Annotated in this window: 122 protein-coding genes, 2 tRNA genes and 1 pseudogene (2 of these 125 only partly in view); 77 read left to right on the plus strand and 48 right to left on the minus strand. The window is 58.8% G+C overall.

The window, feature by feature from the left end; translation table 11 throughout:
• A protein-coding gene (gene rpoC, locus INHI_RS0118515; RefSeq protein WP_014876024.1) for a DNA-directed RNA polymerase subunit beta' crosses the window boundary here: on the plus strand, positions 1-3,468 show its 3' portion. It extends 774 nt beyond the left edge of the window; the window shows 3,468 of its 4,242 coding nt (coding positions 775-4,242); its start codon lies beyond the left edge, outside the window; its stop codon occupies positions 3,466-3,468.
• A gap of 133 nt (positions 3,469-3,601) precedes the next feature.
• On the opposite strand, the gene INHI_RS20760 is transcribed toward rpoC, so the two are convergent.
• From INHI_RS20760 to INHI_RS0118540, 5 genes are read right to left on the minus strand one after another with little or no spacing between them, the layout of a single operon-like run.
• Positions 3,602-4,207, minus strand: coding sequence for a hemerythrin domain-containing protein (locus tag INHI_RS20760; protein ID WP_155805616.1), 606 nt, complete (start codon positions 4,205-4,207; stop codon positions 3,602-3,604).
• Complete coding sequence (locus INHI_RS20765) at positions 4,189-4,731, minus strand: antibiotic biosynthesis monooxygenase (RefSeq protein WP_027248545.1); 543 nt, start codon at positions 4,729-4,731, stop codon at positions 4,189-4,191. The genes INHI_RS20760 and INHI_RS20765 overlap by 19 nt, the downstream gene beginning before the upstream one ends.
• The gene (locus INHI_RS0118530; protein WP_027248546.1) at positions 4,728-5,663 is read right to left on the minus strand and encodes a glutathione S-transferase family protein; all 936 of its coding nucleotides are present in this window, start codon (positions 5,661-5,663) and stop codon (positions 4,728-4,730) included. The genes INHI_RS20765 and INHI_RS0118530 overlap by 4 nt, the downstream gene beginning before the upstream one ends.
• 56 nt (positions 5,664-5,719) lie before the next feature.
• Positions 5,720-6,358: an isochorismatase family protein gene (locus tag INHI_RS0118535; protein ID WP_027248547.1), complete on the minus strand. Its 639-nt coding sequence runs from the start codon at positions 6,356-6,358 to the stop codon at positions 5,720-5,722.
• Between the two features lie 30 nt (positions 6,359-6,388).
• Positions 6,389-7,081, minus strand: coding sequence for a pirin family protein (locus INHI_RS0118540; protein ID WP_081698714.1), 693 nt, complete (start codon positions 7,079-7,081; stop codon positions 6,389-6,391).
• Between the two features lie 97 nt (positions 7,082-7,178).
• Between INHI_RS0118540 and INHI_RS0118545 the strand changes: the two genes are divergently transcribed.
• The 3 genes from INHI_RS0118545 (at position 7,179) to INHI_RS0118560 (ending at position 10,029) form a co-directional block, all read left to right on the plus strand.
• On the plus strand, positions 7,179-8,075 hold the full coding sequence (locus tag INHI_RS0118545; RefSeq protein ID WP_014876019.1) for a LysR family transcriptional regulator: 897 nt from the start codon (positions 7,179-7,181) through the stop codon (positions 8,073-8,075).
• A gap of 230 nt (positions 8,076-8,305) precedes the next feature.
• Positions 8,306-9,130 carry a glycosyltransferase gene (locus INHI_RS0118555; RefSeq protein WP_027248550.1) on the plus strand — a complete coding sequence of 275 codons (825 nt, stop codon included), beginning with the start codon at positions 8,306-8,308 and terminating at the stop codon, positions 9,128-9,130.
• Between the two features lie 50 nt (positions 9,131-9,180).
• On the plus strand, positions 9,181-10,029 hold the full coding sequence (locus INHI_RS0118560) for a DMT family transporter (RefSeq protein WP_415837529.1): 849 nt from the start codon (positions 9,181-9,183) through the stop codon (positions 10,027-10,029).
• Between the two features lie 6 nt (positions 10,030-10,035).
• Here the strand turns inward: INHI_RS0118560 and INHI_RS0118565 are convergent, their stop codons facing one another.
• The gene (locus tag INHI_RS0118565) at positions 10,036-10,812 is read right to left on the minus strand and encodes a putative rhamnosyl transferase (protein ID WP_027248552.1); all 777 of its coding nucleotides are present in this window, start codon (positions 10,810-10,812) and stop codon (positions 10,036-10,038) included.
• Between the two features lie 415 nt (positions 10,813-11,227).
• Between INHI_RS0118565 and rpsL the strand changes: the two genes are divergently transcribed.
• From rpsL to INHI_RS0118610, 8 genes are all read left to right on the plus strand, one after another.
• Positions 11,228-11,599 carry a 30S ribosomal protein S12 gene (gene rpsL / locus INHI_RS0118570; RefSeq protein ID WP_005621086.1) on the plus strand — a complete coding sequence of 124 codons (372 nt, stop codon included), beginning with the start codon at positions 11,228-11,230 and terminating at the stop codon, positions 11,597-11,599.
• A 15-nt stretch (positions 11,600-11,614) separates the two neighbouring features.
• Positions 11,615-12,085 carry a 30S ribosomal protein S7 gene (gene rpsG, locus INHI_RS0118575; protein WP_014876015.1) on the plus strand — a complete coding sequence of 157 codons (471 nt, stop codon included), beginning with the start codon at positions 11,615-11,617 and terminating at the stop codon, positions 12,083-12,085.
• Between the two features lie 18 nt (positions 12,086-12,103).
• The gene (gene fusA / locus INHI_RS0118580; protein ID WP_014876014.1) at positions 12,104-14,224 is read left to right on the plus strand and encodes an elongation factor G; all 2,121 of its coding nucleotides are present in this window, start codon (positions 12,104-12,106) and stop codon (positions 14,222-14,224) included.
• A gap of 66 nt (positions 14,225-14,290) precedes the next feature.
• Positions 14,291-15,466, plus strand: coding sequence for an elongation factor Tu (gene tuf, locus INHI_RS0118585; RefSeq protein WP_014876013.1), 1,176 nt, complete (start codon positions 14,291-14,293; stop codon positions 15,464-15,466).
• A 1,187-nt stretch (positions 15,467-16,653) separates the two neighbouring features.
• Positions 16,654-16,968 carry a 30S ribosomal protein S10 gene (gene rpsJ, locus INHI_RS0118595; RefSeq protein ID WP_008563081.1) on the plus strand — a complete coding sequence of 105 codons (315 nt, stop codon included), beginning with the start codon at positions 16,654-16,656 and terminating at the stop codon, positions 16,966-16,968.
• A 17-nt stretch (positions 16,969-16,985) separates the two neighbouring features.
• The gene (rplC, locus tag INHI_RS0118600) at positions 16,986-17,699 is read left to right on the plus strand and encodes a 50S ribosomal protein L3 (RefSeq protein WP_014876010.1); all 714 of its coding nucleotides are present in this window, start codon (positions 16,986-16,988) and stop codon (positions 17,697-17,699) included.
• Positions 17,696-18,313 (plus strand): 50S ribosomal protein L4, encoded by a 618-nt coding sequence (gene rplD / locus INHI_RS0118605; RefSeq protein ID WP_014878913.1) that lies wholly within the window; start codon positions 17,696-17,698, stop codon positions 18,311-18,313. The genes rplC and rplD overlap by 4 nt, the downstream gene beginning before the upstream one ends.
• Positions 18,310-18,606: a 50S ribosomal protein L23 gene (locus tag INHI_RS0118610; protein ID WP_024095825.1), complete on the plus strand. Its 297-nt coding sequence runs from the start codon at positions 18,310-18,312 to the stop codon at positions 18,604-18,606. Before rplD ends, INHI_RS0118610 begins: the two co-directional genes overlap by 4 nt.
• 345 nt (positions 18,607-18,951) lie before the next feature.
• Here the strand turns inward: INHI_RS0118610 and INHI_RS0118615 are convergent, their stop codons facing one another.
• A complete protein-coding gene (locus INHI_RS0118615; RefSeq protein ID WP_027248554.1) occupies positions 18,952-20,340 on the minus strand; it encodes a hypothetical protein in 1,389 nt (462 codons plus the stop codon).
• Between the two features lie 322 nt (positions 20,341-20,662).
• Between INHI_RS0118615 and rplB the strand changes: the two genes are divergently transcribed.
• The 5 genes from rplB to rplP are packed head-to-tail and all read left to right on the plus strand — an operon-like array spanning position 20,663 to position 23,304.
• Entirely contained in the window at positions 20,663-21,505 is an 843-nt protein-coding gene (rplB, locus tag INHI_RS0118620) for a 50S ribosomal protein L2 (RefSeq protein WP_014876006.1), read from the plus strand.
• 3 nt (positions 21,506-21,508) lie between these two features.
• A complete protein-coding gene (gene rpsS / locus INHI_RS0118625; RefSeq protein ID WP_005980699.1) occupies positions 21,509-21,787 on the plus strand; it encodes a 30S ribosomal protein S19 in 279 nt (92 codons plus the stop codon).
• A 3-nt stretch (positions 21,788-21,790) separates the two neighbouring features.
• Positions 21,791-22,171 carry a 50S ribosomal protein L22 gene (gene rplV, locus INHI_RS0118630; protein WP_008560423.1) on the plus strand — a complete coding sequence of 127 codons (381 nt, stop codon included), beginning with the start codon at positions 21,791-21,793 and terminating at the stop codon, positions 22,169-22,171.
• Entirely contained in the window at positions 22,171-22,878 is a 708-nt protein-coding gene (gene rpsC / locus INHI_RS0118635) for a 30S ribosomal protein S3 (RefSeq protein WP_014876005.1), read from the plus strand. The genes rplV and rpsC overlap by 1 nt, the downstream gene beginning before the upstream one ends.
• Positions 22,879-22,890: 12 nt before the next feature.
• Positions 22,891-23,304: a 50S ribosomal protein L16 gene (gene rplP / locus INHI_RS0118640; RefSeq protein ID WP_014876004.1), complete on the plus strand. Its 414-nt coding sequence runs from the start codon at positions 22,891-22,893 to the stop codon at positions 23,302-23,304.
• 120 nt (positions 23,305-23,424) lie between these two features.
• On the opposite strand, the gene INHI_RS0118645 is transcribed toward rplP, so the two are convergent.
• Positions 23,425-23,892: a DM13 domain-containing protein gene (locus INHI_RS0118645; protein WP_027248556.1), complete on the minus strand. Its 468-nt coding sequence runs from the start codon at positions 23,890-23,892 to the stop codon at positions 23,425-23,427.
• Positions 23,893-24,014: 122 nt separating this feature from the next.
• On the opposite strand from INHI_RS0118645, the gene INHI_RS0118655 reads away from it, so the two are divergent.
• The 14 genes from INHI_RS0118655 (at position 24,015) to rpmD (ending at position 30,064) form a co-directional block, all read left to right on the plus strand.
• Entirely contained in the window at positions 24,015-24,635 is a 621-nt protein-coding gene (locus INHI_RS0118655) for a TIGR02466 family protein (protein ID WP_014878916.1), read from the plus strand.
• 67 nt (positions 24,636-24,702) lie between these two features.
• A complete protein-coding gene (locus INHI_RS0118660; RefSeq protein ID WP_155805619.1) occupies positions 24,703-25,047 on the plus strand; it encodes a hypothetical protein in 345 nt (114 codons plus the stop codon).
• Between the two features lie 73 nt (positions 25,048-25,120).
• Positions 25,121-25,495, plus strand: a complete 375-nt coding sequence (locus tag INHI_RS0118665) for a hypothetical protein (RefSeq protein ID WP_014876001.1) — start codon at positions 25,121-25,123, stop codon at positions 25,493-25,495.
• Between the two features lie 204 nt (positions 25,496-25,699).
• Positions 25,700-25,900 (plus strand): 50S ribosomal protein L29, encoded by a 201-nt coding sequence (gene rpmC, locus INHI_RS0118670; protein WP_014876000.1) that lies wholly within the window; start codon positions 25,700-25,702, stop codon positions 25,898-25,900.
• Positions 25,901-25,912: 12 nt separating this feature from the next.
• Positions 25,913-26,143: a 30S ribosomal protein S17 gene (rpsQ, locus tag INHI_RS0118675; protein WP_014875999.1), complete on the plus strand. Its 231-nt coding sequence runs from the start codon at positions 25,913-25,915 to the stop codon at positions 26,141-26,143.
• A gap of 99 nt (positions 26,144-26,242) precedes the next feature.
• Entirely contained in the window at positions 26,243-26,611 is a 369-nt protein-coding gene (gene rplN, locus INHI_RS0118680; protein ID WP_005621870.1) for a 50S ribosomal protein L14, read from the plus strand.
• Positions 26,612-26,613: 2 nt separating this feature from the next.
• Entirely contained in the window at positions 26,614-26,925 is a 312-nt protein-coding gene (gene rplX, locus INHI_RS0118685; protein WP_014875998.1) for a 50S ribosomal protein L24, read from the plus strand.
• Positions 26,918-27,481, plus strand: a complete 564-nt coding sequence (rplE, locus tag INHI_RS0118690) for a 50S ribosomal protein L5 (protein WP_027248558.1) — start codon at positions 26,918-26,920, stop codon at positions 27,479-27,481. The genes rplX and rplE overlap by 8 nt, the downstream gene beginning before the upstream one ends.
• An 18-nt stretch (positions 27,482-27,499) precedes the next feature.
• Positions 27,500-27,805, plus strand: coding sequence for a 30S ribosomal protein S14 (gene rpsN, locus INHI_RS0118695; RefSeq protein WP_008561382.1), 306 nt, complete (start codon positions 27,500-27,502; stop codon positions 27,803-27,805).
• Between the two features lie 13 nt (positions 27,806-27,818).
• On the plus strand, positions 27,819-28,211 hold the full coding sequence (rpsH, locus tag INHI_RS0118700) for a 30S ribosomal protein S8 (RefSeq protein ID WP_014875996.1): 393 nt from the start codon (positions 27,819-27,821) through the stop codon (positions 28,209-28,211).
• A gap of 12 nt (positions 28,212-28,223) precedes the next feature.
• Entirely contained in the window at positions 28,224-28,757 is a 534-nt protein-coding gene (gene rplF / locus INHI_RS0118705) for a 50S ribosomal protein L6 (RefSeq protein WP_014875995.1), read from the plus strand.
• Between the two features lie 11 nt (positions 28,758-28,768).
• A complete protein-coding gene (rplR, locus tag INHI_RS0118710; protein ID WP_014875994.1) occupies positions 28,769-29,128 on the plus strand; it encodes a 50S ribosomal protein L18 in 360 nt (119 codons plus the stop codon).
• A gap of 168 nt (positions 29,129-29,296) precedes the next feature.
• The gene (gene rpsE / locus INHI_RS0118715) at positions 29,297-29,863 is read left to right on the plus strand and encodes a 30S ribosomal protein S5 (protein WP_014875993.1); all 567 of its coding nucleotides are present in this window, start codon (positions 29,297-29,299) and stop codon (positions 29,861-29,863) included.
• 12 nt (positions 29,864-29,875) lie between these two features.
• A complete protein-coding gene (gene rpmD, locus INHI_RS0118720; RefSeq protein ID WP_014875992.1) occupies positions 29,876-30,064 on the plus strand; it encodes a 50S ribosomal protein L30 in 189 nt (62 codons plus the stop codon).
• 208 nt (positions 30,065-30,272) lie between these two features.
• On the opposite strand, the gene INHI_RS0118725 is transcribed toward rpmD, so the two are convergent.
• The gene (locus INHI_RS0118725) at positions 30,273-30,491 is read right to left on the minus strand and encodes a hypothetical protein (protein ID WP_014875991.1); all 219 of its coding nucleotides are present in this window, start codon (positions 30,489-30,491) and stop codon (positions 30,273-30,275) included.
• Between the two features lie 208 nt (positions 30,492-30,699).
• Positions 30,700-32,112 (minus strand): aminotransferase-like domain-containing protein, encoded by a 1,413-nt coding sequence (locus INHI_RS0118735; protein ID WP_027248559.1) that lies wholly within the window; start codon positions 32,110-32,112, stop codon positions 30,700-30,702.
• A gap of 80 nt (positions 32,113-32,192) precedes the next feature.
• Between INHI_RS0118735 and INHI_RS0118740 the strand changes: the two genes are divergently transcribed.
• The gene (locus INHI_RS0118740; RefSeq protein ID WP_027248560.1) at positions 32,193-33,137 is read left to right on the plus strand and encodes an EamA family transporter; all 945 of its coding nucleotides are present in this window, start codon (positions 32,193-32,195) and stop codon (positions 33,135-33,137) included.
• 147 nt (positions 33,138-33,284) lie between these two features.
• Positions 33,285-33,500, plus strand: a complete 216-nt coding sequence (locus tag INHI_RS0118745; protein ID WP_014875988.1) for a DUF1127 domain-containing protein — start codon at positions 33,285-33,287, stop codon at positions 33,498-33,500.
• 593 nt (positions 33,501-34,093) lie between these two features.
• Here INHI_RS0118745 and INHI_RS0118750 read toward each other — a convergent pair.
• Complete coding sequence (locus INHI_RS0118750; protein ID WP_027248561.1) at positions 34,094-34,660, minus strand: ion channel; 567 nt, start codon at positions 34,658-34,660, stop codon at positions 34,094-34,096.
• 236 nt (positions 34,661-34,896) lie between these two features.
• Between INHI_RS0118750 and rplO the strand changes: the two genes are divergently transcribed.
• The 17 genes from rplO to INHI_RS0118835 all read left to right on the plus strand — a co-directional run bounded on the left by rplO (position 34,897) and on the right by INHI_RS0118835 (position 50,891).
• Positions 34,897-35,367, plus strand: coding sequence for a 50S ribosomal protein L15 (gene rplO / locus INHI_RS0118755; protein WP_014875986.1), 471 nt, complete (start codon positions 34,897-34,899; stop codon positions 35,365-35,367).
• A 110-nt stretch (positions 35,368-35,477) separates the two neighbouring features.
• Entirely contained in the window at positions 35,478-36,842 is a 1,365-nt protein-coding gene (gene secY, locus INHI_RS0118760) for a preprotein translocase subunit SecY (RefSeq protein ID WP_014875985.1), read from the plus strand.
• Positions 36,839-37,486 (plus strand): adenylate kinase, encoded by a 648-nt coding sequence (locus INHI_RS0118765; protein WP_014878922.1) that lies wholly within the window; start codon positions 36,839-36,841, stop codon positions 37,484-37,486. Before secY ends, INHI_RS0118765 begins: the two co-directional genes overlap by 4 nt.
• Before the next feature lie 334 nt (positions 37,487-37,820).
• The gene (gene rpsM / locus INHI_RS0118770; protein ID WP_014875983.1) at positions 37,821-38,189 is read left to right on the plus strand and encodes a 30S ribosomal protein S13; all 369 of its coding nucleotides are present in this window, start codon (positions 37,821-37,823) and stop codon (positions 38,187-38,189) included.
• 15 nt (positions 38,190-38,204) lie between these two features.
• Complete coding sequence (gene rpsK / locus INHI_RS0118775; RefSeq protein WP_014875982.1) at positions 38,205-38,594, plus strand: 30S ribosomal protein S11; 390 nt, start codon at positions 38,205-38,207, stop codon at positions 38,592-38,594.
• 115 nt (positions 38,595-38,709) lie between these two features.
• Positions 38,710-39,726 (plus strand): DNA-directed RNA polymerase subunit alpha, encoded by a 1,017-nt coding sequence (locus INHI_RS0118780; protein ID WP_014875981.1) that lies wholly within the window; start codon positions 38,710-38,712, stop codon positions 39,724-39,726.
• A gap of 146 nt (positions 39,727-39,872) precedes the next feature.
• The gene (rplQ, locus tag INHI_RS0118785) at positions 39,873-40,295 is read left to right on the plus strand and encodes a 50S ribosomal protein L17 (RefSeq protein ID WP_014875980.1); all 423 of its coding nucleotides are present in this window, start codon (positions 39,873-39,875) and stop codon (positions 40,293-40,295) included.
• A gap of 190 nt (positions 40,296-40,485) precedes the next feature.
• Positions 40,486-41,883 (plus strand): trypsin-like peptidase domain-containing protein, encoded by a 1,398-nt coding sequence (locus tag INHI_RS0118790; protein WP_027248562.1) that lies wholly within the window; start codon positions 40,486-40,488, stop codon positions 41,881-41,883.
• Positions 41,884-41,885: 2 nt separating this feature from the next.
• Positions 41,886-43,208, plus strand: coding sequence for a replication-associated recombination protein A (locus tag INHI_RS0118795; protein ID WP_027248563.1), 1,323 nt, complete (start codon positions 41,886-41,888; stop codon positions 43,206-43,208).
• Between the two features lie 136 nt (positions 43,209-43,344).
• Complete coding sequence (gene crcB / locus INHI_RS0118800; protein WP_027248564.1) at positions 43,345-43,725, plus strand: fluoride efflux transporter CrcB; 381 nt, start codon at positions 43,345-43,347, stop codon at positions 43,723-43,725.
• On the plus strand, positions 43,722-44,768 hold the full coding sequence (locus INHI_RS0118805; RefSeq protein ID WP_014875976.1) for an RluA family pseudouridine synthase: 1,047 nt from the start codon (positions 43,722-43,724) through the stop codon (positions 44,766-44,768). The genes crcB and INHI_RS0118805 overlap by 4 nt, the downstream gene beginning before the upstream one ends.
• 14 nt (positions 44,769-44,782) lie before the next feature.
• Positions 44,783-45,451: an HAD-IA family hydrolase gene (locus tag INHI_RS0118810; protein WP_027248565.1), complete on the plus strand. Its 669-nt coding sequence runs from the start codon at positions 44,783-44,785 to the stop codon at positions 45,449-45,451.
• Between the two features lie 4 nt (positions 45,452-45,455).
• Entirely contained in the window at positions 45,456-46,163 is a 708-nt protein-coding gene (locus INHI_RS0118815; RefSeq protein ID WP_027248566.1) for an ATP12 family chaperone protein, read from the plus strand.
• 229 nt (positions 46,164-46,392) lie between these two features.
• On the plus strand, positions 46,393-47,409 hold the full coding sequence (locus INHI_RS0118820; RefSeq protein WP_014875973.1) for an amino acid ABC transporter substrate-binding protein: 1,017 nt from the start codon (positions 46,393-46,395) through the stop codon (positions 47,407-47,409).
• A 143-nt stretch (positions 47,410-47,552) separates the two neighbouring features.
• A complete protein-coding gene (locus INHI_RS0118825; protein ID WP_014875972.1) occupies positions 47,553-48,785 on the plus strand; it encodes an amino acid ABC transporter permease in 1,233 nt (410 codons plus the stop codon).
• A 3-nt stretch (positions 48,786-48,788) separates the two neighbouring features.
• Entirely contained in the window at positions 48,789-50,087 is a 1,299-nt protein-coding gene (locus tag INHI_RS0118830; RefSeq protein WP_027248567.1) for an amino acid ABC transporter permease, read from the plus strand.
• A 12-nt stretch (positions 50,088-50,099) separates the two neighbouring features.
• Positions 50,100-50,891 carry an amino acid ABC transporter ATP-binding protein gene (locus tag INHI_RS0118835; protein ID WP_014875970.1) on the plus strand — a complete coding sequence of 264 codons (792 nt, stop codon included), beginning with the start codon at positions 50,100-50,102 and terminating at the stop codon, positions 50,889-50,891.
• A 148-nt stretch (positions 50,892-51,039) separates the two neighbouring features.
• On the opposite strand, the gene INHI_RS0118840 is transcribed toward INHI_RS0118835, so the two are convergent.
• From INHI_RS0118840 to argB, 4 genes are all read right to left on the minus strand, one after another.
• Positions 51,040-51,507: a DUF411 domain-containing protein gene (locus INHI_RS0118840; RefSeq protein WP_027248568.1), complete on the minus strand. Its 468-nt coding sequence runs from the start codon at positions 51,505-51,507 to the stop codon at positions 51,040-51,042.
• A 218-nt stretch (positions 51,508-51,725) separates the two neighbouring features.
• Positions 51,726-52,223, minus strand: a complete 498-nt coding sequence (locus INHI_RS0118845) for a SixA phosphatase family protein (RefSeq protein WP_014875968.1) — start codon at positions 52,221-52,223, stop codon at positions 51,726-51,728.
• On the minus strand, positions 52,220-52,963 hold the full coding sequence (locus tag INHI_RS0118850) for a hypothetical protein (protein ID WP_014875967.1): 744 nt from the start codon (positions 52,961-52,963) through the stop codon (positions 52,220-52,222). The genes INHI_RS0118845 and INHI_RS0118850 overlap by 4 nt, the downstream gene beginning before the upstream one ends.
• Before the next feature lie 199 nt (positions 52,964-53,162).
• Positions 53,163-54,023, minus strand: coding sequence for an acetylglutamate kinase (gene argB / locus INHI_RS0118855; protein WP_014878933.1), 861 nt, complete (start codon positions 54,021-54,023; stop codon positions 53,163-53,165).
• Positions 54,024-54,247: 224 nt separating this feature from the next.
• Here argB and INHI_RS0118860 point away from each other — a divergent pair, with 224 nt between their 5' ends.
• A complete protein-coding gene (locus tag INHI_RS0118860) occupies positions 54,248-54,976 on the plus strand; it encodes an SDR family NAD(P)-dependent oxidoreductase (protein WP_027248569.1) in 729 nt (242 codons plus the stop codon).
• Positions 54,977-55,065: 89 nt separating this feature from the next.
• On the opposite strand, the gene yihA is transcribed toward INHI_RS0118860, so the two are convergent.
• From yihA to ttcA, 5 genes are all read right to left on the minus strand, one after another.
• The gene (gene yihA / locus INHI_RS0118865; protein ID WP_027248570.1) at positions 55,066-55,716 is read right to left on the minus strand and encodes a ribosome biogenesis GTP-binding protein YihA/YsxC; all 651 of its coding nucleotides are present in this window, start codon (positions 55,714-55,716) and stop codon (positions 55,066-55,068) included.
• The gene (locus tag INHI_RS0118870; RefSeq protein WP_014878936.1) at positions 55,716-56,468 is read right to left on the minus strand and encodes an MOSC domain-containing protein; all 753 of its coding nucleotides are present in this window, start codon (positions 56,466-56,468) and stop codon (positions 55,716-55,718) included. Before INHI_RS0118870 ends, yihA begins: the two co-directional genes overlap by 1 nt.
• Positions 56,465-58,282 (minus strand): membrane protein insertase YidC, encoded by a 1,818-nt coding sequence (yidC, locus tag INHI_RS0118875; RefSeq protein ID WP_027248571.1) that lies wholly within the window; start codon positions 58,280-58,282, stop codon positions 56,465-56,467. The genes INHI_RS0118870 and yidC overlap by 4 nt, the downstream gene beginning before the upstream one ends.
• Positions 58,283-58,720: 438 nt before the next feature.
• Complete coding sequence (locus INHI_RS0118880) at positions 58,721-60,265, minus strand: putative bifunctional diguanylate cyclase/phosphodiesterase (protein ID WP_027248572.1); 1,545 nt, start codon at positions 60,263-60,265, stop codon at positions 58,721-58,723.
• Positions 60,266-60,331: 66 nt separating this feature from the next.
• Positions 60,332-61,219 carry a tRNA 2-thiocytidine(32) synthetase TtcA gene (gene ttcA, locus INHI_RS0118885; protein WP_014875960.1) on the minus strand — a complete coding sequence of 296 codons (888 nt, stop codon included), beginning with the start codon at positions 61,217-61,219 and terminating at the stop codon, positions 60,332-60,334.
• A 164-nt stretch (positions 61,220-61,383) separates the two neighbouring features.
• Between ttcA and INHI_RS0118890 the strand changes: the two genes are divergently transcribed.
• Positions 61,384-61,956 carry a DUF3833 domain-containing protein gene (locus tag INHI_RS0118890; RefSeq protein ID WP_014878940.1) on the plus strand — a complete coding sequence of 191 codons (573 nt, stop codon included), beginning with the start codon at positions 61,384-61,386 and terminating at the stop codon, positions 61,954-61,956.
• A gap of 5 nt (positions 61,957-61,961) precedes the next feature.
• Here INHI_RS0118890 and yidD read toward each other — a convergent pair whose 3' ends face one another.
• From yidD to rpmH, 3 genes are all read right to left on the minus strand, one after another.
• Positions 61,962-62,234, minus strand: a complete 273-nt coding sequence (gene yidD / locus INHI_RS0118895; protein ID WP_014875958.1) for a membrane protein insertion efficiency factor YidD — start codon at positions 62,232-62,234, stop codon at positions 61,962-61,964.
• A 99-nt stretch (positions 62,235-62,333) separates the two neighbouring features.
• On the minus strand, positions 62,334-62,786 hold the full coding sequence (gene rnpA, locus INHI_RS0118900) for a ribonuclease P protein component (protein ID WP_027248573.1): 453 nt from the start codon (positions 62,784-62,786) through the stop codon (positions 62,334-62,336).
• A gap of 26 nt (positions 62,787-62,812) precedes the next feature.
• Positions 62,813-62,947, minus strand: coding sequence for a 50S ribosomal protein L34 (rpmH, locus tag INHI_RS0118905; RefSeq protein WP_005980833.1), 135 nt, complete (start codon positions 62,945-62,947; stop codon positions 62,813-62,815).
• A 396-nt stretch (positions 62,948-63,343) separates the two neighbouring features.
• Between rpmH and INHI_RS0118910 the strand changes: the two genes are divergently transcribed.
• The 4 genes from INHI_RS0118910 (at position 63,344) to INHI_RS0118925 (ending at position 67,153) form a co-directional block, all read left to right on the plus strand.
• Complete coding sequence (locus INHI_RS0118910) at positions 63,344-64,147, plus strand: TVP38/TMEM64 family protein (RefSeq protein ID WP_027248574.1); 804 nt, start codon at positions 63,344-63,346, stop codon at positions 64,145-64,147.
• A 2-nt stretch (positions 64,148-64,149) separates the two neighbouring features.
• Positions 64,150-65,571 carry a dihydrolipoyl dehydrogenase family protein gene (locus INHI_RS0118915; protein ID WP_027248575.1) on the plus strand — a complete coding sequence of 474 codons (1,422 nt, stop codon included), beginning with the start codon at positions 64,150-64,152 and terminating at the stop codon, positions 65,569-65,571.
• 16 nt (positions 65,572-65,587) lie between these two features.
• Positions 65,588-66,976: a sensor histidine kinase gene (locus INHI_RS0118920; RefSeq protein WP_014878944.1), complete on the plus strand. Its 1,389-nt coding sequence runs from the start codon at positions 65,588-65,590 to the stop codon at positions 66,974-66,976.
• A gap of 100 nt (positions 66,977-67,076) precedes the next feature.
• Positions 67,077-67,153, plus strand: a tRNA-Arg gene (locus tag INHI_RS0118925).
• A gap of 124 nt (positions 67,154-67,277) precedes the next feature.
• Here the strand turns inward: INHI_RS0118925 and INHI_RS20980 are convergent.
• The 3 genes and pseudogenes from INHI_RS20980 to INHI_RS0118940 form a co-directional block, all read right to left on the minus strand.
• Positions 67,278-67,537, minus strand: a pseudogene (locus INHI_RS20980) (hypothetical protein); the annotation flags it as partial.
• 27 nt (positions 67,538-67,564) lie between these two features.
• Positions 67,565-68,866, minus strand: a complete 1,302-nt coding sequence (locus INHI_RS0118935; protein ID WP_027248577.1) for an MFS transporter — start codon at positions 68,864-68,866, stop codon at positions 67,565-67,567.
• A gap of 14 nt (positions 68,867-68,880) precedes the next feature.
• A complete protein-coding gene (locus tag INHI_RS0118940) occupies positions 68,881-69,843 on the minus strand; it encodes a zinc transporter ZntB (RefSeq protein ID WP_014875952.1) in 963 nt (320 codons plus the stop codon).
• 221 nt (positions 69,844-70,064) lie between these two features.
• Here INHI_RS0118940 and INHI_RS20985 point away from each other — a divergent pair, with 221 nt between their 5' ends.
• The 4 genes from INHI_RS20985 to INHI_RS0118965 all read left to right on the plus strand — a co-directional run bounded on the left by INHI_RS20985 (position 70,065) and on the right by INHI_RS0118965 (position 72,884).
• Positions 70,065-70,337 (plus strand): phosphate-starvation-inducible PsiE family protein, encoded by a 273-nt coding sequence (locus tag INHI_RS20985; RefSeq protein ID WP_076617489.1) that lies wholly within the window; start codon positions 70,065-70,067, stop codon positions 70,335-70,337.
• A 155-nt stretch (positions 70,338-70,492) separates the two neighbouring features.
• Positions 70,493-70,939: an ATP-dependent zinc protease family protein gene (locus INHI_RS0118955; RefSeq protein WP_027248579.1), complete on the plus strand. Its 447-nt coding sequence runs from the start codon at positions 70,493-70,495 to the stop codon at positions 70,937-70,939.
• Positions 70,936-71,841 carry a 30S ribosomal protein S6--L-glutamate ligase gene (gene rimK, locus INHI_RS0118960; RefSeq protein WP_014875950.1) on the plus strand — a complete coding sequence of 302 codons (906 nt, stop codon included), beginning with the start codon at positions 70,936-70,938 and terminating at the stop codon, positions 71,839-71,841. Before INHI_RS0118955 ends, rimK begins: the two co-directional genes overlap by 4 nt.
• Positions 71,841-72,884: a succinylglutamate desuccinylase/aspartoacylase family protein gene (locus INHI_RS0118965; protein WP_027248580.1), complete on the plus strand. Its 1,044-nt coding sequence runs from the start codon at positions 71,841-71,843 to the stop codon at positions 72,882-72,884. Before rimK ends, INHI_RS0118965 begins: the two co-directional genes overlap by 1 nt.
• A gap of 110 nt (positions 72,885-72,994) precedes the next feature.
• Here INHI_RS0118965 and INHI_RS20990 read toward each other — a convergent pair.
• From INHI_RS20990 to INHI_RS0119005, 7 genes are all read right to left on the minus strand, one after another.
• A protein-coding gene (locus tag INHI_RS20990; protein ID WP_102859694.1) for an IS5 family transposase occupies positions 72,995-73,752 on the minus strand; the annotation gives its coding sequence in 2 pieces (ribosomal slippage) (positions 72,995-73,431 and positions 73,431-73,752; 759 coding nt in all).
• Between the two features lie 71 nt (positions 73,753-73,823).
• The gene (locus INHI_RS0118980) at positions 73,824-74,462 is read right to left on the minus strand and encodes a cysteine hydrolase family protein (RefSeq protein WP_027248583.1); all 639 of its coding nucleotides are present in this window, start codon (positions 74,460-74,462) and stop codon (positions 73,824-73,826) included.
• Positions 74,459-75,217, minus strand: a complete 759-nt coding sequence (locus tag INHI_RS0118985; protein WP_027248584.1) for an N-formylglutamate amidohydrolase — start codon at positions 75,215-75,217, stop codon at positions 74,459-74,461. Before INHI_RS0118985 ends, INHI_RS0118980 begins: the two co-directional genes overlap by 4 nt.
• Positions 75,214-76,107, minus strand: coding sequence for a branched-chain amino acid ABC transporter permease (locus INHI_RS0118990; protein WP_027248585.1), 894 nt, complete (start codon positions 76,105-76,107; stop codon positions 75,214-75,216). Before INHI_RS0118990 ends, INHI_RS0118985 begins: the two co-directional genes overlap by 4 nt.
• Entirely contained in the window at positions 76,107-76,823 is a 717-nt protein-coding gene (locus INHI_RS0118995; protein ID WP_027248586.1) for an ABC transporter ATP-binding protein, read from the minus strand. The genes INHI_RS0118990 and INHI_RS0118995 overlap by 1 nt, the downstream gene beginning before the upstream one ends.
• A gap of 12 nt (positions 76,824-76,835) precedes the next feature.
• Positions 76,836-77,993 carry an ABC transporter substrate-binding protein gene (locus tag INHI_RS0119000; protein ID WP_027248587.1) on the minus strand — a complete coding sequence of 386 codons (1,158 nt, stop codon included), beginning with the start codon at positions 77,991-77,993 and terminating at the stop codon, positions 76,836-76,838.
• Positions 77,990-79,798 (minus strand): branched-chain amino acid ABC transporter ATP-binding protein/permease, encoded by a 1,809-nt coding sequence (locus INHI_RS0119005; protein WP_027248588.1) that lies wholly within the window; start codon positions 79,796-79,798, stop codon positions 77,990-77,992. Before INHI_RS0119005 ends, INHI_RS0119000 begins: the two co-directional genes overlap by 4 nt.
• 117 nt (positions 79,799-79,915) lie before the next feature.
• Here INHI_RS0119005 and INHI_RS0119010 point away from each other — a divergent pair, with 117 nt between their 5' ends.
• Both INHI_RS0119010 and INHI_RS0119015 read left to right on the plus strand, forming a co-directional pair.
• The gene (locus INHI_RS0119010) at positions 79,916-80,770 is read left to right on the plus strand and encodes a MurR/RpiR family transcriptional regulator (RefSeq protein WP_027248589.1); all 855 of its coding nucleotides are present in this window, start codon (positions 79,916-79,918) and stop codon (positions 80,768-80,770) included.
• Complete coding sequence (locus tag INHI_RS0119015; protein WP_027248590.1) at positions 80,760-82,073, plus strand: type I glutamate--ammonia ligase; 1,314 nt, start codon at positions 80,760-80,762, stop codon at positions 82,071-82,073. Before INHI_RS0119010 ends, INHI_RS0119015 begins: the two co-directional genes overlap by 11 nt.
• Before the next feature lie 484 nt (positions 82,074-82,557).
• Here the strand turns inward: INHI_RS0119015 and INHI_RS0119020 are convergent, their stop codons facing one another.
• The gene (locus tag INHI_RS0119020; protein ID WP_014875940.1) at positions 82,558-82,809 is read right to left on the minus strand and encodes a DUF6552 family protein; all 252 of its coding nucleotides are present in this window, start codon (positions 82,807-82,809) and stop codon (positions 82,558-82,560) included.
• The gene (locus tag INHI_RS0119025; protein ID WP_027248591.1) at positions 82,799-83,503 is read right to left on the minus strand and encodes an SDR family oxidoreductase; all 705 of its coding nucleotides are present in this window, start codon (positions 83,501-83,503) and stop codon (positions 82,799-82,801) included. Before INHI_RS0119025 ends, INHI_RS0119020 begins: the two co-directional genes overlap by 11 nt.
• 98 nt (positions 83,504-83,601) lie before the next feature.
• Between INHI_RS0119025 and INHI_RS0119030 the strand changes: the two genes are divergently transcribed.
• The 3 genes from INHI_RS0119030 to INHI_RS0119045 all read left to right on the plus strand — a co-directional run bounded on the left by INHI_RS0119030 (position 83,602) and on the right by INHI_RS0119045 (position 86,154).
• Entirely contained in the window at positions 83,602-84,480 is an 879-nt protein-coding gene (locus tag INHI_RS0119030; RefSeq protein WP_027248592.1) for a LysR substrate-binding domain-containing protein, read from the plus strand.
• A gap of 368 nt (positions 84,481-84,848) precedes the next feature.
• Positions 84,849-85,757: a helix-turn-helix transcriptional regulator gene (locus INHI_RS0119040; protein WP_027248594.1), complete on the plus strand. Its 909-nt coding sequence runs from the start codon at positions 84,849-84,851 to the stop codon at positions 85,755-85,757.
• A gap of 106 nt (positions 85,758-85,863) precedes the next feature.
• Positions 85,864-86,154, plus strand: a complete 291-nt coding sequence (locus INHI_RS0119045; RefSeq protein ID WP_014875936.1) for a putative quinol monooxygenase — start codon at positions 85,864-85,866, stop codon at positions 86,152-86,154.
• A 334-nt stretch (positions 86,155-86,488) separates the two neighbouring features.
• Here the strand turns inward: INHI_RS0119045 and INHI_RS0119050 are convergent, their stop codons facing one another.
• From INHI_RS0119050 to INHI_RS0119060, 3 genes are all read right to left on the minus strand, one after another.
• Positions 86,489-89,368: a Hint domain-containing protein gene (locus INHI_RS0119050; RefSeq protein WP_027248595.1), complete on the minus strand. Its 2,880-nt coding sequence runs from the start codon at positions 89,366-89,368 to the stop codon at positions 86,489-86,491.
• Between the two features lie 364 nt (positions 89,369-89,732).
• Positions 89,733-89,808: transfer RNA gene (locus tag INHI_RS0119055), tRNA-Ala, on the minus strand.
• Between the two features lie 175 nt (positions 89,809-89,983).
• Positions 89,984-90,310 carry a TIGR02300 family protein gene (locus tag INHI_RS0119060; protein ID WP_014875934.1) on the minus strand — a complete coding sequence of 109 codons (327 nt, stop codon included), beginning with the start codon at positions 90,308-90,310 and terminating at the stop codon, positions 89,984-89,986.
• A gap of 100 nt (positions 90,311-90,410) precedes the next feature.
• Between INHI_RS0119060 and INHI_RS0119065 the strand changes: the two genes are divergently transcribed.
• Together INHI_RS0119065 and INHI_RS0119070 are read left to right on the plus strand one after the other, a co-directional pair.
• Positions 90,411-91,103 carry a M48 family metallopeptidase gene (locus tag INHI_RS0119065; RefSeq protein ID WP_027248596.1) on the plus strand — a complete coding sequence of 231 codons (693 nt, stop codon included), beginning with the start codon at positions 90,411-90,413 and terminating at the stop codon, positions 91,101-91,103.
• Positions 91,104-91,180: 77 nt separating this feature from the next.
• The gene (locus tag INHI_RS0119070; RefSeq protein ID WP_027248597.1) at positions 91,181-91,849 is read left to right on the plus strand and encodes a GntR family transcriptional regulator; all 669 of its coding nucleotides are present in this window, start codon (positions 91,181-91,183) and stop codon (positions 91,847-91,849) included.
• Positions 91,850-91,858: 9 nt separating this feature from the next.
• Here INHI_RS0119070 and INHI_RS0119075 read toward each other — a convergent pair whose 3' ends face one another.
• On the minus strand, positions 91,859-92,761 hold the full coding sequence (locus tag INHI_RS0119075) for a DUF1206 domain-containing protein (RefSeq protein WP_027248598.1): 903 nt from the start codon (positions 92,759-92,761) through the stop codon (positions 91,859-91,861).
• Between the two features lie 156 nt (positions 92,762-92,917).
• Positions 92,918-93,880, minus strand: coding sequence for an acetyl-CoA carboxylase carboxyltransferase subunit alpha (locus tag INHI_RS0119080; RefSeq protein WP_027248599.1), 963 nt, complete (start codon positions 93,878-93,880; stop codon positions 92,918-92,920).
• Positions 93,881-93,999: 119 nt separating this feature from the next.
• Here INHI_RS0119080 and INHI_RS0119085 point away from each other — a divergent pair, with 119 nt between their 5' ends.
• Positions 94,000-94,836, plus strand: coding sequence for an AraC family transcriptional regulator (locus INHI_RS0119085; RefSeq protein ID WP_014881182.1), 837 nt, complete (start codon positions 94,000-94,002; stop codon positions 94,834-94,836).
• 3 nt (positions 94,837-94,839) lie between these two features.
• On the opposite strand, the gene INHI_RS0119090 is transcribed toward INHI_RS0119085, so the two are convergent.
• On the minus strand, positions 94,840-95,436 hold the full coding sequence (locus INHI_RS0119090; RefSeq protein ID WP_173677682.1) for a LysE family translocator: 597 nt from the start codon (positions 95,434-95,436) through the stop codon (positions 94,840-94,842).
• A 73-nt stretch (positions 95,437-95,509) separates the two neighbouring features.
• Between INHI_RS0119090 and INHI_RS0119095 the strand changes: the two genes are divergently transcribed.
• A complete protein-coding gene (locus INHI_RS0119095) occupies positions 95,510-95,962 on the plus strand; it encodes an Lrp/AsnC family transcriptional regulator (protein ID WP_027248601.1) in 453 nt (150 codons plus the stop codon).
• A gap of 51 nt (positions 95,963-96,013) precedes the next feature.
• Here the strand turns inward: INHI_RS0119095 and INHI_RS0119100 are convergent, their stop codons facing one another.
• Together INHI_RS0119100 and INHI_RS0119105 are read right to left on the minus strand one after the other, a co-directional pair.
• Positions 96,014-96,619, minus strand: coding sequence for a hypothetical protein (locus INHI_RS0119100; protein ID WP_027248602.1), 606 nt, complete (start codon positions 96,617-96,619; stop codon positions 96,014-96,016).
• A gap of 81 nt (positions 96,620-96,700) precedes the next feature.
• Positions 96,701-97,663, minus strand: a complete 963-nt coding sequence (locus INHI_RS0119105) for an L-malyl-CoA/beta-methylmalyl-CoA lyase (protein WP_027248603.1) — start codon at positions 97,661-97,663, stop codon at positions 96,701-96,703.
• Between the two features lie 315 nt (positions 97,664-97,978).
• On the opposite strand from INHI_RS0119105, the gene dgcN reads away from it, so the two are divergent.
• From dgcN to INHI_RS0119125, 3 genes are all read left to right on the plus strand, one after another.
• Positions 97,979-98,980 carry an N-acetyltransferase DgcN gene (gene dgcN / locus INHI_RS0119115; protein WP_014875924.1) on the plus strand — a complete coding sequence of 334 codons (1,002 nt, stop codon included), beginning with the start codon at positions 97,979-97,981 and terminating at the stop codon, positions 98,978-98,980.
• A gap of 159 nt (positions 98,981-99,139) precedes the next feature.
• Positions 99,140-100,105, plus strand: coding sequence for an N-acetyl-D-Glu racemase DgcA (dgcA, locus tag INHI_RS0119120; protein ID WP_014881178.1), 966 nt, complete (start codon positions 99,140-99,142; stop codon positions 100,103-100,105).
• Positions 100,106-100,115: 10 nt separating this feature from the next.
• Positions 100,116-100,976, plus strand: coding sequence for a D-amino-acid transaminase (locus tag INHI_RS0119125; RefSeq protein WP_027248605.1), 861 nt, complete (start codon positions 100,116-100,118; stop codon positions 100,974-100,976).
• An 88-nt stretch (positions 100,977-101,064) separates the two neighbouring features.
• On the opposite strand, the gene INHI_RS0119130 is transcribed toward INHI_RS0119125, so the two are convergent.
• From INHI_RS0119130 to ald, 4 genes are all read right to left on the minus strand, one after another.
• Positions 101,065-101,739 carry a type 1 glutamine amidotransferase domain-containing protein gene (locus INHI_RS0119130; RefSeq protein ID WP_027248606.1) on the minus strand — a complete coding sequence of 225 codons (675 nt, stop codon included), beginning with the start codon at positions 101,737-101,739 and terminating at the stop codon, positions 101,065-101,067.
• A gap of 30 nt (positions 101,740-101,769) precedes the next feature.
• Entirely contained in the window at positions 101,770-102,801 is a 1,032-nt protein-coding gene (curA, locus tag INHI_RS0119135; protein WP_014875920.1) for an NADPH-dependent curcumin/dihydrocurcumin reductase, read from the minus strand.
• Between the two features lie 94 nt (positions 102,802-102,895).
• The gene (locus INHI_RS0119140) at positions 102,896-103,483 is read right to left on the minus strand and encodes a TetR/AcrR family transcriptional regulator (protein WP_231739837.1); all 588 of its coding nucleotides are present in this window, start codon (positions 103,481-103,483) and stop codon (positions 102,896-102,898) included.
• Positions 103,484-103,614: 131 nt separating this feature from the next.
• Positions 103,615-104,730, minus strand: coding sequence for an alanine dehydrogenase (gene ald, locus INHI_RS0119145; RefSeq protein WP_014875918.1), 1,116 nt, complete (start codon positions 104,728-104,730; stop codon positions 103,615-103,617).
• Positions 104,731-104,867: 137 nt separating this feature from the next.
• On the opposite strand from ald, the gene INHI_RS0119150 reads away from it, so the two are divergent.
• The 3 genes from INHI_RS0119150 (at position 104,868) to ppk2 (ending at position 108,155) form a co-directional block, all read left to right on the plus strand.
• Complete coding sequence (locus tag INHI_RS0119150) at positions 104,868-105,326, plus strand: Lrp/AsnC family transcriptional regulator (RefSeq protein WP_014875917.1); 459 nt, start codon at positions 104,868-104,870, stop codon at positions 105,324-105,326.
• 103 nt (positions 105,327-105,429) lie between these two features.
• Complete coding sequence (locus INHI_RS0119155; protein ID WP_027248608.1) at positions 105,430-107,019, plus strand: GMC family oxidoreductase; 1,590 nt, start codon at positions 105,430-105,432, stop codon at positions 107,017-107,019.
• Between the two features lie 218 nt (positions 107,020-107,237).
• A complete protein-coding gene (gene ppk2 / locus INHI_RS0119160) occupies positions 107,238-108,155 on the plus strand; it encodes a polyphosphate kinase 2 (protein WP_014875915.1) in 918 nt (305 codons plus the stop codon).
• A 418-nt stretch (positions 108,156-108,573) separates the two neighbouring features.
• Here ppk2 and rpsU read toward each other — a convergent pair whose 3' ends face one another.
• Positions 108,574-108,780, minus strand: coding sequence for a 30S ribosomal protein S21 (rpsU, locus tag INHI_RS0119165; protein ID WP_005614280.1), 207 nt, complete (start codon positions 108,778-108,780; stop codon positions 108,574-108,576).
• A gap of 240 nt (positions 108,781-109,020) precedes the next feature.
• Between rpsU and INHI_RS0119170 the strand changes: the two genes are divergently transcribed.
• Positions 109,021-109,743, plus strand: coding sequence for a COQ9 family protein (locus tag INHI_RS0119170; protein WP_027248609.1), 723 nt, complete (start codon positions 109,021-109,023; stop codon positions 109,741-109,743).
• 91 nt (positions 109,744-109,834) lie between these two features.
• Positions 109,835-110,468, plus strand: partial view of an NAD(P)H-quinone oxidoreductase gene (locus tag INHI_RS0119175; RefSeq protein ID WP_027248610.1) — the 5' portion only. The gene runs 359 nt beyond the window's last position; 634 of the gene's 993 nt are visible here — the first part of the coding sequence; its start codon is at positions 109,835-109,837; its stop codon lies off the right edge, out of view.

The following is a 110,468-nucleotide window of genomic DNA, read 5'->3' on the forward strand; positions in this document are numbered from 1 at the left end:
GATGGGGGCCGCTTCGCGACCTCTGACCTGAACGATCTGTATCGTCGCGTCATCAACCGGAACAACCGCCTGAAGCGCCTGATTGAGCTGCGTGCGCCTGACATCATCGTCCGCAACGAAAAGCGGATGCTGCAGGAATCCGTGGATGCTCTGTTCGACAACGGTCGTCGTGGCCGCGTGATCACCGGCGCCAACAAACGTCCGCTGAAATCGCTGTCCGACATGCTGAAGGGTAAGCAGGGCCGCTTCCGTCAGAACCTTTTGGGTAAGCGGGTCGACTTCTCCGGTCGTTCGGTCATTGTGACCGGCCCCGAGCTGAAGCTGCACCAGTGCGGTCTACCGAAAAAGATGGCGCTCGAACTGTTCAAGCCCTTCATCTATTCGCGTCTGGAGGCCAAAGGTCTGTCCTCCACCGTGAAGCAGGCGAAGAAGCTGGTCGAAAAAGAGCGTCCCGAAGTCTGGGATATCCTCGACGAGGTTATTCGCGAACACCCTGTTATGCTGAACCGTGCGCCGACGCTGCACCGTCTTGGCATTCAGGCGTTTGAACCCACGCTGATCGAAGGTAAGGCCATTCAGCTGCACCCGCTGGTCTGCTCAGCGTTCAACGCGGACTTCGACGGTGACCAGATGGCTGTGCACGTTCCGCTGAGCCTCGAGGCCCAGCTGGAAGCGCGCGTCCTGATGATGTCCACGAACAACGTTCTGTCGCCTGCCAACGGCGCGCCGATCATCGTTCCGTCGCAGGATATGATCCTGGGTCTCTACTATGTGACCTTGGAACGCGAAGGCATGCCTGGTGAAGGCAAAATCTTTGGTACCATCGACGAGGTTCAGCACGCGCTGGACGCCGGCGAAGTGCACCTGCACACCAAGATCACAGCGCGGATCACTCAGATCGACGAAGAAGGCAACGAGGTCCTCAAGCGTTTTGAGACCACCCCGGGTCGTGTCCGTCTGGGCGCGCTGCTGCCGAAAAACGTCAAAGCACCGTTCGAGCTGGTCAACCGTCTTCTGCGGAAGAAAGAGGTTCAGCAGGTCATCGACACCGTCTACCGTTACTGCGGTCAGAAAGAGTCCGTGATCTTCTGTGACCAGATCATGACCATGGGTTTCCGTGAAGCGTTCAAGGCGGGCATTTCGTTCGGCAAGGACGACATGGTGATCCCCGACACCAAATGGACGCTGGTCGATGAGACCCGTGATCAGGTGAAGGACTTCGAACAGCAGTACATGGACGGCCTGATCACTCAGGGTGAAAAGTACAACAAAGTTGTCGATGCCTGGTCGAAGTGTAACGACAAAGTCACTGACGCGATGATGGGCACCATCTCCGCAGACAAGCGCAACGAGGCTGGCGCCGTAATGGAACCGAACTCGGTTTACATGATGGCTCACTCCGGTGCGCGTGGCTCGGTCACCCAGATGAAGCAGCTGGGCGGGATGCGTGGCCTGATGGCGAAGCCGAATGGCGACATCATCGAGACCCCGATCATCTCGAACTTTAAAGAAGGCCTGACCGTTCTCGAGTACTTCAACTCGACTCACGGTGCCCGTAAGGGTCTGTCGGATACCGCGCTTAAGACGGCGAACTCGGGTTACCTGACCCGTCGTCTGGTGGACGTAGCACAGGATTGCATTGTGCGCGATCGTGACTGTGGCACCGAGGCCGCGATCACTGCGGAAGCAGCGGTCAACGACGGTGAGGTTGTGGCCTCGCTTGGTGAACGTATTCTGGGTCGCGTTGCGGCTGAGGATATCAAGAAGCCTGGCACCGAGGAGATCATCGTCGCCGTAGGCCAGCTGATCGACGAACGCATGGCAGATGCAGTGGAAGAGGCCGGCGTTCAGTCGACCCGTATCCGCTCGCCGCTGACCTGTGAGGCCGAAGAAGGCGTCTGCGCCCAGTGCTATGGCCGTGACCTGGCCCGTGGCACGCAGGTGAACACCGGTGAGGCCGTCGGCATCATCGCCGCGCAGTCCATCGGTGAACCCGGTACACAGCTGACGATGCGGACCTTCCACATCGGCGGCGTTGCTCAGGGTGGCCAGCAGTCCTTCCTCGAAGCCTCGCAAGAGGGCAAGATCGTCTTCGAGATGCCGCAGACCCTGGAGAACGCCAACGGCGAGACCCTGGTTGTTGGTCGGAACATGAAGCTGATCATTCAGGACGAGCACGGTGAAGAGCGCGCCAGCCACAAGCTGGGTTACGGCTCCAAACTGTTCGTCAAGGAAGGTCAGTCCGTGGCCCGTGGCGACAAGCTGTTCGAATGGGATCCCTACACCCTGCCGATCATCGCCGAGAAACCCGGTACCGCGAAATATGTGGACCTGGTCTCCGGTATCGCCGTGCGGGATGAGACCGACGAAGCCACCGGCATGACCCAGAAGATCGTGATCGACTGGCGTGCGGCTCCGAAGGGCTCCGATCTCAAGCCGGAAATCATCCTGGTGGATGGCGATGGTGAGCCGGTGCGCAGCGATGCGGGCAACCCGCTGACCTATCCGATGTCCGTGGACGCCATTCTGTCGGTCGAAGAAGGCCAGCAAATCATGGCAGGTGACGTTGTCGCGCGTATCCCGCGTGAAGGCGCCAAGACCAAGGACATCACCGGTGGTCTGCCGCGCGTTGCGGAACTGTTCGAAGCTCGTCGCCCCAAGGATCACGCGATCATCGCCGAAATCGATGGTTATGTGCGCTTTGGCCGCGACTACAAGAACAAGCGTCGCATCTCGATCGAGCCGGCTGACGAGTCGATGGAGCCCGTCGAATACATGGTGCCCAAGGGCAAGCACATTCCGGTTCAGGAAGGTGACTTCGTCCAGAAGGGCGACTACATCATGGACGGCAACCCGGCGCCGCATGACATCCTGTCCATCATGGGTGTCGAGGCTCTGGCCAACTACATGATCGACGAGGTTCAGGACGTCTATCGCCTGCAGGGTGTGAAGATCAACGACAAGCACATCGAGGTGATCGTTCGCCAGATGCTGCAGAAGTGGGAGATCTCCGACTCCGGTGACACAACGCTGCTGAAAGGTGAGCATGTGGACAAGCAGGAGTTCGACACCGCCAACGAAAAGGCACTGTCACGCGGCAAGCGTCCGGCACAGGGCGAGCCGATCCTTCTGGGGATCACCAAGGCATCGCTCCAGACCCGGTCGTTCATCTCTGCGGCATCTTTCCAGGAAACCACCCGCGTTCTCACCGAGGCTTCGGTGCAGGGCAAACGCGACAAGCTGGTGGGCCTCAAAGAGAACGTCATCGTTGGCCGCCTGATCCCGGCTGGTACCGGTGGTGCCACTCAGCGGGTACGCAACATCGCTCAGGGACGTGACAATGTCGTCCTTGAGGCACGCCGCGAGGAGGCCGAAGCCGCCGCCGCACTGGCTGCCCCGTCGATGGATGATGTTGCCACCGAGGATAACCTCGACAATCTGGTGGAAACCCCAGAGAGCCGCGATTGATCCACGCTGATCTGAAATGAAAAAGCCCCTCGCAACCGATGTTGCGGGGGGCTTTTTCTTTGAGATGTCCGCAAACCTGATGGCTCGCTCTGCGGACGGTGCCGACCTTCACGTAAGCGAGCTCAATGACCACTTATCCATGCCGCAAAAAAATTGGGATAATGACTTCTTCTTCATCCCAGATATGGCGGTTGAGGATATTTTCCAGTGCTTGGCCACCCTTATGCAAGCCTATCAGTTGGTCGCGTGTGACCACGGGATCGTTTAGCTGGGTCAGTGCTGCTTGCGTGCCATCCAGTGCCGCATCCAATACCTTGTGATCGCCATCCAACAAAGAAAACCCACGGTTTAGTTCGGGGTACATCAATCCAAATTGAGGGAAGTAACCATGGTCTTCGATCTCATGGTGATGATGTGCAAATCCGATCAGGTTCTTGGCAAACGGCAGCAAATTCATTTGTGTGACTGCCTCACCGACATCACTGGCAGGCACGTCCAGAAGCCGCTCAATCCCACGCGACAGCTGTGCAGCGCCATCCAGCAGGTTGCGATGGATCGACATAAAGAAGCTTGCTTTGCCACCAAAACGCGGGTGATCTTCCCACTCGGATCGTGTGCTTTCCAACAAAGTCTCTTTTACCGAGGACGGAAGCGCTTTGCGCTTGCTGACATGATACTCAGGCAGATCATAATCGAGGAGCATTTTCGCAGCTTTCTGAATTATCTTGCCATCAGCCAAGGGCGCAGCACTTTACTGAGCCACGGCATAATAGGCCACGTTAAGAGCGCAGACAGAACAATCACGATAATCAAGACCTGAAGAAACTGCGGCAAGCCACCAATGATGGGTGAACTCAGCGCCATCAAAAGCATCAACATCGGGTAGACGGCAGCGGCGCTCATGGCCGTGCGCTTCCATGCTGGTGGCAAATGTGGGGCCGATCCCTCCGCATGATCCACCCACATCCCTAAGCCAATGGCCTGCACATGCTGCGCGGGGCCACCTGTAATGGCTTCGATCTTGGCCAACTTCTCGCGAATGGCTGGGTTTTCCCGCCACTGCGTCACAGCGGCTTCATCAGACCACCGCGACAACACTGTGTACTCGACCTGATGCGGGCGGCTGTGCCGCACGGTATCGACTGACAAGAAGCCGTTCTGGGCTTCGAACAATCGGTGCAGTTCTTCGACAAGCGCCTCGTAGCGAGCCTTGGCCTCCATTGGGACATGGTCCGTTACCGCCAATGTGACTGAATCGCTCATAGCACCAGCTCCGGTCCAGCAGGCACAATGCCGCTTGGATTTACACCGCGCAGGCTCGCCCAATAATGGGTCTTGATCTGATCGAACTTCACCGTGTCGGCGACATCGCCATGCTCATAGAGTTTCTGGCGCAGAGCCGAGAGATTTGGGTAATCCGCAATCCGTCGAATGTTGCATTTAAAAAGTGCGACATAGACCTGATCGAAGCGGATCAGCGTTGTGAACAACCGCCAGTCGGCTTCGGTCAACTGACCACCCACCAGATAGCCGCTGCCTTCTAACCGCGCCTCAACCGTGTCCAGCGCCGAGAACAGATCGGTGACTGCTTCTTCATATGCAGTCTGCGTTCCGGCAAACCCGCAACGGTAAACGCCATTGTTGATCTTGCTGTAAACGAGGTCATTCACCTCGCCGATTTCCGCCAGAAGCGCCTCAGGTGCAAAGTCGGTGTCATTTCCTGCAACGCCTACGAAAGCCGAGTTCAGCATTCGCGCAATCTCAGCGGATTCATTGCTGACAATGGTGTTTAGCTTTTTATCCCACAAGACCGGAACACTTACGCGGCCTGTGTATGTGGGGTCGGCGAGTGTATAGATTTCATGCAGATACCTCTTGCCGGAAAGGTGGTCGGGGAAGCCACCATCAGCATCGGTGAACTCCCAGCCGTCTTGGTTGACGATGGGGGCAACGGGCGAGACAGAAATCGCGTCTTCCAGCCCTTTCAGGTTGCGCATGATCAATGTGCGGTGCGCCCAAGGACAGGCATAACAAACATAGAGGTGATATCGGCCCACTTCAGGTGCAAACTTTGCGCCGGGGTCAATCGATATCCAGTTTCGGAAATCGGTTTCCTGACGGCGATAATGCCCATCCTCTGAGGCCAGAATGTCGCCCTCGCGGGTCCATATGCCATCAATCAATCTACCAGCCATCATGACCTCCCGGTTGGGTGCCCCAGCAGTATGAACCACTGGGGTCTTTGTTTCTTTTACTCAGCAGAGTCTTGTTGGGCTTGCTGTGCTAGATAGCTCTCATAAACAAGGCCATAGGCGGTGTGGGCGCCCAGAACGCCGCCCAGCGGATACCCCACCGGGTTGCGCCAATCGTCCATAACCTCGGCCAGCACAGAGCCCCAAGTTGTGACTTTCACACCGGCCTGACTCATCCGCAGCATGGCGGCATCACGGGTCACTTCATCCCATGTTCCTGAGGCGTCAACGACGGCATAGACGTCGTAACCTTCGGCAACCGCCGACAACGCAGGAAACAACAGGCAAACATCCGTGACAATGCCCGCCATAATGATCTTCTTGCGACCTGTTGCTTCGATCGCGGCTTTGAAATCTGGAGATTTCCATGCGTTGATTTCGCCAGCGCGGTTGATCACGGTATCGCCAAGCACGTTGGTGATGTCCGACAGGATCGGGCCATTGGGACCTTCCGACAGGGATGCTGTGACCACCGATGGAATACCTGCGGTTTTGGCCATGTTGGTCAGACCGTTGATGTTCTTGCGCAGGGTTTCAGGCTGAATGTCACGCACACTGGCGAGCAAACCAGTTTGGTGATCGATCATCGCCAATACAGCGTTATCTGGTGTCAGGAATTCTGAAAACTTATCAGACATGGGAGTGCCCTTTCGGTTGGGTTGGGGAGGTTAGGCCAGTGTGCCGACCAGAATGAATTGAACGTCGGTCATGGCTGTGAAGGTGCCATTGGCACCACGGATCAGATCGCCACCGGTCAGATCCGTTGTTTTAAATTGTCCATCGCCTTTGGCGACATAGGCCAAGTAAGGAGCTGTCAGTTCGATGCTCTGCCCTGCGGTAAGCATGGCCACGTCGATGGTGGTTTTGGCCGAGAAAGACTTCGTGTGGTCAGGCAAACCGCCATAAATACGGACTGTTTCACCCCATGTCGGGCTGAACTTTTTGTACCCGGCTGGTTCGCCTTTCACTTCGGGCATGACCCAAAGTTGAAGCATCCGGTTCTGGGTTTCATCAGGGTTCACTTCGTTATGTTTGAACCCTTCGCCGCCAGCCCGTTGGACCTGTGCGTCGTTGGTGTCGAGCGATCCGCCGTGTTCCAAAGACCCCTGATGCGCGATGCGGCCTTCCACCATGACAGAGATCACATCGATCTCTTTGTGTGGATGCATGGTTGTTTCACCTTTGGGATTAAACCGCGCATCAGCCAGATAAACAAAGTTACCGATGCCATCCCAGGCATCCGGATTGGCGCGGTCACCCCAGAGCTTTTTGCCGGTTACAAGACGGTGTTCCTTCAAGCCCGCGAAGCCGCCTTCCGTTAGCATATCGCGGTGCAGAATTTCCAAACTTTGCGATGTCATAGCGTGTCCAATCAAGCGTGTTGCATTGCTTGGTCAGAATATGAGACTATTCCATTTGTGGATCAATTGAGCAAAATGGCAAAAGAAAATTCTAAAAATGGAACATAGAGACTTAAACGATTTGGCCGTTTTTGCAGCCATTGCGCAGGCTGGTAGCATTACGGGTGCTGCCAAAAAGATGAAGCTTCCGAAGTCGAACGTCAGCCGCAGGCTTTCTCGGTTGGAAGACCGCCTCGGTGTTCAATTGATCGAGCGCAACACCCGCAGCAGTCGGCTGACGTCGATTGGTATACGTTACGCCGATTACTGTCGTTTGATGGTAGAAGAAGCCAATGCTGCCGACGCTGTTGTTGAGACAAGCCTGGGAGAACCGGCAGGGGAACTGAGGGTGTCAGCCTCGGTACTGGTCGGGCAGCAAATCATTGCGCCAGCGATAGCGGCCTATGGTCAGCAGTTCCCCAAAGTTCAAGTCATCCTGGAATTGACGAACATGAGGGCAAACCTGATTGAGGATGGCTTTGATCTTGCATTCCGCATTGGTGAAAAGCCGGATTCCTCGATGATGTCACAAGCCATAGGGACGTTTCCTTTTGGTCTCTATGCCAGCCCCGGCTACTTGCGCAGTTCGGGCAACCCTCAGCTGCCCAGGGATTTGCAGCACCATCGGTGCTTGATAATGCGCAGCGGGTTCAAAACCTCCCGGTGGAAACTACAGCGAGACGGAGAAGTCATAGATTTCGCGGCCAATGGGGATGTCGTCGTTAACGACTTTCTAACCCTTCGAAACCTGGCTATCGCAGGTGGCGGTATCGCGATGCTTCCGGCCTATGCTGTACACGCAGAGTGCGCCTCCAGCCTTCTTTCCGCTGTCCTACCAAATTGGAGTGCTTCAAGTGTGCCTCTGTCGGCAATCTATCCGAGCCGCCGCGGCGCGACGCTCAAACAAAGGGCTTTTATCGACCACGTAAGACAAGCTGCGGAGAACTTGGCTTGATTAAGGATTTTGGTGGCAAAACCGACATTGATGCAGAACGCAGCAGCGGTAGTTATGGGCTCGAAGCGGACCAACGCGATGTGCGGACATCTCGTTTTTCGTTGCACCGACTTCGCTTGCGGGCCGACCGCGCGGTTCGCACGATTTAGGATCTTCCCAATTCGCGCCGGGAATGGTCTCTTGCTGCGGATGACGAAGAGCCCCGTCGGGCCGTAACAGGACAGCGAAGAATGGATATCAAACTCAGCGTTGTTGGCTTGGTGCGCTTCTCGGTGCTGACCCCGACTTACTATTCCGAACGTTTTGCCACGCTTGGGGATACGGCGGCCCATCTCTTCGCGCCAGAGCGGATGGAGCTGCGGTTTCGGGTGTTCGAACGGCTGTGTCTGCGCTCCCTTCTGCGCCAGAGCGATCAGGGGTTTCATCTGATCCTCCTCACCGCCGAAGATATGCCCGAGGCCTATTTGGAGCGCCTTGCGCGTCTGCTGGAGCCTGCCACCAATATAACGCTGATGCCCGTCGGCCCCGGTACCCATTATCGAATGCTGAAGCAGGGTTATAACGCGGTTCCACTTGATGGTGCGACGCATCGGCTGATGTTCCGGCTGGATGATGACGATGCGGTGGATTTGGATTATGTCGCGCGCAATCGCCGCCTCGCCATGGGGCTGATCCCCCTGCAGAGCGGCGACACGCCTTTCATCCTGGCCAACAACCGCGGCCTTTACCTGCGGCGCACTCAGGGGCCGGATGGCCCGACGGATGAGATTTTCGACGCCTGCGAGAAGGCGCCGCTGTCGGTAGGGGCCGCGCTTGTGGCTCCGGTGGAGTACCGCGACAATCCCTATCGCTACAATCACCGCCGCTACGCGCAGCATTGGAACACATATTCTGACATTTCTACACCCGGCTTTCTGCGCACGATTCATGGCGACAACAAATCCCGTCCGGCGCAAATGGGGATTACACATAAGATGTCGGACACGCAGATCGCCACAGCACTGGACCGCCATTTCGCTATGACACCGGATCAATTGCGCGACGTGTTGCCGTGATCTCTCGGCTGACTGGAAACCAGCTGGGCGCGCTCTTGATGGTCGGCAGCATGGCGGGCTTCACCCTGAACGACGGGATGGTCAAACTTGCCGGACAAAGCCTGCCCCTCTCGCAGATCCTTGTGGTGCGCGGTGTGGCCGTCAGCCTGCTGATCTATGCGCTGGCGCGGAGCTATGGCGGATTGCGTCTGTCGCTCTCACGGCGTGACTGGGCCTTGGTTGCAGGGCGCAGCCTTGCTGAAATCGCCACCACTTATTTCTTTCTCAGCGCGCTGTTGACCCTGCCAATTGCGAATGTGACGGCCATCTTGCAGATGCTGCCGCTCACAGTGACGCTGGCGGCCGTGCTGCTGTTCGGAGAGCAGGTCGGCTGGCGACGGGCGACCGCCATCGGGGTTGGCTTTTTTGGCATGCTGTTGATCGTACGTCCGGGCGCTGATGGATTTGATACGGGCACAGGCTACGCGCTTGCGGCGGTGATCTGCATCACGGCTCGTGATCTCTTTACCCGGCGTATGTCGGCGGCCGTGCCATCGTTGACGGTCACATTGATGGCGGCTGTGTCGGTGTTGATGTTTGGCCTCGGGCTTGGCCTACAGGAGACATGGCAGCCGCTGACCCTTTCGACCACGCTGATCCTGCTGTTGGCAGCGGGCTGTATCTTTATCGGCTATCTGTTTTCAGTGATGGTGATGCGGGTGGGCGATGTCGCGGCGGTTGCGCCGTTCCGCTATACTGGACTGCTATGGGCGCTGCTGTTGGGGTGGCTCATGTTTGACACCTGGCCTGATGCGCTGACTCTTCTGGGGGCGGCGATTGTTGTGGGGGCGGGCGTCTTCAGCCTGTTGCGCGAACGCCCGCGGCGCGCCGCCACGCCAGACCTGTCACCACCGGAATGACACATCTTACCTCGTGATCGCAAAGCGCGCCTCGAATGCACCTTCCTGCTCGGGGGTGAGACGGGTCAACTCCGGCTCCTTGGCGCCTTTCTGGCGAGAGTCGTTGGAGGCATTGAGCGTTCGGACGAACATCGGCGCATTCGGGATCGTGATGCTGGGCATGAAGCGGGCGATCTTGTGGTGGGCGAAATTCATGATGCTCTGCTTGCATCCCCCCGCGACATACATGCCCATTGCGGCCACAAAATAGGGGCGGTGCACTTCGGCGGCATAAATCCCATCCGGTTGGAAACGGGCGGTGAATCCCTTGCAGAAATCAATTGCGAGGGTCTGGTTGCGCGCAATCAGCGGCCGACAGTCTTGAGCGGTTTGTCGCAGCCGTTCAACGAAATCGACTGACACCGCATCATCGTCATCATGGCGAAACTGCAAACAGGGGGCGTTGGGGTCGTGGCGGGCGTCATTCAGCACCTGTTTCATCACCTGTCTGTGCGGACCTGGGGGGAGGGCGCGGATCTTCACCTGCGGCATGTCCGCTGTTAACGCGCGCAGTCGCGCGATGTGTACCTCCGGTAGGCTGTCGCCGATGACAATCACCAGTGTGAAATTCGGATCGGTCTGAGCGCGCAGGCAGGGCAGGGCGACGGTCTCCATCAGATGAAACCGCTCTTCCAGACGCGCCTGTGCATAGAGATAGGCAATGCGCGCCTCTAAACTGTCATGCTCCACCTGAAAGCCGCCGATGGCCGGGTAGGAAAACCGGCATAGACCTATGACCTGCATTGCTGTAGACCCTCGCATCCACGGCCTCTCATATCGGCCTGGTCGTCGTCCGGAACTATGCACCGCGCTGGTTGTGCAGACAAGCAAGCTACTCGCACCGGTTCCCTCCCGGCGTTTGTCACACCTGTCGGTGTTGAGCGCGCCGGTGGCCGCTGTTGACATCCCCCGCGACTCCCCATATACGCCCGCCTATCCGGCACCCGGGGGTCGCCCCAAAAGCCGATATCAAAATCTAAGTGGCCCAAGATCTCGTGCGCCTATTTGCGCGGATCCTCTGTAAACCCACCGCGTCGTTTACCTCGGAATGGAAACGATTGCGGTTTTTGCGCTTGCGGACGCGTAAGTGCGACGAATTTAGCCGTACGTTCAAGGACGTGCATGACACATGTGTTGTTGAGACGGGGAAAGAACCGGAATGCCAACGATCCAACAGCTGATCCGCAAGCCGCGGCAGCCGAAAGTAAAACGCTCTAAGTCCATGCACCTGGAACAGTGTCCGCAAAAGCGCGGCGTCTGCACCCGTGTGTATACCACCACACCGAAGAAACCGAACTCCGCTATGCGGAAAGTTGCGAAGGTCCGCCTGACCAACGGTTTCGAAGTGATCTCCTACATCCCGGGTGAAAGCCACAACCTTCAGGAGCACTCCGTGGTTCTGATCCGTGGCGGCCGTGTAAAAGACCTTCCCGGTGTCCGTTACCACATCCTGCGTGGTGTTCTGGATACCCAGGGCGTCAAAGACCGTAAGCAACGCCGTTCGAAGTACGGCGCGAAGCGTCCTAAATAAGAAGGATATTGATAAATGTCTCGCCGTCACGCTGCTGAGAAACGCGAAGTCCTGCCCGACGCCAAGTTTGGCGACCGCGTTCTGACCAAATTCATGAACAACCTGATGATCGATGGTAAAAAATCGGTCGCAGAAAGCATCGTTTACAACGCATTCGACCGCGTTGAATCGAAAATCAAACGTGCCCCCGTGGAAGTGTTCCACGAAGCCCTGGACAACGTGAAGCCTTCCGTCGAAGTGCGTTCGCGTCGTGTGGGTGGTGCAACCTACCAGGTGCCTGTCGAAGTGCGCCCCGAGCGTCGCGAAGCCCTGGCGATCCGCTGGCTGATCAAAGCGGCCCGCGCACGCAACGAAAATACCATGGAAGAACGCCTCGCCGGTGAGCTGCTGGACGCTGTTCAGTCCCGCGGTACCGCCGTGAAGAAGCGCGAAGACACCCACAAGATGGCAGAGGCCAACAAAGCCTTCTCCCATTATCGCTGGTAAGCTAGGGGACCCAAACCTATGGCACGCGAATATCCGCTCGAACTATACCGTAACTTCGGTATCATGGCGCACATCGATGCAGGTAAAACCACCTGCTCCGAGCGCATCCTGTATTACACCGGCAAATCCCACAACATCGGTGAGGTGCACGATGGTGCAGCCACCATGGACTGGATGGAGCAGGAGCAGGAACGCGGCATCACCATCACTTCGGCTGCGACCACCACCTTCTGGGAACGCACCGAAGACGGTGAAACTGCTGACTCGCCCAAGCACCGCCTGAACATCATCGACACCCCCGGCCACGTTGACTTCACCATCGAAGTTGAGCGTTCGCTGGCGGTTCTCGACGGTGCTGTCTGTGTTCTGGACGCCAACGCTGGTGTTGAGCCCCAGACCGAAACCGTGTGGCGTCAGGCTGACCGCTACAAGGTTCCGCGTATGGTGTTCGTCAACAAGATGGACAAGATCGGCGCTGACTTCTTCAACTGCGTTAACATGATCGAAGACCGTACTGGCGCCCGCGCGGTTCCGGTTGGTATTCCGATCGGCGCAGAAACCGAGCTGGAAGGCCTGGTTGATCTGGTCAACATGGAAGAATGGCTGTGGCAGGGTGAAGACCTTGGCGCGTCGTGGATCAAAGCTCCGATCCGTGACAGCCTGAAAGACATGGCCGACGAATGGCGCGGTAAGATGATCGAAGCGGCCGTTGAGCAAGACGACGCTGCGATGGAAAACTACCTGATGGACGGCGCTGAGCCGGACGTCGCGACCCTGCGCGCTCTGCTGCGCAAGGGCACACTGGCACTGGACTTCGTTCCGGTCCTGGGTGGTTCCGCATTCAAGAACAAAGGCGTCCAGCCTCTGCTCAACGCTGTGATCGACTACCTGCCCAGCCCGCTGGACGTTGTTGATTACATGGGCTTCAAACCCGGTGATGAAACCGAAACCCGTGACATCGCCCGCCGTGCGGACGACGACATGGCGTTCTCGGGTCTGGCGTTCAAAATCATGAATGACCCCTTTGTCGGTTCGCTGACCTTCACCCGGATCTATTCCGGTGTGCTGAACAAGGGCGACACGCTGCTGAACTCGACCAAAGGTCGTAAAGAGCGCGTTGGCCGGATGATGATGATGCACTCCAACGACCGTGAGGAAATCACGGAAGCGTTTGCAGGCGACATCATCGCACTGGCAGGTCTGAAAGACACCACAACCGGTGACACGCTCTGCGCCGTCAACGATCCTGTGGTTCTGGAAACCATGACCTTCCCGGATCCGGTGATTGAGATCGCGGTTGAGCCGAAAACCAAGGCCGACCAGGAGAAAATGTCCCAGGGTCTGCAGCGTCTTGCTGCTGAAGATCCGTCCTTCCGCGTGGAGACCGACATCGAGTCCGGTCAGACCATCATGAAGGGCATGGGCGAACTTCACCTGGACATCCTGGTTGACCGTCTGAAGCGTGAATTCAAGGTCGAAGCCAACATCGGTGCGCCGCAGGTTGCTTATCGTGAGACCATCGGTCACGAAGTTGAACATACCTACACCCACAAGAAACAGTCGGGTGGTTCGGGTCAGTTCGGCGAAGTGAAGATGATCATCTCGCCGACAGAGCCTGGCGAAGGTTACTCCTTCGAATCCCGCATCGTTGGTGGTGCGGTTCCGAAGGAATACATCCCCGGTGTTGAAAAGGGCGTTCAGTCCGTCATGGATAGCGGCCCGCTGGCTGGCTTCCCCGTGATCGACTTCAAGGTTGCCCTGATCGACGGTAAGTTCCACGACGTTGACTCCAGCGTTCTGGCCTTCGAAATCGCAGCACGTATGTGTATGCGTGAAGGCATGCGCAAAGCTGGCGCCAAGATGCTGGAACCGATCATGAAGGTGGAAGTTATCACACCTGAGGATTACACCGGTGGCATCATCGGCGATTTGACCTCGCGTCGTGGTCAGGTGACCGGACAGGAGCCCCGCGGCAACGCAATTGCGATCGATGCATTTGTGCCGCTGGCGAACATGTTCGGCTACATCAACACCCTGCGTTCGATGAGCTCGGGCCGCGCCCAGTTCACCATGCAGTTCGATCACTACGATCCGGTTCCGCAGAACATCTCTGACGAGATCCAGGCGAAATTCGCATAAGCGAACAGATATTGAGGGGTTCGCGCCACGGCGCGTGCCCTTCTCAACACGAAAAGGAGGCCTCTCATGGCTAAGGAAAAGTTTGAACGTACAAAACCGCACGTCAACATCGGCACCATCGGCCACGTTGACCACGGCAAGACCACGCTGACCGCAGCGATCACCAAGTATTTTGGTGACTTCAAAGCCTACGACCAGATCGATGGCGCACCTGAAGAGAAAGCGCGCGGGATCACCATCTCGACCGCGCACGTGGAATATGAGACCGAAGCCCGTCACTACGCCCACGTCGACTGCCCCGGCCACGCTGACTATGTGAAGAACATGATCACCGGTGCGGCGCAGATGGACGGCGCGATCCTGGTTGTGAACGCTGCTGACGGCCCGATGCCGCAGACCCGCGAGCACATCCTGCTGGGCCGCCAGGTTGGCATCCCGAAGATGGTCGTGTTCATGAACAAAGTGGACCAGGTTGACGACGAAGAGCTCCTGGAGCTGGTCGAAATGGAAATCCGCGAACTGCTGTCTTCCTACGACTACCCCGGCGACGATATCCCGATCGTTGCAGGTTCGGCTCTGGCGGCGATGGAAGGCAACAAGCCTGAAATCGGCGAAGAGAAGATCAAGGAACTGATGGCGGCTGTTGACGATTACATCGACACCCCTGAGCGCGCTGTTGACCAGCCGTTCCTGATGCCGATCGAAGACGTGTTCTCGATCTCCGGTCGTGGTACCGTTGTGACCGGTCGTGTTGAGCGCGGCGTGATCAACGTTGGCGACTCGATCGAAATCGTTGGTATCCGTGACACCTCCACCACCACCTGTACCGGTGTGGAAATGTTCCGCAAGCTGCTGGATCGTGGTGAAGCTGGCGACAACATCGGCGCGCTGCTGCGCGGTGTGGACCGTGACGGCGTTGAGCGTGGTCAGGTTCTGTGTAAGCCGGGTTCTGTGAAGCCGCACACCAAGTTCGAAGCTGAGGCCTATATCCTCACCAAAGAAGAAGGTGGTCGTCACACCCCGTTCTTCGCGAACTACCGTCCGCAGTTCTACTTCCGCACCACCGACGTGACCGGCACCGTGACCCTGCCTGAGGGCACCGAGATGGTTATGCCGGGCGACAACCTGAAGTTCGACGTTGAGCTGATCGCACCGATCGCGATGGAAAACGGCCTGCGTTTCGCCATCCGCGAAGGCGGCCGCACCGTCGGCGCCGGCGTTGTGTCGAAAATCACCGACTAAGGTCGAGTTTCCATAGGAAACTCTGGCCAGTGGTGACAGCTGGTTTTCGCTAGAAAATCGCCGAGAGCCACACCGGTGAAACAAAAGAAAGGCCGCTCCAAACGGGGCGGCCTTTTTCTATGCGCTGAGGTCGGCGGGGCAGAGACCGGCCAGGGGCCGGAGGCCGTCTTGCAAAAGCTCCAGCGGAGCTTTTGAGGCCGCAGGGAGCGTTAGCTCCGGGGGAGATGCAATAGCGCCTGTACTCCAGGCATGGAAACACTGTCCACGCCATGCTTATGTGCAGTAAGTAGATGATTTTTCAAACTAGGTGATTGAACGGTGCAAAAAAGCGAACATTCATCTGAGGACATATTGCTAGGCCTCCAGTTTTGGGTGGAAGAGGCAAGCGCAGCAAGAAAAGCTGCTGCATACGTTCGGTGCTATGTAGAGGTTCAAACCGGTTATCTGGAAGAGAAAGAGAAGTCTGGCGGCACACTTTCAGACCCACACAATAATCCAGTTGCAAGAGTAGCTTACGGTCGACTCTATGCGACGTGGCGCTATTCTCATGCCGTGCGATTCATGACCAGAGTGGCTATGGTCTACGCGGGACTAAGAATGACCTCTACAAATTGTACAGTAGCGACGTATCCACTGGGATTGCTAGCCTCAAAATCGAGTTTAAGGATTTTGACCGACACAACGAAGAAAGACTCGATGAAATTGTATGTCTTCGTAAAAAGGCGGTAGCGCATTCAGATTTGGAGACCATTTTTAGAGAAATGGAAACCAACACAAAGGTGTCTGACGTCGTGGAGCTGGCTGAAGCTGTTGTAAGTCTCTTGGAGAAAATGTGTTCGGCATATCTCACTACGCGTACTCTATCCTCCGAGGAAGCGCGCTCCTTGATCATTCACCATGAAGTGCATGCGGCCCATGATGCAAGAAAATTTTGGGAACATAATTTTGCTCGTTGGGCAAAGTAGTTGCTCTTTCATCTCGACTTAACAAACCCAAACCCGTCGCCCGCCCCAAACGCAAACGTCTCGGTGCGGAACCCCTTGCCACACACGGCTATCAGGCGTATACGGCGCCATCCCGCTCTGCGGGGATGAGGCGGGGTGATTCCCGCCTTTTGGGTTCGATGAGGGTGCGCGGTGGTCGCTTGCCCTCCTCTCAACCCCAACGCCTGAAAAAAAGGCATGACTATGCAAAGCCAAAATATCCGTATCCGGCTGAAGGCATTCGACTTCCGCGTACTGGACGCCAGCACGCAGGAAATCGTGAACACTGCCAAGCGGACCGGCGCGCAGGTGCGCGGCCCGATCCCCCTGCCGAACAAGATTGAGAAATTCACCGTTCTGCGTGGCCCGCACGTTGACAAGAAATCTCGTGACCAGTTCGAGATCCGCACCCACAAGCGGCTCCTGGACATCGTTGATCCGACCCCCCAGACCGTGGACGCGCTGATGAAGCTCGACCTCGCCGCTGGTGTGGACGTCGAAATCAAGCTGCAATCCTAAGATCGGAGGGTAAACATATGCGCTCTGGTATTATCGCAAAGAAAGTCGGCATGACCCGGCTGTTCCTCGAAGACGGCAAGCAGGTTCCTGTGACCGTTCTTCAGCTGGACGGCCTGCAAGTGACCGCACAGCGCACCGAGGAAAAAGACGGCTACACCGCCGTTCAGCTCGGTGCAGGTTCGGCCAAGGTCAAGCGCGTCTCCAAAGCCATGCGCGGCCACTTCGCAGCAGCGAAGGTTGAGCCCAAGCGCAAGCTGGTTGAATTCCGCGTGCCTGCGGACGCCCTGATCGAAGTGGGTGCGGAAATCTCCGCCGAGCACTTCCTCGAAGGTCAGAAGGTTGACGTGACCGGCACCTCCATCGGTAAAGGTTTTGCCGGTGCGATGAAGCGCTGGAACTTTGGTGGTCTGCGCGCCTCGCACGGTGTGTCGATCTCCCACCGTTCCCACGGTTCGACCGGTCAGTGTCAGGATCCCGGCAAGGTTTTCAAAGGCAAGAAAATGGCCGGCCACATGGGTGCTGCCCGCGTGACCACTCAGAACCTTGAAGTCGTCAAGACCGATGCCGATCGTGGCCTGATCATGATCAAAGGCGCCGTTCCCGGCTCCAAAGGTGGCTGGGTCACCGTTAAAGACGCCGTGAAAAAGAAAGCCCCCGAAGGTCTGCCCTATCCGGCAGCTCTGAAGTCGGCTGCAGCGGAAGAAGTCTCCGCGGAAGGTGGTGAAGCATGAAACTTGATGTGATCAAACTGGACGGCGGCAAAGCCGGCGACATCGAGCTGGATGCAGAGCTGTTCGGCCTCGAGCCGCGCACCGACATCCTGCACCGTGTGGTGCGCTGGCAGCGTAACAACGCGCAGGCCGGCACGCACAAGGTCAAGACGCGGTCCGAGACCTCCTACTCGACCAAGAAGATCTATCGCCAAAAAGGCACTGGTGGCGCACGTCACGGTGACCGTAACGCGCCGATCTTCCGCAAGGGTGGTATCTACAAGGGTCCGACCCCGCGTTCGCACGGCCACGATCTGACCAAGAAATTCCGCAAGCTGGGTCTGCGCCACGCGCTGTCCGCCAAAGCAAAAGCGGGTGAACTGGTCGTTATTGAAAACGCCGATTCCGCAGGCAAGACAGCCGCTCTGGCCAAGCAGGTCAAGGACCTGGGCTGGAAGCGCGCGCTGGTCATCGATGGTGCATCCGTGGACGAGGGCTTCGCCCGCGCCGCGCGCAACATCGAAGGTCTGGATATCCTGCCGACAATGGGCGCAAACGTCTATGACATCCTGAAGCGTGACACCCTGGTGCTCACCAAAGCAGGTGTCGAAGCACTGGAGGCTCGCCTGAAATGAGCGCGAAGGCAGAACACTACGACGTGATCCGCAAGCCGATCATCACCGAAAAAGCAACCATGGCATCCGAAACCGGTGCAGTGGTGTTTGAAGTGGCGATCGACTCCAACAAGCCCCAGATCAAAGAAGCCGTCGAGGCGCTCTTTGGTGTGAAGGTCAAAGCGGTCAACACCACCATCACCAAGGGCAAGGTCAAGCGTTTCCGCGGCCAGATCGGCCGTCGCAAGGACGTGAAAAAAGCCTATGTGACCCTGGAAGAAGGCAACACCATCGACGTGTCCACCGGACTCTGAGATCTGTTTGTCTGAGACTTAAGAAGGCCCCTGCGAAAGCGGGGGCCTTTTTCGTTGGTGAATACTGCGAAGGTCAGCGCCTGACCCAGGGTGGGCGTGATGCGCCCTCCCGTTTCGCCAAAGGCAAGCCCGTGGTGTGACGGGGAGGGGCAGGCCACCGCGCCAGCGTCATGCCGAAGGCATGCCTCCGGCATGACCCGCCCCCATGGGGCGGCGCTTTCGCTGATGCTGTGCCTGTCGGTGAGCTTCTACGGATTTGGCGGGATAAACTGCCAAACGTGGGCGTTGAGAGAGCCACCCCGCGTGATGGCGCTGGCGCGGCTTGCAGGGAATCGCATCGCCTACCTATTCACTGAATAGTACGCTTCTATAGGCCTTTACAATTGGATGTAGCTGTACTCGATTGTTAACAGCGTCATCTTCGTGAAGTTCTCTTAGGGAAAGAAGGAAGCACAGCGCTTCCATTGCTTCAGTTGCGTCGAGAAGCTCCTTTGAGGAGCCGCTCGGGGAAGTGTCCAAGTAACCGTGAGCTGCGGGGTTGCGAAACTTATACGCCTTTTTCAGATGTGAAAGGGTTGGATCAATTCCTTGGGGTAATCCTATTCTGCCCCACGCGTGCGTTATCAGTCGAGAAAACCTGGTAGACCTGCTTTCCTCCCGAATTCTGGACAAGGCGTTAGGGATCCGATGCTCCATGTGTGAAAGACCGAGTTCCTCAGCCTTTAAGCAAGCAGCCTTAGCGATCTCGTTAATATGTGTCTTGTCGATTGATTTTTGGGCCTTCGCGGTGGGTATTTCTTCAAGCCATTTGCATGCATTTAAAAGCCGTTGCTCTCCGGAAGTGCGCTGCATCCCAAAAGCACCCATTGCCAAAGCGTACGTTCCGTACCAATTGTCAGAGCGGGAGATCCATTTGGTCAACGCTGCGCTGAGGAGTTCAATTTCGTGCTTATTATGGCAATTGAAGGGAGAGATGATTCTTTGCGTGACCTCGTCGCGTACACTTTCTGCGCTTTGAAGTTGAAAAACCTGAAACGATGTCTGAAAAGTACCATCCTTGTTTGCCGCCTCGATGTCCGCGAGGGAGAGTTTGCTTATTCTGACATTTTGGGCTGAAAGGTGAACTCCGAGGTTCAGAGAGCAAAACGCGACTATACAGTTGATTATACGGCGGTAGTCCATCAGGTCTACTGGGCGATCAAAATCCACTGTGAAGTGGGGTTTAAAATTGCTGAGTAGGCCAGTGAGCCGGTCGTATTTTGCGGAGTAGGCGACAACTACACTAAGGTTTCCTGTATGGATTTTGAATAGTTCCCGGCTGCATGAGGCTGTTTCCGGATTTTTCAGAAGCTGGAACTTTTCCTTGTTTTCAAAAATCGTTGAAGCGCCGGGAATAGCGAATGACAGGCTGCGAACGGGCTCTGTAAGTAGCCAAGCTTCGGGGCCTTCTAGTGCTAGATTGGCTTGAATGTTGTTCGAATGTACGGCCTCTGGAATTCTGTCCTGAAAAGAGAGGCGCTTGGCGGGGGAAGGGAAAAGCTGAAAGAGAGAAATCGTGCTAAGCCTAGCAGATTTTAGAGTGAGTGTGTCGTCGCTCTGCAGCTCTATTGGCCTATCAAACGAATAAAGTGTAGTCTCAATTCTTTCCCTGTCTGCCACAAAATTGCCTGTGAATGTTTGTCCACTTATAATGGTTTGGCAGAAGGTGTTGAGTTCGCCGCTCTTGAAGTTCATCATTCTCTCACTGATCTAAGCCCGTGGGTGTTTGGAACCATGATTTCTATTCATGTTCAAGTTGTGCGCGAAAACCGCAATTTGAATCACCCATTGCCACCCCTCCCATCCTCTGCTAAGCCGCACCAATCCTGACGACCCCGGATTCGCTCCGGGGTTATTACGTTTGTCGGGATGTTCGAACCTGGGGACCTTCGGGGCCCTATAATCTGGCCACCCTAGTAGGGCGTCTCATTGTGGGACAACCGGGCGGGGGGCTTACACATAGCGGGCCCAAAGACAAAAACCTAAGGGTCTGCACGCTAAACGGAAGACAGAAAGCATGGCACTCAAGTCGTATAAGCCGACGACGCCGGGCCAGCGTGGGCTGGTTCTGATCGACCGTTCGGAGCTTTGGAAAGGGCGTCCGGTCAAATCTCTCACTGAGGGTCTGACCAAATCGGGCGGCCGGAACAACACCGGACGGATCACTTCACGTCGTCGTGGCGGCGGCGCAAAGCGTCTCTACCGGATCGTTGACTTCAAACGGAACAAATTTGATGTCGCGGCAACCGTTGAACGGATCGAATATGACCCGAACCGGACCGCATTCATCGCGCTGATCAAATACGAAGACGGCGAGCAGGCCTATATCCTCGCTCCGCAGCGTCTGGCAGTTGGTGACAAAGTCGTTGCATCCGCAAAGGCCGACATCAAGCCGGGCAACGCAATGCCGTTCTCGGGCATGCCGATCGGTACCATCGTTCACAACATCGAAATGAAGCCCGGCAAAGGCGGCCAGATCGCCCGTGCAGCCGGTACTTACGCTCAGTTCGTTGGTCGTGATGGTGGCTACGCTCAGATCCGCCTGTCCTCGGGCGAACTGCGCCTGGTTCGTCAGGAATGCATGGCCACCGTTGGTGCGGTCAGCAACCCCGACAACTCGAACCAGAACTTTGGTAAAGCCGGCCGTATGCGCCACAAGGGCAAGCGTCCTTCTGTGCGTGGTGTGGTTATGAACCCGATCGACCACCCGCACGGTGGTGGTGAAGGTCGTACCTCCGGTGGCCGTCACCCCGTGACACCCTGGGGTAAGCCGACCAAAGGCAAGCGTACCCGCAACAAAAACAAAGCGTCGCAAAAGCTTATCATCCGCTCGCGCCACGCCAAGAAGAAGGGACGTTAATCTATGTCTCGCTCTGTATGGAAAGGCCCCTTTGTCGATGCTTACGTGCTGAAAAAAGCCGAAGCAGCGCGCGAGTCGGGCCGCAACGAAGTCATCAAGATCTGGTCGCGTCGTTCCACCATTCTGCCCCAGTTCGTGGGTCTGACATTTGGTGTGTACAACGGTCAGAAGCACATTCCCGTCAACGTCTCGGAAGACATGATCGGTCAGAAGTTCGGTGAATACTCCCCGACTCGGACCTATTACGGTCACGCTGCGGACAAAAAAGCGAAGCGGAAGTAAGTCATGGGCAAGGCAAAAAATCCCCGCCGCGTGGCAGACAACGAAGCAATGGCAAAACTGCGCATGCTCCGTACCTCCCCGCAGAAACTGAACCTCGTCGCCGGCATGATCCGTGGCAAGAAAGTTGAGAAGGCTCTGACCGACCTGACTTTCTCCAACAAACGGGTCGCGCAGGACGTGAAGAAATGCCTTCAGTCCGCGATTGCGAACGCCGAGAACAACCATAACCTGGACGTCGATGAACTGATCGTTGCCGAGGCTTATGTGGGTAAGAACCTGACCATGAAACGCGGCCGTCCTCGTGCCCGTGGCCGGTTTGGCAAAATCCTCAAGCCGTTTTCGGAGATCACCATCAAGGTGCGTCAAGTTGAGGAGCAAGCCTAATGGGACATAAAGTCAATCCGGTCGGCATGCGCCTTCAGGTCAACCGTACCTGGGACAGCCGTTGGTACGCCGACACCAAAGATTATGGTGATCTGCTGCTGGAAGACCTGCGCATCCGTGATTTCATCAAGGAAGAGTGCAAGCAGGCAGGCATCGCCCGCGTGATCATCGAACGCCCCCACAAAAAGTGCCGTGTGACCATTCACACCGCGCGTCCGGGCGTGATCATCGGTAAAAAAGGTGCTGACATCGAAGTGCTGCGCAAGAAGCTCGCCTCGATGACAGACTCGGAACTGCACCTCAACATCGTTGAAGTCCGCAAGCCCGAGCTCGACGCACAGCTGGTTGGCGAGTCCATCGCTCAGCAGCTGGAACGTCGTGTGTCCTTCCGTCGCGCGATGAAGCGTGCCGTACAGAACGCCATGCGCATGGGCGCCCTGGGTATCCGGGTGAACGTTGCTGGTCGTCTGGGCGGCGCTGAAATCGCACGGACCGAATGGTACCGTGAGGGCCGTGTGCCGCTGCACACGCTGCGCGCCGACATCGATTACGCTCACTCCGAAGCCATGACCCCTTACGGGATCATCGGGATCAAAACCTGGATCTTCAAAGGCGAGATCATGGAACACGATCCTCAGGCGCGTGACCGTAAAGCACAGGAACTCCAGGACGGTCCGGCACCTCGCGGTGCAGGCGGTCGTCGCTAAGGAGGAGATGACATGCTTCAACCAAAGCGTACTAAATTCCGCAAAATGCACAAAGGCCGGATCTCCGGTCTGGCAAAAGGCGGTTCGGACCTGAACTTCGGCACCTATGGCCTGAAAGCAACCACTCCTGAGCGCGTAACCGCGCGTCAGATTGAGGCTGCTCGTCGTGCCATGACCCGTCACATGAAGCGTCAGGGTCGTGTCTGGATCCGCATCTTCCCGGATACCCCGGTTACCTCCAAGCCCGTCGAAGTTCGTATGGGTAAAGGTAAGGGCTCCGTGGATTACTGGGCTTGCAAAGTGAAGCCCGGCCGCGTGATGTTTGAGATCGACGGCGTCAATGACGACATCGCACGTGAGGCCCTGCGCCTGGCCGCGATGAAGCTGCCGGTCAAGACCCGCGTCGTGGTTCGCGAAGACTGGTAAGCGGCGGCGCTCTTGCGCATCCGATGAGAAAACAAAAAGCCCCCGCCGAGCAATCGGTGGGGGCTTTCTTATGTTCCTTCGGTGCGGAATGATTTGTCCGGCTCGGCGCCGCCGGTCAGGCTAGCGATATTTTGCGGCGGTGATGAACTCTCCGAAGGCCTCACACCAGATCACCACGGTGGTGTAATCCTCGATGTTGATCCCTTCGGAGATGGGCAGGATCAGCCCGTCGAACATCTTCACATCGCCAATCCGCACCGACGCGGCCTTGATCGCCTCGAACCCGACCTCATCCTCAACAAACTCCGGCGTCAGGTAGAGTTTGTAGTCCGGTCCCGGCGCCAGCGCGCCCATATGGGTGATCTGCTGCGGCGACAGGCTGATACTGCCGGTGCCCCAGTGCAGGAAATCGCTGCCCGCCAGATCGCGGGTGAAACTGCCGGTATATGTGGCCCCTTCCGCACTTGCGGTCAGAGCTGCAGCATCGGGACTATCGGGGGCCGTCAGAATGGGCAGCATGTAGATCCCCAGCGCAAAGCCGATCGCCAGCGCAATACCGTGGCTCAGCAGTCTCAAAATCCAGCGCATATTCTGTTCCTCCTATGGGTGAGGCCAGCTTAGCCAGCCCGCGGATCAAAAGGGAAGATGCGCGCGTGCAGGAGCCGGCAAAGGTCCTCGTACTTCGCGCTGTGTTGCGCTAAAGGACGGATATGGCACAGATCGATTCCCTCTTCGTAACCCGTCTCTACCGCGCTGCTTTGTCCGAACACGGACCCAAGGTTGACGCTGGTGAACTTGAAAACTCCTGCTTCGTGATCGCTCAGGATGACGATGCAGGCCAGGACTGGTGCGAGGAGAACGGTTATCCCGGCTACACCTCCTATGCCTCATTGACGGATCTGCCCTGGCGGTTCCCGATCTTTGCCGATCTGGTGAAATCGCTCGATCTTCATGTCGCAGCCTTTGCCAAGGATCTGGAGCTGGATCTGGACGGTCGCGCACTGGTGCTGGAGGATCTCTGGATCAACATCCTGCCCGAGGGCGGCACCCACGCCAGCCACATCCACCCCCATTCGGTGATTTCCGGCACCACCTATGTCTCAATGCCCGAAGGCGCCAGCGCGCTGAAGCTGGAGGACCCGCGTCACGCGATGATGATGGCGCACCCGCCGCGTGTTAAAGACTGCCGGCAAGAGCTGAAGACATTTGTCTATCAGTCGCCCGCAGTGGGCGATGTGCTGCTGTGGGAAAGTTTCATCCGCCACGAGGTGCCGATGAACATGGCCGAAGACGAGCGCGTCTCCGTGAGCTTTAATTACCGCTGGGAGTGAATCTTGGGTTGCGCTTGCAGCGATGGTAACTATGCAGGGTGCACAACCTAAAAGGATGGCTGACTAAATGAAATCAATTCTAATTCTTGCTTCTGTATCCCTGATGGCGCTGTCAGCCTGCGTTGATTCTGAGAAAGCAGCGATGCGACGTGCGTCTCTCATTGCGCAGATTTTTCCTAACCCGGCTGATCGAACGGGCATCCATCTGGCTTTCCCTGTGGGCTCATCGTTGGAGATCATCTACTTCAAGAACGAAGTTAGCTCTAATGCTATTGATCGTCGTGTCGCGGGCTATTGCGAACGTATCGGTAAGCCCGTCTTAACCGTGTATAAGGCCCCGAAGGCGAGCGTTGCGACGTTAGCAAATGGAACGCAGCGACCCGCTACGACGATCTGGTATGACTGTGACTAACCTGTGAGTTCCCTTTGCCCCACCGTCATTCCAGGTGGGGTAAAATTCAAATGACGAACGGTAAGTAAGCCAGATGTACGATCACGCGGCAATCGAGCTTCTTGCCGGTGAGCAAGTCGTTCACGCCACTCACGCCCGGATTGCACCAACGCTGACTGAGGTAATCGTTATCTTGCTTTGCGCGCCAGTGGCGCTGGTGATCTGGCTGTTCATCCATCGTGCCTTTCGCTCGGTCACCTACATTATCACCACACAGCGCGTGCTGATTGTCGAAAAGCAAGGCATTGCCGATCAGATCCGCATTCAGGATATCCAGCGTGTTCAGGCGAGGCGGCACGCGATGATGATTTCTGGAATGGGAAAACGCCTGTGGCTCGCGCGGCTCCAAAACGGGTGGCAATTTGACACGATCTTGACGCGGGTTCGTGAGCTGCGCAAAGCGCAGTGACCGGGTGCCAAACGGTGTCGCAAACTTCACCCTTGCCCCCACCCTCTACCTCCTGTAAGTGGACCCATCGCCTGACCCTTGATCTGTATGGATCCGGGGCTGGTGATTCTTTTTGCCGTGCCCTCTGGCGCGGTGTGACATAACCCACCAGGTAACAAGGTGACCCTCGGGGCCTTCTGGTGCTTTGGACAAGGAACAAAGGCGATGAACGCCAATGATCTGCGCGAGAAAACCGTGGATGAACTCCGCGATACCCTCGCATCCCTGAAAAAAGAGAGCTTCAACCTGCGTTTTCAGCAGGCAACCGGTCAGCTGGAATCGACTGCAGGCATCAAGGCGGCTCGCCGCAATGCTGCACGCGTCAAAACCATCCTGAACGAAAAAGCTGCAGCAGCAGCTGAATAAGGAGCTTCTCGAATGCCTAAACGTATCCTGTCCGGCGTTGTGACCTCCGACGCCAACGCACAGACCGTAACCGTTTCCGTAGAGCGTCGCTTTACGCATCCGGTTCTGAAGAAAACCATCCGTAAGTCCAAGAAGTACCGGGCTCACGATGAACAGAACGCTTTCAAGGTCGGCGATTCCGTACGCATCATCGAATGCGCGCCGAAATCGAAAACGAAACGCTGGGAAGTTCTGGAAGCCTAAGAGTCTCATCCGAGACTCCTGGCGACTAGACTTAACAGTTAGTCGAAACCCTGGGGGATCACGCCACGCATCGGCGCCCCAAAGGTCGGGAGAAACCACATGATCCAGATGCAAACAAACCTGGATGTTGCTGACAACTCCGGCGCTCGCCGAGTTCAGTGCATCAAGGTTCTGGGTGGTTCCAAGCGTAAATACGCATCCGTAGGCGACATTATCGTCGTCTCGGTCAAGGAAGCCATCCCGCGCGGCCGCGTGAAAAAAGGGGACGTCCGCAAGGCCGTCGTCGTACGCACCGCCAAAGAGGTCCGTCGTGAAGACGGTACCGCAATCCGCTTTGACCGCAATGCAGCTGTCATCCTGAACAACAACAACGAGCCCGTAGGTACACGTATCTTTGGCCCGGTTGTTCGTGAGCTGCGCGCCAAAAACTTCATGAAGATCATCTCGCTCGCTCCGGAGGTGCTGTAATCATGGCTGCTAAACTCCGCAAAGGCGACAAGGTCGTCGTGCTGGCCGGCAAGGACAAGGGCAAAGAAGGCACCATCGCCTCCGTTGACCCCAAAGCTGGCAAAGCCATCGTTGACGGTGTGAACATGGCAATCCGCCACACCCGTCAGACCCAGTCCGACCAGGGTGGCCGTCTGCCTAAGGCACTGCCGATCCAGCTGTCGAACCTGGCTCTGCTGGACGCAAACGGCAAGGCAACCCGCGTTGGCTTCCGCATGGAAGGCGACAAGAAAGTGCGCTTCGCCAAAACCACGGGGGACGTGATCGATGCTTGATAACGCAACCTACACCCCGCGTCTGAAAGCTCTCTACAAGGACTCCATCCGTGGCGCCCTGAAAGAAGAGTTCGGCTACAAGAACGAAATGATGATCCCTAAGCTGGAGAAAATCGTTCTGAACATCGGCTGCGGCCGTGCTGCCGTCAAAGACAGCAAGAAAGCCAAGTCTGCTCAGGCTGACCTGACCGCAATCGCGGGCCAGAAAGCTCTGACCACCGCGGCCAAGAACTCCATCGCCGGCTTCCGCGTTCGCGAAGGCATGCCGATGGGCGCAAAGGTGACTCTGCGCGGCGACCGGATGTACGAATTCCTCGACCGTCTGACCACCATCGCGATGCCCCGTATCCGCGACTTCCGCGGCGTGTCGGGCACGTCTTTTGACGGCCGTGGCAACTACGCCATGGGTCTGAAAGAGCACATGGTCTTCCCCGAGATCGACTTCGACAAGATCGACGAACCCTGGGGTATGGACATCGTGATTGCCACCACCGCGAACACCGACGCGGAAGCAAAGGCGCTGTTGAAAGCTTTCAACATGCCCTTCAACAGCTAAGCGCGGGAAGGAAGAGACATGGCTAAGAAAAGCATGATCGAACGCGAGAAGAAGCGCGAGCGCCTGGTGGCAAAATACGCCGCAAAGCGTGCCGAGCTGAAAGAAATCGCAAACGACGAATCTCGTCCGATGGAAGAGCGTTTCAAAGCGCGCCTCGATCTGGCGAAACTGCCGCGTAACTCGTCGGCAACCCGTCTGCACAATCGCTGCCAGCTGACCGGCCGTCCTCACGCTTACTATCGTAAGCTGAAGATCAGCCGTATCGCTCTGCGGGAACTGGGCTCGAATGGCCAGATCCCCGGCATGGTGAAATCGAGCTGGTAAGGGAGAGACTGATATGAACGATCCTATCGGCGATATGCTCACCCGTATCCGTAACTCGCAAATGCGCGGCAAATCCACTGTCATGACACCGGCTTCCAAGCTGCGTGCATGGGTTCTGGATGTGCTCAAGCAAGAGGGTTACATCCGCGGTTATGAGTCTGCGACTGATGCAAAGGGCCACCCGGCTCTCGAAATCAGCCTGAAGTACTTCGACGGCGAACCTGTCATTCGTGAACTGAAGCGGGTCTCCAAACCCGGTCGTCGCGTTTACATGGGCGTCAATGACATCCCGTCGGTCCGTCAGGGCCTGGGTGTGTCGATTGTCTCCACCCCCAAGGGTGTGATGTCGGACGCAAGCGCACGCGCAGCCAACGTTGGCGGCGAAGTGCTCTGCACCGTCTTCTAAGGAGGCCCCACGATGTCCCGTATTGGTAAAAAACCGGTCGAACTTCCCAGCGGCGTAACTGCTTCTGTGTCCGGCCAGACCATCGAAGTCAAAGGCCCGAAAGGCGCCCGTACCTTCACCGCGACCGACGACGTCACCCTGACTGTTGACGACAATGTCGTCAAAGTTGACCCCCGCGGCAAATCCAAGCGCGCGCGCCAGCAGTGGGGCATGTCCCGCACTATGGTCGCAAACCTGGTTGCAGGCGTGACCTCCGGCTTCAAAAAAGAGCTGGAGATCCAGGGTGTGGGTTACCGGGCTCAGATGCAGGGCAACACCCTGAAGCTGAACCTGGGCTACAGCCACGACGTTGATTTCACTGCTCCGGAAGGTATCACCATTACCGCACCGAAGCAGACCGAAATCGTTGTCGAAGGTAATGATCAACAACTCGTTGGCGAAGTTGCGGCCAAAATCCGCGACTGGCGTCGTCCCGAGCCCTACAAAGGCAAAGGCATTCGCTACAAAGGCGAGTTTATCTTCCGCAAGGAAGGCAAGAAGAAGTAAGGACCAGCAAAATGGCAAACAGCAAACGCACCCTGTTTCTGAAGCGCCGGCTGCGCGTCCGGAACAAGCTTCGCAAGGTCAACGCAGGCCGTCCGCGCCTGTCCGTGCACCGCTCGAACAAGAACATCTCTGTTCAACTGATCGACGACGTACGTGGTGTGACCCTCGCTTCGGCATCGACCCTGGAAAAAGACCTGGGTCTCGTTGGCAAGAACAACGTCGAAGCAGCCACCAAAGTGGGTTCGGTTATCGCCGAACGCGCCAAGGCGGCAGGCGTCTCCGAGGCCTATTTCGATCGTGGCGGCTTCCTGTTTCACGGCAAGGTGAAGGCTCTGGCCGACGCTGCGCGTGAAGGCGGCCTGAAGATCTAAGGATCTGCGCCCTGTGTTCTCGGCTATCCGGGAATACGGGGCGCACCCAAGTCAAGGTGGATGGCGTTCGCGCCATCCCGATGATCCGGGGGCGGGGTCGGTTCGGCCCTTGCCCACCTGGATTGAGTATAAGTCAGGCGCTTGTCGCCAGAATAAAAGGATTGCCTCATGGCAGAACGTGAAAATCGCCGTGGCCGTGGCCGCCGCGAAGAAGAAACACCGGAATTCGCTGACCGTCTGGTCGCGATCAACCGGGTGTCGAAAACCGTAAAAGGTGGTAAGCGCTTTGGCTTCGCCGCTCTTGTGGTTGTTGGCGATCAGAAAGGCCGCGTCGGCTTCGGTAAAGGTAAGGCGAAAGAGGTCCCCGAGGCCATTCGTAAAGCCACCGAGCAGGCCAAGCGTCAGATGATCCGTGTGCAGCTGAAAGAAGGCCGCACCCTGCATCACGACATGCACGGCCGTCACGGCGCAGGCAAAGTTGTCATGCGCACCGCACCTGAAGGTACCGGTATCATCGCAGGTGGTCCGATGCGTGCTGTCTTCGAAATGCTCGGCGTCAAAGACGTTGTTTCGAAGTCGATCGGTTCGCAGAACCCCTACAACATGATCCGCGCCACTATGGACGGTCTGAAAAAAGAGCAGTCGCCCCGTTCGGTTGCTCAGCGTCGTGGCAAGAAAGTCGCCGACATCCTGCCCAAGCGGGATGAAGCACCTGCTGCTGAAGCAGAAGCGTAAGGAGACGGACACATGGCAAAAACCATCGTTGTTAAGCAGATCGGTTCCCCGATCCGCCGCCCCGCAGACCAGCGTGCAACCCTCGTTGGCCTGGGCTTGAACAAGATGCACAAAACCCGTGAACTGGAAGATACCCCTTCCGTACGCGGTATGGTCAACAAGATCTCGCATCTGGTTGAGATCATCGAAGAGCGCGACTAAGCGCTCTCTCGTATGACCCAAACAAAAGAAAGCGCCCCGATTTCGGGGCGCTTTTTTGTTGCAGAGATCAATTCGGGAGGAGGGGGCTATCTACCTGATCCGCCGGGAGAGAGGCCCCCGGCCATCTGGATTATCGGTTTTCAACATCAGCGATGATCACCGGATCCGCGATGGCACAGACGAGGGGCGGCCAGCGGTGGTCGGATGATCAGCCGAAGTAGGTGCGGGCGTCGTAGTAGGGCAGATCAGGGCTGGCTTCAGCCGCGTCCCGGCGGTCGATGATGGCCTGCAGCAGGCGGGTCGCCAGCTCGGCAGTCAGAGGGTAGAGAACCAGCAGCGCCACAACGGTGGTGGAGAGGCCGATATAGCCGCTTGCGACTGCGGTGACGGTTGCGCTTGTGCCGATGAGAGTGCTGAGGAGAGCCATGATCGTGTTCCTTGATGCTGATGTTTTCCTTGTCCTCAATTTGCCATTTGTCTCAAATCGCATCAATCACACGAAAGGATAGTTGGCCGTTCCGGAGGTTAGCCGCCGCATCCCTAGGGTGAAGGAAAACGCCGTTGGAGCGGACATTCGGCTGATATCGGCACCCGTCTGGTGTGGCATCACACTGAAATCAGATGCAACGGCCCGTTTAGATCTGCAGCGCGTGGGATTTGCGCGACTCGCGCAGAAGATGTGCGACACGCTGGAGCCCGGTCGTCAGCCGGTCTTCGGAAACTTCGTGGCTGAGGCAGAGCCGTACCGCTTCCGGTGCGTCCCTGGGCGCGAGCGCAAAACTGCGTCCTTCGCTGACCAGCACCTCGGACTGGGCACATTGGGCACGAAACACATCAGCGCGCAGATCCGGGGGCAAGGGCAACCACAGATGTAGCCCCTGCGGATCAGCCTGATAGGACATTGGCGTGGCACCGGGCGGGGACAGGACTGATCGGGCCAGTGTCTGGCGATGTCGCGCTGCGCGCCGCTGCTGCTCTGCCAGGGTTTCAGCGGTCCCATCAAGGATCAGCCGCGCGCCAATCTCCGCCGTCAGCGGCGGCGCCATCCACAGGCTGAGGTTGGCCGCATGGCGCAGCGCAGGCATCAGCCGTTGCGGCGCCTTCAGGATGCCGACCCGCAGGCCTGGGGCAACGGATTTCGAAAGGCTGGTCACATAGATCGTATGATCCGGCGCATGCGTGGCCAGCGGGGCAGGGCGGTCAGGTTTCAGCGACGCGAATACGTCATCTTCGATCAGGATCACATCGTGGCGCATTGCAATCTCGGCGATCTCGGCGCGACGTTCATCATCTAGGGTCACCGTGGTCGGCGCCTGCAATGTGGGGGTCAGATAAAAAGCGCGGGGCCTGGCATGCCTGCAAAGCGCCTCAAACGCCTCAGGCTGTACCCCTTGCGGATCCATCGCCACCGCCGTGGTGGTCACGCCCAGACGTTCCGCCATCGCCTGAACCGGCATATAGGTCAGCGCCTCTGTCAGCAGGAGATCACCTGCTTTCAACACGCCCGCCACCGCGCAGAACAGCGCATGCTGACCGCCCACCGTTGTCATCACTTCAGATCGGGTGGCATCGACGCCACAATAGGCCAGCCAATGTTGCCAGGCGTCGATATGTCGGTCGAGATCGGCATCCGACTGGTAGTCGAGCAGCGGCGACAAATCACTGCCCTCAGCCAGAGTATGCAGCGCTTGGCGGATATGCGGTTGGGAAAACCCCGCCAGCGGCAGGTTGCGCGACAGGTCAATTGGCCCCAGAGCATCCCGGCGCAGACTGTTGGCGACTCCGCCTTGGTGCACCATCGGTTCGGCCGCCCGTACGAAGCTGCCGCGCCCGACCTCTCCCCGCAGCAATGCCCGCGTCACCGCCTCGGCATAGGCGCGGCTGGTGGTATTTGCGGATACGCCAATTTGATAGGCCAGCTCCCGATGGGGCGGCAACTGGGCGCCGGGCGCCAGCCGCCCGCTTGCGATATCCTCCGCCATCGCTTCCACGATTCGCAGATATTTCGGACCACTGCGTCCGTTCAGATTGGGGAGCCAAATTGCCATCAGATCAATGTTTCAATTGCATGGGTGCAATACTGGGGGCGATCTCCGGTTTGGTCAATGCAATTTGAAGAGGTCTCCAGATGAGTCGTGTTTCCCCCTCTGTCGGCACCGGTATCGCGCTGTCGCTTGTTAGTCTGGCGCTCCTGGGCATCATGCCGATTATCTCCAACCTGCGACCAGCAGTGTTGGGTGCGCTGCCCTTCGCCTTTGCTCTGTCGGTTTGGCAACTGATCTTTGCCCTTCCGTGCTTTGCGGTTGAATACAACCGTGGCACCCGCGGGATCTTCGCCGACGTCCTGTTGCCGAGGCAACGCCGCAGGATGGCGGGGCTGGCCCTATTCACCGGCTGCCTCTTCGGCCTGTCGACCTATCTTTACGTGCTTGGTGTGGAACAGGCTGGTGCCGCCAATGCTGCGATCGCCATTCAGGCCTATCCGCTGTTTGCAATCCTCTGGGAGAGCCTGTTTCTGAAGCGCCGGAAAACCACCACGGAGCTGACGCTGACCTTTCTGCTGCTCGGCGCGCTCTATTATCTGGGCACCGACGGGACGCTGCGGATGTCGGGCCTGTCGCCGTGGTTCCTGCTGGCGCTCGGTGTGCCATTCTTGTGGAGCATTGCCCATGTCATCATCAAGGAAGAGCTGAGCGCAACGACCATCACGCCCATTCAGGTGACGCTGATCCGGGTGGCGATCTCGTCGGTGTTTCTGGCCGGGGTGCTCGGGGTGGCCCTGCCGTCAGGAATGGCGCTTGGCTTTGCGGCCCTGCTCCAGCCGATGGCGGTGCTGATGGGGTTGGTCTATTTTCTGGAACTCATCGTCTGGTTCTACGCAGTGCGCCATATCGACGTATCGCTGGCCAGTTCCATCACCACGCCCTGGCCAGCCCTGACGCTGGCGCTTTCTGTGCCGCTGTTGGGCGACCGGATTGAGCCGCGTCAGATTGTTGTCCTGGTGGTTGTGGTGGCCTGTATTTATGGGCTGACGCTGGTGGGCCTGCGCCGCGCGAGGCAGGTTAATGTCTGAGTCATCTCCTATGCTTGGCGTGCATAGCGGGCAGTCCGACCTGTCAGTTGTTTGCGCAAACATTTCCCCCTATCTCTCAGATGTCACTGAAACAGACATAACTGAGACCACCCGGAAATTCGTCCGGTCAGATAGAGGACTAACACCATGGCACATGTCATCAATACCACCGACACCAGCGTCAATATCATCGCCCGCCTGCGCGGCCTGGCAGAAGAGATTAAGGACAGCTGGGCCCGTCGCGCCGAATACAAACGCACCTTCGCCGAGCTGGACGGCCTGTCCAACCGCGATCTGGCCGACATCGGCGTGCGTCGCTGCGATATCCCGCATATCGCCCATGTTCAGGCCTACGGCCACTGAGCTTTGCCACCCGGGGCGGATCGCAGCACTGCTGCCGTCCCTGGGTCGCCCAAGTGTCAGACCGGCTCTTTCTCCTCCCTCAGGGGCCGGACTGGACGCGCCTCCGCTTTGCGGGGGCGTTTTTGGTTTCTGGGGCGACGATGCCAATAGCCGTCCCGTTGCGACCCCGGCGCGCGCCCGCTCCATGATCCGTTTATGCGCACGTGGTATTCTGCACAGGATCGCGATCACTCGTCGGGCCTGACACCCCCGGCACCTATGACCAGGGCCCCGGCGTGGCAGCCGGGGAGCACGATAATATTATCCACGCACGGGAGAGATCCCGTCCCAACTCCCCCGGCGACGCCGCCACCCTTTACCGGTCGGCCACAGACGCAACGGACACCGCAACAGACCTGCAATAGCAGCAACCGACAGGGCAGAGGCCTTGGCGGGTGTTCGCTGAGGATTTTTGTCATAAATAACTATGAAAAATCGCCCGTCGTGACTATATTTATCCTGCAGGGTGAAACTTACTGAGAGGAGGCACTGTCATGAGTACGAAAAACTATCGCATCCTTCAGACTGTTGGCACAGCTATTATGGGCGCAGCGTTACTCGTTGTTGGTGGCATTGTTATTGCCATGATTATCTGATCGCTCCGGCTGGGCAGCGAAGAAGGCTACTCCCACAATCATACCAAGATGCAGGTTTCCAACAATGGACTGGAAAGCCGCAAAACCGCGTGCGGCGATGTCAGGCCTGAAGTCGCCGTAACCTAATGTCGAGAACGTGACTGCTGAAAAGTATAGATGGTCCCAGGCCGAGGCGGTCGTTTCAGAGGTTGGACCAACAATTCCATATGTTCTGTAGACCAAGGCAAATACGAAAATTGTCTGAGTGATCGAAACTAGCGCGTCGGTAGCCAGCCGTGTTGGGTTTGGCCAAAAGTCATGCGAGGTCAAAAATGGAACCGTCGCGACAACAAGGACAAAGTAGGCTGTCGACCAAAGAGTAAGGACACTGATAGCTGTTTTCTCCAGAAAAGGACGGGTGCCGTCAAAGACTGGATTGAAGGCTTCAAGGAAGATCACGATGCTGACCGCTACTGACGCAATCGTCCACATTTTACGGAGGTTGCTGCCAATAGTACTGGTTTTTCTTGGGAACAAAAAATTCATCAATGTATCAAATGATTGGCTGAGGTGTGGTGATCATGTCCAAAGCTTGCGTCAAAGCAAGTTAAAAGGTCCCTGCTACGCACTGCCTAGCGGACCCCTCGCGGCCCCTCTTGATCCCGCCCGGCATCGGGTCTATACGCCCCCGGTGGTCCTGTGGGCTGCAGAATCAGAAAACCAAGAAACGCCGTGTTTGCCCTAATCCGCTTCGGGGGCAGTTCCGGCAAAGGAGAAGCGATATGAAACTCAATGAACTGCGCGACAATCCAGGCGCCTCCAAAAAACGTATGCGCGTTGCCCGTGGTCCGGGTTCCGGCAAAGGTAAAATGGGTGGCCGTGGTATCAAAGGTCAGAAATCCCGTTCGGGTGTTTCGATCAATGGCTACGAAGGTGGCCAGATGCCCCTCTACCAACGTCTGCCCAAGCGCGGCTTCAACAAGCCGAACCGGAAGTCCTACGCCGTTGTGAACCTGGGCCTGATCCAGAAATTCATCGACGAAGGCAAGCTGGAAGCCGGCTCCATCACCGAAGATACCCTGATTTCTTCGGGTCTGGTGCGCCGCAAGCTGGACGGTATCCGCGTTCTGGCAAAGGGTGACTTCACCGCCAAGGCAACCATCGCTGTGACCGGCGCCTCCAAGGCCGCCGTTGACGCAGTCGCAAAGGCTGGTGGCGCCCTGACCGTGGCAAACACTGCCGCAGCTGAGTAACAGCTTGTGAGCGGCGCCGATGCCGCTTACATAGTCTTCAGTTTTCCATTAACGCCGCCCGAGCCGGAAAACGGCCCTGGGCGGCGTTTTCGCAAGAAGAGACCTTTTTTATGGTATCAGCAGCAGAACAAATGGCGGCGAACACCAGCTGGGCCGCTCTTGGCAAAGCCACGGATCTGCGCAACCGTATCCTGTTTACGCTCGGGCTTTTGATTGTCTATCGCCTGGGCACTTATATTCCCGTTCCGGGGATTGATGCGGATGCACTGCGCCAGTTCATGACCTCGGCAGGGCAGGGGATCGGGGGCATGGTGTCCATGTTTACCGGCGGCGCGCTTGGCCGTATGGGCATCTTTGCACTTGGCATCATGCCCTATATCTCGGCGTCGATCATTGTGCAGCTGCTGACCTCGATGGTCCCGGCGCTCGAACAGCTCAAAAAAGAAGGCGAGCAGGGCCGCAAGAAAATCAACCAATACACTCGCTACGGCACCGTGCTTCTGGCCACGGCGCAGGCTTATGGCCTGGCGGTCTCGCTCGAATCGGGGGATCTGGCGACGGATCCGGGCATGTACTTCCGTCTCGCCTGCATGATCACGCTGGTGGGCGGCACCATGTTTCTGATGTGGCTGGGGGAACAGATCACCCAGCGTGGCATCGGCAATGGTATCTCGCTGATCATCTTCGTCGGCATCATTGCCGAAGTGCCTGCCGCGATTGCCCAGTTCCTGGCCTCCGGCCGATCCGGTGCGATCAGCCCGGCAGTGATCATCGCGGTGATCCTGATGATGATCGCCATCATCATGTTTGTGGTGTTCATGGAGCGCGCCCTGCGCAAGATCCATATCCAGTATCCGCGCCGCCAGGTCGGCATGAAGGTCTATGACGGTGGCTCCAGCCATCTGCCGGTCAAGGTGAACCCGGCAGGCGTGATTCCCGCGATCTTCGCTTCGTCCCTGCTGCTGCTGCCGGTGACTATCTCGACCTTCTCCGCAGGCAGCACCTCCGGCCCGATCATGTCCTGGCTGCTGGCCAACTTCGGTCCCGGTCAACCGCTTTACCTGCTGTTCTTTGTCGGCATGATCGTGTTCTTTGCCTATTTCTACACCTTCAACGTGTCCTTCAAGCCGGACGAGGTGGCCAATAACCTGAAGAACCAGAACGGTTTTGTCCCCGGCATCCGCCCTGGCAAGAAAACCGCTGAGTACCTCGAATATGTGGTCAATCGTGTGCTGGTTCTGGGCTCGGCCTATCTCGCGGCTGTCTGTCTGCTGCCTGAAATCCTGCGTGGTCAGCTTGCAATCCCGGTTTACTTTGGCGGTACCTCCGTGTTGATTGTGGTTTCTGTTGTGATGGACACCATTCAACAGGCACAAAGCCACCTGCTTGCGCATCAATACGAAGGTCTCATTGAAAAGAGCCAGCTGCGCGGTCGGAATAAGAAACGGACACGACGGGGACCTGCACGCCGATGAGCAATATTATCCTTCTGGGCCCGCCCGGCGCGGGCAAGGGAACACAAGCCCGCTACCTGGTAGAATCTCGCAACATGGTTCAGCTGAGCACCGGCGACATGCTGCGCGATGCGCAAGCGTCGGGCAGCGAGATGGGCAAACGCGTTGCCGATGTGATCGCTCGAGGTGAGTTGGTGACCGACCGTATCGTGATCGGTTTGATCCGCGAGAAGATCGAAGAGGGGGCCGAAGGCGGCTTTATCTTCGACGGCTTCCCCCGCACACTTGCTCAGGCGGATGCGCTGGCAGAATTGCTGCGCGAAACCGGCCAGAAACTGGATGCGGTCATTGAGATGCAGGTGGATGATACCGCGCTGGTCGCCCGCATCACTGGTCGTTCTACCTGCGGCGACTGCGGCGAAGTCTACCACGACGAGACCAAGCCCTGGCCCGAGGATGGCAAATGCGCCAACTGCGGCGGCACCAACCAGAAACGCCGGCCGGACGATAACGAGGAAAGCCTCCGCACCCGTCTGATGGAATATTACAAGAAGACCTCGCCGCTGATCGGCTACTACTATGCCAAGGGCAACCTGCAGCGTCTCGACGGTCTCGCCTCCATCGAAGAGGTACGCAAGAACCTCGGCTGGATCATGGGTGACTGATCGCCGGATCCTATCGGATTTAAAAAACGCCCCGTGCCACCCCGGCCGGGGCGTTTTTTGTGCACGGGTCGTGCGCTGGCGGAAAAACATCACAAATCGCGTTGCGAGCAGTTGACCTTGGGGGAAACTTCGACCCCAGTCTTGCCGACGGGTTGACCATAGTGCGATTTCCACATAGGGAACCCCATCCCTTCTGGGAATCATCACAGGCGCGTGCAATTTCTGCCGCCCTGACCACCTCGAAATGCTGGACCAACGGGCGACACTGCCAAGGTCAAGCGTTGTGAAAAAAGGTTCCGGCGCTACGGAACCGCAACGAAAAGGAAAGTGACACGTGGCACGTATTGCCGGCGTAAACATCCCGACTGCAAAGCGGGTACCTATCGCCCTCACCTATATCACCGGCATTGGCACGACCTCTGCTGAAGCCATCTGCGAAGCCGTAGGCATCGACGCAACCCGTCGTGTGAACGAGCTGTCCGACGCTGAAGTTCTGGCCGTGCGTGAGCACATCGACGCCAACTACACCGTCGAAGGCGACCTGCGCCGTGAAGTTCAGATGAACATCAAGCGTCTGATGGACCTCGGCTGCTACCGCGGTCTGCGCCATCGTCGTAACCTGCCCGTTCGCGGTCAGCGTACCCACACCAACGCTCGTACTCGTAAAGGCCCCGCAAAGGCCATTGCTGGTAAGAAGAAATAAGGGAGGGTTTGATCAATGGCACGCGATAAGACTCGTACCAAGCGCAAAGAGCGCAAGAACATCGCCTCCGGCGTTGCACATGTGAACTCCTCGTTCAACAACACCAAGATCCTGATCTCGGACGTGCAAGGCAATGCGATTTCCTGGTCCTCCGCAGGCACCATGGGCTTCAAAGGGTCGCGTAAATCGACTCCTTATGCTGCTCAGATGGCTGCTGAAGACGCAGGCAAAAAAGCGCAGGAACACGGCGTTAAAACTCTGGAAGTCGAAGTTCAGGGCCCCGGTTCGGGCCGTGAATCCGCACTGCGCGCTCTGGCCGCAGTGGGCTTCAACATCACCTCGATCCGTGATGTGACCCCGATTGCGCACAACGGCTGCCGTCCGCCGAAGCGTCGTCGCGTCTAAGCGACACTGATTATTGCTGGGGCTTTGCGATTTCTGCAAGGCCCCAGTACGCCATTTGAAACCTCGGGCGTCTGTACCTTCGGACATGAGGTATAGACAGGAATGGAGGGACCGCATGATCCACAAGAATTGGGCTGAACTGATCAAGCCGACTCAGCTTGACGTGAAGCCGGGCAATGATCCCGCACGCCAGGCCACCGTTGTGGCTGAACCGCTGGAGCGCGGCTTTGGTCTGACACTGGGCAACGCGCTGCGCCGCGTTCTGATGAGCTCGCTGCAAGGCGCCGCCATCACCTCCGTGCAGATCGACAACGTCCTGCATGAATTCTCCAGCGTCGCCGGCGTTCGCGAAGATGTCACCGACATCATCCTGAACCTCAAAGGTGTGTCGCTGCGTATGGAAGTCGAAGGCCCCAAGCGCCTCTCGATCAATGCCAAAGGCCCCGCAGTTGTCACCGCCGGTGACATCTCCGAATCCGCTGGCATCGAAGTGCTGAACCGTGAGCACGTGATCTGTCACCTCGATGATGGTGCTGATCTGTTCATGGAACTGACCGTCAACACCGGCAAGGGCTATGTCTCGGCTGACAAGAACAAGCCTGAAGATGCGCCCATCGGCCTGATCCCGATCGACGCCATCTATTCGCCGGTCAAGAAGGTCTCCTATGACGTTCAGCCGACCCGTGAAGGTCAGGTTCTGGACTACGACAAGCTGACCATGAAGATTGAAACAGACGGCTCCATCACGCCCGATGACGCGGTCGCCTACGCGGCCCGTATCGTGCAGGACCAGCTGTCGATCTTCGTCAACTTCGACGAACCGGAATCGGCAAACCGTCAGGACGACGATGATGGTCTCGAGTTCAACCCGCTTCTGCTGAAGAAAGTGGACGAGCTGGAACTGTCTGTCCGTTCGGCAAACTGCCTGAAGAACGACAACATCGTCTACATCGGCGATCTCATCCAGAAGACCGAAGCAGAAATGCTGCGCACGCCGAACTTCGGCCGCAAGTCGCTGAACGAGATCAAAGAAGTGCTGTCGGGCATGGGTCTGCACCTTGGCATGGACGTTGAGGACTGGCCGCCGGACAACATCGAAGATCTGGCCAAGAAATTCGAAGACAGCTTCTAAAGAGCGTCTTTGAGGGGAGGGCTCAGGTCCTCCCCGACACATTCCCGGGTTTGGCCGGGGACAGCATGGGCACACGCCCCAAGGTGAGCCGCTGACACGCATCAGCAGCCTGACAAAGCAAAAACGCAGATCAAAGGACTATCAAAATGCGTCACGCACGTGGTTACCGCCGCCTGAACCGTACTCATGAGCACCGTAAGGCCCTGTTCTCGAACATGGCTGGCTCGCTGATCGAGCACGAGCAGATCAAGACAACCCTTCCCAAAGCAAAAGAACTGCGCCCGATCATCGAAAAGATGATCACTCTGGCAAAGCGCGGCGACCTGCACGCCCGTCGTCAGGCCGCATCCAAGCTGAAGGAAGACAAGGACGTCGCAAAACTGTTCGAGGTTCTGGGCCCGCGTTACAAAGACCGTCAGGGCGGCTATGTCCGTATCCTGAAAGCCGGTTTCCGCTATGGCGACATGGCACCGATGGCGATCATCGAATTCGTTGATCGTGATCGCGATGCAAAAGGCGCTGCCGACAAGGCACGTCTGGCCGAAGCAGAAGCTGCAGCTGACGAATAATCAGATCGGTCATCCGACCGGACCTGACCCCCGCTCTGGCAACAGGGCGGGGGTTTTTCGTTTTCGCACGTCGTGCGCCGGGGAGTGAAAGCGGGCGGGTGAAAATGCTGGGTTTTTCCCCCGGAAATCCAGCCTTGTAAAAGAGGACCGCGGTCCGCATATCCTGTTCATTAGAACAATCGGAGTCGTCATGTTTCGCGCAATCCTGACCGCAGCGGGCCTGTTTCTGGCCACTCAGATCCCCTCTACACAGGCGCTCGCGGATACCCGTGTGCCGCAGAATCAGGCAGAGATTTCCCTCGGTTTCGCGCCGCTGGTGAAAGAGGCCGCGCCGGCAGTGGTCAATATCTACGCCAAGATTGTTCACGAACAGCGCCGCACGCCCTTCATGAATGACCCGTTCTTTGATGATTTCTTTCGCGGATTGTCGAAGCCTCAGCCCCGTGTGCAGAACTCCCTCGGCTCTGGCGTGATCCTGTCACCGGATGGAATCGTGGTATCGAATTACCATGTTGTTGGCATGGCCACGGATATCCGGGTGGTGACCACCGACCGCCGTGAATATGCAGCACAGGTGGTGCTGGCGGATCAGGCCAGCGATCTGGCCATTCTGCAATTGGAAGAGGCCGAGGACCTTCCCTATCTTGAGCTGCGCGACAGTGACGGGGTCGAGGTGGGCGAGCTGGCGCTGGCCATCGGCAATCCCTTCGGCGTTGGTCAGACGGTCAGCAGCGGGATCGTCTCAGGTCTGGCGCGCAGTGGCGCCGCCACGGGGGAGGGAATTGGCTATTTCATCCAGACCGATGCGCCAATCAACCCCGGCAACTCCGGTGGCGCGCTGATTGACGTCAATGGCGATCTGATTGGCATCAACACCCGCATCGTGACCCGCTCCGGCGGGTCCAACGGCATCGGCTTCGCCATCCCGGCCAATCTGGTGCGGGCCTTCATGCGGCAGGCCCACGACGGGGCCGAGGAATTTCAGCGCCCCTGGGCCGGGATGATGGGGCAACCGGTGGATGCGGATCTTGCCGCCTCGCTGGGGATGGACCTGCCGGAGGGGATGGTGATCTCCGAACTTCACCCCGCCAGCCCCTTCACCAAAGCTGGATTTGAGGTGGGAGATGTCATTCTGGATGTGGCAGGAGAGGCTGTGAATTCCCCCTCGGAGATGGTGTTCCGCATGTCTGTTACCGGGCTCGGCGATACCGCCGAGGTCACCCGCCTGCGCGCAGGCGCGCGTGAGGTGCTGACCGTCGAGATGATGCTGGCCCCCGATGAACCACCCGCCAACCCGCTCAGCCTTGATGAGGGCACGCCGCTGCCGGGTCTGACCGTGGCGCGGATCAATCCGCAGTCAATCCTGCGATTCCAGCTGCCGATGTCCTCTGACGGGGTGGTGATCACCGACCCCGGTGCCTATGGCAGCCGCGTCGGTCTGCGCGCGGGCGATATCATTCTGGGCATCAACAATGAGGCGATCAAAACGCCTGCGGATGTGTCTGAGGTGCTGGGCAATATCGGTCGCTGGATGAAGGTCGATCTCAACCGGCAAGGCCAGCGGGTCTCGCTGCGCTATCGGCTCTGATCATGGCGGATCTTTTTGACAGCGGCGATGCCGCGCCCCGCCCGGATCCGCAGTCGGAGGTGAACCGCCCACTTGCGGATCGCCTGCGCCCGCAGTCGCTGGCAGAGGTGATCGGTCAAGCGCAGGTTCTTGGTGAGGACGCCCCGCTTGGGGTGATGCTGGCCTCCGGCTCGCTGTCATCGCTGATCTTCTGGGGGCCGCCGGGCGTGGGTAAAACCACCATCGCGCGGCTGCTGGCGCGGGAGACGGATCTGCATTTCGTACAGATCTCAGCCATTTTTACCGGTGTGCCTGATCTGAAGAAAGTGTTTGAGGCGGCCAAGATCCGCCGCCAGAACGGGCAGGGCACGCTGCTGTTCGTGGATGAGATCCATCGTTTCAACAAGGCCCAGCAGGACGGTTTTCTGCCGCATATGGAGGATGGCACCATCCTTCTGGTCGGGGCCACGACCGAGAACCCGAGTTTTGAACTGAACGCCGCTGTGCTCTCTCGCGCGCAGGTGCTGGTGCTGGAGCGATTGTCGCTTGCTGATCTGGAGAGGTTGACCCAGCGGGCCGAGCAGGAGCTGGATCGCGCCCTGCCGCTGACCGCGGATGCGCGGGACGCGTTGCAGGAGATGGCGGATGGGGACGGGCGCGCCCTGCTGAACCTGATCGAACAGGTCGCCGCCTGGAAGGTGGACAGCCCGCTGGGCCGCGAGGCGCTGGCCACCCGGCTGATGCGGCGGGCGGCGAAATATGACAAGTCCGGCGATGAACATTACAACCTGATTTCCGCCCTGCATAAATCCGTGCGCGGCTCCGACCCGGATGCCGCACTCTATTGGTTTGCCCGCATGCTGGAGGGCGGCGAGGATCCCAGATACCTGGCCCGCCGCCTGACCCGGATGGCGGTTGAGGACATCGCGCTGGCCGACCCGCAAGCGCAGGGGATCTGTATCCAGGCCTGGGAAACCTATGAGCGTCTCGGCAGCCCGGAGGGCGAGCTGGCGCTGGCACAGGCAGTGATTTATTTGGCCCTCGCGCCCAAGACCAACGCTGGATACATGGCCTACAAAGCGGCGCGGCGGCTGGCGAAACAGACCGGCAGTGCGCCACCGCCGAAGCATATCCTGAATGCGCCAACCAAGCTGATGAAGTCGCAAGGTTACGGTGACGGATATGACTACGACCACAATGCGGCGGATGGGTTTTCAGGGCAGAACTATTTTCCCGACGACGTGCCGCGCCCGGTGCTGTACCAGCCGGTTGAGCGGGGTTTCGAACGGGAGTTGAAGCGCCGGACCGAGTATTTCGCCAATTTGCGCGCCAAGCGGAACAGCTGATCCGGCTTTGCGTGGCAAAGCCGGTGCCTGCGGCGCGAGTATTTGGGGAAAGGTGACAGGGCCTGCTCCGGTGCTGCAATGCTGCCATGCTTGCGCGAAACTTGACATCCACGCGCCAGCCGGCGACAGACCGTTGATGGTTTTTTCGGTTCTATATGTGGCCTTGGGCGGTGCGATCGGTGCTGCCTGCCGCTATCTGGCCGGTTTGGGGATCACCCGCCTCTTTGGGGTGGGAGAGTTCCCGGTGGCGATTCTGGCGGTGAATGTGATCGGCTCCTTTCTGATAGGCGCCTTTGTTGTCACTGCCGCCCATAAGGGGCTGACCCACCTGAGCCCTTTTGTGATGACTGGCCTTTTGGGCGGTTTCACAACGTTTTCGGCCTTCTCGCTTGAGACGGCCACCCTGATCGAGCGCGGTGCCTTTGGGCAGGCTGCGCTCTATGTGCTGTTGTCCGTGGGCCTGTCGGTCGGCGGACTGTTTTTCGGCCTGATGGCCGCCAGAGGAGTGTTCGCATGAGCGGCGTACAGATGATTACCGTCAGTGAAGACGACGCAGACCAGCGTATTGACCGCTGGCTGCGGCGGTTGTTCCCGCATGTGAGCCAGGGGCGGATCGAGAAGATGTGCCGCAAGGGCGAATTGCGTCTGGATGGGGGACGGGTGAAGGCCAACAGCCGCGTCGCAGCCGGGCAGGTGGTGCGCGTGCCGCCGCTTGGGGCAAGCGACCTGAAACCGGCAGAGGCACCGAGCTACCGGATTTCCGAAGCGGACGCCAAGATGATCCGGGGCTGTGTGATCTACAAGGACGATGCGGTTATCGTGCTGAACAAGCCGGCAGGTCTGGCGGTGCAGGGCGGCAGCGGCACCACCAAACATGTCGACGGGCTGAGTGCTGCCTTGCAGTTCGACGCCGAGGAAAAGCCGCGTCTGGTGCATCGTCTGGACAAGGACACCTCAGGTGTGTTGGTGCTGGCGCGCACCCGTCTGGCGGCGCAGTCGCTGACGGCGGCGTTCCGGCATCGTGCCACGCGCAAGATCTACTGGGCGCTGGTGGCGGGTGTCCCTACGCCCTATCTCGGTGAGATCAAATGTGGGCTGGTGAAGGCACCGGGACACGGTAAATCGGGGGAAGGCGAGAAAATGATCGCCATCCATTCCAACGAGGTGGACAGCACACCCGGGGCCAAACGCTCGCATACGCATTATGCCACGCTCTACCGCGTGGCCAGCCGCGCGGCCTGGGTTGCAATGGAGCCGATCACCGGCCGCACCCATCAGCTGCGCGCGCATATGGCTGAAATCGGTCACCCGATTGCCGGTGACGGCAAATACGGCGGGTCCAGTCAGGAAAACCTCGGCGATGGCTGGGGGGCGCAGTTGGGGGGGATTATCTCCAAGAAGCTGCATCTGCACTGCCGTCGCATGGCGTTTGAGCATCCGACCACGAAAAAACCGCTGTCGATCACGGCGCCCTTGCCTGACCACATGAAGGACAGCTGGGACACCTTTGGCTGGTCCGAAGATCTGGCGGCAGAAGATCCGTTTGAGAGCCTGCAGTAACGAGGTTCATGACGATGAGCGGTGATCTGCGTTTGATCCTGTTTGATGTGGATGGCACCCTGGCGGACAGCCAGGGCGCGATCACTTCGGCGATGAGGGCTGCATTTGACGGGGTCGGGCTGGCGGCGCCGAGCCGGGCGGAGATTCTGTCGATCGTCGGTCTGTCACTACCTCTGGCGATTGCCGAACTTGCCCCGACGCTGGATGCCAGTGTTCAGGCGGAATTGGTTGAGGGCTATAAGTCTGCTTACAAATCCGCCCGTCTGGCCGCAGGCGCAGGGCATTCGCCGCTCTATTCCGGGGCGGCGGAGGTTCTGGCGGAGCTGAACGCCGTGCCCGAATACCTGCTGGGGGTGGCCACCGGAAAATCACAGCGCGGGCTGGATGCGCTGATCGCGTCCCACGACCTGCGCTGTTTCGTGACTCGGCAATGTGCCGATCATCACCCGTCAAAGCCGCATCCGTCCATGGTGCTGCGGGCGATGGCCGAGACCGGGGTACTGCCTGAGCATACTGTGATGATCGGCGACACCAGTTTTGACATCGATATGGGCCGGGCTGCCGGCGTGCGCACCATCGCCGTGAACTGGGGTTTCCACCCGGCGGACCAGCTGGGTGCGGATTACATTATCGACAGCTTTGCCGACCTAGCACCGCTGTTGCAGCACATCTGGAAAGACTGACGATATGAGCGAGTGGAAACAGAAACGATTCTGGAAAGCTGTCTCCGTGGCCGAGACCGAAGATGGGTTTGCGGTGGAACTGGACGGGCGGCGCGTAAAAACTCCCGCAAAAGCTGCGCTTGCTGTGCCGGGCCGCGAAATGGCCGAGGCAATTGCGGCGGAATGGGACGCGCAGACCGAATCAGTTAACCCAAACACCATGCCAGTGACCCGTTCGGCCAATGCCGCAATCGACAAGGTGACACATCAGCACGCGGCCGTTGCGGATATGCTGGCCGAATACGGCGATTCCGATCTTTTGTGCTATCGCGCAGAGATGCCGGTTGAGCTGGTGCAGCGCCAGGCCGAAATCTGGGACCCGGCGCTGGATTGGGCGGCGGAGACTCTCGGGGTCCGGCTGGAGCCGCGTTCTGGTATTCTGCATGCACCGCAGAATCCTGAGGCGCTGGCGCATCTGCGCCGCTTAGTCCATGAAATGACACCATTTCAGCTGGCAGCCTTCCATGATCTGGTGGCGATGTCGGGGTCTCTGGTCCTTGGGTTCGCAGCGACAAGGAGCTGGCGCCCGGCGGATCAGATCTGGGAGATGTCACGGCTGGATGAGCTGTGGCAGGAACAGCAATGGGGCCAGGACGAAGACGCTCAGGCCACTGCGGACCTGAAACGCGCGGCGTTTTTACACGCTAAGCGGTTCTACGATTTTTCCTGCTAGCGCAATTAATTACCCAAAACGCGACGTTGCCGCAAAATTCGTTCGTGGCCACGAAAATGTTCTCTATACGGCCATCGAAATTCCTGATCACGCACTTGACGTTTGTTGATGAATGCGACCACACTTGGTCGCGAAATGGGGAAAATCCTGTTTCAACACCTATCTCCGGCATGGCTGGTGCCGGGCAAAAAGAGCCGCCAAATAGGCGGACAATCAGGAAGAGGTAAACATGAAGAATAAGGTAATTTTGGGTGCGCTGACTGTTGCTGGTCTGGCCGCCGGTGCCGCTGCGGCGGGGACGCTGGACGACGTCAAGGCCCGTGGCAAGCTGAACTGCGGCGTGACCACTGGTCTGGTCGGCTTTGCAGCGCCCAATGCCAATGGCGAATGGGAAGGTTTTGACGTTGCTGTCTGCCGCGCAGTTGCTGCGGCTGTACTGGGCGACTCGACCGCCGTCGAATTCGTGCCCACCACCGGCAAAACCCGCTTCACCGCTCTGGCCTCCGGCGAGATCGACATGCTGGCGCGCAACACCACCTGGACCTTCAGCCGCGATGTCGACCTGAAGTTCGAATTCGTTGGTGTGAACTATTACGACGGTCAGGGCTTCATGGTTCCCAAGGAACTGGGCGTGTCCTCCGCGAAGGAACTGGACGGCGCGACCGTCTGCATCCAGACCGGTACCACAACCGAGCTGAACCTGGCGGATTTCTTCCGCTCCAACAACATCAGCTACGAGCCGGTTCCGATCGAAACCAACGCTGAAGCACAGCAGCAGTATCTGGCTGGTGCCTGCGACGTCTACACTACCGACGCCTCTGGTCTGGCGGCGACCCGCGCGACCTTCGATGATCCTTCGGCGCATGTTCTGCTGCCCGAAATCATCTCCAAGGAGCCGCTGGGCCCGCTGGTTCGTCACGGCGACCACGAGTGGGGCGACGTTGTGCGCTGGAGCCTGAACGCACTGGTTGCAGCTGAAGAGCTGGGCGTGACCTCCGCCAACATCGGCGAAATGGCTGCTGGTACCGAGAATCCGGAAATCAACCGTCTGCTGGGCACCGAAGGTACCCTGGGCGAGATGCTGGGTCTGTCGGCTGACTGGGCGAAAAACGCCATCGGCGCTGGCGGCAACTACGGCGAAGTCTTTGCGAAGAACATCGGCGAAGACACTCCGATTGGTCTGGCACGCGGTCTGAACGCACAGTGGACCGAAGGCGGCCTGCTCTACGCACCGCCCTTCCGCTAAGAACGACTGAGGAAAGGGCGCAGGACCAACCTGCGCCCTTTTTTCCTACCGACCTATCCTAACAAAAACGCTTGAGGTCTGACGCGAGCAGGGAACCAACCCCGCCGATCAGTTGACCTATAAGCCACGGGGATCACACATTCATGTCAACTCTCACTGACCCTCCAAAGGCACAGTTTCAGCTGTCCATGTTGGTCAACGATACCCGCTATCGTTCGTTGACCTTCCAGGCGATTGCTGCACTGGTTCTGGCCTTGGCCATCTGGTATCTGGGGAACAACCTAATTCAGAACCTGCGGGCCGCGGGTCTGAATATCTCATACGGGTTCCTCGGGGATCCATCCGGTTACGATATCAACCAGCGTCTGATCGAATACGACAGCCAGTCCAGCCATGCGCGCGCCGCAGTTGTTGGTGTTCTGAACACGCTGCTGGTGGCCGTTCTTGCCTGTATCACTGCCACCATCTTTGGTGTGGTTGCGGGTGTTCTGCGCCTCTCGAACAACTGGCTCGTCTCCAAATTGATGGCCGTTTATGTGGAAATCTTCCGCAATATTCCGGTTCTCATCTGGATCATCATCATTTTCACCATCATGACCGCCGTGATGCCGGGGCCTCGGGAATTCCGGGGTGACAACGCCACGTCGAGCATGCTGTTTGACCTCTTTGCCTTTACCAACCGGGGTGTCTACATCCCGATGCCCTGGTTCGAGAGCGGTTTCTTCGCCTCAGGTGCGTTGAACTGGCTGGTGGTGATTGCGGCGCTGGTCGGGTCCTTCCTTGTGATGCGCCGGATTGAGGCCAACGCGACCAAGACGCAGGAAAAAACCGGCGTGCGTCCCAAAACCAAGCTGATTGCCCTTGGCGTCTGGCTGGTGCCTCTGGCGCTGGTCCTGTTTGTCATGGGCCTGTCCTGGGAAGTGCCGGAGCTGAAAGGCTTCAACTTCAAAGGCGGTATCAAGATTGGTGGGCCACTGATTGCCCTGTGGTTTGCTTTGTCGATCTACACCGGTGCCTTCATCGCGGAAAACGTGCGTGCGGGTATTCAGGCGATCAACAAGGGTCAGACCGAAGCTGCCGCAGCGCTGGGTCTGCGTCCGGGCCGGATCATGAACCTCGTTGTGCTGCCGCAGGCGCTGCGCGTCATCATTCCGCCGCTGATCTCCAACTTCCTCAACATCACCAAGAACTCCTCGCTGGCGATTGCTGTGGGCTATGCCGACATCACCGCGACCCTGGGAGGCATCACGCTGAACCAGACCGGCCGCGCCATCGAATGCGTGCTGCTGCTGATGTTGTTCTATCTCACTGCGTCGCTGCTCATCTCCATGGTGATGAACGTCTACAACGCATCTGTGAAACTGAAGGAGCGCTGAGACATGAGCGATACACACGCACAAACTGTCGCCTTTGTCCGCGAAACCCAGATCCCGCCGGCACCGCCGCCGGGCCGCGAGACCGGGGTCTATAAATGGATCCGCGAGAATCTGTTCTCCAGCGTCCCCAATTCGATCCTGACACTGGCGGCGCTGGCGCTGATCTATGCTCTGCTGAGCAGCACTCTGCCGTGGTTGCTGAACGGCGTCTGGACCACCAACTCGCTCGCGGAATGCCGTGAGGTTCTGGATGGCAAGCTTGGCGCCTGTTTCTCGGTCCTTAGCGAGCGTTGGAACCAGTTGCTCTATGGCTTCAAATACCCGGGGACGGAATATTGGCGCCCTAATCTGGCGTTGGTGCTGTTGCTCGTCGCGCTGGCACCGGTGCTGTTCTTTGACCTGCCGCGCAAGCTTTTGGCCTTCACTGCGATCTATCCGTTCCTGGCCTTCTGGCTGATCTGGGGTGGCTCCATCCTGGTGCCGATCGTTGCCCTGCTTGGCTTTGTCGCTGCTGGGTTTGTGTTCCAGAAATTCGGCAAGGGCAGCTTTGCTCTGGGGTTCTTCGGTGCGATTGTTGCTGCGGTCGTGGTCTGGAATATCGGCGGCTTTCTGATCCCGGAGGGGGCATCTGACAACGCAATGCTGTCGGCTGTACCCTCGCGCGATCTGGGCGGCTTCATGCTGAACATGATGCTGGGTGTCACCTGTGTGTCGCTGTCGGTGCCGCTGGGTATCGCGCTGGCGCTGGGGCGTCAGTCCAACATGCCGCTGATCAAGTGGATCTGCGTCGTTTTCATCGAATTCGTGCGTGGCGTGCCGCTGATCACCCTGTTGTTTGTGGCATCGGTGATGCTGTCCTACTTCTTCCCGCCAGATGCCACCGTGGACCTGTTCCTGCGTGTGGTCATCATGATCACCCTGTTCTCTGCGGCCTATATCGCCGAAGTGATCCGGGGCGGTCTGGCCGCGCTGCCCAAGGGGCAGTACGAAGCAGCAGACAGTCTGGGGCTGGATTATCCGCAGGCGATGCGCCTGATCATCCTGCCGCAGGCTCTGAAGATCTCGATCCCCGGTATCGTGAACGTGGCTGTTGGTCTGTTCAAGGATACCACGCTGGTGTCGGTCATCTCGATGTTCGACCTGGTGGGCATGATCCGTGGCCCGATCCTCGCCTCCACCGAGTGGAACGGCGTTTATTGGGAACTCCTCGGCTTTGCCGCCTTCCTGTTCTTCATCGTCTGCTACGGCATCTCTCAATATTCACAGTGGCTCGAGCGTCGTCTCGCCACCGATCACCACTAAGGAGTTCAACATATGTCTGAACTTATGTCCGACCGCGCCATCGACCGCTCCAAAATGCAGGTGAGCGACGAAGTTGCCATTGAAATCAACAATATGAACAAGTGGTATGGGTCCTTCCATGTGCTGCGCGACATCAATCTGACCGTCAATCAGGGCGAGCGGATCGTGATCGCGGGGCCGTCTGGGTCTGGTAAATCCACCCTGATCCGTTGCCTCAATGCGCTGGAAGAGCACCAGCAGGGCAACATCATGGTGGATGGCACGGAGCTGTCCAACGACCTCAAGAACATCGACAAGATCCGGTCCGAGGTTGGCATGGTGTTCCAGCACTTCAACCTGTTCCCGCATTTGACGATTCTTGAGAATTGCACGCTGGCGCCGATCTGGGTGCGCAAGACGCCCAAGAAAGAAGCCGAAGAGCGCGCGATGCACTTCCTGGAAAAGGTGAAGATCCCCGACCAGGCGCATAAATATCCCGGTATGCTCTCCGGCGGTCAGCAGCAGCGTGTGGCGATTGCCCGCTCACTCTGCATGATGCCGCGGATCATGCTGTTTGATGAACCGACATCGGCGCTGGACCCGGAGATGATCAAAGAGGTGCTCGATACAATGATCGAGCTCGCGGAAGAGGGCATGACCATGCTCTGCGTCACCCACGAGATGGGCTTTGCCCGTCAGGTGGCGAACCGCGTGATCTTCATGGATGCGGGCCAGATCGTGGAACAGAATGAGCCGGAAGAGTTCTTCAACAATCCGCAGAGCGAACGCACCAAATTGTTCCTGAGCCAGATCCTCGGTCACTGAGGGGCGTCTGGTATAACATTGGAAAGGCCGGGCATTTGCCCGGCCTTTTTTGTTTGGCGGCTCTGGTTGGGATCACTGGCAGGGGGCGCTGCCCCCTGACCCCCGGAGTATTTACCGGAAAGATGACGGGGCGGGGTTGTGCCGGTTTTTAGCCGTGGCGTGCAAAGATCTCGCTGTTGCCGTCTGGCCGGATCAGCAGCGTGGCAAAGGGCTCTGTGTCGTCGCCCATCTCCATGCCGGGAGAGCCGATTGGCATGCCGGGCACACTGAGACCCAAGGCATCGGGACGTTCGGCGAGAAGGCGGGTGATATCTTGTGCAGGCACATGGCCTTCAATCACATAGCCCGCAACCATTGCAGTGTGGCAGGAGGCCAGCGCATCGGTGATGCCAAGCCGGGACTTCATCTGCCAGAGTTGATCATCGGTGACATTCCGGACCTCTGTCTGGAAGCCCGAGGTGATGAGGTGGCCCACCCATCCGGTGCAGCAGCCGCAGCTGGGGGACTTCATCACTTCAATCAGCGGGGTGGCGTCCGTGGTGTCCGTGGTGGCCAGTGCGCCTGTGGCGAGGGGCAGAGTGGCGGCCGCGGTCAGTAGAAAGGATCGGCGGTTCATATCAGGGAGGCTCCGTTTGCGGTGGTCTCGACCTCCCGATGCTAGAGGATATCCGAGAGAGGGGGCGAATGGGTTCCCGCGTGGGAGCGACAGGATGCCACAGATGCGTTGGCCCACGCCCAACGGGAGCGGTTGCATGGTGATGCAGCCACGACGGGCGATAGGCCCTGCGGGTGCGGCGGGAGGCGCTTTGAAGATGGGCGTGGCCGGGCGTGTCGTCAGGCGCCCAGCAACTCACGCGGGACAGTGAATTCGGCCACCTTGCCGCTGCTCCATGTCAGATCGGCCCAGCGGTCGATGTCGAAGCGGGCGATCAGCGTGGCACCGGTGGGGAAATCGTCAAATCGGGAATGATCCGGTGGGTGTCGGACGATGGAATGGGCAAAGGCGGCGAGCCCGGGGTTGTGGCCCAGGATCAGCACCCGCTTGTGTTCCGCCTCGCGCAGGACTTGAAACAGGATTTCCGCGCTGGCGTGATAAAGCCGTTCGATGAAGACCGCAGGCGCGCCAAGCTCCATCAGATCACAGGTCTCGCGGGTGCGCTGCGCCGAGGAGGAGATCACCTGATCCGGGATCATTCCGATTTCGCGCAGCCAGGTGCCAACGGCCGCGGCGGAATGGCGGCCGCGGTTGTTCAGCGGGCGGGCGTGGTCGCTGGGGGCGGAGGTATCCCAGGCGGATTTGGCGTGGCGGGTCAGGATCAGCGTGCAGGTCATTTTATGTGAAAATACCTCATGTGATGGGCGGATTGCGCCGGGAGACGGTCAGCGCCTGCGCTCAGTGGGCAGGCACGGCGGGCGAGACAGCCCGCGGACAGGCAGGACGCGCCTGCAGGGCTGTCCAGATGGTCGTGGCAGGCGGCCAGATCATAGGGGCCGCCGTCGTTCAGGGCGGCCACAGGACAGGCGGTCAGGCAGGGTTGGGTATCGCAGCTGAGGCAGGGGGCCTCGGCCCGTGGTGGGGGCGGCAGGTCCAAATGGGTTGTGAGATAAAGCGCGCCGCGAAAGGAAATCATCATACCGTAGCGATCATGCACCAGCATTTGCGACGGGGATGTGAAACAGCGGCCCGTTGCCAGCGCCCAACCCACAAAAGGCGCATAGGGCGGGCCTGTGAAGGGAAAAGCCGGTATGGCCTGCCACGCCTCCGCCAATGCGGTGATGACGCGGCGTGACCAGCGATCAACCGGGTCGGCGGCGCCATCCTGCGCCTCCGGACTGCTGCGAAACTGTGGCCAGAAGGACGGCGCCGTGCCCAGCAGGATCAGCGTGCCGTGTGGGACGCCGGGGGCAGCGTGCTGGGGCTGGGTGATGCCTGGACTGCGCCGCATCTCCGCCGGTGTCGGATGGAAGCCGCCGTAGATATCCAGCCCAAGCTTTTCGGCGGCTGCTTGCAGCCGGGTGTAGCTTTGGGTGGTCGCAATAGGGTCAGCGACAGGTGCCGTTGCGGTATCCATGGCAACGGCCCTGTCCGTGTCGGGGGGGCTGGTCATGGCCACAGTCTAGCGCAGTTTTGCCGGTTTCCCTAAAGGGATTTCGCCGTCGTCAATCGCGCGCAAAGGCGCCGCTCGTGCCTGCCTCGCCCGGCAAGGCGGGAATCAGGTTACGACCAGAAGGTTCGAATAGGAGGGAGATTGGGCCGAAGGTCGGGATGCCTCAGGGGCGGATCATCGACCCGGCCCCGTGGTCGGTGAACAGCTCCAGCAACACCGCATTGGGCACCCGCCCATCCACGATGGTGCAGGCCCGCACGCCACTGCGCACGGCAGCCAGTGCGGTTTCGGTTTTCGGAATCATGCCGCCGATGATCACACCATCGCGGGTCATTGCCTCGACGTCGGCGGCTTTCAGTTCGGTCACCACCTCGCCTGCGCCGTTCTTGACGCCGGAAACATCGGTCAGCAGCAGCAGGCGGTCGGCCTTCAGCGCAGAGGCAATCGCGCCTGCGGCGGTGTCGCCGTTGATGTTGAAGGTCTCGCCATCGGGGCCCGCACCGATGGGGGCAATGACCGGGATCATGTCCTGTTCAAACAGGTGGTGGAGCACGGAAGGGTCCATCTGCGATGGGGTTCCGACAAAGCCCAGATCCGGGTCCGCCTGGGTGCAGGTGATGAGATTTGCATCCTTGCCCGAGAGGCCGACCCCAGCGCCGCCCTGACGGTTGATGGCTTGAACAATACGCTTATTCACCACGCCGGACAGCACCATTTCGACCACTTCCATTGTGGCGGCATCGGTGACCCGTTTGCCGTTCACGAAATCGGATTTGATCTGCAGTTTTTCCAGCATGGCATTGATCATCGGGCCGCCGCCATGAACGATGACCGGGTTTACCCCAACCTGCCGCAACAGCACGATGTCGCGGGCAAAGGTTTCCATCGCCTCGTCGCTGCCCATGGCGTGGCCACCGAGTTTGACCACGACGATGGCGCCGTCATAGCGCTGCAGATAAGGCAGGGCGCTTGAGAGGGTCTCGGCTGTAGCAATCCAATCGCGGTTCATGTCTTGTTTCTTCATCGTTGCAATCCCTGGAACTGGCCGCAGCAAGCGGCGCAGGCGGCGGTGCCATGGGGTTTGTGTTACGCGGTTCTGTCCGCTGTGCCAAGCATCGGTCGGAGTATTCGCCCCATTGCGGTTGTCTGTTGTGGTGCTAGGTTCGCCTGAACGTGCTGATGATGCGGTGCGGACCGTCTGACTGTCAGACGGAACCTCGGTAGTGGCTTTGGGCCAAGGATGGTGAGATGTGCAAGAAAACCCTTTTGTTGACCGGTGCAAGCCGGGGCATTGGCCATGCGACGGTGCAGCGGTTCAATGCCGAAGGCTGGCGGGTGATCACCTGTTCGCGCCAGCCCTTTCCTGCCGAATGTCCCTGGGGTGGAGGGCAGGAAAACCATGTGCAGGTGGACCTGTCCGATCCGACCGACACAATAAATAAGGTAGGTGAAATACAGGAGCTGCTGAACGGGCAGCTGGATGCGCTGGTTAACAATGCCGGCGTCTCGCCCAAGGGGCCGGAGGGGGAGCGACTGAACACGCTGGACACTGACCTGATGACCTGGGGCAAGGTGTTCCACGTGAATTTCTTTGCTTCCGTGGTGCTGGCACGGGGGCTGAAGGATGAATTGGCCGCCGCCAAGGGATCTGTTGTCAATGTGACCTCGATTGCCGGCAGCCGGGTGCATCCGTTTGCGGGGGCGGCCTATGCCACCTCGAAGGCGGCGCTGGCGGCGCTGACCCGCGAGATGGCGCATGACTTCGGCCCTCTGGGCGTGCGCGTCAATGCGATCGCGCCGGGGGAGGTGGAGACCGCGATCCTGTCGCCGGGCACAGATAAGATTGTCGAGAAACTGCCGCTGCAGCGGTTGGGCCAGCCAGAAGAAGTGGCCGCAGCGATCTATTATCTTTGCTCTGACGAAAGCTCGTATATCTCGGGCGCGGAGATTGAAGTGAACGGCGCCCAACACGTCTGATATCGGCTCTACCTTGCGCATTAGAGACAAAACGCCCCCGGATCAGCGGATCACGGGGGCGTCTGTCATTTCACTGAATGGGACTGGCGTCATTCAAGCCCGGCGATGATGGACCGCAGGGTGGCAATGCCGTCGCCTTTCTCCGAGGAGGTCATCACGATCTCCGGATAGGCGGCAGGGTGTTTGGAGAGGGCGCTGCGCACCTGTTCCATCACGACGGCCCGATCCTTGTCCTTGACCTTGTCCGCCTTGGTCATCACGCATTGGAAGGTCACGGCAGAGCTGTCGAGCCGGGTCATGATCTCGTCATCGACCTTCTTGATCCCATGGCGGCTGTCGATCAGCACAAAGGCCCGGCGCAGGGTCTGACGGCCGGAGAGATATTGTTTCAGCAGGCGCTGCCATTTCTCGACGATAGGTAGGGGCGCATTGGCATAACCATAGCCCGGAAGGTCGACCAGATACAGTTCAGGGCCTTGGGTAAAATAGTTGATTTCCTGCGTGCGCCCCGGCGTGTTGGAGGCCCGCGCCAGACCTTTGGTGCCGGTCAGCGCGTTGATCAGGCTGGATTTGCCCACATTGGAGCGGCCGGCAAAGCAGACCTCAATCCGGTCGGCAGGCGGTAGGCCGGACATCGCAACCACGCCTTTGACAAATTCCGATTGTCCGGCAAACAGTTTGCGACCCTTTTCGGTCATGATTTCATCTGGCGTTTCGGCCAGGGGGAACGGCATCTGCATCAGAGCACCTTTACAGTATCGCCGACGCGGATCGCGCCGTCTTGGATGACCTCTGCATAGACAGCAAAGTCCTGATGACCCCAGGTGTCGCGCAGGGTCTTCAGCGTATCGGCGTCGCGGACGCCGGTCTCGGGATTGGTCGTGGTGGCCAGACAGCGCACGGTACGTTCGCGGACGGTCAACACCGCCTCGCCAATCTGTACATTGCGGCCGATCCAGTCGTTTTCTTCCCAGGCGGTGCCTGTGTCGAACCAGATATTGCCGCGCCAGCGCTGCGGCGACAGCGGATGACCGATGGCGGCTTCCACTGCGCGGTGAGACGCCCAGTTGCATAGGCTGATCGACGGGAAATCGCTGTCGGTCATGCCCCGTCCCGGCACCCGCAGAATGCGGGCGGAGGCGGCGCGGTCTTCGGGCATCAGGGGGCGTACCCAGTCAAGGAACCGGGGCAGGTCAGCCGCGCTATCAGGGGTGAAGGTCAGCGCATCCTGTGTCGGATGGGTCAGTGTCACCTTGCCCGTGGCCGTGTCGTAGCGGGCTTCTACCGCCATCAGCTGCGGTGCCTTAGCGACACGGCTGAAGTTGGCGCAGGGCACCCAGGCGCTGCCGTCAGCCTTGGAGGCCTCATGGGCGACCGCCCAAACGCGATCGCCGGGCAGACACTGCCCGGCGACCAAAGAGGCGCTCTCCAGCGGCTCCCGACCATGTGATTTGATCGGATGCCGCCAGATATGAGTTATGCCTTCGCTCATTTCTTTTCAGCCTTTGGCGTCTTTTTGAAGCCGGATTTGATATTGCCGAACACATCGGGTTTGTAGCCGTGGCTGCGCATAATCAAATACTGCTGCGTGAAGGTGATGGTGTTGTTCGCGATCCAGTAAACCACCAGACCCGAGGCAAACCCACCCAGCATGAACATGAAGACCCACGGCATCCAGGCAAAGATCATCTGCTGGGTCGGATCGGTCGGCGCCGGGTTCAGTTTCTGCTGTAGCCACATGGAGATACCCAGGAGAATCGGCAGAATCCCGATGAAGATCGTCGCCATCAGCGTGCCCTCGACCGGGGCTGCCATCGGCAGCAGGCCAAAGAGGTTCATGATGGACGTCGGATCCGGCGCGCTCAGATCCTGGAACGGACCAAAGAAGGGCGCGTGACGCAGTTCCAGCGTGACGAAGATCACCTTGTAGAGCGAGAAGAAGATCGGGATCTGGATCAGGATCGGCAGACAGCCGGCGGCCGGGTTGACCTTTTCCTTCTTGTAGAGCGCCATCATCTCCTGCTGGAGTTTCTGACGATCGTCGCCCGCCTTCTCCTTGATCTCCTCCATCCGCGGCTGCAGCTCTTTCATCTTCGCCATGGAGGCATAGGATTTATAGGCCAGCGGGAAAACAAGAAGCTTGATCAATACGGTCAGGCCGATGATCGCCCAGCCCATGTTGCCAATCAACGCGTTCAGCCAGTGCAGAACCGCAAAGATCGGCTTGGTCAGGAAGAAGAACCAACCCCAGTCGATGCTGTCGAGGAACCCCTCAATGCCGTCTTTCTGATAGCCGCGAATGGTGGCCCATTCCTTGGCACCCGCAAACAGCATGGTGGTGACTTCAGAGGTGTCGCCAGCGGCAACGGTGACGGTCGGCAGCACGATATCGGTCTGATAGATCTCGCGGCGCTCATCGAATTTGGCGATGGAGCGGAAGGCCTGACCCGGCTCTGGCACCAGGGTCGACATCCAGTAGTGGTCGGTGAAACCGATCCAGCCATTGGTTTCGACCTGGGTCACCTCGGCGCGGGCACCGCTGCGGTCGTCCACTTCGAAATCGGTCATGTCGTCATAGTCGATTTCGGCGAGGGTACCGTCGGCCATGCCAATCACGCCCTCATGCAGGATGAAGAAGTTCTTCAGATCCTGCGGTTCGCCATGGCGGGCCAATGTGCCGTAAGGCGCCAGCGCGACCGTGCTGCCGGAGGCGTTGGTCACCGACTGCGTGATGGTGAAGAGATAATCCTGATCGACCGCAATGGTGCGGTTGAAGGTGAGGCCCTTGCCATTGTCCCAGGTCAGGGTGACCGGGCTGTCCGGCGTCAGGGTCGCGTCGCCTTCGGCCTGCCACAGGGTGTTGGCTCCGGGCACATCATCAGGGCCAAGACCGGCACCCGGTGCCCAGCCATAGAGCGCGTAATAGGCATTCGGATCGCCAGCAGGGGACAGCATCTTGACGATGGCGGCATCCTCTTCCAGCGAGACGCGGTAGTCCTTGAGAGACAGGTCGTCGAGACGACCGCCCAGCAGGGAGATGGTGCCGGAGACGCGGGGCGTTTCGATGGCGAGACGCGGCGCATCGGCGGCGGTCTCAGCCTCGGCGGTGACAGCGGCGCCTTCGCTGCCAGCTGCGGGGCTGGCGGCGGCTGGTGCGCTCACAACGTCGCCTGCAGGTGCGGTCTCTGCAACAACAGCGTCCGGCTGGGGCTGCGGTTCTGGCGGTGGGAAAAAGACATACCACCCCAGAATCACCAGGAAGCTAAGCGCGGTTGCGAGAAGAAGGTTCTTGTTCTGATCGTCCATTGGGGACTGCCACCTCGTGTATGGAATGACAGGGTGTGGTTCAACAGAGATGCCCCCCAAAGGTCAAGCGGAATCGCCCCCATGGCGGCCTCGCGACGCGGTTGACGGGGTATTTCCCTGTATCGCTGCTATAAAATACGGGATTGCCACCTCACGATGGACGGGAGGGCGGGCGAAAGGACCGGAAGAGCGGGCCGAGGCCTGGCCCGCATTGGATCCGTATCAGGCCCGATGCCGGGGCGAAGAGGATTGGGGTGACGGAACAAGGTCTGGGGAGGATTGGCAGGTCAGGCGGGCGACGTGCGCAGACAGGCGGCCTTCAGTTGAGCGGACTGATCATGGTCAACGGTCGCGCGGGGCAGGCAAGGCGGCTGGATGCCCTGCGCAATGTCTGCCCAGGTTAGCTGCCCTGATTGGCTCCCCTGACGAGTTGCCCTGTTAGTTGCCTTGGCGCCCGATGGTTGGGGCCTCTTGCAGCTTGGCCTCATGGGCGGCAATCCAGTCAAGCGTCTGGTCAAAGGGCATAGGGCGGCCGATGCCAAAGCCCTGCACATGATCACAGCCCAGCTGAGACAGGAGCGCGTGTTCGCCGACGGTCTCCACCCCCTCGGCGAGGGTGGCCAGATCCAGCCGTTCGGCCATGGTCAGAATCGCCGCGATCAGTTTCTGCTGTTCGGGATCGCGGTCCGCCTTCATCACGAAGGAGCGGTCAATCTTGATGCGCGAGACGCGGAAGCGCTGAACCGCTGCGATAGAGGCATGGCCGGTGCCAAAATCATCCAGATCAATGCCGCAGCCCAATTCGCCAAGGGCGGCGATATTGCGCACGATCATATCATCCGGACGATCCGTCATCACGGTTTCGAGGATCTCGATGCTGAGCCGATCCGGCGTGAGGCCAAACCGCTCCAGCTCCCAGGTGATCCGTTCCACCAGATTGGCGTTGCGCAGCTCATCAGTGGCGAAGTTCACGCCAACAGAGGGCACATTGAGACCAGCGGCATCCCAGGCCTTGAGTGCGGTCAGCGCGTTGTAGAGCATGATTTCACTCAAACGTTCCATCAGACCGGCGCTTTCCAATGTCGGGAGGAAGGACATCGGCGCGATCATGCCGCGCACCGGATGGGCCCAGCGGGCCAAGGCTTCAAATCCGGAGACGCGGCCGGTGTCTGTGCAGATCTGTGGCTGGAACCAGGCCTGGATCTGGCCATTCTCCAGTGCCTCGGTCACCTCGTCCAACATATCGCCGCGCGCCTTGCTGCGCTGATCCATCTCGGGAGAGAAGGCGCGAATGCCTGAGGGGCCGTTGTTCTGGGCGTCCAGCAGCGCGGTACAGGCTGCGCTCATCCAGTCGTTGCCGCTTGGCCGGGGGGTGCGGCTGTGCAGGCAGAAGCCGATTGAGCAAGATACGTAGAGCGAGGCGCCATCTACGGCAATCGGCTCTTCGATGGAGGCCTGCAGGCGACCGGCCATCTGGATCGCCAGTTCGAGATCCATTTGCAAGACTGGTGTCAGGCAGATGGCAAAACGCGAATCGCCGATGCGGGCGACGTAATCCTGCGGGCGCAGGATAGAAATGATGCGGTCGCCACAGCGGTTGACCAGCTGATCGGCGGTTTCCTGTCCGTGGCGCTGTGCCAGTTCCTTGAAATCATCCAGTTCGACGATGAAGACCGCAGACCGCAGGCCGGTATCGGCAGCGCTGTCATATACTTCGGAAACGATTTCCTTGAACCCGTCACGCATCATCATGCCGGTGAGGCTGTCGCGGGGCATGGTTGGGCGACGGAAATAGGCAAATCCGCCTGAGGCCGCAAAGATCAGCGGCAGACCGAGGGCCACGGCCAGCAACGCGGCCTCGCCGGCCAGCCAGAAGGTCGCCAGTGTCATAGCGGGTAAAAACGCAAGCAGCGGCGGCCCGAGCAGCACCGGGGCAATCCGTTTCCTGACCTGTGTCAGCGTCTGCGACAGCGTTTTTGTCATCTGTAGACCTTTCACCTACGGCATATAGTGCCTGCTGTAGACTAAGGTCGCGGTCTGACCGGCAAGTTAACGCAAATCAGGAATCTCATCAGAATCTGCCCCCAAATCGGGATTTTTCAACATAAGCGCAGAAAAATCGAACAGTTTGGGGTCCAGCAGATGCGACGGGCGGGCGTTCATCAGGGCGCGGAACATCACCTGACGGCGTCCCGGGCTGTTTGATTCCCACTGATCGAGGATCTGCTTGACCTGCTGGCGCTGCAACCCATCCTGACTGCCGCAAAGATCGCAGGGGATGATCGGATAATTCAAGGCCTTGGCGAATTTCTCACAGTCCACCTCGGCGACATGGGCGAGGGGGCGAAACACGAACAGATCGCCCTCTTCATTGACCAGTTTCGGCGGCATGGTTGCCAGACGGCCCCCGTGAAAGAGGTTCATGAAAAAGGTTTCAAGAATGTCGTCGCGATGATGGCCCAGCACCACCGCAGAGCAGCCTTCCTCCCGCGCGATCCGGTAGAGGTTGCCGCGCCGCAGACGCGAGCAGAGCGCGCAAAACGTGCGGCCCTGCGGGACCTTATCCATCACGATGCTGTAGGTGTCCTGATATTCGATGCGGTGGGGAACCCCCATCTTTTCCAGAAACTCCGGCAGCACAGTGGCCGGAAAACCGGGCTGCCCCTGATCCAGATTGCAGGCCAGAAGATCCACCGGCAACAAGCCGCGCCACTTCAGTTCATAGAGAACCGCGAGCAGGGTATAGCTGTCCTTGCCACCGGAGAGACAGACCAGCCATTTCGGTGTGCTGCCATCCTCGCGCCGTTCCACCATGCCATATTGGTCGATCGCCTCGCGCGCGTAGCGCACGATCCGTTTGCGGAGCTTCTTGAACTCCGTAGTCGAGGGGGCGCCGGCGAACAGCGGGTGGATATCGTCCAGATCATCATCAAGCATGGGCGCGCCCTAGCCGAGGATCGGCGTTTTGCCAAGAAGAAAAGGCTCCGAAGACCCGTTGCAATGGCCCGGATGGGGGATGGGCGGCGTGGCAGAGTCATCCAAAATCGGGGCCGTTGCGTAGCCAAGGGCAAGAGGAACAAGACAAAGATGAGGTGTGAGACATGGCAATTGCGACGGAAACACCACGCCGGTTTCGGATCGGCCGCTGGGCGGCTCTTGGCGCGGGGGCGGCAGCTGTTGCGGCACTGGCGTCCTGCGGGCGGCCCAGTCTGACAGATGAGAAGCTGAGTGATAAGACCTTCAATCTGGAAGAGTATTTCGAGGGCAAGACGGTTGCCTATGGGCAGTTCGCGGATCGGTTCGGCACTGTTCGGCGCCGGTTCAAGGTGGATATTACCGGTGAATGGGACGGCCGTGTACTGACGCTGGCGGAGGATTTCCGCTACGCCGATGGCAGTACCGAGCAGCGGATCTGGTCGCTGACCAAGACAGGCGAGAATACCTGGGAGGGTAGCGCCGATGGGGTGCAGGGCATCGCCAAGGGGGAAGAGCGCGGTGATACCTTCAACTGGGGCTACACGATTGATCTGCCAGTGCCCGGTGGCGATACCATGCGGGTGACGTTTGATGACTGGATGTGGCTTCTGGAGGACGGCAGGTTGCTGAACAAAGCGTATATGAGCCGCTATGGCGTCACGCTGGGTGAGGTCACGATCTTCTTTGAGAAGCTCTGAGCGGATTACTTGTCGCCTGTAGCCGTGTCGCGTGTTCTGCGGTCATGTTCGGGGTCACAGCCGGGCACCGGGTCATAGCCATCCCCACCAAGGGGGTGGCAGCGGCCGATCCTGCGCGCGGTGAGCCAGGCGCCCCGAATGGCGCCGTGTTTCTCCAGTGCCTCCAGCGCATAGGCCGAGCAGGTGGGCTGGTATCGGCAGTTAAAGCCAACCCAGGGGCTGAACAACAGCCGATAGGCGCGCACGGGCAGAGCAAAGAGATGGGCGAGCGGAGTCATGGCGCCTAGATAGGCGCGACGGCGCCCCATAGCAATCTGCGGGGGTGTCGCGGCTGCGGAGTAAGGCGCAACGGAAGGCGCGGGCCTTGCCTGTTGTGATTACTTGCCGTGAATTTTCTTCAGCGCGTAGATAAGATCGTTTTTCAGATCGTCGAACGGGCGGTCAGCGGTTTCGCCTGCACGGCCTATCAGCACGTAGTCCCAGCCGGTGCGGCCGTGGATTGGCAGAATCATCCGCGCCACCTCGCGCAGTCGGCGTTTGGCGCGGTTGCGGGCCACCGCATTGCCGACCTTCTTGGAGCAGGTAAAGCCCATGCGAATGCCATCGCCGACGGAATCGTCCGCGTGGCGTTTGCGGCCCTGAACCATCATCCCCTTGGTGCCCTGACGTCGGGCGCGCGCCGCCGCGAGAAAGTCGCGGCGTTTGGCGATTACATCAGGTTGCGGGCGGGGCAGGGGGTGGGTCAAACTATCAGATACGCAAACGGACACCGCCGGAGACCTGATCCCTTGGGCAGCTGAGCCATCCTTGGGGGTCTCCGGCGGTGTCATGTCTGTCTGAACAGAACTGGGCGCGATTACGCGCTCAGCGACTTACGACCGCGTGCGCGGCGTGCGTTCAGGATCTTGCGGCCTGCCTTGGTGGCCATGCGCGCACGGAAGCCGTGGCGGCGTTTGCGAACCAGGTTCGAAGGCTGATAGGTGCGTTTCATCGCTCCGGTCTCCAACTGTTTACATCGGGACGGCGCGGAATCGGCCACCCGGGGGTCTATCTCGAAGCCCGGTCTCTAGAAGGGAATGACCTGCGAGTCAAACCCCAACGCGGTTGTTTTCTGCGTGAAATGCAACATTTCCATGAAAACCGGACGCTGGAGGCTCTCTAACAGAAGAGAATTGTAACAGACAGGGGGCAGATTGGTGTTTGGCTCACTTTTTCGCAGGGGATGATCAAGCGGACGTGAAGAGGCGGCGTCTATGCTCGTACAGGGCCCATTTACCGGATAGCCAGAGACAAAGGCCTGCGGCGGCGGTACCCCCAGCCCCGGCCGCAGCTGCGGAACAGTATATGACCGGCCAGCCATGGCCCAAGACAGCAGGATTTACAGAAGATGTCCGATCAGTCCGACCAGCCAGATATCGCAGATCGTTCTGGGGGCGTGGCCCCGGCAGGCGAATCGGGAGGGCGGGGCAAGAAGACGCCTGCGCTGACCCGGTTCCTGCCACTGGCGCTGGTGCTGGTGGTGGCGGTGATCGGCGCGATGACCCTGGGCGACTATCTGACGTTTGAGACGTTGCGCGACAACCGGGTGGCGCTGATGGCGTTTCGCGATGATAACTACCTTGGCCTCGTTGGTCTGTTTGTTCTGGCCTATGTGGTGATTGTCGTCTTCTCGCTGCCCGGTGCTGCGGTGGCGTCGGTCACTGGCGGGTTCCTGTTTGGACTGGTTGCGGGCACGGTGTTCAATGTGTTGGCGGCCACGGTCGGGGCTGTTGGCATCTTTCTGGCGGCGCGCTGGGGGCTTGGGGCGATGCTGACCCACCGGCTGGAAGCGGCGGAGGGACGGGTGCGTATCCTCAAACAGGCCCTGCGCGAGAATGAGATCGAGGTGCTGTTGCTGTTGCGGTTGGTGCCTGCGGTGCCGTTTTTTGTCGCCAATCTGCTGCCCGCGCTGGTTGGGGTGAAGCTGGTCAATTTCCTGTGGACCACGGCGGTTGGTATCATCCCCGGCGCCATCGTCTTTACTTGGATTGGCGTGGGCCTTGGCGCGGTGTTTGACCGGGGGGAGACGCCGGATCTGTCGATCCTGTGGGAGCCGTTTGTGATCGGGCCGATCCTTGGCCTGTGTGTCTTGGCGGCACTGCCAATCCTGCTGAAGAAACGCCGTCCCGCGACCCCCGGAAAGGAGCAGTGACCATGCAAGAGCTAACCTGCGATCTTCTCGTGATCGGCGCCGGGTCGGGCGGTCTCTCTGTTGCGGCAGGGGCCAGCCAGATGGGCGCCGACGTTGTGCTGCTGGAAGGGCACAAGATGGGCGGCGATTGCCTGAACTACGGTTGTGTGCCGTCGAAATCGCTGCTGGCCAGCGCCAAGGTCGCCTATGGTCAGGCCCACGCCAGCGCTTATGGTGTCGCGGATCAGATGCCGGTGGTGGATTACGCTGCCGCCAAGGATCACGTGCAGGACGTGATCGCCACCATTGCGCCGGTGGACAGTCAGGAGCGGTTTGAAGGCTTTGGCGTGCGGGTTATTCGCGCCTATGGCCGGTTCGTCGATGATCGCGTGGTCGAGGCGGGAGAGCACCGCATCACCGCCCGGCGCATTGTGATTGCCACGGGCTCCTCTCCGCTCGTGCCGCCCATCGATGGGCTAGCGGATGTGCCGTATTTCACCAACGAAACCCTGTTTGATCTGCGCGAGCGGCCCGATCATCTGCTGATTATCGGCGGCGGCCCCATCGGTATGGAAATGGCGCAGGCCCATATCCGGCTGGGCAGCAAGGTGACCGTCATCGAGGGTGACCGGGCGCTGGGCAAAGATGATCCGGAGCTTGCGTCCATCGTATTGGACCAGTTGCGCGGTGAAGGCATTGAGATCGCCGAGGGCGCGCAGGCTGAGACTATTGCCTCCACCGAGGGTGGCGGCATTCGCGTCACCGCAAAAGATGGCCGGGTGTTCGACGGCAGCCATCTCCTGATGGCGGTCGGGCGCAAGGCCAATATCGACAAGCTGAACCTGGAGGTCGCAGGCGTTGAGACCAATCGGGCAGGCGTGGTGGTGGATGACAGCCTCCGCAGCAGCAACCGCCGGGTCTATGCCATTGGCGATGTGGCCGGTGGGATGCAGTTCACCCATGTGGCCGGCTACCATGCGGGCGTGATCATCCGCTCGATCCTGTTTGGGCTGCCGTCGAAGGCCAAGACCAGTCACATTCCCTGGGCGACCTATACCGCGCCGGAACTGGCGCAGGTTGGCCTCACGGAGGCGCACGCACGCGAGAAACATGGCGACCGGCTGGAGGTTGCACGGTTTGACTATCACCACAACGACCGCGCGCTGGCAGAGCGCAAGAGCAAAGGTCTGATCAAGGTGATGGTGGTCAAGGGGCGTCCTATTGGGGCCTCTGTGGTCGGGCATCAGGCGGGGGAGCTGGTGGCGCTGTGGTCCATGGCCATCGCCAATAACCTGAAGATGAGCCAGGTCGCGGGCATGGTGGCGCCGTATCCCACCATATCGGAGGTGAATAAACGCGTCGCAGGGGCCTATTTCTCGCCACGGCTTTTTGATAGTCCAATGGTGAAACGAGTGGTGCAAATTGTGCAGCGCTGGCTCCCGTAACGCCGGAAGGGGCTGAATGCTCAACACGCTTTCAGGCAGATTCCTGATCCTGACCACGGTCTTCGTGATGTTGGCCGAGATCCTGATCTTTGTGCCCTCCATCTCTCGGTTCCGGCTCGACTATCTGGCAGACCGGCTGGAACGGGCGCAGATTGCGTCGCTGGCGCTGCTTGCAGATGATATGCTGGAGACCGAGCTGGAGGCAGAGCTCTTGGAAAACGCGGGCGTTTTCAACGTGGTTCTGCGACGGGATGAAGTGCGCCAGCTGGTGCTGTCTTCGCCGATACCGGCTCCGATATCGGGCACTTATGATCTGAGGATGAGCAGCCCGTTTGCGCTGATTGGCCATGCGATGCAGCGGCTGGTGACGCCGGAAAATCAGATCATCCGGGTGATTGGCGCGCCAGTGCGTGACGCCGGGCTGCTGATTGAGATCACGATTGAGACGGACGGGCTGCGTGATGCGATGATCGACTATGGCGTGCGCATTCTGCTGCTGTCGGCGGTGATCTCCATCTTTACCGCAGTGCTGTTGTTTGCGGCGGTGCGCCGTTTTATGGTGAAACCGATCAAGGGCGTCATCGGCTATATGCAGCGCTATGCCGCCGCGCCGGAGGACGCCCGCGGCATTATCCACCCCAGCGCCGGGGTGCGCGAGCTGCGCGAGGCCGAAGAGGCGCTGATGCAGTTGCAGACCGAGCTGACGCAAGCGCTGAAACAGCGCGAACGGCTGGCGCAGCTCGGTGGCGCGGTGGCCAAGGTGAGCCATGATCTGCGCAATATCCTGACGTCGGCGCAGTTGTTCACCGACCGCATCGAGATGAGTGAAGACCCGCTGGTGCGCCGCCTCGCGCCTAAGCTGGTGAATTCGATCACCCGCGCGGTGTCGCTTTGTGAGGGGACGCTGGCGTTTGGCCGGGCGGAGGAGCCGGCGCCAACCTTTGGCCGCGTGGCCCTGTATGGGCAGGTCGAGGATATTCTGGAGAGCGAGAGCCTGGCAGGCGGCACTGAGGGGCGGATCCGGTTCCTGAATGAGGTGCCTGTGGATCTGAGCCTGCGGGCCGATCCCGAACAGCTGTTTCGGATCGTGATGAACCTGGTTCGCAACGCGCGTCAGGCGATCGAGGCCACGGGGCAGGAGGGGCAAATCACCCTCTCTGCCCGCGAAGACACTGAAAGCTGGTGGATCTCCGTTGCGGATACTGGCCCCGGTCTGCCGCCAAAGGCGCGGGAAAACCTCTTTACCCCGTTCCAGGGCGGCATCCGCAAGGGCGGCACCGGCCTGGGCCTTGCCATCGCCGATGAGCTGGCGCGCGGTCATGGCGGCATGGTGGTTCTGCGCGAAACCGGTCCGGAGGGCACCGTGTTTGACATCTGTCTGCCCAAGGGCGACGGGACTCTCTGAGGGTTTATCGTGGGTAAGACGCGCCGGACGCGCAAAAATGCGAAAGGCTGACATTTTAGGCTTGCACCCGCGCGCCGCTGCGCATAAACCCCGCCGCAGTGGACCGATAGCTCAGCTGGATAGAGTACTTGACTACGAATCAAGGGGTCGGGGGTTCGAATCCTCCTCGGTCCGCCACTACCTCCTTTTGATACGAACAGATAGTTCTGCCTTTTGCGATAGAGCGTTTCTATTGTGACTGCACGTAGGCTTTGTTGCACAAATCGGGATTTGAGCGCACTTTTCCTTTCCCCAGACGGACTTATCCTACGGGCTCTGTGAGTGGTATGCCGAGAGCGCTGTAGCGGTTGAGCACCGCGATCGGGATCTGGAGTTCAGCGACCTGTCGGTCGAAGTCTCGTGCCATGATGCCTTGGTCAACGCGTTTGACACAGTCCATCCGCTGACCGGCAGGGCAGTGCGCATCACTGTCCCGAAAGGGCTGCTTTCGACGGGGCCTCGGCGGTGATAGCCGGTCAACTTGTGCCAGAGTGCCCGTCCAGGATATTTGCAGGCCCTCACGCCGTTTGTGCAGCAAAGCCATAGCGCTCATTCTTTTGGGTCGTTCTCCGCAGGAGGTGTGTTTGTTGGCTTTTGGGATGGCTGATCGGCATCCAGTTCAGATTGATCCGCCGCAAGAGCTGCCGTTTCGGGCGTAGACCCACGCGCGAGTGGCTTGGCTTGGAACAAGGCCTTGTTTTCGGCGGTGACGGGTGGCGCGATCTTCAAGCGCAGCAGTGCAAATAGGACAAGCAGGATATGCGCTACCCCGGTAATTGCAAACAGGCTGGTCGCGCCAAAGGATGTCATTGCAAAACCCGCAACGGTTGGCCCGACAATCGACCCGATCCCAAACACCAGCAAAAGCCCCCCACTGACCTGAATGAACGTGCCCGGCTCTGCATGGTCGTTCGCGTGGGCCACAATCACCGGATACATCGAAAATACCGTTGCCCCAAAAAGCGCCGAAAGCGCGAGCACGACGAGCGGTTGCGTGGCGCCAGTGAACAGAAACAGAGCATCCGCCAGCAAGGCAAAGACAGTGACGCCAATCAGAACCTTGCGGCGGTCAAATTTGTCTGAGGCAATACCAACAGGGATTTGCATCGCGGCCCCGGCAAGGATGGGAATACTGGCAAAGAACGCGATGTCGTCGAGTTCCAGCTGGATCCTCGCGGCATAAACAGCCGCAAGTGTCCCGAAGGCAGCATTTGATACGCCAACCATCAGCACCGCAAAGACGGCAATGGGTGAGTTTTTCCATAGACCTCGCAGATCCAAGGAAACCTGTGTCAGTGGGCGCGGCGTTGTGGTAGCGCTGATCGCGGTCGGCAAGAGCGCCAGACAATAGACCATAGCGGCCAGTACAAAGAAGAAATACCCGTTTGAGTCTCCCAGCGTCAGTACCATCTGCCCCGCGGTCGTCGCAGCCAGGTTGACCATTGTGTAGATGCCGAAGATGCGACCACGCGAGGATGCATCCGCGCGTTCGTTTAGCCAACTTTCCACGATCATTGCCGCCCCGGCAAAACAGAAACCGGATAAAGCCCGTACAGGTATCCAGACCCATGGCGTGATCAGTACCAGCGACAGCAAGACGGCAATCGCTGCAATTGCGCACATCGCACCAAAAGCACGGATATGACCGACGCGGGCGACCAAGGCAGGCGTTCGCATACATCCGGCGACATAGCCAACCGCCCAGCCTGTACCCAGCAAACCCAAGGAAGCCGCCGTAAATCCCTCGGCTTCCCCTCTGATCGGCAAGATCAGTCCATTGACCCCACCGGCAAACAGCAGGAAGGCCGAGCCCATGAGAAGCGCTGAAAGCGGAAGTAAGCTGCGTACCATGATCGATTAATCCCTCAAAGCCACTTCGCAAACTTGAATATCAGAAACAGCGCTAAGCCACCTACGGCTGACACCCCGGCCAGTACCCAAAACGCAGATGGCGCGGTCGTTCCTGGCATTCCGGCCACATTGACGCCAAAGAGGCCGGTCAGAAAGCCAAGCGGCAGAAAAATTGCCGCCACAACCGACAACACATAACTGTTTCGACTGAGAGCATGCGCGCGATCCGCATCGATATGGTCCCGCAATGCAGAGAGGCGGTCGCGTGTCGCATCAAGTTCTTCAACAATACGTCGAGTGCGGTTCGCAGTCTCACGCAAGAGTGCCAATTCATCTGGCGCAATAATCCAGTTTTCCAATGTGGCAAGCATAGATATCGCCTCGCGCTGTGGATTGATGAACCGGCGCATTTTGATGACAGCTTGCCGTATATCTCCGAGCTTGCCAGTTGGTATACGCCTGCCTTCTGCAATAGCTTCTTCCAGTTCATCCGTTTGTTCCTCCAGTCCAAGTGAAACAGTCTCGATGCGGCTTGTAAGCCCATACGTGAGCTCTGCTAAGAACTTGCCGGCGGTTTCAGGGGCCGCCCCTGCTTCGGCGGATTGTCGGATGGAATCTAACGCCCACACTTTTCGTATCCGTGCCGACACAATCGCATGTTCAGTGATCCACATACGGAGTGACACCATATCTTCTGGATCGGACTCCGGGTTCAGGTTGACGCCGCGCAAGTTCAGGATCAGGCCGTCATCCAATCGTTCACAGCGAGGACGTGTTTCACTTTGCCAAAGTGCGCGGGCAGCGATGTCCGGCAGATGCTCCTTCGCCCATGGACGCAGCGCTTCATCTTGCGAATTGACGTGTATCCAACGGTAGCCTTGGCTGGCATTCAGGTCCAAAGGGCCGCCACCGATCGCTGTCGCTTTGCCTTTTTCAACATCGAAAGCCGCTATTGGCGTGATACTATGCATGTCCATCTGGCTAACCTACGGTCAAAACTTGCTTCCAGCCAGATACTAAACGCGAGTGCGCAAACTGCAGGACACTGGCCGCGACGATCATACACATGATCCCTTATTAAAGGTTGCCGACAAGTTTGAATACCATGTCATTCTTGTTCTGATGGGCAGCGTTGGGGTGATCACCTTGCTTGCCATGGTGTGGCTTTTTTCGGGATCTATGATGCCGTCTTTGTCAATTGGGATGTCAAGAACTACCATGCGGTGCAGATTCTGTTCGGCATCGTCATGACGTTCTGATTGCGCTGGAAATTGGCAATTCTATCCTGCGACATATCCGCGAGCATTCGACCATTGTTCAGGCGAGAGCGGTCATCCTGATCGGCATGATGGCTGTCGTTCGCGAAGTGATGATCATCGACCTTTCGGTGGCTTCCCCTTGGCAAATTGCAGCACTGGGAGCCGTCGCAGTATCGCTTGCCAGCGCATATTGGTTCATGCGCGACAATTGATAGAGCTGGTCACTGCACAGCCTGTCGTTCGCCATTTCATCTCAATGACAACGGCATTGCGACATGAATGGAAACAACATGTTGGGAAGCTTGCCGATGGTGTTCGGCGGCTGGAAGTTTCATAGTCATACGAAAGCAACATGAGGATTCGCCACATGCTCGTTATCGGTTGGCAGGAACGGGTGGATTTACCCTTGCTCGGCCTCACAAACCTGAAAGCCAAAATTGACACTGGCGCGCGGACATCGGCGCTGCACGCGACTGACATCGTCGAGTTTGAACGGAATGCCGCGCCATGGGTCCGGTTTCATACGCGTTTCGATGATGATGCGCATGACACGGACGTCGAATGCCCGATCCATGATCGTCGTCAGATTACGAACACAAGCGGTGTTCCTGAGACCCGTATTGTTATTCGTACCAAATTTCGCATTTCTACACACCTTTGGAAGATTGACCTGTCACTGACAGAACGCACGGAGATGAAGTTTCGGATGATCGTTGGGCGCACTGCCATGCGGCGACATTCGATCCTTGTCGATCCCTGCAAACGAAACTTAACGACCCCCACCAGACCCAAGCGGCCAAAGGAGAAGTCATGAAAATCGGTATGCTCGCTCGCAACCCAGAGCTCTATTCGCACAAGCGATTGGTCGAGGCCGCTGAAGAGCGCGGGCATCAGCTCGACATCATCAACACCTTACGCTGCTACATGAATATCGCCTCACGGCGCCAGGAGATCTACTATAACGGGGAAAAGCTAGAAGGGTATGATGCGATCATTCCCAGGATTGGGGCCTCTGTCACATTTTACGGAATGGCGGTCCTGCGCCAGTTTGAAATGATGGGCGTTTATCCTGTGAACGAAAGTGTGGCGATTGGCCGTTCGCGTGACAAGCTGCGGTCGATGCAGCTGTTGGCGCGCGATGGCATTGGCTTGCCAGTGACGACCTTTGCACATGATCCCAAACAAACCGAAGAGGTTTTGGAATTGGCTGGTGGCGCGCCTTTGGTCATCAAGCTGCTTGAGGGGACGCAGGGTTTGGGTGTTGTGCTGGCTGACACGGACCGGTCCGCAAAATCTGTGATTGAGGCATTTCGTGCGACCAAGACCAATATCCTTGTGCAGGAGTTCATCAAGGAAGCTGGCGGTACTGATATCCGCGCCCTTGTGGTCGGGGGTAAGGTTGTGGCGGCCATGCAGCGTACCGGTGCTGAGGGTGAATTCCGCTCGAACCTGCATCGTGGCGGATCGGCCAAAATCATCAAACTGTCGCCTGAAGAGCGCTCAACCGCTGTGCGGGCGGCAAAATCGATGGGGTTGAATGTTTGTGGGGTTGATATGCTGCGTGCCAATCACGGGGCGGTCGTGATGGAGGTCAATTCCTCACCCGGTCTGGAAGGCGTCGAAAAGGCTTCTGGTATTGATATCGCAGGCAAGATTATCGAGTTCATTGAAAAGAATGCCAAACACGGTGCGACAAAGACCAAGGGCAAGGGCTAGTGAAAAAAAGACAAGGTTTCACAATCGGCGACACTGTTGTTCCTGCCGGGAAACGTTTGACAGTCGATATGCCCGTCAGCGTGTTGTCCGATCACACGCCGGTTACGATGTCAGCCCATGTCATTCATGGCAAAGAGGCCGGTCAGACCGTTTTTGTCAGTGCAGGCATTCACGGCGATGAAGTGATCGGCATCGAGATTGTGCGCAGACTGCTGGGCTCGCCGAAATTGCGCGGTTTACGGGGAACACTGATCGTTGTGCCTATCGTCAACTCCTTTGGGTTTATCAATAAATCCAGATATCTGCCCGATAGACGGGACTTGAACCGCTGTTTCCCGGGAAGCGAAGGCGGATCGCTCGCGGCGCGATTGGCAAATCTGTTTCTCAGCGAGATAGTCGCGAAATCGGACCTCGGCATCGACCTGCACTCGGCAGCTATTCACCGGACAAACTATCCGCAAATTCGTGTGACACCTGAGGACCGCGATATGCGCAAACTGGCCGAGGTATTCGGTGCCCCAATCATCATGAAATCGCCATTGCGAGATGGATCGCTGCGCAAGGCCGCCGATGATCTTGGCAAGAAGGTTCTCCTCTTTGAGGCGGGCGAAGGTCTGCGATTTGACGAAACATCTGTGCGGGCAGGGCTGGTTGGTATACTACGACTGTTGAAATCACTCGATATGATACCGGGTAAGGGTATCGTCCCTGCCAAAGCGCCACCGCAATTCTGCCCATCAAGCAAGTGGTTACGCGCGCCGATGGGCGGATTGTTTCGCAGCTTTAGATCAGACGGGGATCTTGTGCGGGAAAACGATGTGCTGGGGTCGGTGGCTGATCCCTTTGGTGAGGAAGAACGGGACATCAAAGCACCCTTTGGTGGCATCATCGTTGGACGGGCGGTCATGCCTGTCGTCAATGAGGGTGACGCGGTATTCCATCTCGCGCGCGTCGGATCTCTCAAGGAGGCCGAGAGCAAGCTGGACGAACACGCGACCCAACTCTCAGATGATCCCATGTTCTATGAAGACGAAATCATCTGATACTCATTGGTCCAATGCGCCTTTTCCAGCAATGATCTTTTCGTGAAAGCCAGCAATGCGCCTGAATCCGGTTTCCGATTGCTTTGCCGAGTTTAGGTTAGGGTCAGGACTCATAACCAGAATATGATGGTTGCTGCGAGGGCGATTGCGGAGAGGAATACGGTTGGTGATCTGTCGTAGCGGGTTGCGATGCGCCGCCAGTCCTTGAGCTTGCCGAACATTCTCTCGATGCGGTTACGTCGTTTGTAGCGGCGCTTGTCATACTTGACGGTGTTCGTGCGCGACTTGCGGCCAGGAATGCAGGGCCTTGTGCCCTTGTCCACAAGGGCGTCACGGAACCAATCAGCATCGTACCCTCTGTCAGCGAGGAGCCATTCAGCCTCAGGAAAACCATTCATCAAGGCGGCTGCACCAGTATAATCACTAACTTGTCCTGTTGTGATGAAGAGGCGGATTGGTCGTCCGCTGGTGTCTGTGATTGCGTGCAGCTTGGTATTCATACCGCCCTTGGTCAGCCCGATCAGGCGTCCTCGCCCCCCTTTTTTAACCGCAGGCTGGAGGCCGTACGATGTGCCTTGAGGTAGGTGGCGTCGATTGAGATGGTTTTGTTGTCGGAGGCCTGCTCAGCTAGCCCCATCATAATCCGCGCGAATACGCCCATATCACTCCAGCGCTTCCAGCGGTTGTACAACGTCTTGGGCGGACCATACGCGGCGGGCGCATCACACCAGCGTAACCCATTGCGATTGACAAAAATAATGCCACTCAAAACACGACGATCATCCACCCGAGCGCGACCTCGGCTCTTTGGAAAGTACGGCCGAAGCCGCTGCATTTGCGCCTCCGTCAGCCAATAACATTTTCTCATCATATCCCCCTAAACTGGGGGCCGTGAATCATGACTGCACCACAAGCTCAATCAGTTAATGGGTCCTGACCCTAGGACCTCTGCAATTCATCAAGGAGCTGCTCGGTCGTCACCTGTCGACAATAGCCTTTGATTGTGGAGAGCGAATTGTCCTGCCGCGCTTGGGTTTCGGTGGCACAGGCGTCTGTGATTTGCGTGACCAAATACCCCAGATCGCAGGCGTCGCGGATGGCGCTTTCGACACATTGATCTGTCAATAAGCCGCTGATGACCAGTTGTTTGACGCCAAGATTGCGCAGGACATAGTCGATATGGGTTGAGACAAACACCGAGGACGAGGATTTCGGCAATACGATCTCATCCTCAGCCGGGGCGATCTGGTCAATGACCTTGCCGTCCCAGGATCCCTTGGCCACGTTGAAGCCGGTGATTTTGTAATCAAGGCTACGGTCTCGCCCGTCTTTGGTCAGGCTTTCGATAGTGGTGTACATCACTTCTATCTGCGCCTTGCGAAACGCTGTTTGTAGGGCCTGCATACGGGGGATGACCGTTTCCAACTGTTGGAATAGCCAGCCGTGTTTTTGGGCGAACTGGGCGTCGCTCAGGCCAGCAAACTCGCCGCCATCCCGATGGGCCGAGAAGTTCTGAACATCAATGAACAACAGTGCCGATTGCGACGGCACCAGGGCGAGGTTTCGGGTCAGGGTCATGCGGTGTCCTTTAGGTATTGGTTCACAGCAGATACAAGCATATCCGCCCAGGTGGATTGCCCATTGTCATCACGGATCAGGTCGTTCCTGATTTCAATCAGGCTATGTGGCAAATTTCTCGCTTCGCCGTGTTGGGGCACAAACCAATCGGACGCATCTTCGATCTGATAGGGTTGGTTCATGCCGATGGTCAAATCGGGTTTGGTTGCGGCGATGAACTGGCTCAGCCGGGTTGAAGTTTCGGTGTCCTTGCGAAACAGCAAACCCACGTCCCAAGGCCGTTGAACTCCTGCCAGTGACGGCGTGAAGCTATGGATAGAGAGCACGATACGGCGCGGTTGACGGTCAAAAAGCGTATCCACTGTGGTGTGAAATGGGGTGAAAATCTCATCAACACGGGCTTTGCGGTCTGCTGCGTCCAGGTTCTGGTTTCCGGGGACAGTAATGCCGTGATTGTGAGCGGGCATGGCATCCGCCGCGTCTGGCGGACGATTGCAATCTATCACCAGACGGCTGTAGCGCTGGATCACAGCCGGGGCGCCCAGAGCCCGCGCCATTTTCCGCGTGACCGCCTCGGCGCCGATGTCCCAGCCCACATGGCTTTGAATTTCCTCGCCCTTAAGGCCAAGGCCATGCAGTGCTTGCGGCACCGCTTGCCCGGCGTGTTCGCACACCAGCAGCAGCGGATGGTCGCTGTCGGGGTTCAGCAGATCAACGGGAGACGGATCGCCTTTTTGCAGCAGCGTTGCATTCATACTTTTTCACTCTTGAGAGAGGCGGCAGGGATCAGCCCGTTTGGCCGGAACAACAGCACGACAACCACAAGGCTCAACCCAATCGGTTCGCGGAATTCCTGCAATTCAGGGGGCAGGAAGGCAGCGAGGTATATTTCGATAAAGCCCAACAAGAAACCACCGGCAACCGCGCCGCGCAGGCTGCCCAGCCCCCCAAGGATCGCGGCGATAAAGGCTTTGACCACGGGCAGGAACCCCATATGCGGATCAACGGAGGAGCGTTGCGACACCCAGAGAACGGCGGCTACACCGGCAAGCATGCCCGACAGCGCAAAGGCCCCCGCGATGACGGTGTTGGCGCGGATCCCCATAAGGCGCGCGACGTTGAAATCTTCGGCGGCAGCGCGCATCGCAATGCCTGTCTTCTGGCGCTTCATGAAGATATCCAGAAACACCAGCATCACAATCGTGGTCGCGATGGCTGCGATTTTGTTCACGCCGATGATCAGTCCAAAGACATTCACGGAATCCGACAGGATCTGCGGCAGCAGCACAGGCTGCGAACGGGTGGAAATAAAGTTCTGAAACAGGACCTGCAGGATCATGGAAACCGCAAAACTGGTCACCAGCATCGTCGCGCCGGAGCTGTTGCGCACGGGGCGAAAGGCGATGCGTTCCATCAGGATGGCCGCGATCATGGCCACCGCAATGGCCAATGGGACAGCCAGCACAAAGGAGACGCCCGCGATCCCACAATACATCAGCGTATAGCCGGAGATCGTCATCAATTCGCCATGGGCAAAGTTGATCAGCCCCATGATCGAAAACACCACCGCCAGACCCAGCGCCAACAGGGCATAGGTGCCGCCAAGGGCAAAGGCGTTCACGGTTTGCTGCAACAGTAAATCCATCACGCGGCCCCCAGATAGGCAGATTTCAATGCATCGGACCGGGCCAGTTTCGATGCCGCGCCGGAAGCGACGATTTCTCCACTGGCAAGCACATACCCCCGGTCCGCGACCTCCAGCGCTATTGAAACGTTCTGTTCGACAACCGCCAGCGTGACGCCCTGATCGCGCAGCAGCGATATCAGATCGAACACCTGACCGATGATCTTGGGGGCAAGACCCAGTGACGGTTCATCCAGCAACAACAGTTTTGGGCTGCTCATCAAAGCGCGCCCGACGGCCAGCATCTGTTGCTGGCCACCGGACAGAGTTCCGGCGAATTGGTCACGCCGCTCGTGAAGAATGGGGAACAGGGAATAGACGCGGTCCCACGCGGCCTCAATCGCCGCTTTGTCCTTGATGGAAAAGGCCCCCATGCGCAAATTCTCGGCCACACTTAGCGCGCCAAAGACGCGCCGTCCTTCGGGGGATAATGTCATGCCCGCGGGGGCCAGGCTTTCCGGCGGCCAGTCGGTGATATCCTGCCCTTTGAAACTCACCTTGCCACTGGTCACAGGCACCAGCCCAACCAGGGCGTTCAGGGTAGAGGATTTTCCCGCCCCGTTTGCGCCAAGGAAGGCGACGATCTCGCCTTCCTTGATGTCAAAATCAATCCCTCGCACCGCTTCAATCGGGCCATAGTTGATGCTGAGCGATTGTACTGAAAGAAGCGATGTCATGGGATGTGTGCCTTACTGCATACGTGGGGCTGGGATCAGATCAGCCGTTGGGCTGGGCTGGCCAATCAATTCACGTTCGCCGTCCTTTACGCGGATCAGCGTGACTTCACGTACAGGCATGCCGTTGGTGCCTTTGTATGTGATCAGGCTGGTTGCACCGCGCACATTTTCAAGCTCTGCCATGGCAGTGCGAATGGCCACAGGATCGGTGGAGCCACCTGCGGCTTTGACCGCTTCGGCCACAACAATGATCAGATCATAGCCCACCGCGTTGAACACCGTTTCAGACGCACTGCCGGTGGCGGCTTCATATTTGGCGTTGAAGTCTGCCAGTGGGCTGCCCTCCGTCGCGTGACCGGCTGTTGTGAACACCACGCCTTCGCCCGTGTCCCCCAGTGAGAAGGTCGTTGGGCTGTCGATCCCGTCTGATCCGATCATCTGTGCCGTCACACCTGCAGCGCGAAGGGCTTTCAGCATGGACGGGAAATCAGGCTCGTAAGACGAGGTCATGATGACATCCGGCTGCGGATTAAGTGCGGCAATGCGCGTGGCAATCGCTGAGAAATCCTGCTGGCCGATGGAGTGTGTGTCCTCACCCAGCATCTCGCCCCCCAGTGCCTTGAACACATCTGCGAAGTAGAGCGGCATGGTCGTGTACTGGCTATCTGGAGAATAGATGATGTAAGCCGATTTGTGGCCTTGCTGATGTGCCCATTCCGCGCTGACCGTGGCCTGTACATTGTCGCCTGGGAAGTTGGCGAACATGAAGTCACCCCCGATCATCGGCAATGTGGGTGACGAGGCGCATGTCGAAATCGCCGGGATCTGGGCCGAGGTCACCGTGCCGATTGCGGCCAGTGATGGGTCCGCGTCACAGGGCAGTACAAGGACAGAGACGCCTTCATCGGCCAGTTCCTGCACCGCAATCGCTGTTTGTGCAGCGTCAGAGCGAACATCTTTTTCGATCAACTCAATCTTGATGTTGCCATTGATGCCACCCGCTGCGTTGATCTCATCCACCGCGATGTGCAGGCCTTCGATGACGGGGCCGTCATATCCCGCAAGCCCGCCCGTTTGGGCCGTTGCGAGGCCGATCTTCAGCACCTCGGCAGAGACAGGTGCGGCTAGCGTCGCAACTGCCATGGTTGATGCAAGCAATATTTTTTTCATTGTTTTTCCTCCGGTTGGTTTCGTTCGTCCTGTCGACTGGGGCCAAGATAAGCTTCGATCACGTCGGGGTTGTTTTGAATGTCTTTGGGGGTGCCTTCGGCGATCAGGCGACCTTCGTTCAGAACGGCGATCCGGTCACAAAGCTGATTGATCAGTTTCAGATCGTGATCGACCAGCAAGATGCCGAGACCCAAATCGCGGGTCAGGCGGCGCAGGGTTTCCATCAGGCTGTCGGTTTCTTTGCGGTTCATGCCTGCGGCGGGTTCATCAAGAAACAAGAGTGATGGCTCACAAGCTAATGCACGGGCAATCTCAACCCGCCGCTGGTCCCCATAGGACAAGGTCCCCCCATCTGCATTGGCGTGGCATTCAACCCCCATACGGGCAAGGGCGGCATTGGCCCGCCCTTCGGCATTTTCACCGCCGCGCGTGGACAGGGCCGCGACGAGCACGTTTTGAAAAACGCTCAGATTGTCGAACAGGCGGATGTTCTGAAAGGTCCGGGCGATGCCGTGATCCGCGATCTGATGTGAGGTTAAGCCAGAGAGCTCATCCTTGCCCTGGAAAAACTGACCTTTCGTCGGCACCAACACGCCTGAAAGCATGTTCATCAGCGTTGTCTTGCCAGAGCCATTCGGACCGATCAGCCCGGTGATCTCTCCGGGCTTCAAGGTAAGGTTCACATCGTTCACCGCGATCAATCCGCCAAATTGCATTGTCATGCCCGTGGCCTTCAGTGGCACGGCCTGTGTGATGGTGCGCATGTCAGACTGGGAATGCGGTTCGCGTCTGTCCGGAAAAACCCGTTCCTCCCATTCCTTGAGACCGGCCAAACCGTTCGGTTTACGGAACATGGCAAACAGAATAATCAGACCAATCCCGATCTGCGTGGTGCCAAAAACCGCAGGCATCTCCAAACCCGCCAGCGAAAAACCGCCCTCAAACCGGCGCAAAATCTCGGTGACGATTGTGATCGCGACAGCCCCTGTAATGGCGCCGGTCACGGTGGTCATGCCGCCAACAATCAACATGGCGAGCAGCAGGAAGGTATCAGTGAAATAAAATTTCTTTGGGCTGATTGCGCCTAGGAAATGGGCTATCAACGCGCCTGACAGGGCCATCAGGGCGGCACTGATCACAAAGGAAACCAGCCGTTCCCGTCGGATGCGGATGCCTACGGCACTTGCCGCGATCGCGTTTTCCCGTCCCGCACGCAGGCGCAGTCCAGAGACGGAATCGCGATAAAGCCGGGCCACGATCAGCGCCACGACAACACCCGTAGCTGCCACCCAAAGCGAGGTTTCGCGTGGAATGCCGAAGAACGTTTGCGAGCCACGGGTGACATCGCGCCAGCCAATGGCGATGCCATGAACGATGATCAACAGCCCAAGGGTTGAGATCACAGCGGCGGAGCCTTCCAGCTTGCCGATGGCCATCCCGATCAGCAGAGCCACAACGCTGGTCAAAAGGACTGTCACTAAGGTCGCAGGCAGAAGGCCCAGTTCGGTTGTCGCCAGCCAGTCGGGTAGTTTGGGAAGGGTCGCGACCTTCAGTTGCGCAGGCAAGGTCAGTAGGGCGGAGGCATAAGCCCCGATGGCCATAAACGACAAATGGCCAAAGCTCAGGATGCCCGAATTGCCGCTATAGACTCCCATGCCAACCACCGCGATGAGCGAGATGAAAAACACGCTCAACACCCGTTCGCTCGCTGCGCCAAACGTCGTTGCGACCAAACAGGCAACAATCACCGCCAGAGCGATGGCGGCAACGGAGACGAGGATATGTTTGCGTGGAGCCGTGATCATGACGAATCCCAAAGAACAGTTGCATCACAATAATGATCTACATTTTTCAAAGTCAATATTTGCGTAATTGTTGACATTTTATTTTCACAATGGTTCATAGACACGGCAGGAGGACACATGCAGGTTCGAGAACGCATAGAAAAATTGTCAGAGGATCTGACCGCGACAGAGCGTAAGCTTTCGACGGTGCTGTTGCTGGACTATCCCTTTGCCGGGCTGGAACCGATACAGGACCTGGCCAAAGCCACCAATACCTCCCCCCCCAGTATTTCTCGGTTTGTGACCAAGCTGGGGTTTCAGGGATTTCAGGAATTTCAGCGCCATTTGATTGGCGAATTGAAACAAGGCCAGCGCTCTCCCGTTGAATTGCAAGCCTCCAGCGCGCCCATCCATGGCGCGTTTCTGGAGAGCTTTCTGGACCGGGCCAGCGCCGTGGTGAAAGGCGCAACGAAGGCCGTGTCCGAAGCCCAGTTCGAACGCGTGTCGGAAAAGCTGGCCGACGAAAAACGCAGCATCTATGTGATTGGCGGCCGGATGAGTGATACATTGGCCCAACACCTGTCACGGCACCTGCGCCAAATTCGCGCCAAGGTGTTCCATCTGCCTTCCGACCCAGAGGTTTGGCCTGAATACCTGCTGCGGATGCGCGCGCGCGATATCTTGTTTATCGTCGATTTTCGCCGTTACCAAAATAGTCTGTCCATTTTTGCGCAAAAAGCCATCATGGCACGCAATGTGCAGGTTGTTCTGATGACAGATGCCTGGTTGTCACCAATCTCGGCGCAAGCAAGCGAAGTGCTGGCCGTATCAATCGACAGCGGCACCCTTTGGGACAGCTATACCGGTGCATTGGCGTTGCTGGAGGCCTTATTGACCCGCATCGCCGAAGAAAACTGGGAACAAACAAAAGGCCGCATTGAGGAATGGGATTCCGTGCGGTTGGATTTTGGGGAGACTGAAGATGATCAATAACCCTCTGATCTTTGCCGCCACCTCGGACATCGCCGGCAAGACACGCGGCAAGGCCTTTCCCCTGTCAGATCTTGAAAACCGCCTGGAAAAGGGCGTGGGCTGGACCCCGACCAATGTGATGATCACCTGCTTTGATGCCATCGCTGACAGCCCCTTTGGCGCCTTAGGGGATTTGCTGTTGCTCCCGGATGAGAGTGCGGGCGTCACGCTGGATTTTGAAGATGGCGGGCCGGTTGAACGCTTCATGCTAGGCGACATCACCGATCTGGACGGCACACCATGGGCGTTCTGCACACGCTCGCTGCTGAAGGCCGCGCTTGAGCGGTTGAAGGCTGCGGGTGGGGTCAGCCTGATCTCAGCATTTGAACATGAGTTTCAGTTCAAAACCGGCGGCGACCAACCGGGGCAGGCCTATGGTCACGGCGGTTTTGCCACGCGCCGCTTGTTTGGCGAAACCCTGATGGCCGCCCTTGATCAAAGCGGGCTGGGTGCGGACACCTTCATGAAGGAATACGGCGCCAAGCAATATGAGGTGACCAACGATCCCGCCCCGGATCACCGATCCGCCGACCAGGCCGTGGTCCTGCGCGAGGTGACACGCTTGACGGCGCATCGCCTTGATGAGGATGTGACCTTCACCCCGATCCGTGACCCCGCAGGGGTAGGCAACGGCGTGCATATCCACATGAGTTTTCTGGATGAAAGCGGCACGCCTGCCACCTATGACGAAAACGGCGTTGCAGGCATGTCGACCGTTACCGGATCTTTTATCGCCGGCGTTCTGAAACACCTCGACAGCATCATCGCGCTGACTGCCCCGTCCGATGTGTCCTATCTGCGCCTGACGCCGCACCGCTGGTCGGCGGCCTACAACAATCTGGGCTTCCGCGACCGCGAAGCTTCTGTGCGGATTTGTCCGGTGACGGCGGCGGACCCCTCTGGCATCGCCCGCCAATACAATTTCGAATACCGCGCCGCAGATGCCGCTGCCTCGCCCCATCTGGCGCTGGCAGCTATCATCCATGCTGGGGCGCAAGGGATCGAAGACGCTTTGCCAGCGCCACACGTGACCGAAGAAGACCTATCTGTTCTGTCTCCCGAAGACTTGGAAAAACGCGGCTATGTCCGGTTGCCCGGAACACTGGAGGACGCCTTGCAGCGGCTTGAACGCAACGAAACGGTCTGCGGCTGGTTCCCGACGGATTTCACATCTGTCTATGTAGCCCATAAACGAGGCGAGCTTGCCTATCTGGATGACATGGACACCGCCGCCCGCTGCGCGGCTTACGAAGCCGTTTTTTAAATATATCAAGCCTAACTTCCGAGATGATACGACGGCTCTCGACGCAGTATACGCGTTCATGCATCACGCAGCAGTGGTCAAGGGCTCTCTGAGTGGGCGCAGCCCATCGATGCCCTGCCACGACACCCGGTATATGCAATCCGAGCACGCGGGCGAAGCCGTTTATAGGTGCAGCCCTGCGTCAATTTTCTGGAGTTTTTTGCGTGGTGTCGCTGGTCCGGACTGTTGCCGGAAAGCGATTAAACCTTTGTCGTTGAAGAGCTTTGACAGATTGGAAGGTTTTATTCGTTTCCGCCTGGCAAGGGCTTCACGGCATCTCTTTGGCAAGTCGTGGTTGTAGAGATCCGATCCGCCATGCGCTCCAATATCGGCAACCCGGCGTTGGTAGAAGCACTCTATCGCAAAATACTATGCTGCCTCTGAAGCCGGGAATGCCCCCAGAGCCACCGAAGCTGTGTTTGTCACGAATGGCGGCGCTTTCGTTTCAGCTGTTTGTCATACCAGCAATCATTGCGCCAAGCGCGACGAGGTGGACCAGCATTAGCGCCTTGTCATTCCACAGAGCGCCCACAGCGAACCATCCGACCACACCGACAATGAAAAGGTAGAGGTTCCAGGGTGTCCAGCCGAACCCTGTTGCAGTGTATCCCATGATCTGAACAGCGGAAGCGCCCCATTTAACCGCCAAGATAAGACGCTCACGCGATGTTTCGCGGGCAATGATATCAGACGGCACGGGTCAGGCCGCCATCTATGCGCAGGTTTTGGCCAGTCATGTAGCCACCCTCGTCGGAAGCGAGCCATGAAATCAGTGACGAAACCTCCGACACGGAGCCGTAGCGGCCCATAGGAATACGCGCTTTGCGATCTTCGGTTTCGGGCAGGCTGTCAATGAACCCGGGAAGGACGTTGTTCATGCGGATATTCTCGGGTGCGTATTTATCCGAGTAGAGCTTTGTAAATGCGGCGAGCCCGGCCCGAAAGACGCCAGACGTTGGGAAAAGGGAGTCGGGTTCGAATGCCGCAAAGGTCGAGATGTTGATGATCGTCCCGCTGCCTTGTGCTTGCATCACTGGAGTGACCAGCCTTGTCGGGCGGATCACGTTCATCAGGTAGAATTCCATTCCTTGATGCCAATCGTCGTCACTGATCTCAAGAACCGATCCCTTTGGTCCGTGACCCGCTGAGTTGACCAGGACATCAATACGGCCCCAACGATCCGTGGCACCCGCAACCAAGGCGTTCAACGCATCTGGGTCAAGATTGGAACCAGTCACACCAAAGCCGCCGAGTTCACCGCCTAGTGCCTCACCCTTGCCAGATGACGACAGGATACCGACTTTGAACCCGTCTTTCGCCAACCTGCGGGCTGCGTCCGCACCCATGCCGCTACCACCTGCTGTAATCAGAGCTACTTTTTCTACTGGCATTTCGATCACCTTTTCATGCTTGATCTCTATAATATCAATGTTTTTTAGATTTTGGATTGAGAATTGATGTTACTTGGCAGTAGATATACTATTGTTAGATGGCTGAACTTCCCCCTCTCAATAGTTTGCGTGCTTTTGATGCAGCAGGTCGCCGCCTAAGTTTCCGGGCTGCAGCAGATGAATTGGGTGTCACACAGGGGGCCGTTGCACAGCAGGTGCGACAGCTCGAAGCGCATCTTGGTGTGGTTTTGTTTGAACGTGTGCCGAAGGGCCTGGCGTTCACGTCGGTTGGGCGCAGCTTCCACAATCGGGTCGCCGACGTGTTCGCTGACCTTCGATCCGCAACTGCTGAGCTGAAGCCTGAGCCAAATAAAGTGCTGATCAGTGTCACCCCGACCTTTGCCGCGAAATGGCTGATCCCTAATTTACCAGACTTCACGGCAGCACATCCCAATATCGATTTGCGAATTATGGCCACCGAGAAAGTTTCCAGCTTCCAGAGCGACGGGATAGACCTTGCGGTGCGCCAAGGGTCGCCGCCATTTGGTGCATCATTGGACGTAACATTGCTGTTCAAGCAAACGCTGATCGCTGTAGCAGCGCCATCGATTACTCGCGATGCACCACATTCGTTTGAACCAGAAACACTGTCAAAACTGCCGAAGATCCATGACGCGCATGACCTCTGGCCAAGCTATCTTGCGCATTTGGATGTGCCAGACCAGTCGCCTCGTGGTCTTCGCCTGAGCCAGACATCACTTGCGGTGGATGCCGCTATTGCTGGCCAAGGCGTAGCCTTGGTGAGCCGCTTTTTGGTGGCTGATGATCTCGAAGTCGGTCGCTTGGTTGAGGTTGGTGAGGCTTGGGAAGCAGGCGGAAATGACTTCTACGTCCTCATGCCGCGCACCGCAAAAAACAATACACCGGTGGTGGATGTCCTGACCTGGATCAAAGCGCGTTCCGCCGCTGCGCTCTGACGGCCTTAGAAGTTCAAAAGGTCAGTCAATTGATCAAGACGACTGGCGCCATGGTCCTGGTCGAAGCCGACAGAAGCATCTTTGCATAGACTGCTTTCCTGTGCCTCAGGCGCCGCGGCCCCGTTGATCTGTGACGCGGCGAACGTAGGAGCGGCAAGGCGATGCCATTCGACGGACGATGCGCTCTTGCAGGTGCAGCCGAGGACACGGCCCGGTCTATCGGGGGCGGAGGTGGAGGGCAGCGCCATTACTTTCAGCGTCAAGGATGTTTGGAGGATCAGATATTCGCGCTGTTTTGCCGCCCCGGGGCCAATTGAGGGCGCATACAGGTCCTTGTAGGTTCGGAAAAACTATGGGGGAGGCATGTGATGGTCAGTGGGCATGGGGCTAAGACCTACGCTGCCGCCGAGGACAAGATCCTGCTGCTTCCTGAGGGGCTTCACAGCTTCGCTGGGGCAGAGGCTATCATGACCAGTGGTCAGGCCGGGATTTTTCATAAGCTGCTGTATCAAGATGCCTTTGGGACTGAGTTTTTCTCCAATGTGCCCTTTCTTGCGTATGTGCTGCGGGGGCGCGAAACTTTTTTCGACGCGGATGGGGAAGAGACGGCTGTGGCACCGGGTGACACGCTGTTGGTGCCGCGGCATCACCACATGGTGTCTGAGTTCTCAAGTGAAACGGGACCGCTTGAGGCGGTTCTATTCTTTTTCAGCGATGCTGTGCTCACGGAGTTTCTTGCGGCCACCTCATGTGGTGTGACAACCGCACCGCGCAGCAAGACCGCCCTGTTTTCGGGGTCGCCGTCGCTGCGCGAATATGTCGGTGCGCTGCCCCGGGTATATGGCGGCCTGCAGGCCTCCCCTGCACTTGTGAAGTCGAAACTGTTGGAGCTGCTGTTGCTGCTGGATCTGCACGATCGTCAGGGGCAGCTATGGCGATTTCTGGCACATGAGAACTCCCAACGCGCCCGCCGCAATATAAAGCAGGTTATGCGAGCGCATGCGCTTGCGGATCTTTCGGTTGCGGATTATGCGAGGCTTTCTGGGCGTTCGGTCTCAACATTTCAGCGTGACTTCAAGCGTGCCTTTGGGGAGGTTCCGAGTGTCTGGCTGCGGCGTGCGCGGCTGGATCATGCCCGGGACCGGGTGATCGAGGGGAAAGATACGATTGCCGATATCGCGCTTGCTGCAGGGTTCTCCGACACCTCACATTTCATCAAAGCCTATAAGTCTCAGTTCGATCTTACGCCGAAGCAGCACCGGTTGCATCTGGCCTGATCCGGTGTGGGTAACTGACCAATAAACCCGATTTTTGAGGCTGGTTTCCTATCTCTAAGTGCAGGTTGCGGTGACACTGCCCCTGTCACAACGAAGGAGACTATCCATGACGATTTGGGTCACGCTTGAAATGCGCGTAAAGGACGGGGCGTTTGATGCATTGTCGACGTTTCTGGAAGAAAATCTGCCGAACGTGCGCGGCTTCGACGGAGCGTTGAGTGTTACGCTTTACTACGATGGGCAAACACGGGCGTTTCTCCTCCACGAAGAATGGCTGAGCCGTGAGCACCATCAGGCCTATCTCGCCTTCATTGAGGAGCGCGGAGTTATGGCAGCTCTGCTTGGCTTCATGGAAGGGCCGCCTAGGGTCACCTACTACGAACGGCTTGTGGTATGATGGCTGCGCGACTTCACCTTTCCCGGCGTAGTGTGATTGCTGCAATGGCCGCCTGTCTGCTGGCTTGCCGTGCAGGGGCTGGGGGTGCGCCTGACGCGCCTGCGTTCGGTTCTCAGCTCGTTTTGCTGATCAAAACCAGGGTATCGGAGGCTGAAGCGGCTTCTTCGGCGACCGCTTTGCGGCGCGCCGGGATGTCTGCGAGTCGATGTCCTCCAGGGGGGGGCGATCTAGATTTGCCACGGCCACGATGCGGGTTTTGCCCTGGTGCAGCTTGCCCTGCCGCTCGTGGGCGGGGTCCTCACAGCGCCGTGGGGCTTTTGCGCGACAAGGGGCGTTACGCGGCGTGGCGATCGGCAATGTCGCGGCGTCTGAGGGATCGGCGGGCGAGATCGCCGTAGGTCTTGCGGACGTGACGGCGGCCGGGCTCACCTGACAGCCCATGCACTGTTGCCAGCTCCGGGAACAGCGTCAGCAGCTCTCGCAGGTCATCTGCCGACAGGCCGCGGATCGCCTCGGGACCGGGCCAGAAGGTTTCGGTCGCGATGCCTTCTGCAAAAATGACCTCGTGTTGCTCAGTCATCAGGTGGACATAGGTGACTGGAGCCCGGTGCATTACCTGTGCGACAAAATCCTCGTCCATCTCAGCAAGGAGCTTTGCGGAAACAAAGCTTTCGTCACGCGGTTGTTCCGGCATCAGGCAGCGGTCATTGACGATCAGGCGGTGTTGCGGGGACAGCAACATCGGCCGGTCCGGTGACAGCACCCCGCCCGGGCGCAGGCAATAGGGGCGCAGCTGCGGGCGCTTTTCCAGGTCCGCCACGCTCAGAGACCGCTTGCCAACCCAGATCACTGGCTGAAACCCATTGTCTGCGGTTTGCAGCAGATCCCCGACGCGGATTTGACCGGCCGGGACAGCGCCCCGGCGTGTGGCCAGCTGCACGTCAGGCGTAAAGCAGGGAATGCCCGCCGCGTAGAGCTGGTTGTGACTGCTCATCTGTGCGGGGGTGACCCCCTGAAGCACCAGTTGCTCCCCGCCGGGGAAGGTCAGGAGCGCGTTGCCGAACCCGTCGTCGGCCACGGCGACATCGCCGGTCAGCACGGCGCCGCCGGTCCCGCTGCCGCCGGCCAGGTCAGAGACATCCAGCTGGTCATTATAAAACCCGTTGCCATCGTCATCGTTCAGATCGAAGTCGCTGACGGTATCGACACCGCCGCCCTCCGTCAGAAGCAGGTCATCATCGCCGGCCCCACCTGTGATGGAATCGTCGCCTTCACCGAATGTGATCGTATCATCGCCAGCACCGGCATCGATATTCACCCCGGCGTTATCAGCAGAGGCATCAACCACATCCGCCTGATCGGTCAGCGTCAGCTGTTCAATCTCGCTGAAAGAGATCGTGTCGGCCCCATCGGTGATCTGGCCGGCCTCAAATCCGGAATACGTAACGCTGACACTGCTGGTGACATTCGACATGTCGATATGGTCGGAGTCATTGCCGGCCTCACCGCCAGAGATGGTGTCATTGCCAAAGCCATCCGACATCTGGAAGGTATCAGCATCCGCTTCGCCATACATCTTGTCATCGCCGGCGCCGCCGACCAGAAGGTCATCGTCATTGCCGCCGTACATGGTGTCCGCGCCATCGCCGCCTTCCAGCGTGTCATTGCCATCGGTGGCGACAATGCTGTCATCACCGGTACCGCCGACAAGGCTGTCATCGCCCGCCGAGTTGCGCAGCGTGTCGTTACCGGCCCCACCGATGAGCGTGTCATTGCCAAGCCCGGTGGTCAGACTGTCGTCGCCGTCGCCGCCGTCAATGTAATCGTCACCATCGCCACCTGCGATGGTATCGGCCCCGAGGCCACCCATCAGGGTATCGTTGCCAACCCCGCCATCCATGACATCGTTGCCATCGCCCCCATCCAGGCTGTCGTTGCCCGTTTCGCCGTACATCAGGTCGTTGTCGGCGCCACCCAGCAGCAGGTCATCGTCATTGCCGCCGTACATCGTGTCGTCGCCATCGCCGCCTTCCAGCGTGTCAAAGCCGTCTGTCGCAACAATACTGTCGTTGCCGACCCCGCCGACAAGACTGTCATCGCCGGCAGAGTTGTTTAGCGTGTCATTGCCCTCACCGCCGAGAAGCGTGTCGTTGCCAATGCCTGTCGAAAGCTGGTCGTCACCTTCGCCCCCTTCGATGTAGTCGTCGCCGTCACCACCAGAGAGGGTATCACCACCGCTGCCACCCATCAGGGTATCGGCACCCACACCACCCTCTATGACGTCATCGCCGTCACCACCATCCAGGCTATCGTCGCCCTCTTCCCCCAGCAGTGAGTCGTTCCCGCCCTGACCGTAAACCACGTCATTGCCATCGCCGCCCATGACAGTATCGTCACCCTGCTCGATGATTGTGGTCACCGGATCGTCCAGAACATCACCAGACAGGGTGAAACCAGCCAGGCCTGCACGGGTTTGCAAGGTGAACTCAATTGACGATCTGTCCTCGAATGAGGCGGAGAACCAGGAATCCTGGTCGGTGTAGTCGTTAAGCTCGGAACCGGTGGCCTTGACCACATTTCCATTAACGTCCGTCGTTAGCGAGGAATCGGAGGAAACGCCGAAAGATGTGAAGCTGTTGCCATCAATGATCACCGCCTCCGCGTCGCCGGAATAGCTGTTGTCGTCGATGTCATTGAAGGTCGCTGTGGAGTCTAGCAAGACGGCTTCGCCCGTTGCCGGGTCAAAGAACTCAAGCCGAAATTTGGCCTGATCCCCTGACTGATCCCCATCCAACAGGATTTCGGCGCCTGCGTCATAGCCGAAAGTAACAGACATGTTGGCATTGGATTTCTCGACCAGAACCAATTTGCCGGAAATGCTGGTGCCGTCCTCAAGTGTGGCGACATTGCTGAACACCGCGTAGTTGCCGGCGGAGCCGTAGGCGCCATCATGGGAAACCGACTGCATGTTGTTGATGTCCAATGTCAGAGGTGACGCTTGCACACCCTGGTCGAACCCATCCCCCATATCGCCATAAACGATGTCATCCCCATCGCCTGCCGAAATGATATCGTCGCCCTCTTCACCCGCAACGGTATCGTCGCCTTCGCCGGCGTCCATGGTATCGTCACCCTTGGTGCCACCCATTTTATCCTTACCCTTACCACCTATCAGGGTCGCGAGGAGATCTTCGAGCCAACTTGGACGGGGCATGGGGGTATCAATCCTTAATCAATTTATACAACTGTCGTGTTGACCAGTAAGCACGCGCTGCATGGTCGATGGTGGGGACACACATCAGCGGAAGCTTAAGCGTTTCGCGATAAAAAAGCGTAAATCAGCAAGGCTGGTGTTGCGCAGCGGTACAGCAGGCATCGCAAAACGGGATGCGAAGTCCGGTGTTTGCTCTACAGGCTGAGAAGGAGAGGCGTTGAGCCGCTGGCCAGATTTCGCCGTAAGCTCGCAACCGAAGCTGCAGTCTGGCGGCTCGAGGGGCAGCCTATATCACAAGACGCTCTCAGTGATCACAGGCATCTTCGGGAGATTGTGCTGCGATGCTGGAAATTTTATGAGTGTTTGGTGGAGCCTAGCGGGATCGAACCGCTGACCTCCTGCATGCCATGCAGGCGCTCTCCCAGCTGAGCTAAGGCCCCAAACCGCCGCGTTTCGTTTCCGTCTCGCGGTGTGTCTCGGTGATTTAAGGGAGGCTGGCGCGTGCCGCAAGCGGAAAATGCACCATCGCCCTAGATTTTTTCGATACCGGTTTTCCAGCTATCTTTGGCGGTATCCGGGGGAGGTGGCAGCACCTCCCCCAAGGGCCTTGTGGCCTTAGGACTCGTCGTCTTCGGACGCGACGTCGGCGATCTCGTCGAGCGAGACGTTGTCCTCGTCATCATCGTCATCCAGGACGTCGTCGCCCAGATCCAGATCGACATCATCTGCATCGTCAAGCACCGCGTCATCACCGTCGGTGTTTTCCTTGGCCTTGCGGCTTGCCGCGTCTTCGGCGTCGGCTTCGATCATGCGGCTTTTGCCGTTGTTCAGTTCGACAACCTCACCGGTGTAGGGGCTGACGATCGGGTTCTTGTTCAGGTCGTAAAAACGTTTGCCGGTTGTCGGGCAGACGCGCTTTACACCCCATTCTTCATTGGGCATGTGGATCCCCTTGATTTTCTGCTGAGTCGGTTCGACGATTCAGGTGCCTTGCCATATGCGCCGGGTACTGTCAAAGCCTTTGCCAAAAGGGGAGGCCGTCATGGCTGATCATCACCTGCCCGGAGACCCGCCGGTTCCACTGACGCTGCGCCGCTCTGCGCGGGCGCGGCGGATCAGTTTGCGTATCTCTGGGCTGGATGGTCGGGTGACGCTGACGCTGCCCTCACGGGTTCCGGATCGCGAAGCGCTGGATTTCGCGCGGGAAAAGGAAGGCTGGATTCGCGATCACCTTGCACAGCATCCCGAGTGCATCGACGTGGATTATGGCTGCGTGCTGCCGATTGATGGCCAGCCACGGCATGTGGTTTCCGGGCGCGGACGCAGAGTGCTGTTGGACCTGGACCAGTTGACTGTACCGGGTGCCGCCAGCGGGGCAAAGCCCGGGCGCCGGATTCAGCGGTATCTGCAGGAGCTGGCGCGCGACAGGCTGGCGGCCGCCTCTGATCACTATGCAGCGGCGCTGGGACGGCCCTACAGCCGCATCAGCCTGCGGGATACTCGATCGCGCTGGGGGTCGTGTTCGTCAGACGGGGCGCTGATGTACTCCTGGCGGTTGATCCTGGCACCGTCTGAGGTGCTGCGCTATGTCGCCGCGCATGAGGTGGCCCATCTGGCGGAGATGAATCATTCGCCCGCATTCTGGGCCACCGTCCGGCAGCTATATGGCAACTACGACGGCGCGAGAGAGTGGCTGCGCCGCGAGGGCAATCAGTTGCATCGCTACCGTTTCTGACGGTGTTGGGGCGGCGGGCCTGTGTTCGGCGAGTGGTACCGGTTGACCTGATCGGGATTTGTGATCACAACACCGCCATGTCCGATCCTGCATCCAACCCCATTCGCCCGACTGTTGAGCCGCCCACGGGCTCTGCCCACGACCGTGTCTACCGCGCATTGCGTACCCGGATCATGCACGGTGAGATGGCACCGGGGGAGGCGCTGACGCTGCGGGGGATTGGTCGTGAGTTTGATGTGTCGATGACGCCCGCCCGCGAATCGGTGCGGCGGCTGGTGGCCGAAGGAGCCTTGTTCCTGTCGTCTTCTGGGCGGGTCTCTACGCCGGAGCTGACAAACGAGCGGATTGAGGAACTGGCAGCCTTGCGGGCGTTGATTGAGGTCGAGCTGGCCAGCCGTGCCCTGCCGCGCGCGCATATCGCGCTGATCGACCGGTTGCAGAGCATCAACAGCAATGTTGCCGAGATGATCTCCAAGCGGGATGCTGTCGGTTATCTCCGCACCAATCTGGAATTTCACCGAACGCTGTATCTGCGGGCACAGGCGCCGGCCATGCTGGCGATGGCGGAGACCGTCTGGTTGCAGCTGGGGCCGACGATGCGGGCGCTTTATGGTCGGTTGCGGCGGACCGAGCCGCCGCAGAATCACAAGTTGATCATTGCCGCGCTCAAGGCGGGGGATGAACCGGGGTTGCGACTGGCAGTGCGTTCAGATGTGACGCAGGGGCTGCGGATGCTGGCGGGGTAGGGCGTGTCGTCAGTTATCGCCAAGCGCATCGCCCAAGGTCTCCGTGCCGCTCTGGCTGGCCTTGGGCACAACGCGGTACAGGGCATTTATCCAGCAGAACAGGGCAAAGCCTAGAAGGCCGAGGCAGAGAGCCGTGACAAGGATCTGCCCAAAAACCTGCTCCTGCAGCCAGTCAAAGACACTGCCGATACCGTCTGGATTTTCGGCTGAGGCCGACATGGCGGCCTTTAAGATCAGCGCTCCGATAACGCCAATCACCACGCCGTTCGCGGCGACCCCCATCTTCAGCAGGGTATTGAGGCGTCGGGTGAGCTGATTGGCCCTGAGGTGTACCCGGTAGCCTTCGTCCCATGCTTTATGAAGGTAGTAGCCGGCTGCGCCTAGGGTCAGAAGACCTACTGCGCCCAAAAGCATTGTGCCAGTTGAAGACGCTGCAAGCTCAGTAAGCGTCCCGCCGCCGGAACTGCCCTCAGATTGGTGATCGATTAGAACGGTGACGGCAAGGCCCGCCATGACGAGATGAATGAGACCTGTCACGATCATGGCTGTGCGGGCGACAAGCCCTTTCATGCCCCTGCCATAGGCTTCGAGATCCCAGATGCTGTCGACAACACGCCAGAGTGCGTAGGCCGCCAGCCCAAGAATGATGAATAGCAGAACGATCGTGCCCCATCCGCCGTCCAGCCACTCCAAGGCCGCAGTGGTTCCCTTTGCCTCTCCTCCCTGCCAGATCGACCAAAGCGATGTGCCGGCAATCGTCAGATAGACCAGCGCCCGACCACCGTAGCCTGCACGCATGATGGGTATTGCCCAGGAAAAGTCATCCGGGTTGATCTGGTCCAGGATCTCATCGCGGGTTTGCTGCGAGGGCAGGGTGCGATTTGCGAGCCCTGATTTTAGATGGTCTAACATGATAGTGCTCCTGACCCCGGGAAAGGGCATCTACCAGTCAAATGCGCAGAATCGGTCAATTGTTCCGAAGCGGACCTTCACTGACGGGACACGAATAGAAAAACCCCGGCCAAGAGGCCGAGGTTTCGCATTCAGATCAGAATGTTGTGTGCGAGGTTACGCCGCCAACCCCTTGGAGCCGATGTCCAGGAACTTCTGGCGGCGGTCCTTGATCAGGGCCGCGGCGTCCTTGCCGTCCAGCTCTGCCAGCATGTCGGCCAGTGCGTCGCGCACCGCCTCGAAGGCGGCTTCGGCATTGCGATGGGCGCCACCCAGCGGCTCGGGGATGATTTTGTCCACCACGGCCAGCTCCTTGAGGTTCTGGGCGGTGAGGCGCAGGGCCTCTGCGGCCTCGCGCATTTTCTCGGCATCCTTCCACAGGATCGAGGCGCAGCCTTCGGGGCTGATCACGGAGTAGACGGAATGTTCCAGCATCGCCACACGGTTGGCAGTGGCAAAGGCCACAGCACCGCCAGAGCCGCCCTCACCAATGATGATGGAGATCAGCGGTACGCCGATTTTCAGGCACATTTCGGTTGAACGGGCGATGGCCTCGGACTGGCCACGCTCTTCGGCCCCTTTGCCGGGGTAGGCGCCTGCGGTATCGACCAATGTCACCACGGGCAGACCAAACCGGCCGGCCATTTCCATCAGGCGGATTGCCTTGCGGTAGCCTTCGGGACGGGCCATGCCGAAGTTATGGGCGATACGTGCCTTGGTGTTGGAGCCTTTCTCATGGCCGATCACCATCACAGGCTGATCGTTGAAGCGGGCCAACCCACCCATCACAGCCAGATCATCGGCAAAGTTCCGATCGCCGGCCAGCGGTGTATATTCTGTGAACAGCGCGTCGATATAGTCGCGGCAATGGGGGCGCTCCGGGTGACGGGCCACCTGACATTTCCGCCAGGGTGTCAGATCCTTGTAGAGATCGATCAGCAGCTGCGCCGCCTTCGCATCCAGGGCGGCGGCCTCATCGGTCAGATCAGCCTCTTCATTTGCCCGTGCCAGGGCGCGCAGTTCTTCCGCTTTGCCTTCGATTTCGGCCAACGGTTTTTCAAAATCCATGTACTGGGTCATGTCGTCTCACTCGAGCGGTTTGCCCGATATATGGCCCCAAGGGCCGACGGATGCAACTCAGCAAGATTTGTGAAGTGCTACTATGGCATCCAAATCGGGTCAGAAGAGGGACGTTTTCCATGAGCAGCTCTTATGAGAACCGCATTCTGCGGGTGCTGGGATATATCTACGACAACCCGGAGGGGGATCTGTCGCTGGATGCGCTGGCGGATGTTGCGGCGATGTCGCGGTTTCACTGGCATCGGGTGTTTCGCGCCCTGACCGGTGAGACCTGCGCGCAGGCGGTGCGCCGGATCCGGTTGCATCTGGCCGCAACAGCGCTGGTACAGGGCGCAGCTCCGATCGAGAGCATCGGTCGCGCGGCGGGGTATCCCAATACCCGATCTTTTGCGCGTGTCTTTGCCGAAGCTTATGGGGCGTCGCCCGCGGCCTTTCGCAGGAAGGGCCGTCTTCTGCCGCCCAATCCCACCCTGATGTCCCAAGGAGACCCCATGTACCCCACCATTATTCGGACTGAACCCGCCCGCACCCTGGCTGCATTGGCTCATAAGGGGGCCTATAGCGAGATCGGCCGTAGCTTTGAGGCGTTTTCAGCGCTATGCACGGCGCGGAATCTCTGGCCGCAGATGCGCCAGATGATCGGTGTCTATCTCGACAGTCCTGATACGGTCCCCGATGCCGAGCTGCGCAGCTATGCCGGGGCCAGCATGGCCGAGGGGGTTGCCCTGCCTGAGGGTATGGAGGTGGTGACTCTTCCCGGCGGCAAGACTGCGGTGATGACCTATAAGGGACCGTATTCCGGCATTCATGCCGCCTATGGCGATCTGTTTGGAGCGTGGTTGCCACAGTCGGGCGAGGAACCCGCCGATGCGCCCTGCTATGAGATCTATCTCAATGATCCACATCAGGTCGCACCGGAGGAGTTGTTGACGGAGATCTGCCTGCCGCTGAAGTGACGCTCAGCGCTGCAGCAGGATCGCGGCCAGCGACGCAAGAAGCAGGGCGGCCATGGTCCAGTTGAAAGCCCGCAACTGTGCGGGGCGGGTCAGCAGCCGTCGCAGCTGCTGGCCCAGCAATGTCCAGGTCGAGGCCGAGAAACAGCCCACCAGCAGATAGGTGCCGGATACCCAGAGAATAGCAGTCACATCGCGGCTGGCTGCATAAAGGGTGATCGCGCCAAGGGCCATTGCCCAGGCCTTGGGGTTGACCCATTGGAACGCGCAGGCCTGCAGGAAACTCAGCGGTGTGCCCTGTGCCTCGCCTTCACGGGGAGGCGCCGCATTGGCGACTTTCCATGCAAGCCAGAGCATATAGGCCACCGAAAGCGCCGTCATAATCCAGGTGAGCGCGGGGAAAGCATCAAAGAGCTGCATCACCCCGAGGCCGACCGGCAGAATCATCAACGGAAAACCGACCGCAACACCTGTGAGATGCGGGAGTGAGCGGCGAAAGCCGAAATTTGCACCGGAGGCCATCAGCATCAGATTGTTGGGTCCGGGCGTGAAGACAGTGCCAAAGACAAAGGCGGCGAGGGCGAGGAAGAGTTCGTAAGTCATGACGATGAAAATGCAGGGCATTTGAGCGAATGAAATTGCGTTTTCTACGAATTGGCGTCATGTTTTGCAATAAATGACGAAGCTGGATCAAATAAACGACAGGATATTGCAGGAGTTGAACCGCGACGGGCGGATCAGCAATCTTGAGCTGGCGGATCGCGTGGGGCTGTCGCCTTCTGCCTGTCTGCGTCGGGTGCAGGAGCTGGAGCGCAGCGGAATCATCACCGGATATCGTGCGGTGTTGAACCGGCAGGCGATGGGCGTTGGCTTCGTCACCTACATTGGGGTGGGTCTGGGCGAGCATACCAAAGAAGCGCAAGAGGCGTTTGAGGTGGCCATGCGGCGGGCGCCGGAGGTCGTGGAGTGCCACAATATCACCGGAACCATCGAATATCTGTTGCGGGTCGAATGTGCGGATCTGCCCAGCTACAAGCAGTTTCATACCGACATTCTGGGGACATCTCCCTATGTGACCTCAATCACCACCTATGTGGTGATGGGATCGCCCAAGGATATGCGGGCCTGAAAGCCGGGGCGGCGTCTTTTGAGTATTTTGGGAAAGGTGACGGGGCTGACGTCAGTCCGCGCCTGTGAGGTTCTGCATGGCGATGGCGGGGGAGGCCAGCACCGGGATCTCTGTCTCAATCAGGGCGGCAGCTCCGGCCATGGAGGCCTGCGCCAGCACCACGCAGGAGGTATCGGCCACCAAGGCGAGGCTGGTGCTGACCCAGGTGGCGATCTGTTTATGGAACAGATCGGTATCGCCTGCGGTGAAATGTGGCCAGAGACCGGTCAGAGGCAGAGTGCGGATTTCCGCTGATTTGCCGAGGTCGCTGAAGGCGCGCTCCAACAGGGCGGTTGAGGGTGCGCGGGTGCTTTCCAGACAATAAGCAATCAGCACCGGCCCGCCGATCTGCGCTGCGGCCTGCATCATCGGCCAGTCGAGCCGGGTGGCGCCGGCGCTTTCGGCCAACTCGCCCAATGTGGTGCAGGTGCAGAGGACAGGGCCGGTCAGGCGCTGGATTTCGGCGGTGATTTCCCGGCGAAGCGCGTCGTCGATGCCGTCTTGTGCCTGTTCCAGCCAGTCGGGACGGACGATATGATGCAGCTTTGCTGCGCCCGCCAGCGCATCGAAGCTGGCGACATGGACTTCGGCAGTATGAATCAGGGTGAGATCGACCATGTGCTTCGCCTGCCTTTGTCTACATCTTGACGGATCATTGTTCTTCCGGGGGCACTGTCGCACCCCCGGTTTTACAAATCATTAGCCGTTCTGGGCGATCAGCTCCGATTGGGCCACGATCACCTCTGCCTGTTTGATGGAAGCGATATCGACCAGACGTCCCTTGTAGACAGTGGCCCCTTCGCCATTGGCCTTGGCTTGCTCCATAGCGGCGAGGATTTCGCGCGCCTCACCTACTGCCTCATCCGAGGGGGTGAAAACTTGATTGGCCAGTGCGATCTGTTTGGGGTGGATGGCCCATTTGCCCACCATGCCCAGCGTGGCGGAGCGTTTGGCCTGGGCGATGTAGCCTTCGTCGTCGGAGAAATCCCCAAACGGACCATCGACCGGCAGAATGCCATGTGTGCGGCAGGCAGCGACAATGGCGGCCTGCGCCCAGTGCCAGGGGTCGGACCAGTGTTTTTCGCCCGCGCGCAGCATGTAATAATCCTCCTGCGTGCCGCCGATGCCGGTGGTCTGCATGCCCATCGAGGCGGCAAAATCCGCCGCACCCAGGCTCATTGCCTGCAGGCGGGGGCTGGAGGCGGCGATGGCTTCAACATGGGCAATGCCGGCGGCAGATTCGATGATCACCTCGAAGGATATGGGTTTGGATCGGCCCTTGGCGCGTTCAATCGCCGTGACCAAGGCGTCAACGGCATAGACATCTTCGGCGCAGCCCACTTTGGGGATCATGATCTGGTCCAACCGGTCGCCCGCCTGCTCCAGCAGATCGACCACATCGCGGTACCAATAGGGCGTATCCAGCCCGTTGATCCGCACGGAGATGTATTTGTTGCCCCAGTCGACGGTGTTCAGGGCCTCGATCACATTGGCGCGGGCCACGTCCTTGTCCGAGGGCGCGACCGAATCCTCGAGGTCGAGGTTGATCACATCTGCTGCGGAGGCCGCCATTTTGGGAAACAGCTTGGTGTTGGAGCCGGGGCCAAACAGTTGACAGCGGTTCGGGCGGGCCGGGGCGGCAGGTTGGATGCGAAAGCTCATGTTGGCGACCTCTGGGTAATGATATGTCGTAATCGATTGTTGTTTTGTTATTAAATTGCAACGTGACCCGCAAGTCTTTTGTGCAGATGCAGCATTGCGCGCGCAGAAACAGTCACTGTGAGGACCGACCTGAGTGAGATCACAAGCAAGGAACGGGCGTATATTATCTATGACCGGGAGGATCTGCTGACATCACGTGCAAAATTCGAAGATTCATGCGTCAATTTTCAGATGTTGCGCAGAATTCGGGATCCTCTCGCATGGGGCCTCTCTTACACTCGCGCGGAACTCGACTTTTACTGAGGAGGCCCCGCCATGATCGAGACCCCATATCTGCTGTTCCTGGGCGATGCGCCCGATATGCTGGCCGCCAAGGTGGCCATCGGTATTCGCGATTGGCGTCCGGACCACGCCGTGGGCCAGATCCGCCTGCCGGGCTGTGGTGCCGATCTGGGGCTGGCCGACATGACGCTGGCCGAGGCTAAGGCGGCGGGTGCCAAAACGCTGGTGATCGGTGTGGCCAACCGGGGCGGTGTGATCTCTCCTGCGTGGAAAGAGGTGCTGATTGCGGCCCTTGAGATGGGCTATGATCTGGCGTCCGGTCTGCACAATCTGCTGCGGGACGAAGGTGATCTGGTGGCCGCAGCCCAGACCCATGGTGGCACCCTGCATGATGTGCGCGTGCCAACCGTTGGCTATCCGATCGCCAATGGGGTAAAGCGCAGCGGCAAACGCTGCCTCGCTGTTGGCACCGATTGTTCAGCGGGCAAAATGTATACAGCCTTGGCGATGGATGCCGAGATGCAGAAACGCGGCATGAAGTCGACCTTCCGCGCGACGGGTCAGACGGGTATTCTGATCACCGGCCACGGGGTACCGTTGGACGCGGTAATCGCGGATTTCATGGCAGGGTCGATCGAATATCTGACCCCGGATAATGAGGACGATCACTGGGATCTGATCGAGGGGCAGGGCTCATTGTTTCACGTGTCCTATTCCGGTGTGACCATGGCGCTGGTGCATGGTGGCCAGCCGGATGCGCTGATCCTGTGTCATGAGCCGACCCGTGAGCATATGCGCGGTCTGCCGGGCTACAAGCTGCCGACCCTTGAACAACTGCGCGATACGGCGCTGCCGCTGGCGCAGGTGTCCAATCCAGACTGCAAAGTGGTCGGTATCTCGGTCAACACCCAGCATCTGAGCGAAGATGAAGCGAAATCCTATCTCGCTGAAGTTGAGGCCCGTATGGGGCTGCCTGCGGTGGACCCCTATCGCCACGGAGCAGGCCGCCTGGTGGACGCGCTGGACGCTGTGTGATCTAACCCCTGCTGCCGCCGAGGGTGGGCCGAAGGGTCCGGAGCCTCCGGCGGGAGTATTTTTGGAAAGATGACAATGGGGCGCTCGGCACCACGGGCGCGCCCTGAGCCTTATCTGGCTCTTTTGAAAAAGACCACAACCGCAGTGATGGAGAGACATATGCAGATCAGCGTGACACCCGATACTTTCAAGCTGGCGCAGGTCTTTACCATTTCCCGCGGATCACGCACCGAGGCCAAGGTGCTGACCGTGCGTATCATACAGGACGGCGTGACCGGCTGTGGTGAATGTGTGCCCTACGCGCGCTATGGCGAGACGCTGGAGAGTGTGACGGCCGAGATCGAAGGTCTGCCAGAGACGTTCAATCGCGCAGAGCTGCAATCGCTTTTGCCTGCGGGGGCTGCGCGCAATGCGGTCGATTGTGCGCTCTGGGATCTGGAGGCGAAGCAGGCTGGCAAGCGTGTCTGGGAGCTGGCAGGTCTGCCAGAACCAAAGCCGGAAATCACCGCCTATACGCTGTCGCTGGACAGCCCTGAAAACATGCAGGCGCAGGCCGCCAAGAATGCCCATCGCCCGTTGTTGAAGATCAAGTTGGGCACCGCTGATGACATGGCCCGTCTGGAAGCCGTGCGCGCCGGTGCCCCGGAGGCCCGCATTATTGTTGATGCCAACGAAGGCTGGAGCGCCGAGGTCTACGCCGATCTGGCCCCGCATCTGGTGCGTTTGGGTGTTGATCTTGTAGAACAGCCTCTCCCTGCGGGTGAGGATGCTGCGTTGCTGGGGATGGAGCGGCCAGTGCCTGTCTGTGCAGATGAAAGCTGTCATGACCGCGAGAGCCTCGCAGCACTTGAGGGTAAATACGATGTCATCAATATCAAGCTGGACAAGACCGGCGGTCTGACCGAAGCGCTGAAATTGCGCGATGCGGCGCTCGCGCAAGGCTTTGAGGTGATGGTGGGCTGTATGGTCGGATCTTCGCTGGCCATGGCGCCTGCGACACTTGTGGCACAGGGCGCGGTGGTCACAGACCTTGACGGACCGCTTCTGTTGGCCGAAGACCGCGAGGAACCGTTGGATTTTGACGCAGACGGCGTGCACCCGCCCAAAGCGGCCTTGTGGGGCTAAGGAGAGAACTATGACCCGTACCGTATATGTAAATGGCGACTACCTGCCCGAAGGGGACGCCAAAATCTCGATCTTTGACCGCGGCTTTCTGATGGCTGATGGCGTCTATGAGGTGACCTCGGTTCTGGGCGGAAAGCTGATTGATTTTGAAGGCCATGCCGTGCGTTTGAAACGGTCGCTGGATGAGCTGGAGATGGCGGAACCCTGCTCGAAGGAAGAGCTGCTGGAGATCCACCGTAAGCTGGTCGCGCTGAACGAGATTGAGGAAGGTCTGGTTTATCTGCAGGTCACACGTGGCTCGGATGGGGATCGTGATTTTGTCTTCCCCTCGGCGGATACCAAACCCACAATCGTATTGTTCACGCAGAACAAACCCGGCCTGGCGGATAGCCCAGCGGCCAAGAAGGGTGCCAAGATCATCTCGATCGAGGATATTCGCTGGGGTCGTCGCGACATCAAGACCGTGCAGCTGCTCTATCCGTCCATGGGCAAGATGATGGCCAAGAAGGCCGGGGCCGATGACGCCTGGATGATCGAAGATGGTCATGTGACTGAAGGGACCTCCAACAACGCTTACTTCGTGAAGAATGGCGTGATCGTCACCCGTCCGCTCACCAATGACATCCTGCACGGCATTACCCGCAAGGCGGTTCTGCGCATGGCAGAAGAGGCGCAGATGAAGATCGAAGAGCGCCTGTTCACCATTGAGGAAGCGAAAGAGGCGGATGAGGCGTTTACCACCTCGGCCTCCGCCTTTGTGATGCCGGTGGTTGAGATCGACGGCGTGGCGCTGGGCGATGGCACACCGGGCCCGATCGCCAAGCGCCTGCGCGAGATCTATCTGGAAGAAAGCATGAACGCCGCGATCTGATCGCGCATTCATCGCTTACTGAAAAGGCCGCCCGCATAAGTGCTGGGCGGCCTTTGTCTTTTGATGTCGTCTATTCAGGCCGACGGCTTCAGAGCAAGGCGAGCAGCTGTTTGGCGGCCTCTTCCGAGGAGGCGGGGTTCTGGCCGGTGACCAGCTTGCCGTCGGTAAGGGCGAAGGAGGCCCAGTCGTCACCTTTTTCGTAGGTGGCGCCATTCTGAGCCAGCATGTCCTCCACCAGGAAGGGCACGACATCGGTGAGGCCGACGCCGTCTTCTTCGCTGTTGGAGAAGCCGGTGACACGCTTCCCTTGCACCAGCGGCGCGCCATCCGCATCCTTGGTGTGGCGGAACACGGCCGGGGCGTGGCAGACCGCGCCGACGGGACGGTCGCTGTGCGCGAAGGCCTCAATCAGGCGGCGGCTGTCGGCGTCTTCGACCAGATCCCAGAGAGGACCGTGACCACCAGGGTAGAATACCGCATCAAAGCCATCATCTTTGACTTCTGCCAGCCGTTTGGTATTGGCCAAGGCATCCTGCGCGGCGGTATCTACCTTGAACCGGCGGGTGGCATCGGTCTGGGCGCTTTCGTCATCGCTCTTGGGATCAAGCGGGGGTTGGCCCCCTTTGGGGGAGGCCAGTGTGATGTCGGCGCCTGCGTCTTTCAGCACATAATAAGGCGCGGCGAATTCCTCCAGCCAGAAGCCGGTTTTTTCGCCCGTGTCGCCCAGTTCGTCGTGGGAGGTGAGAACCATCAGGATTTTCATCTCGGGTCTCCTTTGTTTTTGGAGTTCAGATCAGTCGGCGAGGTGGATGACACGCTTGCCAAACGCTTCGCCTCTCAAGAGACCAACGAATGCTGCAGGCGCTTGTTCCAGGCCTTCGATCATTTCTTCGCGGTATTTCACTTTGCCATCCTGCACCCAGCCGGTCATCTGCTTGGCAAATTCCGGGTAGAGATGACCGAAATCGTCAAAGACGATGAAGCCGCGCATGGTGATGCGTTTGCGCAGCAGCTGGCCCATCAGATAGTTCATCCGGTCGGGGCCTTCGGGCAGGGCGGTGGCGTTATATTGGGAAATCAGGCCGCAGAGCGGGATGCGGGCAGAGGGGTTGAGGAGTGGCATCACCGCGTCAAAGACGGCGCCGCCGACGTTTTCAAAGTAGATATCGATGCCATCCGGAACCGCCTTGGCGAGGTCGTCAGCAAAGCCGTCTGCCTTGTAGTCAATGCAGGCGTCAAAGCCCAATGTGTCGATGACGTGCTGGCATTTCTCGGCCCCACCGGCGATGCCCACGACGCGCAGGCCGAGGATCTTGCCGATCTGGCCGACAGTTGCGCCAACCGGGCCGCTGGCGCCTGCGACAACCAGTGTTTCGCCTTCTTTGGGCTGGCCGATCTGAGTGAGACCCGCCCAGGCGGTGAGGCCCGGCATGCCCAGAACGCCAAGCGCCCAGGAGGGGTTCTGCGGGTTCTTGCCCATGTTGATCACGCCGGTGCCGTCCGACAGCGTGTAGTCCTGCCAGCCGCCGAATGCGACGACCCAGTCGCCTTTTTCATATCCCTTGACGTTGGAGGTGACGACCTCGGCCACGGTGCCGCCAACCATGACTTCGTCGATTTCGACAGGGGCGGCATAAGAGGGCGCGCTGCTCATCCGGCCACGCATATATGGGTCCAGCGACAGATACTCGTTGCGCAGCAGCATCTGGCCTTCACCCGGGGTGGGTACTTCGGTGGTTTCCAGGCGCAGGGTGCTGTCTGTCGGCTCTCCCTTGGGGCGTTCGGCGAGGACGAACTGGCGGTTGGTGGTGGATGTCTGTGTCATGTTTAGATCCTTTTCTGAAGGGATTAGACCGATCGTCTAGTGATCGGTAAATTTTTTTGACGGCACCCATTTGCGCCAGAACGGCTCTGACGGGCTAGGTTTGCCGGGGCGGGGGAAGCATGGTCCGGGTCTGGACCATGGCGGTGTCAAACGGGGTGCTGTCTTGCGACAGATGGGCCATCAGGCTGGCCCCAAGCCAGATCTGATAGAGGGATGTTGCAGTCTGGACGGGGTCGACGTCCGGGCTGAGAGAGCCGTCCTGCTGACCTTTACGCAGGCAGTCGGCGAGCCGGGCAGTAATGCCTTCGACGGCCTGTTGCAGGATGCCACGCATCGCCGGGGAGAGATCCGCGATTTCAGCGGCCAGTTTGACGATGAGGCATTTTTGACCGGCCATGTCTGAGCTCTGCCGGTCTTGCCAGGCGGTGACATAGGACAGCACCTGATCGCGCCCTGTCAGCGACGGGTTGTTCAGCGTTGGCGCCAGCTCAATCCGGTACTGCTCCACGTAATGGCGCAGCAGGGCGCAGCCGTAGTCCTCTTTGGAGGAGAAGTAGTGGTAGAAAGACCCCTTGGGCACCTGTGCCGTCGCCAACAGCTCCGTCAGACCGACGGAGGTATAGCCACGCTGCGCTGTCAGGGTGCGTCCAGTATCCAGAATATGCAGTCGGGTGTCACTCATGTTGGTAGACATAAGCTCATTAGACCGATTGTCTAGTGGAGGTCGTAACTTTTTTCCCGTCCCCCAAAAACGAGACAAGGCCCCGCGTCTGCGAGGCCTTGCGCTGGCTGATGCCAAGTGTTCGGGAGGCGTTACTTGATCATCAGTTGTGGGGAGACGACGTCGATGCCGAGGGCTTTGCCGACCGCGAAATAGGTCAGCTTACCAGCATGGACGTTCAGGCCGTTCAGCAGATGCGGATCGTCAGCGCAGGCTTGCTTCCAGCCTTTGTTGGCCAAATTCAGCAGGAATGGCAGGGTCGCGTTGCCCAAGGCCTGCGTCGAGGTACGGGCAACGGCGCCCGGCATGTTGGCCACGCAGTAGTGCATGATGCCGTCGACCTCATAGATCGGGTCGGCGTGGGTGGTGGCCTTCGACGTTTCAAAGCAGCCGCCCTGGTCAATGGCAACGTCCACGAGGACTGCGCCGGGCTTCATCTCGCTGAGTTGTGCGCGAGACACCAGTTTTGGCGCAGCAGCACCGGGGATCAGAACCGCGCCGATCACCATGTCTGCATCACGCACCAGCTCAGCGGTGGCCCCTGCGGTGGAGTACTGGTTCTTGAAGTCACGACCAAAGACATCGTCGAGATATTTCAGGCGGGCCAAGGAACGGTCGAGAATGGTGACATCCGCGCCCATGCCAGCGGCGATCTTGGCTGCGTGAGTGCCAACGACACCGCCGCCGATCACCACGACTTTGGCCGGGGCCACGCCGGGGACGCCGCCCATCAGGACGCCACGACCGCCATTGGCCTTTTGCAGGGTATAGGCGCCAACTTGCGGTGCCAGACGGCCGGCAACTTCGGACATCGGGGCCAGCAGAGGCAGACCGCCACGGTCGTCGGTCACGGTTTCATAAGCAATCGCGGTGCAACCGGAGTCCAGCAGGTCGCGGGTCTGCTCCGGATCGGGGGCCAGGTGCAGGTAGGTGAACAGCAGCTGACCTTCGCGCAGCATCTTTCGCTCAACCGCCTGGGGTTCCTTCACCTTGACGATCATGTCGGCGGTGGCAAAGATTTCTTCTGCGGTGTCGATGATTGCGGCACCTGCGGTGGTATAGTCTTCGTCAGTGAAGCCTGCGCCCATCCCGGCACCGGCCTGAATCAGGACGGTATGACCATGGTTTACGGCTTCACGAGCGGCGTCCGGCGTCATGCCGACGCGGAATTCCTGCGGCTTGATCTCTGTGGGGCATCCGATTTTCATGTAATCACTCCTCCTACATGCTTGCGCTATTGTGCCGCAGAAAGGGTGAGATTTGCTGCTTTTTTAGGCAAAATAAAAAGGTGCATATCGAAGGTTCTTCGAATAAGTTCGACCTTCATCGAAGGATCTTTCACGATATGTCACTTGATCACACGGATCGTCGCATCTTGCAGGTGTTGCAGAAGCAGGGGCGGATTTCGAATGCAGAGCTCAGCGAGCAGGTCAATCTGTCTGCATCGGCCTGTCACCGGCGCGTGCAGCGGCTGGAGGCAGATGGATATATCCGTAATTACGTCGCTCTCTTGGATGCGCGCAAGATGAACCTGCCGGCAACCGTCTTTGTGGAGATCACGCTGCAAAGCCAGGCGGATGAGTTGCTGGATGCCTTTGAAAAGGCAGTGGCGCGGATCCCGGATGTGCTGGAGTGTCATCTGATGGCAGGCACTGCGGACTACATTCTGAAGGTGGTGGCTGAAAACACGGATGATTTTGCCCGCATCCATCGCCAGCACCTGACGCGACTGCCTGGTGTGGCCCAGATGCAAAGTTCCTTTGCGCTGCGCACGGTGTTCAAAACCACGGCGCTGCCGGTCTGATACACGTGCCCGCGCGGGTCTTCGCGTGGCTTGTCAGGCGAGGGGATCTGGGAAAGACTGCCCCGGCAGAACAAGACGGCAGGATTGTCGCGGGTGGAGATGTATGAGCTGGGATTATATCATTGTCGGAGCAGGCAGCGCGGGCTGCGTGCTGGCCAACCGGTTGAGTGCGGCAGGTCAGCGGGTGCTGCTGCTAGAAGCGGGTGGCAAAGACAACTACCATTGGGTGCACATCCCGATGGGATATCTTTATTGCATCAACAACCCGCGCACCGATTGGATGTATCGGACAGAGGCCGAAGCCGGTCTGAATGGGCGCGCGCTGATCTATCCGCGGGGCAAGGTTCTGGGCGGCTGTTCGTCCATCAACGGAATGCTCTATTTGCGCGGGCAGGCGGCGGATTATGATGGCTGGCGCCAGCGCGGGCTGACCGGTTGGGGCTGGGATGATGTGCTGCCCTATTTCAAGAAGTCCGAGGATTACGTCGACGGCTCCTCTGACATGCACGGGGTCGGCGGCGAGTGGCGGGTGGAGAATCAACGTCTGCACTGGGATGTACTGGATGACTGGATGCAGGCCGCCGCCGAATGGGGCCTGCCGAAAGTTACGGATTTCAATACCGGCAACAATGAGGGCGTTGGCTATTTCCGGGTGAACCAGCGGAGCGGCTGGCGGATGAACACCGCGAAGGCGTTTTTGCGCACAGCGACTGGTGAAAATCTGAAGGTAGAGACCGGCGCCCACACCCGGCGCATCCTGATCGAGAATGGCCGTGCCGTGGGGGTGGAATACAGTCAGGGCGGCGCGGTGAAAACAGCGCGGACGGAGGGTGAGGTGCTGCTGTCGGCGGGGGCCATCAACAGCCCGCAGATCCTGCAACTGTCTGGTCTGGGCCCGGCAGCGCTGTTGCGCGACCACGGGATTGCGGTGCAGCGTGACATGCCTGAGGTCGGTCAGAACCTGCAGGACCATCTGCAGCTGCGCTGCGCCTGGCGGTTGAAAGGGGCAAAGACGCTCAATACACTGGCGAATTCTTTGATCGGCAAGGCAAAGATTGCGGCTGAATATGCCATGCGCCGTTCCGGTCCGATGTCGATGGCCCCCAGTCAGCTCGGGGCGTTTCCTCGTTCACGCCCGGATCTGGCGACGCCGGATCTTGAATACCATGTCCAGCCCCTGACACTGGAGGCTTTTGGTCAGCCGCTGCATGATTTTCCGGGGCTGACGGCAAGCGTGTGTAACTTGCGACCTGAGAGCCGGGGCGAGGTGGCGATCACCAGCGCTGATCCCGTGAAGGCGCCACGTATCGCTCCGAATTACCTATCGACCGAAGGCGACCGTCAGGTGGCGGTTGCGGCGATCCGGCAGGCGCGGGCTATTATGGGGCAAGAGGCCATGCAGCGCTACGCGCCGGTAGAGATGAAGCCGGGCGGCGGGTCCGATGAGGAGGCGGATCTGATGCAGTCGGCAGGCGCGATCGGGACAACCATCTTTCATCCGACCTGTACCCTGCGAATGGGGGCGGAGGAGGCGGCCCCGGTGGATGGCGCGCTGCGGTTGCGCGGGGTTGGCGGCTTGCGGGTGGTTGATGCCAGCGTGATGCCGGTGATTCCCAGTGGCAATACCAATGCGCCCACGATCATGATTGCGGAAAAGGCAGCTGACATGATTTTGAGCGATCATCGCGGGTAATCGGTCGTTCGGGCACCATGCCCCCTTGCGTCCGCTGCCAATATTCGATTCCCTGTTCCAATCCGGCTGGCGCGTGGCTTGCGGGATGCGCTGACCCCTTTTCAGGGGACGGAGGAGCTGACAACAGCATTCATCGCTTGCCTCAATGTGACACGAAACGATCACATCCGCCTGCTACTGCCGCGTGACTGACCACTGACCGACCAAGGAGCCTTAGCGTGACCAGCGACCATGACCCTGATTCTTTTGACTGGCTGGACGCCGAACTTCAGGACACGCTGGACGAGGATTTCGAGATCGAATTCGCCGAGCCGATGCTGTCGATGGAGCTGCGCAAGATCTATCGCTCGCAGCATCCAGAGATGCTGGATCGCAAGGTCTATTTTCGCAACCTGCTGCGGCTGCAGGCGGAGCTGATCAAGGTTCAGGATTGGGTTCAACACACCGGGGCCAAGGTCTGTATCCTGTTTGAAGGCCGCGACAGCGCCGGTAAGGGCGGCGTGATTAAGCGGATCACCCAGCGCCTCAATCCTCGTGTGGCGCGGGTGGTGGCGCTGCCTGCGCCCAGTCGCCGTGAGCAGAGCCAGTGGTATTTTCAGCGCTACGTCCCCTATCTGCCGGCGGCGGGCGAAATCGTGCTTTTTGACCGATCCTGGTACAATCGGGCGGGGGTCGAGCGGGTGATGGGTTTTGCCAGCGATGATCAGGTCGAACAGTTCTTTCAGGACGTGCCCGAATTTGAGCGAATGCTGGTGCGGTCTGGGATTATCCTGCTGAAATATTGGTTCTCCATCACCGATGAAGAACAGCAGCTGCGGTTTCTCATGCGGATTCATGATCCGATGAAGCAGTGGAAACTGTCGCCGATGGATCTGGAAAGCCGCATCCGCTGGGAGCAGTATACCAAGGCAAAAGAGGACATGTTCGAGCGCACCAATATTCCCGAAGCGCCCTGGTATATCGTTGAAGGGAACGACAAGAAGCGCGAGCGGCTGAACTGTATTGAGCACCTCCTGACCAAGATCCCCTATTGCGATGTGCCGAGTGAGCGTGTGTCGCTTCCGGATCGCGAATACAAACCCGACTACGAGCGCAGGGTGCTGCCTGATGATCTCTATGTGCCCAAGATTTACTGACCAAAGCTGACGTGGCGACCTCACCGGGATCGGGCGTACATGTGCCGTGCTTTTTTTCTTCGCGCGGATGAGGCTGGGAAGAAGGAACCCGGAGCGGCAAATGCCTTGGTTGTAAGGGGGTAAGACAAGCGCCTGATGGGGGGGAGACGCTGCCTGCTCCGGGTTAGACCATCGGGTGTTCCAAATCCGATGGAGCGGGCAGCTGCTGGGGAAACGCGTCAGCCTGCCCGTGCATTAACCACACTAGCGCAGTTTGTTCAAAACGAACACACGCATTACGTGTAATTTTCGATAAAATATTAAGTTTATAGGTGGCGGATTGTCGCACTCGCTATTTATGGGGAGGCCGAAAACGACAAACCCCCGCGGCTGAGCCTCGGGGGTCGTCATTTTGCGTCCAGAACTGCGGACAAAGGACTCAGAGGAGGCCTTCGCGCTGTGCTTTCTTACGTGCCAGTTTACGGGCACGGCGAATCGCTTCAGCTTTCTCGCGCGCTTTTTTCTCGGACGGCTTCTCGAAATGTTGCTTGAGCTTCATTTCACGGAAGACGCCTTCACGCTGCAGCTTTTTCTTCAGGGCACGGAGCGCCTGATCGACGTTGTTGTCGCGAACACTAACCTGCATGTGGTTTTCACCACCTTTCTAAGTTGAGTTGCAAGGATTTGCAGGAAGTGGCCATATAGCAAGGTCGTACTAGCTTGTCCAGTACCGGGCCCGTTCGCGGTTAGGGCCACAGGGTTGATTGACGGCGGCGAGCCAGTGAGACGATTGGCCCTGTGGATTTTGCCGATGTAACATTAGATATCCGGTGTCACACAGATGCGATTGCACTTAGTAAGACGTGAAATTTCGGAAGGCGAGACCATGACGATTGAGGATCACACCGACCCGCGCGCTGAGCCTGAGGCTGGAGATATCATCGGGCAGCTGCTGGATGCGGCACTGTTGCATGTGCCCTTTGATGGCTGGAGCGCGCAGACGTTTGCGGCGGCTGTCGAGGATGCGGGGATTACACCCGCGCTGGCCGAGGCGCTGTGTCCGCGTGGGGCCGTGGATCTGGCCGTTGCTTTTCACAGACGCGGCGATCAGCTGATGCTTGACCGTCTGGCGGAGGAGGACATGACTGGCCTGCGGTTTCGCGCCAAGATTGCACGTGCTGTGCGGCTGAGACTGGAAGTCGTTGATGATAAGGAAGCCGTGCGTCGCGGCACCACACTGTTTTCCCTGCCGCCATACGCTGGCGACGGAGCTCGGTTGATCTGGGGCACGGTGGATGCGATCTGGAACGCCTTGGGCGACGGATCTGAGGATATCAACTGGTACACCAAACGCGGCTCGCTTGCCGGGGTCTATTCCGCGACCGTTCTGTATTGGTTGGGGGATGACAGTCTGGAGCATCAAGCGAGCTGGGAGTTTCTGGATCGTCGGATCGACAATGTTATGCAGTTTGAAAAGCTGAAGGCGCAGGTACAGTCCAATCCGCTGCTGAAACCATTGCTGGTGGGGCCGAATTGGCTGGCGCAGCAGATCAAGGCGCCGAGCACCCGCGATGACCTGCCGGGCAGCTGGTCCGCGCCGCGACGCTGAGGCGCGCAATGTTTCAGCGATCCGTGGTGGTGCGGGACCTATGACAGGTGGGCGTCCTTTGCTAGGCAGTGACAACAGCGGAGGAATGCCAATGACCGAAATGATGCGCGCGATTGAGATCCAGGAGCCCGGTGGGCCAAGTGTTCTGCAGGCCTGTCAACGCCCGGTACCGTCACCCGGGCATGGGCAGGTGGTTCTGAAAGTCGCTTATGCAGGCGTCAATCGCCCCGATGCGCTGCAACGTGCCGGCAAATATGCACCACCTCCCACAGCCAGCGATCTTCCGGGGCTGGAGGCTTCGGGCGAGGTGGTCGCCATCGGCGCCGGGGTCAGCGAGCTGACTGTGGGCGACCGGGTCTGTGCGCTACTGCCGGGCGGCGGCTATGCTGAATATGTCGCGACGCCAGCGGCGCATTGCCTGCCGGTACCTGCGGGCCTGTCGATGAAGCAGGCAGCCTGCCTACCGGAGACCTGTTTCACCGTTTGGTCCAACGTCTTTACCCGCGGGGGCCTGCAGGCCGGGGAGCGGTTTCTTGTTCACGGAGGGTCATCCGGTATTGGAACAACCGCGATCCAGCTTGCCTCGCAGCTGGGCGCACGGGTGTTCACGACCGCTGGATCAGATGAGAAATGTGCGGCCTGCCTGAAACTGGGGGCCGAGCGGGCGATCAATTACCGGGACGAGGATTTTGTAGAGGTATTGAAGACCGAAGGTGGTGCCAATC

It is taken from the genome of Phaeobacter inhibens DSM 16374 (assembly GCF_000473105.1).
Taxonomy (GTDB): Bacteria; Pseudomonadota; Alphaproteobacteria; order Rhodobacterales; family Rhodobacteraceae; genus Phaeobacter; species Phaeobacter inhibens.

Coding starts and splice junctions, on each gene's coding strand:
- INHI_RS20765 (WP_027248545.1), bottom strand. CDS start 4,731: ATGAGCGATTCAGTCACATTGGCGGTAACGGACCATGTCCCAATGGAG.
- INHI_RS0118530 (WP_027248546.1), bottom strand. CDS start 5,663: ATGGCTGGTAGATTGATTGATGGCATATGGACCCGCGAGGGCGACATT.
- INHI_RS0118535 (WP_027248547.1), bottom strand. CDS start 6,358: ATGTCTGATAAGTTTTCAGAATTCCTGACACCAGATAACGCTGTATTG.
- INHI_RS0118540 (WP_081698714.1), bottom strand. CDS start 7,081: ATGACATCGCAAAGTTTGGAAATTCTGCACCGCGATATGCTAACGGAA.
- INHI_RS0118545 (WP_014876019.1), top strand. CDS start 7,179: ATGGAACATAGAGACTTAAACGATTTGGCCGTTTTTGCAGCCATTGCG.
- INHI_RS0118555 (WP_027248550.1), top strand. CDS start 8,306: ATGGATATCAAACTCAGCGTTGTTGGCTTGGTGCGCTTCTCGGTGCTG.
- INHI_RS0118560 (WP_415837529.1), top strand. CDS start 9,181: ATGGCGGGCTTCACCCTGAACGACGGGATGGTCAAACTTGCCGGACAA.
- INHI_RS0118565 (WP_027248552.1), bottom strand. CDS start 10,812: ATGCAGGTCATAGGTCTATGCCGGTTTTCCTACCCGGCCATCGGCGGC.
- rpsL (WP_005621086.1), top strand. CDS start 11,228: ATGCCAACGATCCAACAGCTGATCCGCAAGCCGCGGCAGCCGAAAGTA.
- rpsG (WP_014876015.1), top strand. CDS start 11,615: ATGTCTCGCCGTCACGCTGCTGAGAAACGCGAAGTCCTGCCCGACGCC.
- fusA (WP_014876014.1), top strand. CDS start 12,104: ATGGCACGCGAATATCCGCTCGAACTATACCGTAACTTCGGTATCATG.
- tuf (WP_014876013.1), top strand. CDS start 14,291: ATGGCTAAGGAAAAGTTTGAACGTACAAAACCGCACGTCAACATCGGC.
- rpsJ (WP_008563081.1), top strand. CDS start 16,654: ATGCAAAGCCAAAATATCCGTATCCGGCTGAAGGCATTCGACTTCCGC.
- rplC (WP_014876010.1), top strand. CDS start 16,986: ATGCGCTCTGGTATTATCGCAAAGAAAGTCGGCATGACCCGGCTGTTC.
- rplD (WP_014878913.1), top strand. CDS start 17,696: ATGAAACTTGATGTGATCAAACTGGACGGCGGCAAAGCCGGCGACATC.
- INHI_RS0118610 (WP_024095825.1), top strand. CDS start 18,310: ATGAGCGCGAAGGCAGAACACTACGACGTGATCCGCAAGCCGATCATC.
- INHI_RS0118615 (WP_027248554.1), bottom strand. CDS start 20,340: ATGAACTTCAAGAGCGGCGAACTCAACACCTTCTGCCAAACCATTATA.
- rplB (WP_014876006.1), top strand. CDS start 20,663: ATGGCACTCAAGTCGTATAAGCCGACGACGCCGGGCCAGCGTGGGCTG.
- rpsS (WP_005980699.1), top strand. CDS start 21,509: ATGTCTCGCTCTGTATGGAAAGGCCCCTTTGTCGATGCTTACGTGCTG.
- rplV (WP_008560423.1), top strand. CDS start 21,791: ATGGGCAAGGCAAAAAATCCCCGCCGCGTGGCAGACAACGAAGCAATG.
- rpsC (WP_014876005.1), top strand. CDS start 22,171: ATGGGACATAAAGTCAATCCGGTCGGCATGCGCCTTCAGGTCAACCGT.
- rplP (WP_014876004.1), top strand. CDS start 22,891: ATGCTTCAACCAAAGCGTACTAAATTCCGCAAAATGCACAAAGGCCGG.
- INHI_RS0118645 (WP_027248556.1), bottom strand. CDS start 23,892: ATGCGCTGGATTTTGAGACTGCTGAGCCACGGTATTGCGCTGGCGATC.
- INHI_RS0118655 (WP_014878916.1), top strand. CDS start 24,015: ATGGCACAGATCGATTCCCTCTTCGTAACCCGTCTCTACCGCGCTGCT.
- INHI_RS0118660 (WP_155805619.1), top strand. CDS start 24,703: ATGAAATCAATTCTAATTCTTGCTTCTGTATCCCTGATGGCGCTGTCA.
- INHI_RS0118665 (WP_014876001.1), top strand. CDS start 25,121: ATGTACGATCACGCGGCAATCGAGCTTCTTGCCGGTGAGCAAGTCGTT.
- rpmC (WP_014876000.1), top strand. CDS start 25,700: ATGAACGCCAATGATCTGCGCGAGAAAACCGTGGATGAACTCCGCGAT.
- rpsQ (WP_014875999.1), top strand. CDS start 25,913: ATGCCTAAACGTATCCTGTCCGGCGTTGTGACCTCCGACGCCAACGCA.
- rplN (WP_005621870.1), top strand. CDS start 26,243: ATGATCCAGATGCAAACAAACCTGGATGTTGCTGACAACTCCGGCGCT.
- rplX (WP_014875998.1), top strand. CDS start 26,614: ATGGCTGCTAAACTCCGCAAAGGCGACAAGGTCGTCGTGCTGGCCGGC.
- rplE (WP_027248558.1), top strand. CDS start 26,918: ATGCTTGATAACGCAACCTACACCCCGCGTCTGAAAGCTCTCTACAAG.
- rpsN (WP_008561382.1), top strand. CDS start 27,500: ATGGCTAAGAAAAGCATGATCGAACGCGAGAAGAAGCGCGAGCGCCTG.
- rpsH (WP_014875996.1), top strand. CDS start 27,819: ATGAACGATCCTATCGGCGATATGCTCACCCGTATCCGTAACTCGCAA.
- rplF (WP_014875995.1), top strand. CDS start 28,224: ATGTCCCGTATTGGTAAAAAACCGGTCGAACTTCCCAGCGGCGTAACT.
- rplR (WP_014875994.1), top strand. CDS start 28,769: ATGGCAAACAGCAAACGCACCCTGTTTCTGAAGCGCCGGCTGCGCGTC.
- rpsE (WP_014875993.1), top strand. CDS start 29,297: ATGGCAGAACGTGAAAATCGCCGTGGCCGTGGCCGCCGCGAAGAAGAA.
- rpmD (WP_014875992.1), top strand. CDS start 29,876: ATGGCAAAAACCATCGTTGTTAAGCAGATCGGTTCCCCGATCCGCCGC.
- INHI_RS0118725 (WP_014875991.1), bottom strand. CDS start 30,491: ATGGCTCTCCTCAGCACTCTCATCGGCACAAGCGCAACCGTCACCGCA.
- INHI_RS0118735 (WP_027248559.1), bottom strand. CDS start 32,112: ATGGCAATTTGGCTCCCCAATCTGAACGGACGCAGTGGTCCGAAATAT.
- INHI_RS0118740 (WP_027248560.1), top strand. CDS start 32,193: ATGAGTCGTGTTTCCCCCTCTGTCGGCACCGGTATCGCGCTGTCGCTT.
- INHI_RS0118745 (WP_014875988.1), top strand. CDS start 33,285: ATGGCACATGTCATCAATACCACCGACACCAGCGTCAATATCATCGCC.
- INHI_RS0118750 (WP_027248561.1), bottom strand. CDS start 34,660: ATGAATTTTTTGTTCCCAAGAAAAACCAGTACTATTGGCAGCAACCTC.
- rplO (WP_014875986.1), top strand. CDS start 34,897: ATGAAACTCAATGAACTGCGCGACAATCCAGGCGCCTCCAAAAAACGT.
- secY (WP_014875985.1), top strand. CDS start 35,478: ATGGTATCAGCAGCAGAACAAATGGCGGCGAACACCAGCTGGGCCGCT.
- INHI_RS0118765 (WP_014878922.1), top strand. CDS start 36,839: ATGAGCAATATTATCCTTCTGGGCCCGCCCGGCGCGGGCAAGGGAACA.
- rpsK (WP_014875982.1), top strand. CDS start 38,205: ATGGCACGCGATAAGACTCGTACCAAGCGCAAAGAGCGCAAGAACATC.
- INHI_RS0118780 (WP_014875981.1), top strand. CDS start 38,710: ATGATCCACAAGAATTGGGCTGAACTGATCAAGCCGACTCAGCTTGAC.
- rplQ (WP_014875980.1), top strand. CDS start 39,873: ATGCGTCACGCACGTGGTTACCGCCGCCTGAACCGTACTCATGAGCAC.
- INHI_RS0118790 (WP_027248562.1), top strand. CDS start 40,486: ATGTTTCGCGCAATCCTGACCGCAGCGGGCCTGTTTCTGGCCACTCAG.
- INHI_RS0118795 (WP_027248563.1), top strand. CDS start 41,886: ATGGCGGATCTTTTTGACAGCGGCGATGCCGCGCCCCGCCCGGATCCG.
- crcB (WP_027248564.1), top strand. CDS start 43,345: ATGGTTTTTTCGGTTCTATATGTGGCCTTGGGCGGTGCGATCGGTGCT.
- INHI_RS0118805 (WP_014875976.1), top strand. CDS start 43,722: ATGAGCGGCGTACAGATGATTACCGTCAGTGAAGACGACGCAGACCAG.
- INHI_RS0118810 (WP_027248565.1), top strand. CDS start 44,783: ATGAGCGGTGATCTGCGTTTGATCCTGTTTGATGTGGATGGCACCCTG.
- INHI_RS0118815 (WP_027248566.1), top strand. CDS start 45,456: ATGAGCGAGTGGAAACAGAAACGATTCTGGAAAGCTGTCTCCGTGGCC.
- INHI_RS0118820 (WP_014875973.1), top strand. CDS start 46,393: ATGAAGAATAAGGTAATTTTGGGTGCGCTGACTGTTGCTGGTCTGGCC.
- INHI_RS0118825 (WP_014875972.1), top strand. CDS start 47,553: ATGTCAACTCTCACTGACCCTCCAAAGGCACAGTTTCAGCTGTCCATG.
- INHI_RS0118830 (WP_027248567.1), top strand. CDS start 48,789: ATGAGCGATACACACGCACAAACTGTCGCCTTTGTCCGCGAAACCCAG.
- INHI_RS0118835 (WP_014875970.1), top strand. CDS start 50,100: ATGTCTGAACTTATGTCCGACCGCGCCATCGACCGCTCCAAAATGCAG.
- INHI_RS0118840 (WP_027248568.1), bottom strand. CDS start 51,507: ATGAACCGCCGATCCTTTCTACTGACCGCGGCCGCCACTCTGCCCCTC.
- INHI_RS0118845 (WP_014875968.1), bottom strand. CDS start 52,223: ATGACCTGCACGCTGATCCTGACCCGCCACGCCAAATCCGCCTGGGAT.
- INHI_RS0118850 (WP_014875967.1), bottom strand. CDS start 52,963: ATGGATACCGCAACGGCACCTGTCGCTGACCCTATTGCGACCACCCAA.
- argB (WP_014878933.1), bottom strand. CDS start 54,023: ATGAAGAAACAAGACATGAACCGCGATTGGATTGCTACAGCCGAGACC.
- INHI_RS0118860 (WP_027248569.1), top strand. CDS start 54,248: ATGTGCAAGAAAACCCTTTTGTTGACCGGTGCAAGCCGGGGCATTGGC.
- yihA (WP_027248570.1), bottom strand. CDS start 55,716: ATGCAGATGCCGTTCCCCCTGGCCGAAACGCCAGATGAAATCATGACC.
- INHI_RS0118870 (WP_014878936.1), bottom strand. CDS start 56,468: ATGAGCGAAGGCATAACTCATATCTGGCGGCATCCGATCAAATCACAT.
- yidC (WP_027248571.1), bottom strand. CDS start 58,282: ATGGACGATCAGAACAAGAACCTTCTTCTCGCAACCGCGCTTAGCTTC.
- INHI_RS0118880 (WP_027248572.1), bottom strand. CDS start 60,265: ATGACAAAAACGCTGTCGCAGACGCTGACACAGGTCAGGAAACGGATT.
- ttcA (WP_014875960.1), bottom strand. CDS start 61,219: ATGCTTGATGATGATCTGGACGATATCCACCCGCTGTTCGCCGGCGCC.
- INHI_RS0118890 (WP_014878940.1), top strand. CDS start 61,384: ATGGCAATTGCGACGGAAACACCACGCCGGTTTCGGATCGGCCGCTGG.
- yidD (WP_014875958.1), bottom strand. CDS start 62,234: ATGACTCCGCTCGCCCATCTCTTTGCTCTGCCCGTGCGCGCCTATCGG.
- rnpA (WP_027248573.1), bottom strand. CDS start 62,786: ATGACACCGCCGGAGACCCCCAAGGATGGCTCAGCTGCCCAAGGGATC.
- rpmH (WP_005980833.1), bottom strand. CDS start 62,947: ATGAAACGCACCTATCAGCCTTCGAACCTGGTTCGCAAACGCCGCCAC.
- INHI_RS0118910 (WP_027248574.1), top strand. CDS start 63,344: ATGTCCGATCAGTCCGACCAGCCAGATATCGCAGATCGTTCTGGGGGC.
- INHI_RS0118915 (WP_027248575.1), top strand. CDS start 64,150: ATGCAAGAGCTAACCTGCGATCTTCTCGTGATCGGCGCCGGGTCGGGC.
- INHI_RS0118920 (WP_014878944.1), top strand. CDS start 65,588: ATGCTCAACACGCTTTCAGGCAGATTCCTGATCCTGACCACGGTCTTC.
- INHI_RS0118935 (WP_027248577.1), bottom strand. CDS start 68,866: ATGGTACGCAGCTTACTTCCGCTTTCAGCGCTTCTCATGGGCTCGGCC.
- INHI_RS0118940 (WP_014875952.1), bottom strand. CDS start 69,843: ATGGACATGCATAGTATCACGCCAATAGCGGCTTTCGATGTTGAAAAA.
- INHI_RS0118955 (WP_027248579.1), top strand. CDS start 70,493: ATGCTCGTTATCGGTTGGCAGGAACGGGTGGATTTACCCTTGCTCGGC.
- rimK (WP_014875950.1), top strand. CDS start 70,936: ATGAAAATCGGTATGCTCGCTCGCAACCCAGAGCTCTATTCGCACAAG.
- INHI_RS0118980 (WP_027248583.1), bottom strand. CDS start 74,462: ATGACCCTGACCCGAAACCTCGCCCTGGTGCCGTCGCAATCGGCACTG.
- INHI_RS0118985 (WP_027248584.1), bottom strand. CDS start 75,217: ATGAATGCAACGCTGCTGCAAAAAGGCGATCCGTCTCCCGTTGATCTG.
- INHI_RS0118990 (WP_027248585.1), bottom strand. CDS start 76,107: ATGGATTTACTGTTGCAGCAAACCGTGAACGCCTTTGCCCTTGGCGGC.
- INHI_RS0118995 (WP_027248586.1), bottom strand. CDS start 76,823: ATGACATCGCTTCTTTCAGTACAATCGCTCAGCATCAACTATGGCCCG.
- INHI_RS0119000 (WP_027248587.1), bottom strand. CDS start 77,993: ATGAAAAAAATATTGCTTGCATCAACCATGGCAGTTGCGACGCTAGCC.
- INHI_RS0119005 (WP_027248588.1), bottom strand. CDS start 79,798: ATGATCACGGCTCCACGCAAACATATCCTCGTCTCCGTTGCCGCCATC.
- INHI_RS0119010 (WP_027248589.1), top strand. CDS start 79,916: ATGCAGGTTCGAGAACGCATAGAAAAATTGTCAGAGGATCTGACCGCG.
- INHI_RS0119015 (WP_027248590.1), top strand. CDS start 80,760: ATGATCAATAACCCTCTGATCTTTGCCGCCACCTCGGACATCGCCGGC.
- INHI_RS0119025 (WP_027248591.1), bottom strand. CDS start 83,503: ATGCCAGTAGAAAAAGTAGCTCTGATTACAGCAGGTGGTAGCGGCATG.
- INHI_RS0119030 (WP_027248592.1), top strand. CDS start 83,602: ATGGCTGAACTTCCCCCTCTCAATAGTTTGCGTGCTTTTGATGCAGCA.
- INHI_RS0119040 (WP_027248594.1), top strand. CDS start 84,849: ATGGTCAGTGGGCATGGGGCTAAGACCTACGCTGCCGCCGAGGACAAG.
- INHI_RS0119045 (WP_014875936.1), top strand. CDS start 85,864: ATGACGATTTGGGTCACGCTTGAAATGCGCGTAAAGGACGGGGCGTTT.
- INHI_RS0119050 (WP_027248595.1), bottom strand. CDS start 89,368: ATGCCCCGTCCAAGTTGGCTCGAAGATCTCCTCGCGACCCTGATAGGT.
- INHI_RS0119060 (WP_014875934.1), bottom strand. CDS start 90,310: ATGCCCAATGAAGAATGGGGTGTAAAGCGCGTCTGCCCGACAACCGGC.
- INHI_RS0119065 (WP_027248596.1), top strand. CDS start 90,411: ATGGCTGATCATCACCTGCCCGGAGACCCGCCGGTTCCACTGACGCTG.
- INHI_RS0119070 (WP_027248597.1), top strand. CDS start 91,181: ATGTCCGATCCTGCATCCAACCCCATTCGCCCGACTGTTGAGCCGCCC.
- INHI_RS0119075 (WP_027248598.1), bottom strand. CDS start 92,761: ATGTTAGACCATCTAAAATCAGGGCTCGCAAATCGCACCCTGCCCTCG.
- INHI_RS0119080 (WP_027248599.1), bottom strand. CDS start 93,880: ATGACCCAGTACATGGATTTTGAAAAACCGTTGGCCGAAATCGAAGGC.
- INHI_RS0119085 (WP_014881182.1), top strand. CDS start 94,000: ATGAGCAGCTCTTATGAGAACCGCATTCTGCGGGTGCTGGGATATATC.
- INHI_RS0119090 (WP_173677682.1), bottom strand. CDS start 95,436: ATGACTTACGAACTCTTCCTCGCCCTCGCCGCCTTTGTCTTTGGCACT.
- INHI_RS0119095 (WP_027248601.1), top strand. CDS start 95,510: ATGACGAAGCTGGATCAAATAAACGACAGGATATTGCAGGAGTTGAAC.
- INHI_RS0119100 (WP_027248602.1), bottom strand. CDS start 96,619: ATGGTCGATCTCACCCTGATTCATACTGCCGAAGTCCATGTCGCCAGC.
- INHI_RS0119105 (WP_027248603.1), bottom strand. CDS start 97,663: ATGAGCTTTCGCATCCAACCTGCCGCCCCGGCCCGCCCGAACCGCTGT.
- dgcN (WP_014875924.1), top strand. CDS start 97,979: ATGATCGAGACCCCATATCTGCTGTTCCTGGGCGATGCGCCCGATATG.
- dgcA (WP_014881178.1), top strand. CDS start 99,140: ATGCAGATCAGCGTGACACCCGATACTTTCAAGCTGGCGCAGGTCTTT.
- INHI_RS0119125 (WP_027248605.1), top strand. CDS start 100,116: ATGACCCGTACCGTATATGTAAATGGCGACTACCTGCCCGAAGGGGAC.
- INHI_RS0119130 (WP_027248606.1), bottom strand. CDS start 101,739: ATGAAAATCCTGATGGTTCTCACCTCCCACGACGAACTGGGCGACACG.
- curA (WP_014875920.1), bottom strand. CDS start 102,801: ATGACACAGACATCCACCACCAACCGCCAGTTCGTCCTCGCCGAACGC.
- INHI_RS0119140 (WP_231739837.1), bottom strand. CDS start 103,483: ATGAGTGACACCCGACTGCATATTCTGGATACTGGACGCACCCTGACA.
- ald (WP_014875918.1), bottom strand. CDS start 104,730: ATGAAAATCGGATGCCCCACAGAGATCAAGCCGCAGGAATTCCGCGTC.
- INHI_RS0119150 (WP_014875917.1), top strand. CDS start 104,868: ATGTCACTTGATCACACGGATCGTCGCATCTTGCAGGTGTTGCAGAAG.
- INHI_RS0119155 (WP_027248608.1), top strand. CDS start 105,430: ATGAGCTGGGATTATATCATTGTCGGAGCAGGCAGCGCGGGCTGCGTG.
- rpsU (WP_005614280.1), bottom strand. CDS start 108,780: ATGCAGGTTAGTGTTCGCGACAACAACGTCGATCAGGCGCTCCGTGCC.
- INHI_RS0119170 (WP_027248609.1), top strand. CDS start 109,021: ATGACGATTGAGGATCACACCGACCCGCGCGCTGAGCCTGAGGCTGGA.